The organism is Tessaracoccus pujii, assembly GCF_055326215.1.
This window is the reverse complement of sequence record NZ_JBUZNP010000004.1, coordinates 226,004-325,854: the sequence shown is the minus strand read 5'-3', so window position 1 is coordinate 325,854 and position 99,851 is coordinate 226,004. Positions and strand designations below refer to the sequence as shown.

Annotated in this window: 101 protein-coding genes, 2 pseudogenes and 1 riboswitch (1 of these 104 cut by a window edge); of the genes and pseudogenes, 61 read left to right on the top strand and 42 right to left on the bottom strand. The window is 70.3% G+C overall.

What is annotated here, in order from left to right; genetic code table 11:
* Positions 1-77: 77 nt before the first annotated feature.
* Both ACZK5N_RS07925 and ACZK5N_RS07920 read right to left on the bottom strand, forming a co-directional pair.
* Positions 78-407, bottom strand: coding sequence for a DUF202 domain-containing protein (locus tag ACZK5N_RS07925; protein WP_459017577.1), 330 nt, complete (start codon positions 405-407; stop codon positions 78-80).
* Positions 404-766, bottom strand: a complete 363-nt coding sequence (locus ACZK5N_RS07920; protein WP_459017576.1) for a YidH family protein — start codon at positions 764-766, stop codon at positions 404-406. The genes ACZK5N_RS07925 and ACZK5N_RS07920 overlap by 4 nt, the downstream gene beginning before the upstream one ends.
* Positions 767-860: 94 nt before the next feature.
* Between ACZK5N_RS07920 and pgsA the strand changes: the two genes are divergently transcribed.
* Complete coding sequence (gene pgsA, locus ACZK5N_RS07915; protein WP_459017575.1) at positions 861-1,463, top strand: phosphatidylinositol phosphate synthase; 603 nt, start codon at positions 861-863, stop codon at positions 1,461-1,463.
* Here the strand turns inward: pgsA and ACZK5N_RS07910 are convergent.
* From ACZK5N_RS07910 to ACZK5N_RS07890, 5 genes are all read right to left on the bottom strand, one after another.
* On the bottom strand, positions 1,450-2,424 hold the full coding sequence (locus ACZK5N_RS07910) for an ABC transporter ATP-binding protein (RefSeq protein ID WP_459017574.1): 975 nt from the start codon (positions 2,422-2,424) through the stop codon (positions 1,450-1,452). The genes pgsA and ACZK5N_RS07910 overlap by 14 nt on opposite strands.
* Positions 2,418-4,082 carry an ABC transporter permease gene (locus ACZK5N_RS07905; protein WP_459017573.1) on the bottom strand — a complete coding sequence of 555 codons (1,665 nt, stop codon included), beginning with the start codon at positions 4,080-4,082 and terminating at the stop codon, positions 2,418-2,420. The genes ACZK5N_RS07910 and ACZK5N_RS07905 overlap by 7 nt, the downstream gene beginning before the upstream one ends.
* Positions 4,061-5,122 (bottom strand): thiamine ABC transporter substrate-binding protein, encoded by a 1,062-nt coding sequence (locus ACZK5N_RS07900; protein WP_459017572.1) that lies wholly within the window; start codon positions 5,120-5,122, stop codon positions 4,061-4,063. The genes ACZK5N_RS07905 and ACZK5N_RS07900 overlap by 22 nt, the downstream gene beginning before the upstream one ends.
* A 28-nt stretch (positions 5,123-5,150) precedes the next feature.
* Positions 5,151-5,255, bottom strand: a riboswitch (TPP riboswitch).
* A 42-nt stretch (positions 5,256-5,297) separates the two neighbouring features.
* The gene (gene disA, locus ACZK5N_RS07895; RefSeq protein WP_459017571.1) at positions 5,298-6,335 is read right to left on the bottom strand and encodes a DNA integrity scanning diadenylate cyclase DisA; all 1,038 of its coding nucleotides are present in this window, start codon (positions 6,333-6,335) and stop codon (positions 5,298-5,300) included.
* Between the two features lie 38 nt (positions 6,336-6,373).
* Entirely contained in the window at positions 6,374-8,050 is a 1,677-nt protein-coding gene (locus ACZK5N_RS07890) for an ABC1 kinase family protein (protein WP_459017570.1), read from the bottom strand.
* Between the two features lie 132 nt (positions 8,051-8,182).
* On the opposite strand from ACZK5N_RS07890, the gene ACZK5N_RS07885 reads away from it, so the two are divergent.
* Positions 8,183-8,950: a HEAT repeat domain-containing protein gene (locus ACZK5N_RS07885; protein WP_459017569.1), complete on the top strand. Its 768-nt coding sequence runs from the start codon at positions 8,183-8,185 to the stop codon at positions 8,948-8,950.
* Here ACZK5N_RS07885 and ACZK5N_RS07880 read toward each other — a convergent pair.
* From ACZK5N_RS07880 to ACZK5N_RS07870, 3 genes are all read right to left on the bottom strand, one after another.
* Complete coding sequence (locus ACZK5N_RS07880; protein ID WP_459017568.1) at positions 8,893-10,017, bottom strand: HEAT repeat domain-containing protein; 1,125 nt, start codon at positions 10,015-10,017, stop codon at positions 8,893-8,895. The two genes, ACZK5N_RS07885 and ACZK5N_RS07880, sit on opposite strands and share 58 nt — an antisense overlap.
* A gap of 4 nt (positions 10,018-10,021) precedes the next feature.
* On the bottom strand, positions 10,022-11,407 hold the full coding sequence (gene radA / locus ACZK5N_RS07875; RefSeq protein ID WP_459017567.1) for a DNA repair protein RadA: 1,386 nt from the start codon (positions 11,405-11,407) through the stop codon (positions 10,022-10,024).
* A 125-nt stretch (positions 11,408-11,532) separates the two neighbouring features.
* On the bottom strand, positions 11,533-12,168 hold the full coding sequence (locus ACZK5N_RS07870; RefSeq protein ID WP_459017566.1) for a VOC family protein: 636 nt from the start codon (positions 12,166-12,168) through the stop codon (positions 11,533-11,535).
* Between the two features lie 80 nt (positions 12,169-12,248).
* Between ACZK5N_RS07870 and ACZK5N_RS07865 the strand changes: the two genes are divergently transcribed.
* The 3 genes from ACZK5N_RS07865 to ACZK5N_RS07855 are packed head-to-tail and all read left to right on the top strand — an operon-like array spanning position 12,249 to position 14,756.
* Positions 12,249-13,061: a sugar phosphate isomerase/epimerase family protein gene (locus tag ACZK5N_RS07865; protein WP_459017565.1), complete on the top strand. Its 813-nt coding sequence runs from the start codon at positions 12,249-12,251 to the stop codon at positions 13,059-13,061.
* Entirely contained in the window at positions 13,048-13,956 is a 909-nt protein-coding gene (locus ACZK5N_RS07860; protein ID WP_459017564.1) for a proline dehydrogenase family protein, read from the top strand. The genes ACZK5N_RS07865 and ACZK5N_RS07860 overlap by 14 nt, the downstream gene beginning before the upstream one ends.
* Positions 13,953-14,756 carry a CPBP family intramembrane glutamic endopeptidase gene (locus tag ACZK5N_RS07855; protein WP_459017563.1) on the top strand — a complete coding sequence of 268 codons (804 nt, stop codon included), beginning with the start codon at positions 13,953-13,955 and terminating at the stop codon, positions 14,754-14,756. Before ACZK5N_RS07860 ends, ACZK5N_RS07855 begins: the two co-directional genes overlap by 4 nt.
* Before the next feature lie 6 nt (positions 14,757-14,762).
* Here the strand turns inward: ACZK5N_RS07855 and ACZK5N_RS07850 are convergent, their stop codons facing one another.
* The 3 genes from ACZK5N_RS07850 to ACZK5N_RS07840 are packed head-to-tail and all read right to left on the bottom strand — an operon-like array spanning position 14,763 to position 16,098.
* Positions 14,763-15,131, bottom strand: a complete 369-nt coding sequence (locus ACZK5N_RS07850; RefSeq protein WP_459017562.1) for a fluoride efflux transporter FluC — start codon at positions 15,129-15,131, stop codon at positions 14,763-14,765.
* A complete protein-coding gene (locus tag ACZK5N_RS07845) occupies positions 15,128-15,562 on the bottom strand; it encodes a FluC/FEX family fluoride channel (RefSeq protein ID WP_459017561.1) in 435 nt (144 codons plus the stop codon). The genes ACZK5N_RS07850 and ACZK5N_RS07845 overlap by 4 nt, the downstream gene beginning before the upstream one ends.
* Positions 15,559-16,098: a universal stress protein gene (locus ACZK5N_RS07840; protein WP_463624777.1), complete on the bottom strand. Its 540-nt coding sequence runs from the start codon at positions 16,096-16,098 to the stop codon at positions 15,559-15,561. The genes ACZK5N_RS07845 and ACZK5N_RS07840 overlap by 4 nt, the downstream gene beginning before the upstream one ends.
* A 93-nt stretch (positions 16,099-16,191) precedes the next feature.
* Between ACZK5N_RS07840 and ACZK5N_RS07835 the strand changes: the two genes are divergently transcribed.
* The 11 genes from ACZK5N_RS07835 (at position 16,192) to ACZK5N_RS07785 (ending at position 26,012) form a co-directional block, all read left to right on the top strand.
* Entirely contained in the window at positions 16,192-17,211 is a 1,020-nt protein-coding gene (locus ACZK5N_RS07835; RefSeq protein WP_459017559.1) for an aspartate-semialdehyde dehydrogenase, read from the top strand.
* Entirely contained in the window at positions 17,208-18,005 is a 798-nt protein-coding gene (proC, locus tag ACZK5N_RS07830) for a pyrroline-5-carboxylate reductase (protein ID WP_459017558.1), read from the top strand. Before ACZK5N_RS07835 ends, proC begins: the two co-directional genes overlap by 4 nt.
* 101 nt (positions 18,006-18,106) lie before the next feature.
* Positions 18,107-18,208, top strand: coding sequence for a 30S ribosomal protein bS22 (locus tag ACZK5N_RS07825; protein WP_002550589.1), 102 nt, complete (start codon positions 18,107-18,109; stop codon positions 18,206-18,208).
* Complete coding sequence (locus tag ACZK5N_RS07820; RefSeq protein ID WP_459017557.1) at positions 18,208-18,507, top strand: glutaredoxin family protein; 300 nt, start codon at positions 18,208-18,210, stop codon at positions 18,505-18,507. The genes ACZK5N_RS07825 and ACZK5N_RS07820 overlap by 1 nt, the downstream gene beginning before the upstream one ends.
* Positions 18,508-18,534: 27 nt before the next feature.
* Entirely contained in the window at positions 18,535-20,121 is a 1,587-nt protein-coding gene (locus ACZK5N_RS07815) for a uroporphyrinogen-III synthase (RefSeq protein ID WP_459017556.1), read from the top strand.
* 36 nt (positions 20,122-20,157) lie between these two features.
* Complete coding sequence (locus ACZK5N_RS07810) at positions 20,158-20,787, top strand: histidine phosphatase family protein (protein ID WP_459020429.1); 630 nt, start codon at positions 20,158-20,160, stop codon at positions 20,785-20,787.
* A complete protein-coding gene (locus tag ACZK5N_RS07805) occupies positions 20,784-21,335 on the top strand; it encodes a TlpA family protein disulfide reductase (RefSeq protein ID WP_459017555.1) in 552 nt (183 codons plus the stop codon). The genes ACZK5N_RS07810 and ACZK5N_RS07805 overlap by 4 nt, the downstream gene beginning before the upstream one ends.
* Positions 21,336-21,376: 41 nt before the next feature.
* A complete protein-coding gene (locus ACZK5N_RS07800; protein ID WP_459020428.1) occupies positions 21,377-22,087 on the top strand; it encodes a cytochrome c biogenesis CcdA family protein in 711 nt (236 codons plus the stop codon).
* Entirely contained in the window at positions 22,057-23,646 is a 1,590-nt protein-coding gene (gene resB, locus ACZK5N_RS07795; RefSeq protein ID WP_459017554.1) for a cytochrome c biogenesis protein ResB, read from the top strand. The genes ACZK5N_RS07800 and resB overlap by 31 nt, the downstream gene beginning before the upstream one ends.
* Entirely contained in the window at positions 23,643-24,554 is a 912-nt protein-coding gene (gene ccsB, locus ACZK5N_RS07790) for a c-type cytochrome biogenesis protein CcsB (RefSeq protein ID WP_459017553.1), read from the top strand. The genes resB and ccsB overlap by 4 nt, the downstream gene beginning before the upstream one ends.
* A 3-nt stretch (positions 24,555-24,557) precedes the next feature.
* Complete coding sequence (locus ACZK5N_RS07785) at positions 24,558-26,012, top strand: GerMN domain-containing protein (protein ID WP_459017552.1); 1,455 nt, start codon at positions 24,558-24,560, stop codon at positions 26,010-26,012.
* 1 nt (position 26,013) lies between these two features.
* Here the strand turns inward: ACZK5N_RS07785 and ACZK5N_RS07780 are convergent, their stop codons facing one another.
* The gene (locus tag ACZK5N_RS07780) at positions 26,014-26,775 is read right to left on the bottom strand and encodes an SDR family NAD(P)-dependent oxidoreductase (protein ID WP_459017551.1); all 762 of its coding nucleotides are present in this window, start codon (positions 26,773-26,775) and stop codon (positions 26,014-26,016) included.
* Positions 26,776-26,854: 79 nt separating this feature from the next.
* Between ACZK5N_RS07780 and ACZK5N_RS07775 the strand changes: the two genes are divergently transcribed.
* Genes ACZK5N_RS07775 through ACZK5N_RS07765 form a run of 3 tightly spaced genes read left to right on the top strand, consistent with a single transcriptional unit; the run spans position 26,855 to position 30,375 of the window.
* On the top strand, positions 26,855-28,261 hold the full coding sequence (locus ACZK5N_RS07775; protein ID WP_459017550.1) for a mycothione reductase: 1,407 nt from the start codon (positions 26,855-26,857) through the stop codon (positions 28,259-28,261).
* Entirely contained in the window at positions 28,262-29,470 is a 1,209-nt protein-coding gene (locus ACZK5N_RS07770; RefSeq protein WP_459017549.1) for a glycoside hydrolase family 3 N-terminal domain-containing protein, read from the top strand.
* Between the two features lie 26 nt (positions 29,471-29,496).
* A complete protein-coding gene (locus ACZK5N_RS07765) occupies positions 29,497-30,375 on the top strand; it encodes a ferredoxin family protein (protein ID WP_459017548.1) in 879 nt (292 codons plus the stop codon).
* Between the two features lie 42 nt (positions 30,376-30,417).
* On the opposite strand, the gene pstB is transcribed toward ACZK5N_RS07765, so the two are convergent.
* The 8 genes from pstB to ACZK5N_RS07725 all read right to left on the bottom strand — a co-directional run bounded on the left by pstB (position 30,418) and on the right by ACZK5N_RS07725 (position 39,158).
* Positions 30,418-31,197 (bottom strand): phosphate ABC transporter ATP-binding protein PstB, encoded by a 780-nt coding sequence (gene pstB / locus ACZK5N_RS07760; protein WP_459017547.1) that lies wholly within the window; start codon positions 31,195-31,197, stop codon positions 30,418-30,420.
* A gap of 16 nt (positions 31,198-31,213) precedes the next feature.
* The gene (pstA, locus tag ACZK5N_RS07755; RefSeq protein WP_459017546.1) at positions 31,214-32,278 is read right to left on the bottom strand and encodes a phosphate ABC transporter permease PstA; all 1,065 of its coding nucleotides are present in this window, start codon (positions 32,276-32,278) and stop codon (positions 31,214-31,216) included.
* On the bottom strand, positions 32,278-33,285 hold the full coding sequence (gene pstC, locus ACZK5N_RS07750) for a phosphate ABC transporter permease subunit PstC (RefSeq protein WP_459017545.1): 1,008 nt from the start codon (positions 33,283-33,285) through the stop codon (positions 32,278-32,280). The genes pstA and pstC overlap by 1 nt, the downstream gene beginning before the upstream one ends.
* A 106-nt stretch (positions 33,286-33,391) precedes the next feature.
* Positions 33,392-34,507: a phosphate ABC transporter substrate-binding protein PstS gene (pstS, locus tag ACZK5N_RS07745; RefSeq protein ID WP_459017544.1), complete on the bottom strand. Its 1,116-nt coding sequence runs from the start codon at positions 34,505-34,507 to the stop codon at positions 33,392-33,394.
* A 193-nt stretch (positions 34,508-34,700) separates the two neighbouring features.
* Positions 34,701-35,573, bottom strand: a complete 873-nt coding sequence (locus ACZK5N_RS07740) for an NUDIX hydrolase (protein ID WP_459017543.1) — start codon at positions 35,571-35,573, stop codon at positions 34,701-34,703.
* The gene (locus ACZK5N_RS07735; RefSeq protein ID WP_459017542.1) at positions 35,570-37,648 is read right to left on the bottom strand and encodes an RNA degradosome polyphosphate kinase; all 2,079 of its coding nucleotides are present in this window, start codon (positions 37,646-37,648) and stop codon (positions 35,570-35,572) included. Before ACZK5N_RS07735 ends, ACZK5N_RS07740 begins: the two co-directional genes overlap by 4 nt.
* A gap of 6 nt (positions 37,649-37,654) precedes the next feature.
* Positions 37,655-38,515 carry a mycothiol synthase gene (mshD, locus tag ACZK5N_RS07730; protein ID WP_459017541.1) on the bottom strand — a complete coding sequence of 287 codons (861 nt, stop codon included), beginning with the start codon at positions 38,513-38,515 and terminating at the stop codon, positions 37,655-37,657.
* A complete protein-coding gene (locus tag ACZK5N_RS07725; RefSeq protein WP_459017540.1) occupies positions 38,505-39,158 on the bottom strand; it encodes a winged helix-turn-helix transcriptional regulator in 654 nt (217 codons plus the stop codon). The genes mshD and ACZK5N_RS07725 overlap by 11 nt, the downstream gene beginning before the upstream one ends.
* A gap of 89 nt (positions 39,159-39,247) precedes the next feature.
* On the opposite strand from ACZK5N_RS07725, the gene ACZK5N_RS07720 reads away from it, so the two are divergent.
* Positions 39,248-39,997, top strand: a complete 750-nt coding sequence (locus ACZK5N_RS07720) for an NADase-type glycan-binding domain-containing protein (protein ID WP_459017539.1) — start codon at positions 39,248-39,250, stop codon at positions 39,995-39,997.
* Positions 39,998-40,014: 17 nt separating this feature from the next.
* Here the strand turns inward: ACZK5N_RS07720 and dtd are convergent, their stop codons facing one another.
* Positions 40,015-40,452 carry a D-aminoacyl-tRNA deacylase gene (gene dtd / locus ACZK5N_RS07715; protein WP_459017538.1) on the bottom strand — a complete coding sequence of 146 codons (438 nt, stop codon included), beginning with the start codon at positions 40,450-40,452 and terminating at the stop codon, positions 40,015-40,017.
* A gap of 34 nt (positions 40,453-40,486) precedes the next feature.
* On the opposite strand from dtd, the gene ACZK5N_RS07710 reads away from it, so the two are divergent.
* From ACZK5N_RS07710 to ACZK5N_RS07685, 6 genes and pseudogenes are all read left to right on the top strand, one after another.
* Positions 40,487-40,609 carry a hypothetical protein gene (locus tag ACZK5N_RS07710; RefSeq protein WP_459017537.1) on the top strand — a complete coding sequence of 41 codons (123 nt, stop codon included), beginning with the start codon at positions 40,487-40,489 and terminating at the stop codon, positions 40,607-40,609.
* Between the two features lie 2 nt (positions 40,610-40,611).
* Positions 40,612-41,109 carry a heme-binding beta-barrel domain-containing protein gene (locus ACZK5N_RS07705; RefSeq protein ID WP_459020427.1) on the top strand — a complete coding sequence of 166 codons (498 nt, stop codon included), beginning with the start codon at positions 40,612-40,614 and terminating at the stop codon, positions 41,107-41,109.
* Between the two features lies 1 nt (position 41,110).
* Positions 41,111-42,040, top strand: a complete 930-nt coding sequence (gene ygfZ, locus ACZK5N_RS07700) for a CAF17-like 4Fe-4S cluster assembly/insertion protein YgfZ (protein WP_459017536.1) — start codon at positions 41,111-41,113, stop codon at positions 42,038-42,040.
* Between the two features lie 25 nt (positions 42,041-42,065).
* On the top strand, positions 42,066-43,406 hold the full coding sequence (locus tag ACZK5N_RS07695) for an acyltransferase family protein (RefSeq protein WP_459017535.1): 1,341 nt from the start codon (positions 42,066-42,068) through the stop codon (positions 43,404-43,406).
* Positions 43,407-43,597: 191 nt separating this feature from the next.
* Positions 43,598-44,470, top strand: a pseudogene (ppk2, locus tag ACZK5N_RS07690) (polyphosphate kinase 2); the annotation flags it as partial.
* A gap of 9 nt (positions 44,471-44,479) precedes the next feature.
* Positions 44,480-44,989: an arsenate-mycothiol transferase ArsC gene (locus ACZK5N_RS07685; protein WP_459020426.1), complete on the top strand. Its 510-nt coding sequence runs from the start codon at positions 44,480-44,482 to the stop codon at positions 44,987-44,989.
* On the opposite strand, the gene ACZK5N_RS07680 is transcribed toward ACZK5N_RS07685, so the two are convergent.
* The gene (locus tag ACZK5N_RS07680) at positions 44,986-45,624 is read right to left on the bottom strand and encodes a SatD family protein (protein WP_459017534.1); all 639 of its coding nucleotides are present in this window, start codon (positions 45,622-45,624) and stop codon (positions 44,986-44,988) included. The genes ACZK5N_RS07685 and ACZK5N_RS07680 overlap by 4 nt on opposite strands.
* 84 nt (positions 45,625-45,708) lie before the next feature.
* On the opposite strand from ACZK5N_RS07680, the gene ACZK5N_RS07675 reads away from it, so the two are divergent.
* Positions 45,709-46,137, top strand: coding sequence for a hypothetical protein (locus tag ACZK5N_RS07675; protein ID WP_459017533.1), 429 nt, complete (start codon positions 45,709-45,711; stop codon positions 46,135-46,137).
* Positions 46,134-46,712, top strand: coding sequence for an HD domain-containing protein (locus tag ACZK5N_RS07670; RefSeq protein WP_459017532.1), 579 nt, complete (start codon positions 46,134-46,136; stop codon positions 46,710-46,712). Before ACZK5N_RS07675 ends, ACZK5N_RS07670 begins: the two co-directional genes overlap by 4 nt.
* A gap of 17 nt (positions 46,713-46,729) precedes the next feature.
* Here the strand turns inward: ACZK5N_RS07670 and typA are convergent, their stop codons facing one another.
* Complete coding sequence (gene typA / locus ACZK5N_RS07665; RefSeq protein ID WP_459017531.1) at positions 46,730-48,592, bottom strand: translational GTPase TypA; 1,863 nt, start codon at positions 48,590-48,592, stop codon at positions 46,730-46,732.
* A gap of 228 nt (positions 48,593-48,820) precedes the next feature.
* Between typA and ACZK5N_RS07660 the strand changes: the two genes are divergently transcribed.
* Positions 48,821-49,879: a hypothetical protein gene (locus ACZK5N_RS07660; protein ID WP_459017530.1), complete on the top strand. Its 1,059-nt coding sequence runs from the start codon at positions 48,821-48,823 to the stop codon at positions 49,877-49,879.
* A 2-nt stretch (positions 49,880-49,881) separates the two neighbouring features.
* Here ACZK5N_RS07660 and ACZK5N_RS07655 read toward each other — a convergent pair whose 3' ends face one another.
* From ACZK5N_RS07655 to dhaK, 5 genes are all read right to left on the bottom strand, one after another.
* Entirely contained in the window at positions 49,882-50,205 is a 324-nt protein-coding gene (locus tag ACZK5N_RS07655) for a putative quinol monooxygenase (protein WP_459017529.1), read from the bottom strand.
* Positions 50,206-50,395: 190 nt separating this feature from the next.
* Positions 50,396-50,836 (bottom strand): DUF3151 domain-containing protein, encoded by a 441-nt coding sequence (locus tag ACZK5N_RS07650; RefSeq protein ID WP_459017528.1) that lies wholly within the window; start codon positions 50,834-50,836, stop codon positions 50,396-50,398.
* A gap of 24 nt (positions 50,837-50,860) precedes the next feature.
* Positions 50,861-51,616, bottom strand: a complete 756-nt coding sequence (dhaM, locus tag ACZK5N_RS07645; protein WP_459017527.1) for a dihydroxyacetone kinase phosphoryl donor subunit DhaM — start codon at positions 51,614-51,616, stop codon at positions 50,861-50,863.
* Entirely contained in the window at positions 51,616-52,251 is a 636-nt protein-coding gene (gene dhaL, locus ACZK5N_RS07640) for a dihydroxyacetone kinase subunit DhaL (RefSeq protein WP_459017526.1), read from the bottom strand. The genes dhaM and dhaL overlap by 1 nt, the downstream gene beginning before the upstream one ends.
* Positions 52,248-53,243: a dihydroxyacetone kinase subunit DhaK gene (dhaK, locus tag ACZK5N_RS07635; protein ID WP_459017525.1), complete on the bottom strand. Its 996-nt coding sequence runs from the start codon at positions 53,241-53,243 to the stop codon at positions 52,248-52,250. Before dhaK ends, dhaL begins: the two co-directional genes overlap by 4 nt.
* Positions 53,244-53,414: 171 nt before the next feature.
* Here dhaK and trxA point away from each other — a divergent pair, with 171 nt between their 5' ends.
* The 4 genes from trxA to ACZK5N_RS07615 all read left to right on the top strand — a co-directional run bounded on the left by trxA (position 53,415) and on the right by ACZK5N_RS07615 (position 58,242).
* Positions 53,415-53,831 (top strand): thioredoxin, encoded by a 417-nt coding sequence (gene trxA, locus ACZK5N_RS07630; protein ID WP_459017524.1) that lies wholly within the window; start codon positions 53,415-53,417, stop codon positions 53,829-53,831.
* A 110-nt stretch (positions 53,832-53,941) separates the two neighbouring features.
* Positions 53,942-55,225 carry an adenylosuccinate synthase gene (locus tag ACZK5N_RS07625; protein ID WP_463624776.1) on the top strand — a complete coding sequence of 428 codons (1,284 nt, stop codon included), beginning with the start codon at positions 53,942-53,944 and terminating at the stop codon, positions 55,223-55,225.
* Positions 55,226-55,256: 31 nt separating this feature from the next.
* The gene (gene purD, locus ACZK5N_RS07620; protein WP_463624775.1) at positions 55,257-56,483 is read left to right on the top strand and encodes a phosphoribosylamine--glycine ligase; all 1,227 of its coding nucleotides are present in this window, start codon (positions 55,257-55,259) and stop codon (positions 56,481-56,483) included.
* 175 nt (positions 56,484-56,658) lie between these two features.
* A complete protein-coding gene (locus tag ACZK5N_RS07615) occupies positions 56,659-58,242 on the top strand; it encodes a hypothetical protein (RefSeq protein ID WP_459017521.1) in 1,584 nt (527 codons plus the stop codon).
* A gap of 18 nt (positions 58,243-58,260) precedes the next feature.
* Here the strand turns inward: ACZK5N_RS07615 and ACZK5N_RS07610 are convergent, their stop codons facing one another.
* Both ACZK5N_RS07610 and ACZK5N_RS07605 read right to left on the bottom strand, forming a co-directional pair.
* A complete protein-coding gene (locus ACZK5N_RS07610; protein ID WP_463624774.1) occupies positions 58,261-60,309 on the bottom strand; it encodes an acyl-CoA dehydrogenase family protein in 2,049 nt (682 codons plus the stop codon).
* Complete coding sequence (locus ACZK5N_RS07605; protein WP_459017519.1) at positions 60,306-60,968, bottom strand: TetR/AcrR family transcriptional regulator; 663 nt, start codon at positions 60,966-60,968, stop codon at positions 60,306-60,308. The genes ACZK5N_RS07610 and ACZK5N_RS07605 overlap by 4 nt, the downstream gene beginning before the upstream one ends.
* Before the next feature lie 75 nt (positions 60,969-61,043).
* On the opposite strand from ACZK5N_RS07605, the gene ACZK5N_RS07600 reads away from it, so the two are divergent.
* Genes ACZK5N_RS07600 through ACZK5N_RS07590 form a run of 3 tightly spaced genes read left to right on the top strand, consistent with a single transcriptional unit; the run spans position 61,044 to position 64,526 of the window.
* Positions 61,044-62,282: an acetyl-CoA C-acetyltransferase gene (locus tag ACZK5N_RS07600; protein ID WP_463624773.1), complete on the top strand. Its 1,239-nt coding sequence runs from the start codon at positions 61,044-61,046 to the stop codon at positions 62,280-62,282.
* A 1-nt stretch (position 62,283) separates the two neighbouring features.
* Entirely contained in the window at positions 62,284-63,672 is a 1,389-nt protein-coding gene (locus ACZK5N_RS07595; protein ID WP_463624772.1) for a 3-oxoacyl-ACP reductase, read from the top strand.
* On the top strand, positions 63,672-64,526 hold the full coding sequence (locus tag ACZK5N_RS07590) for a MaoC family dehydratase (RefSeq protein WP_463624771.1): 855 nt from the start codon (positions 63,672-63,674) through the stop codon (positions 64,524-64,526). The genes ACZK5N_RS07595 and ACZK5N_RS07590 overlap by 1 nt, the downstream gene beginning before the upstream one ends.
* A 117-nt stretch (positions 64,527-64,643) precedes the next feature.
* On the opposite strand, the gene ACZK5N_RS07585 is transcribed toward ACZK5N_RS07590, so the two are convergent.
* Complete coding sequence (locus ACZK5N_RS07585; protein ID WP_463624770.1) at positions 64,644-65,435, bottom strand: endonuclease domain-containing protein; 792 nt, start codon at positions 65,433-65,435, stop codon at positions 64,644-64,646.
* A gap of 167 nt (positions 65,436-65,602) precedes the next feature.
* Between ACZK5N_RS07585 and purB the strand changes: the two genes are divergently transcribed.
* From purB to ACZK5N_RS07525, 12 genes and pseudogenes are all read left to right on the top strand, one after another.
* Entirely contained in the window at positions 65,603-67,033 is a 1,431-nt protein-coding gene (purB, locus tag ACZK5N_RS07580) for an adenylosuccinate lyase (RefSeq protein ID WP_463624769.1), read from the top strand.
* A gap of 55 nt (positions 67,034-67,088) precedes the next feature.
* A complete protein-coding gene (locus tag ACZK5N_RS07575) occupies positions 67,089-67,730 on the top strand; it encodes a hypothetical protein (protein WP_459017513.1) in 642 nt (213 codons plus the stop codon).
* A gap of 383 nt (positions 67,731-68,113) precedes the next feature.
* On the top strand, positions 68,114-68,647 hold the full coding sequence (locus ACZK5N_RS07570; RefSeq protein ID WP_459017512.1) for a hypothetical protein: 534 nt from the start codon (positions 68,114-68,116) through the stop codon (positions 68,645-68,647).
* A 116-nt stretch (positions 68,648-68,763) separates the two neighbouring features.
* Complete coding sequence (locus ACZK5N_RS07565; protein WP_459017511.1) at positions 68,764-69,150, top strand: hypothetical protein; 387 nt, start codon at positions 68,764-68,766, stop codon at positions 69,148-69,150.
* 104 nt (positions 69,151-69,254) lie between these two features.
* Entirely contained in the window at positions 69,255-70,922 is a 1,668-nt protein-coding gene (locus ACZK5N_RS07560) for a nitrite/sulfite reductase (RefSeq protein WP_459017510.1), read from the top strand.
* Complete coding sequence (locus ACZK5N_RS07555) at positions 70,919-71,098, top strand: hypothetical protein (protein ID WP_463624768.1); 180 nt, start codon at positions 70,919-70,921, stop codon at positions 71,096-71,098. Before ACZK5N_RS07560 ends, ACZK5N_RS07555 begins: the two co-directional genes overlap by 4 nt.
* Positions 71,091-71,810: a phosphoadenylyl-sulfate reductase gene (locus tag ACZK5N_RS07550; RefSeq protein ID WP_463624767.1), complete on the top strand. Its 720-nt coding sequence runs from the start codon at positions 71,091-71,093 to the stop codon at positions 71,808-71,810. Before ACZK5N_RS07555 ends, ACZK5N_RS07550 begins: the two co-directional genes overlap by 8 nt.
* Positions 71,807-72,718, top strand: a complete 912-nt coding sequence (cysD, locus tag ACZK5N_RS07545; protein WP_459017507.1) for a sulfate adenylyltransferase subunit CysD — start codon at positions 71,807-71,809, stop codon at positions 72,716-72,718. Before ACZK5N_RS07550 ends, cysD begins: the two co-directional genes overlap by 4 nt.
* Positions 72,718-74,010, top strand: coding sequence for a sulfate adenylyltransferase subunit CysN (gene cysN, locus ACZK5N_RS07540; RefSeq protein ID WP_459017506.1), 1,293 nt, complete (start codon positions 72,718-72,720; stop codon positions 74,008-74,010). Before cysD ends, cysN begins: the two co-directional genes overlap by 1 nt.
* Before the next feature lie 98 nt (positions 74,011-74,108).
* Positions 74,109-74,954, top strand: a pseudogene (locus tag ACZK5N_RS07535) (phosphoribosylaminoimidazolesuccinocarboxamide synthase); the annotation flags it as partial.
* Positions 74,955-74,994: 40 nt separating this feature from the next.
* Complete coding sequence (locus tag ACZK5N_RS07530) at positions 74,995-75,843, top strand: aminotransferase class IV (protein WP_463624766.1); 849 nt, start codon at positions 74,995-74,997, stop codon at positions 75,841-75,843.
* On the top strand, positions 75,840-76,460 hold the full coding sequence (locus tag ACZK5N_RS07525) for a DNA-3-methyladenine glycosylase (protein ID WP_463624765.1): 621 nt from the start codon (positions 75,840-75,842) through the stop codon (positions 76,458-76,460). The genes ACZK5N_RS07530 and ACZK5N_RS07525 overlap by 4 nt, the downstream gene beginning before the upstream one ends.
* Before the next feature lies 1 nt (position 76,461).
* On the opposite strand, the gene ACZK5N_RS07520 is transcribed toward ACZK5N_RS07525, so the two are convergent.
* Complete coding sequence (locus ACZK5N_RS07520) at positions 76,462-77,634, bottom strand: pyridoxal phosphate-dependent aminotransferase (RefSeq protein WP_463624764.1); 1,173 nt, start codon at positions 77,632-77,634, stop codon at positions 76,462-76,464.
* Positions 77,635-77,740: 106 nt separating this feature from the next.
* Between ACZK5N_RS07520 and ACZK5N_RS07515 the strand changes: the two genes are divergently transcribed.
* The 5 genes from ACZK5N_RS07515 (at position 77,741) to purL (ending at position 82,295) form a co-directional block, all read left to right on the top strand.
* Entirely contained in the window at positions 77,741-78,649 is a 909-nt protein-coding gene (locus ACZK5N_RS07515; protein WP_463624763.1) for a hypothetical protein, read from the top strand.
* Positions 78,646-79,011 carry a GntR family transcriptional regulator gene (locus ACZK5N_RS07510; RefSeq protein WP_459017497.1) on the top strand — a complete coding sequence of 122 codons (366 nt, stop codon included), beginning with the start codon at positions 78,646-78,648 and terminating at the stop codon, positions 79,009-79,011. Before ACZK5N_RS07515 ends, ACZK5N_RS07510 begins: the two co-directional genes overlap by 4 nt.
* A gap of 49 nt (positions 79,012-79,060) precedes the next feature.
* A complete protein-coding gene (purS, locus tag ACZK5N_RS07505; RefSeq protein ID WP_459017496.1) occupies positions 79,061-79,300 on the top strand; it encodes a phosphoribosylformylglycinamidine synthase subunit PurS in 240 nt (79 codons plus the stop codon).
* Positions 79,300-79,974 carry a phosphoribosylformylglycinamidine synthase subunit PurQ gene (gene purQ, locus ACZK5N_RS07500; RefSeq protein ID WP_459017495.1) on the top strand — a complete coding sequence of 225 codons (675 nt, stop codon included), beginning with the start codon at positions 79,300-79,302 and terminating at the stop codon, positions 79,972-79,974. The genes purS and purQ overlap by 1 nt, the downstream gene beginning before the upstream one ends.
* 65 nt (positions 79,975-80,039) lie before the next feature.
* Positions 80,040-82,295, top strand: coding sequence for a phosphoribosylformylglycinamidine synthase subunit PurL (gene purL, locus ACZK5N_RS07495; protein WP_459017494.1), 2,256 nt, complete (start codon positions 80,040-80,042; stop codon positions 82,293-82,295).
* Here purL and ACZK5N_RS07490 read toward each other — a convergent pair.
* Positions 82,231-82,710 carry a hypothetical protein gene (locus ACZK5N_RS07490; RefSeq protein ID WP_463624762.1) on the bottom strand — a complete coding sequence of 160 codons (480 nt, stop codon included), beginning with the start codon at positions 82,708-82,710 and terminating at the stop codon, positions 82,231-82,233. The genes purL and ACZK5N_RS07490 overlap by 65 nt on opposite strands.
* Before the next feature lie 177 nt (positions 82,711-82,887).
* Between ACZK5N_RS07490 and ACZK5N_RS07485 the strand changes: the two genes are divergently transcribed.
* The 3 genes from ACZK5N_RS07485 to ACZK5N_RS07475 all read left to right on the top strand — a co-directional run bounded on the left by ACZK5N_RS07485 (position 82,888) and on the right by ACZK5N_RS07475 (position 86,152).
* Entirely contained in the window at positions 82,888-83,739 is an 852-nt protein-coding gene (locus tag ACZK5N_RS07485) for a DUF559 domain-containing protein (protein ID WP_463624761.1), read from the top strand.
* Positions 83,740-83,825: 86 nt separating this feature from the next.
* On the top strand, positions 83,826-85,148 hold the full coding sequence (locus tag ACZK5N_RS07480) for a dipeptidase (RefSeq protein ID WP_459017491.1): 1,323 nt from the start codon (positions 83,826-83,828) through the stop codon (positions 85,146-85,148).
* Positions 85,145-86,152: a glycoside hydrolase family 76 protein gene (locus tag ACZK5N_RS07475; RefSeq protein ID WP_463624760.1), complete on the top strand. Its 1,008-nt coding sequence runs from the start codon at positions 85,145-85,147 to the stop codon at positions 86,150-86,152. The genes ACZK5N_RS07480 and ACZK5N_RS07475 overlap by 4 nt, the downstream gene beginning before the upstream one ends.
* Positions 86,153-86,154: 2 nt before the next feature.
* On the opposite strand, the gene ACZK5N_RS07470 is transcribed toward ACZK5N_RS07475, so the two are convergent.
* The gene (locus tag ACZK5N_RS07470) at positions 86,155-86,589 is read right to left on the bottom strand and encodes an NUDIX domain-containing protein (RefSeq protein ID WP_463624759.1); all 435 of its coding nucleotides are present in this window, start codon (positions 86,587-86,589) and stop codon (positions 86,155-86,157) included.
* Positions 86,590-86,637: 48 nt separating this feature from the next.
* Between ACZK5N_RS07470 and ACZK5N_RS07465 the strand changes: the two genes are divergently transcribed.
* Complete coding sequence (locus ACZK5N_RS07465; RefSeq protein ID WP_463624758.1) at positions 86,638-88,116, top strand: aspartate ammonia-lyase; 1,479 nt, start codon at positions 86,638-86,640, stop codon at positions 88,114-88,116.
* 6 nt (positions 88,117-88,122) lie between these two features.
* Here ACZK5N_RS07465 and ACZK5N_RS07460 read toward each other — a convergent pair whose 3' ends face one another.
* The 4 genes from ACZK5N_RS07460 to ACZK5N_RS07445 all read right to left on the bottom strand — a co-directional run bounded on the left by ACZK5N_RS07460 (position 88,123) and on the right by ACZK5N_RS07445 (position 91,443).
* Positions 88,123-88,989 carry an enoyl-CoA hydratase-related protein gene (locus ACZK5N_RS07460; protein WP_463624757.1) on the bottom strand — a complete coding sequence of 289 codons (867 nt, stop codon included), beginning with the start codon at positions 88,987-88,989 and terminating at the stop codon, positions 88,123-88,125.
* A complete protein-coding gene (locus tag ACZK5N_RS07455; RefSeq protein WP_463624756.1) occupies positions 88,986-89,900 on the bottom strand; it encodes an NAD(P)H-dependent flavin oxidoreductase in 915 nt (304 codons plus the stop codon). Before ACZK5N_RS07455 ends, ACZK5N_RS07460 begins: the two co-directional genes overlap by 4 nt.
* A 100-nt stretch (positions 89,901-90,000) precedes the next feature.
* Positions 90,001-91,149 (bottom strand): cytochrome P450, encoded by a 1,149-nt coding sequence (locus ACZK5N_RS07450; protein WP_463624755.1) that lies wholly within the window; start codon positions 91,147-91,149, stop codon positions 90,001-90,003.
* A gap of 39 nt (positions 91,150-91,188) precedes the next feature.
* Positions 91,189-91,443, bottom strand: coding sequence for an HPr family phosphocarrier protein (locus tag ACZK5N_RS07445; RefSeq protein ID WP_459017484.1), 255 nt, complete (start codon positions 91,441-91,443; stop codon positions 91,189-91,191).
* Positions 91,444-91,577: 134 nt separating this feature from the next.
* Between ACZK5N_RS07445 and ptsP the strand changes: the two genes are divergently transcribed.
* On the top strand, positions 91,578-93,248 hold the full coding sequence (ptsP, locus tag ACZK5N_RS07440) for a phosphoenolpyruvate--protein phosphotransferase (RefSeq protein ID WP_459017483.1): 1,671 nt from the start codon (positions 91,578-91,580) through the stop codon (positions 93,246-93,248).
* On the opposite strand, the gene ACZK5N_RS07435 is transcribed toward ptsP, so the two are convergent.
* Positions 93,235-94,854 (bottom strand): glycoside hydrolase family 13 protein, encoded by a 1,620-nt coding sequence (locus tag ACZK5N_RS07435; RefSeq protein WP_459017482.1) that lies wholly within the window; start codon positions 94,852-94,854, stop codon positions 93,235-93,237. The genes ptsP and ACZK5N_RS07435 overlap by 14 nt on opposite strands.
* Positions 94,844-95,842, bottom strand: coding sequence for a LacI family DNA-binding transcriptional regulator (locus ACZK5N_RS07430; RefSeq protein ID WP_459017481.1), 999 nt, complete (start codon positions 95,840-95,842; stop codon positions 94,844-94,846). The genes ACZK5N_RS07435 and ACZK5N_RS07430 overlap by 11 nt, the downstream gene beginning before the upstream one ends.
* Before the next feature lie 288 nt (positions 95,843-96,130).
* Between ACZK5N_RS07430 and ACZK5N_RS07425 the strand changes: the two genes are divergently transcribed.
* From ACZK5N_RS07425 to ACZK5N_RS07415, 3 genes are all read left to right on the top strand, one after another.
* Entirely contained in the window at positions 96,131-97,393 is a 1,263-nt protein-coding gene (locus ACZK5N_RS07425) for a sugar ABC transporter substrate-binding protein (protein WP_459017480.1), read from the top strand.
* Positions 97,394-97,489: 96 nt separating this feature from the next.
* Entirely contained in the window at positions 97,490-99,064 is a 1,575-nt protein-coding gene (locus ACZK5N_RS07420; RefSeq protein WP_459017479.1) for an ABC transporter permease subunit, read from the top strand.
* A protein-coding gene (locus tag ACZK5N_RS07415; RefSeq protein WP_459017478.1) for a sugar ABC transporter permease crosses the window boundary here: on the top strand, positions 99,064-99,851 show its 5' portion. 100 nt of this gene lie beyond the right edge of the window; only the first 788 of its 888 coding nucleotides appear in the window; the start codon lies at positions 99,064-99,066; its stop codon lies off the right edge, out of view. The genes ACZK5N_RS07420 and ACZK5N_RS07415 overlap by 1 nt, the downstream gene beginning before the upstream one ends.

The following is a 99,851-nucleotide window of genomic DNA, read 5'->3' as shown; positions in this document are numbered from 1 at the left end:
GAGGGAGAAGCCACCTCCGGACAGGGGGGAGGGGGGGGGGGGGGGCCCTTTGGTCCCCCCCCGCCCGTCTTTCTATGTCAGCCGGCGATCACGGCCAGGGCCAGGGCCACGATGCCACCCACGGCGACCACCATCGCCAGCACGGCGGGGAGGAGACCGTCTGCCAGGCGGGTACCGCCGGCCGTGAGCGTGCGGTGCGTGTAGCCGTAGCGGCGGCGCGACCAGACGCCGATGAGCACCGCCGAGGCCAGGCCCGCGCCGGCGAAGGCCCAGGACCAGACGCCGAGGACAGTCGCCTCGACCCTGGCGAAGATCAGGGCGCCCATGCCGATCGACAGGGAGGTGCGCTGCCACGCCAGGACCGTGCGCTCGGGCTGGAGACCGGGGTCGTAGGGGCGTTGGGTCATCGCAGGAGAAAGCCGACGAACACCAGAAGGCCGCTCACGGCGACGGCCGCGGCGATGGGAAGGGCGAACATCGAGGCGGGCAACGGTGTGTTGTTGCGCAGGGCCCGCTCGTAGCGGGCCCACCCCCACCAGGCGACGGGGGCGGCCGCGATCCCCGTGCCCATGAGGACCACTGAGGCGGCCATGCGGAAGAACTCGTCGATGCCCAGCCCGAGCACCTCCAGGGCGATCCCTCCGGCCAACAGCGCCAATGACGTGCGGATCCAGGCCAGGTAGGTGCGCTCGTTGGCCAGGGTGAATCGGGCGTCCGGCTCGTCGCCGGTGCCGTACACGGACTGGGGGAATCTGTCGCGGGCCACCGGTTCACCGTAGCGTCAACCCGTCCGGGGGCGGACAGTGAGCCCCAGGTGGCCTCCCGACCGTGGACGGGGATCGGCTCGGTAGGCTGGGGAGGTGCTCTCCTTCCTCCGCGGTGCCTACGGGCGCGCCTTGACCCCGTTGGCCCTTCTCCTGCTCCGGCTGGGGATCTCCCCGACGGCGGTCACCGTGGCCGGCACGGTGGGGGTCGCGGCCGCAGCGCTGTGGTTTCTTCCCAGGGGTGAACTGGTGACCGGGGTGGTCGTGCTGACCGTCTTCCTCCTGGCTGACGGCCTGGACGGCACCATGGCGAGGAAGGGCGGACGGGTGACGAGGTTCGGCGCGTTCCTGGACTCGACTCTGGACCGCCTGGCCGACGGCGCCGCGTTCGCCGGCCTGGCACTCTGGGCCGCGAGCCGCGACCAGGTCGTCCTGGGGCTGGCCCTGGCCTGCATGGTGCTGGGGTTCGCGGTGTCCTACGCGCGGGCCCGTGCCGAGGCCGAGGGCTGGGACGCCTCCGCCGGCCTGTTCGAACGGTCGGACCGGCTCGCCGTCGCAGCCGTCGGGACCCTCGCCGTCGGCCTGGGCGGGCCGACGCTCATTCTGACCGTCGCGCTCGCCGTGGTGGCCGTCGGCAGCGCCGTCACGGTGGGGCAGCGCATCCGCGCGGCCTGGAAAGGGTCCCTCACGCGGGTGTGACGGCCCCCCCGACGAGCCGTATACGCACCGTCGGACCCTCCACCCGCTCGGGAGAGGCCACCGTGGCCCGCTGCCCGTCCGGCAGGCGCACGCCGATCTCCACGTGGTCGACGGTGTAGCCCTGGTCCACGACGGCCACCTCCACGCCCGCGTCGTCGAGCACCAGCGAGCTCTGGCCCACGCCGAGGACCGCTCCCACGGGCAGGGCACCGTGCCAGCCCAGCGCCCTTGCCTGGTGCTCCGTGAGGAACGCTCTGCTTCCCAGGAATGCGGCCACCTGCTTCGAGGCCGGCGCACGCCGCAGGGCCTCGGGATCGTCCATCTGCAGGAGGGCGCCGTCGTGCAGGACCGCCACCGAATCGGCGATGGTGTAGGCCTCCTGGTGGTCATGGGTGACGTAGACCGCCGTGGTGTGGGTCTCGCGCAGGATCCTGGCCAGGTCGTCGGCGAGGCGACGGCGCAGGCCGGTGTCGAGTGCGGAGAGTGGCTCGTCGAGCAGGAGGGCCCGGGGCGAGGGGGCCAGGGAGCGCGCCAATGCCACGCGCTGCGCCTGTCCGCCCGAGAGCTCTGTGGTTCGCCGCTGCTCGTAGCCCGGCAACCCGACGAGCTCGAGCATCTCCGCCACCCTGGCGCGCTGGCCCTCGCGGCTCAGCCTGCCCAGCCCGTAGGCGATGTTCCTGCCCACCGTCATGGTCGGGAAGAGCTGCGCGTCCTGGAAGACGAGGCCGAAGTTGCGTTGGTGGACCTTGACGCCGGCGAGGTCCACGCCGTCCCAGGCGATGGACCCGGCAACCAGCGGCTCAAGGCCCGCGATGGCGCGCAGCAGCGTGGACTTGCCGGAGCCGGAGGGCCCGAGAAGGCCCACGACGCTGCCCCGCGGCACGGCCAACGAGACCTGATCGACGGCGGTGGTGCGGCCGTAACGCACGACAGCGTCGTGCACGGTCAGACCGGCTACCACGTGGCTACCTCCTTCGGGCGCGCGCGTTCAGCGACGGCCATGGTGACTCCGGCCAATCCTGCCAGGATGACGGACGCGGCCAGGGCGAGGCCGTAGTTCTCGGCGCCGGGGCGACCGAACGCACGGAAGATCAGCACGGGCAAAGTGGGGTTGTCCGGCCGTGCGAGGAACGACGTGGCGCCGAACTCGCCGAGCGACGTCGCGAAGGCGAATCCCGCGGCCAGTCCCACGCCGCGCGCCAGGTGGGGGAGCTCGATGCGCCGCAGGACCTGGCCGGGGGTGGATCCGAGTGTGGCGGCGGCCTCCAGCTGTCGGGGGTCGATGGCACGCAGCGTGGGCAGCAGCGTCCGGACCACCAGCGGGAGCGCGACCACCGCCTGCGCGATGGGGATCAGCACGATGCTGGAGCGCAGATCCAGCGGCGGCCGGTTCAGGGTGATGAGGTAGCCGAAGCCGACGGTGACCGCCGAGACGCCCAGCGGGAGCAGGAACAGGCCCTCGAGCACGGCGAGGGCCTGCCTGCCGCGTCGGCGCCGCGGCCGCCGCGACGCGACCAGCGCCACCAGGACGCCCAGCGTGAGGGCCACGGCGGTGGCGGCCAGAGCGGTCACCAGCGTCGTGCGGAGCGCCTCCCAGACGGTCGCCCCGAGGCTGTCGGCGGTGGCCAGGCGGAGGTAGTTGGCGAGGCCGAACTCCCCCTGGACGGTCAGGGAGCGCCAGAGGAGGTTGGCCAGGGGCAGCGCCAGCAGCCCGACGACGACCGCGACGGTCGCTGCGATCGCGGGCCAGTCGCGGACCAGGGAGAGGGGCCGCGCCCCTGCACTCTCGGGATGCAGGCGCAGCGCGCGGGTCATCCGCGCCTGGGCGTGGCCACTGACCCACAGGGTGGCGGTGACGATCACCAGTTGGGCGACGGACAGCGCCGCCGCGGCCGGCAGATCCAGAAGCTGCGTGGTGAGGAACCAGATCTCGGTCTCGACGGTCTGGAACCGCGTCTCGCCCAGCACCATCACGATGCCGTAGGACGAGGCGCTGAAGAGGAACACCAGGGAGGCTGACGACAGGAGCGCCGGCGCCAGCGTCGGGATGGTCACCGTCGCGAGGACACGCGCCGGGGAGGCCCCCAGGGTCGCGGCGGCCTGACCCAGCCGAGGGTCCAGACGCGCCCAGAAGGTGCCGACGGCGCGCACCACCACCGAATAGTTGAAGAACACCATCGCGGCGAGAATGGCGGCCACCGAGCCTCCCAGGCCGAGCCATCCGAGGAGGCCGTCCTCGCGCAGCAGGGAGCCGAACGCCACACCCGCCACCACCGTCGGCAGCACGAACGGAACCGCCACCAGCGCGCGCAGGGTGTCGCGGCCGCGGAAGCTGCACCGGTACAGCACGTACGCGCCCGGGAGACCCAGCGCAAGGCAGGCCGCCGTCGTGGCGAGGGCCGAGCCCAGGGTGAACCGGACGGCCCGCCAGGTGCGGGGGGAGTTGTAGACCGCGGTGAACCCGTCCAGCGTCCAGGCGGCACCGTCGTGGAAGCCGCGCGCGATGAGAGCGGCCGCCGGCCAGGCGAAGAACACCGCGAGGAAGGCGGCGGGGATCGCCGCGGCGACCACCCACCCGCCCCGCCACAGTGCCCGGGTCAACTGGTGGCGTCGGTCCACGCCCGGATCCACTCGTCGCGGGAGGCGCCGATCTCCTCCTGCGGCACCTCGATGGGCGCGTCGGGCAGCGCGGCGAACCTCTCCCACTGCTCAGGAAGGGGGGTCCCGGGGACGACGGGGAACATGTAGAGGTTCTCCGGGATGGCCGCCTGGACCTCAGGCGTGAGCATGAAGTCGATGAACTTCCGGGCCCCCACCTCGTTCTCGGCGCCCGCGATCACGCCCGCGTACTCGACCTGCCGGAAACAGGTCTCCAAGAGGGCCACGGTCGTGGACTCGTCGCCGGAGACGGTGAAGGCCGGCGAGGTCGCGTAGGACAGGACGAGCGGCCGGGGGCCCTTGCCGTCGGCGCCGGAGAAGTCGGTGTAGTAGGCGTCCGTCCAGCCCGAGGCGATCTTGGTGCCGTTGTCCATCAGCGAGCGCCAGTACTCCAGGTAGCCCTCGCCCTTGGCGCCGACGGTGGCGATGAGGAACGCCAACCCCGGCGACGACGACGCCGGGTTGGTGACCACCAGGAGGTCCTTGTACTCGGGCTCAGCCAGGTCGTCGAGGGTGACCGGCACGGGCAGGGCGTGGTCCTCGAACCAGGCCTTGTCCGCGTTGATGCAGACGTCGCCGTAGTCGACGGGGGTGAGATCCGGGGCCTGGAACTCCTCGGGCACCGTGGCCGCGGCCGGCGAGGTGTACGGCGCCAGGACGCCTTCGTCCGAGGCACGGGACGCGAAGGTGTTGTCGATACCGAACACCACGTCGCCGAGCGGGGAGTCCTTGGTGAGGATCAGCTGGTTGACCAGCGCGCCCGCGTCCCCCGGCGTCGTATAGGTCACGTCGTAGCCCGTCTGCTCGGCGAACGAGGCCTTCAGCTCGTCCGGCAGCGTGAACGCGTCGTGGGTGAAGACGGTGAGGGTGCTGGTCTCTGTGGGCCCGGCTGCCGAGGACGGGCCGGTGGTCGTCGTGGACTGCGGCGAGCCCGCGCAGGCGACGAGGGCGAGCGCCGCGACCGAGGCGGCAAGGGTCCTGGTGGTGGACGTCCTGGACATACGTGTCTCCTTTCGGAGGCTCGGCGAGGCCGAGGAGATTCTCACTCCCTACGCCGGTGCTAACCGGATCAGGTTGAGGGTCTGCGGCTTCCCGCACTCTCAGCGCCCCAGTGGCGCTCCCCTGTGTGTGCGCCCAGGCTATACCGTCGCGACGCCGGCGGAAGACGGGTCCGCGTCAGGTGATCTCTGCGATCCGCAGCATCGCGTCGCGAATCTGGCGCGCGCGGAGCTGTCCGATGCCCTCCACCTCGAGCAGGGAGCTCACCGGGGCCCCGGACAGCTCCTGGAGGGTGAACCGGTCCACGAGCTTGGCCACCAGAGGCGACGGCAGGCGGCCGACCATGGTGAGGAGCCTGACGCCGCGGGTGGTCAGCAGCTGTTCCATGGGCGGGTTCGAGCCGAAACCGAGGCGCTGGGCCACCAGCTGGCCGCTGAACAGTTCCTCGGTGGAGAAATTGTGCAGGCGCGCCAGGTCGAACTCCGCCGGCTCGTCGAGGTTGTGCGCGTAGTCCTCTGTCAGGAGCCCCGCGACACCGTCGAAACTCGTGGCGAGTTCAGCGTGCTGCATGGCCACCATGCGTCCCTCGACGCCGAGGACGTCGGCGTGGAACTGCATCTCGGAGGACAACCTGCGCGTGAGCTCCAGGCGGTGCACCACGTGAGTGAGGTCCCGTAGCGTCACCTGCTCGCCGATCTCGAGGGCGGTGAACTGATCCATCAGGTCACCCAGCCGCGTGACCACCCGTGCCAGGGTGGCCAGGGTCTGGTTGGCCCGGCTGATCACCTGGGGGGCGGTCTCGACGACGTGGCGCCGGCCCTCGAGGAAGAGCGAGACGGTGGACATGGAGGCCGACACCGTCACCACGGGCACACCGGAGGCCTGGGCCGTCCGGTCGGCCGAGCGGTGGCGGGTTCCGGTCTCCGCGGTGGGGAGGTCACCGGCCGGCACCAGGTGCACGCCGGCCGCGATGATGGTGGAGAGATCCGTCGACAGGATGATGGCACCGTCCAGCTTGGCGAGCTCGCGCAGTGCCTGCTCGGTGCACTCGACCCCGATCTGGAAGCCTCCCGAGCACACCTGGTGCACCTTCGCGTTGTTGCCCAGCACGATCAGGGCGCCGGTTCCCCCGAGCAGAATCCGGTCCAGGCCCGCGCGGAGCGGGGTGCCGGGCGCGAGCAGTTTCAGATAGCGACGGACCGTGGACTTGGGCAACGCACCTCCCCGTGGTGATCCGCCCAGTGTAGGGGCCGCTAGGAGCGTCCGGGGTCGTCCGAGAGCCGGGCCTTTCGGTCCGTGCGCTTGACGTTGCGGCGGACAGGGCGGTCGTGCCAGAGGATGGTGGCCACCATCACCAGGCCGCCGACGGCCGCGAGCAGGAAGAAGACGGTGCCCAGCGCCGGATAGCCCAGGAGGCGGGGACCGACGTCGGCGAACATCAGCAGGGCCGCCGCGATGGTGATGGCCGCGAGGATCAGGGCGGTCGACAGGCGGTTGGCCACCTGCTGCAGCACCATCAGCATCCGGCTCTCATCGAACGCGTCGATCTTGAACGCCAGTTCGCCCTCGGTGAGCGCGTCCATGAGGCGGTTGGCGCGTCTGGGCAGGCGCTCCAGAAACTCCTTGCCCTCGATGGTGCCCAGCAGGGTCTGCCCGGCGCCGGGCTTCAGGCCCGCGGTGAGGATGGTGGGCAGGTTGGCCCGGATGGCCTCGATGGGTGTGAACTTCGGGTCCAGGTGCTGGGTGGCCTGGTCGAGGTTGAGCAGCGCCTTGGCCACGAGCGTCATCTCCGCCGGCGGGCGCAGGCCGTGCACGCCGGAGACCCGCGCCAGCTGCATCAGCACACTGCCGGCCTGCAGGTCCGCGCCCATGGAGAGGGTGGAGGAGACCAGGTGCGACACGTCGTCGCGGAAGGCGGCCGCGTCGTAGTCCGCCGTGGGGTGGCCCATGTCGGCCAGGATGGTCGCGGCCCCCTCGCCGTCGCCGTCGCCGATCGACACCAGCAGCTTCACCATGGCGCTACGCAGCCGGCCGGGCAGCCGCACCACCATGCCGACGTCCAGGATGGCGATTCTGTGTTCGGGGGTGAGGAACAGGTTGCCGGGATGGGGGTCGGCGTGCAGGATGCCGTCGATCAGCATGGCGCTGAGCATGAAGCGGAACAAGGCTGCGGCCAGGCGGGCGCCGTCCACGTCCAGCATGGCCAGTGGTCCCACGTCGGTGATCTTCTTGCCGGGCATGAACTCCAGCGTCAGCACGTCGTCGGCGGAGTAGTCCGGGACATAGCCGGGCACCACCAGGTCCGGCTCGTCCTGCACGAGGCGGCGGAACAGGTCGAGGTTGGCCGCCTCCTTGCGGTAGTCGAGCTCGTCGGCCATGGAGCGCCGGAACTGCGCCAGCATCCGGGCCGCGCCTAGCCTGGGCCCGATGGCCGTGTTGGCGTCGGCGAAGTCAGCGAGTTCGGCCAGCGACGCCAGATCCCTGCGAACGCGCTCCCGCACGCCCGGGCGCAGGACCTTCACCACCACCTCACGGCCGGTCCGGGTGACCGCGCGATGGGCCTGGGCCAGGGACGCCGATGCCAGCGGCACGTCGTCGAACTCGGTGAAGAGCGTCGAGATGGGGGCACCGATCGAGCTCTCGATCCGCTCCCGGACCTCCTCGACGGGAACCGGCGACACGTCGTCCTGGAGCCGCGACAGCGCGTCGGTGTAGACGGCAGGGAGCAGGTCCTGGCGCGTGGAAAGCAGCTGGCCGAACTTGATGAAGGTGGGTCCCAACTTCTCCAGCGCGGCCGTGAAGCTCTCCGCGTCCTCACGCTCGGCGTCGTCGGCGGGTTCCCCCGGCAGCGGTGAGGCATCCGTGTTGAACGCCTTGAGGTGCCGGATGAGCAGTCCGCCGAGCTGGGTCATCATGGCAACGTCTGGCATGTCTCTCCTGTGGTCGCACGCACTGGTCCTGCCCCCACGCAAGTGCAGCCAGGGCGTGTTCGCTGAGGGACGACGGCCGGGGTCAGCGCCTGGCTTGACCTTGACGCGGCGTCAAGGTTTACCGTCGAGCGCATGACCGAACTGCAGAGCATCATCTCGTCCCTCGCCGACCACGACGGCACCGTGCGCCGGCATGCGGCGCTCACCCTCGGCGCGACGAAGGATCCCTCCGCCGCCCCCGCCCTCGTGGAGCGGATGCGCGTCGAGCCGGATCCGCGCGTCCGCGAGGACCTCACCTGGGCACTTGTCCAGCACGCCGCGGAGGTGGAGCCGGACCTTCTCGACATGCTGATCAGCGACGAGCCCGCGCAGCGGCGCACCGCCGCCCACGTATTCAGCAAGATCGGCGACCCCAGGCACTTCGAGCACCTGCGCCCCCTGGTGGACGACGAGCACCCCGACGTGGCGATCAAGGCCTACCGGGCCGTCGCCAACACGAGGCGCCCCGAAGCCGCGGAGGCGTTGACGCAGCGCCTGGGCCACGGGGCGGCGCTGCAGCGCGACGCGCTCACCACGGCGCTGCACCGTCTCGGCGAGGCCGCGGTCCCGGCGCTCACCTCGGCACTGGGCGATCCCGACGCCGAGGTGCGCGCCCATGCGGCCGAGGCGCTGGGCCACCTTGGAGGCCCCGACGCCGATCCCGCCGCGGCCGCTCTTGAGGCTGCCGCCCTCGACACGGACGCCGACGTGCGGCTGGCTGCGGTCTCCGCGCTGGGGCAGCTGACCGGGGCCGCGGACGGCGCCCTCGAGCGCCTCGCCGGCGGGGAGGATGCCCTGATCGCTCAGGTGGCCAGGCGCTTCCGCTCCGATCGGGACGCGGCGGCCGGGGCGACCGCCTGACGGTCCGCCACCAGACGGCGGGCCAGGAGCCGCGCGCGGTCGTCGGGCGAGTCGATCTCACCCTCGACGGCGCGCGCGGCACCCTCGTCGTCCAGCTGCCCGAGCGCCAACAGGGCCGCGAAACGTACCTCGGGCTGCGTATCGGAGAGCAGAGCCGTGAGCGCGGCGACGGTGGTGGGCTCCCGCGACAACCCCAGCGCCTCCGCCGCGAGCGCCCGGACCGCCGGCTGGGGGTCCGACAGCGCCGCGACGAGCGGCTCCACCGCCCCGTCCAGCGCCGCCAGCGCCGCCGCCACCTCGTCGCGCACACCAGGCCGCTGGTCGCCGAGCGCGGCGACCAGCGCGGCCACGGCACCCGGCCCGCCCACCTGACCCAGGCTGAAGGCGGCCTTGGCGGCCACATCGGCCTCGTCGTCGCGTAGCAGCTCTCCGAGCAGCGGCACCGCGGACGGGTCGCGCAGCTTGCCCAGCACGTGCGCCAACGCGTGGCGGGCCCGCGCGTCGCCTGAGGCAAGCGCGTCGCCGAGCCTGGCCGCGGCCCCGGCGGGGCGTTGGGTGATGGCCCAGGTGGCCGCCTCCCGGACCCCCGGCTCCGGGTCGCTGCGCAGCACCTCGACGAGGTCCTCGAACGGCGCGGACGCGTGCCCGGTGAGCGCCGCGCGGAGCCGTACCTCGGCATGCGGATGGCGCAGCCGCTCGCTCAGCGCGATGGCGTCCAGCACGTCGTCCCATCCCGCCTCCGCGGCGGACTGGAGCGCCCGGAGCCTCCCGAGCAGATCCTGCTCCGCGGCGATCCGTCGCTCCACGGCGGCGGCGTGCTGCCCCAGCATGGCGGGCGCGTCCACGGCCGGGTCATCCAGCGCGCTGCGCACCTCCCCCAGGGACAGACCCAGCGACTTGAGGTGCTGGATGGCGAGGAGCCGCACAAGATCCTCGTGGGAATAGAGCCGGTAGTCCGCCGACGAGCGACCGCTCGGCACCAGGAGGCCCAGCTCGTCGTAGTGGCGCAACGTGCGCTGCGACAGGCCCGTGCGGCGGGCCACCTCACCGATCCGCAACGCCCCCACCGCCCTACTCCTTGGCCCCGCGACGGAGGTCCAGCACGCCCAGAGCGTCCGCCAACGTGGTCACCTCCACCACCTTCAGGCTTCCAAGGCGGGGCACCTTCACGGTCACGTCCCGCGACCCGGTGGGCACGATGGCCAGTTCGAACCCCAGCCGGGCCGCCTCCGCGAGGCGACGCTCAACCCCCGGGACGCGGCGGAGGTCTCCGGCGAGCCCCACCTCTCCCAGCGCCAGGAACCGGCGGGGGTGCTGCCGGTCCACGGCGGCCGATGCGATCGCGATGGCCGTGGCGAGGTCCACCGACGGGTCCGTGACCCTGGCCCCGCCCACCGTCGAGACGTACACGTCGTGCTGTGACAGCGGCAGCCGTGCCTTCCGCTCGAGGACGGCCAGCACCATCGCGATCCTCGAGGCGTCCAGCCCGTGTGTGGTCCGGCGGGGCGAGGACTGGTACGGGGAGGGCGCCACCAGCGCCTGGATCTCCGCCAGCAGCGGGCGCCTGCCCTCCAGCGTGACGGTCACGCAGGTCCCCGGCGTGGGCTCGGCATGCGTGGTGGTGAACAGCCCTGAGGGGTCCGGCACCTCCACGATCCCCGTCTCGCTCATCTCGAAGCATCCCACCTCGTCCGCGGGGCCGAAGCGGTTCTTCGTGGCGCGCACCATGCGAAAACCGGAGTGCCGGTCCCCCTCGAACGTGAGCACCACGTCGACGAGGTGCTCCAGCGTGCGGGGCCCCGCGATGGAGCCGTCCTTGGTGACGTGCCCGACGATGATCACCGCCATGTCCTCGCGCTTGGCCACCTTGGCGAGCGCCCCCGTCACCTCCCGGACCTGCGCCGGCCCGCCGGGCGCGCCCTCGGCCTCCGCGGTGGCGATGGTCTGCACCGAGTCCAGCACGAGCAGCGAGGGGCGCACGGTCTCGATGTGGCCGAGCACCGTCCCCAGGTCGTTCTCCGAGGCCAGGTAGAGCGACTCGGCCACGGCGCCGGTGCGCTCGGCCCGCAGCCGCACCTGCGACGCGGATTCCTCTCCGGAGATGTAGAGCGTGGTCTGGCCCGAACGGGCCCACTTCGCTGCGACGTCCAGCAGCAGGGTGGACTTTCCGACGCCAGGCTCACCGGCCAGGAGGACGACGGCGCCCGGCACGAGCCCGGCGCCCAGGACGCGGTCCAGCTCCGCGATGGTGGTGAGCCGGCGCTGCGCGGTGTCCGTGGGGACCTGGGTGATGGGGACTGCTGCGTCCACGGGAACCGAGGAGGACACCTGCCTGAGTTTCGGGGCGCCGCGCTCGGCGACGGTGCCCCAGGCCTGACACTCGCCGCACCTGCCCACCCACCGCACCGTCGTCCAGCCGCACTCGGTGCAGTGGTAGATGTCTTGTTTCTTCGCCACACGAATGAGCTTAGGTGCGCCCACCGACAAAGCCGCAGCCGAGCGAGCGGCAGAAGGTGGTCGCGGTGCTGAGAGCTGCCCACCTGTGGGGAGCCGGGCCTGCGGTTGCGCCTGCAGCAGGGGTCTCAGATGGTGACGGTGCCCTTCGGCGTCTCAAAGGTCACGTTGGAGATGCCGGGTGTGCCGTGGGGGGCCACGAGATCGAGGCGGATGCCGTCGAGCTCGTCCGCCACCGGCATGGCCAGCCACTCTGACAGGCGGTCCGCCGAGCCGGAGATCTGCATCGACGTGAGGCGGACCTCGCCGCGCAGGGCGGCCGGGCGCAACGAGTCGTCGCTCTTCCACTCCAGGAAGTAGGGCAGTTGCGGGTCCGCGATCAGCCCTCTGATGCCGATCTGGACCCATTCAAGCCGACGGCCGTCGGGGAAGTGACGCAGGCCGGTGACGGCCGAACGCTCCAGCCGCTGCTCGAACGGGGCGATGTCGGGCACGCTGACCACCCATCCCATCCAGCCGCCGCCCATCTCGGAGCGGGCGCGGACGGCCTGCCCGAAGGCGGCCTTCTCGGCTGCCGGGTGATCGAGCACCTCGACCACCTCGATGTAGCGGGCGTCCGCGAGCGGGATGATGTGGTTGCGGGTGCCGAACCTTGGATGGAAGCCACCGTCCTTGTAGTCGGTGCCCAGCGCATCAGCGAGCCGTGATGCCTCAGCCTTGAGGCCGTCGGGGCCGGTCGCAAAGATCAGATGGTCGACGTGCATGGCCCCATTCTTGCCCTGAGCAGCGCTAAACAACTAATCGGCCCTCGCCGGTCCTCCCTCATCGCTAGTAGGGTGGCGATGTGTCCACGTCGAAGGTTCTTCTGTCGACCACGTCGGTGTTCCCGGAGGCCTCGGCCAGCGCGTTCGAGCTGGCCGCCTCCCTGGGGTACGACGGCATCGAGCTGATGGTCGGTGTCGACGCGCTCTCCACGGACATCGACGCCATCGAGAAGCTCGCCTCCTATCACGGTGTGCCCGTGCTCTCGGTGCACGCACCCACGCTGCTCGTCACGCAGAGCACCTGGGGCTCCGAGCCGTGGGACAAGCTGCGGCGATCAGGCGAGGCCGTGCAGCGGTTCGGGGGCGACACCGTCGTGGTACATCCCCCATTCCGCTGGCAGCGCGAGTACGGGGCGGGCTTCGTGGCCGGCATCAAGCGGCTCAACGCGGAGATGGACGTGCAGTTCGCCGTCGAGAACATGTATCCCTGGCGCACGCCCGCCGGTCACTTCCAGGCGTACCTGCCCGGCTGGGACCCCACTCCGTACGACTACGACCACCTCACGCTGGACCTCAGCCACGCGTCCACGTCCCAGCGGCAGTCGCTGGATCTGGTGCGCGCCTGGGGGGACAGGCTGGCGCACGTCCACCTGACCGACGGTCGCGGCTCCCTCAAGGATGAACACCTCATGCCCGGCGAGGGGGACCAGGCGGCCTGGACGGTGGTCGAGGAGATCGCCGCCTCAGGGTTCGAGGGGCACATGGTGCTGGAGGTCTCCTCCAGGAGGGCGCGGTCGCGGCATGAGCGGGAGGAACTGCTGGGCGAATCGCTGGCCTCCATCCGGTCCGTGCTGGCCAAGGGCACGGCGAGGAGGGTGGATGTCGCGTCTTAACAGCGCGGTCCGCGGGGTGATCAGGTCGCGGCGGGTGCAGACCTCGGCGCTGGCCTCGGGCGCGGCGGAGGAGTTCGCCAAGGCCTACGTGGCGGGAGAGACCATCGACGACGCGGTGGCCGTGACGCGCACGCTGGTGCGACAGGGGTTGCTCGTGTCGTTGGCCTACCTGCCCAGCTCGGACAGCGAGGCGGAGACCCCCGCGATGTTGTGCCGCGCGCTGGAGGCGCTTGGTGCCGACGCGGCCGGCGTGGACATCTCGGTCAAGCCTTCGTCGCTGGGGCTCAGGGACAGCCCCTCCAGTGCCAGGGACCGGCTCGGTGAACTCTGCCGCGTGAGCAATGCGGCCGGCGCCGTCGTGACGCTGGAGATGCAGGGCACCGAGGAGTACGACGAGACCCTCGCGCTCTGGCAGCAGGCCCGGGACGAGTGCGACACCATCGGGCTGACCCTCCCGATGGACATCCGGCGCGCCGAACGCGACGCCTCGAGGGTCGCGGCGGAGGGCGCCCGGGTGCGGCTCTGCGTCGGCTCCTATCCGGTGCCCAGAAGCGCCGGCTACCGCGATGAGCAGGAGAAGTCCCTGGCGCTCGTGCGCGGCGTGCGCCGCGTCATGGAGGACGGCGGCTACGCGATGGTCGCCTCGCACGACCCCACGATCATCGCCATCGCGCAGGATCTCGCGCGGCGTAACGCCGTCGGCCGTGACGGCTTCGAGTTCCAGATGTTCTACGGCGTGCGCCCGTTGGAGCAGCGCCGGCTGACGGACATCGGCTACCGCTCCCGCACCTATGTGCCGTTCGGCCCCGCATGGTTCGAGTACCTGACCACGAGGATCGCCGCGCGCCCGCGCACGCTGTACAGCTACCTGCGGGCCATCTCGGACAAGCGATGACGGCGGCCCCGCTGGCGGTGTCATCGACGGTGGGCGGCGCCTCCCGGCGCCTGCTGCGCACCGAGATCGCCATCGTGCTGCTGTTGTCCTTGGGACAGTCGGCCATCTACGCCGTGTTGTCCATCATCGAGAAGCTCACCCGGCCGATCCCGCTCAATCAGCAGACCACGTCGATCAACACCAGCGCCACGCCTGACCGGCCGTGGCTGGACCTCGCCTACCAGGTGGCGTGGATGACGTTCCCGCTGATCCCCGTGGTGCTGGCGCTCTATCTCCTCGCCACGCAGCGCCGCCCGGCGGAGGGGCCGTGGCGCGTGATGGGCTTCGACCTGCGCAGGCCGGGCCACGATCTGTCCTGGGGTTTCGGCGTGTTCGCCATGATCGGGGTGGCGGGCCTCGCCTTCTACCTCTTCGCCGTGGAGATCGGCATCAACACGCAGGTCAGTACCGCCAACCTGGCCGCCAACTGGTGGACGGTGCCCGTCCTGCTGCTGCGCGCGGTGATGAACGGCGTGCTGGAGGAGGTGCTGATGATCGGCTATCTCTTCTCCCGGTGGGCGCAGACCGGCGGCCGGATGTGGGCCGTCGTCGTCGTCAGCGCGCTCATCCGCGGCGGCTATCACCTCTATCAGGGGTTCGGCGGATTCGTCGGCAACCTCGTCATGGGGCTGGCCTTCGGCTGGCTGTACATGAAGATCAAGCGCGTCATGCCGCTGGTGATCACCCACTCGCTGCTGGACATCGCGGCCTTCGTCGGGGCGCCCCTGCTGCCGGTGCTGCTGGCCTGGCTCGGGCGCTGATCCGGCTCAGGGGAGCACAGGCCCGACGGCCAGTCCCGCGCCGGCGGCGGCCAGGCTGAGCGCGAGCATCGCCACCGCGAGCCCCGCGGCCGCCACCGGCCGGCCGGCTCGCGCCAGCCGCACCAGTTCGACGCTCGCGGTGCTGAAGGTGGTGAACCCGCCGAGGAACCCGACCCCGGCGATGAGCTGCAGGGTGGGAGCGGCTCCGTCGGCGACCCGTCCGGTGACCAGTCCCAGGAGGAACGAGCCGAGCACGTTGATGATCAGGGTCGCGGCAGGGAGGGTTCGGCGGCTGCGGGAGGTGAGCGCGCCGTCGAGGGTGAATCGGGCAGCGGCCCCGAGGCCCCCGGCCAGGGCCACCCAGATCGGCGTCATATCGGCCTTGCTGCGCGGACGATCCGCCTGAGCGCTGTCATCGCCGCGAGGGCGGCGATGAAGCCGGCCAGAAGTGAGGCGGCGGCGTAGGTCGCGGCGAGTGCCACGTCGCCGGCCCGCCCCAGAGTCAGGGTCTCGAGCACGAAGGTGCTGTAGGTGGTGTAGCCGCCGAGCAGTCCCGTGCCCAGCGTCAGCTGCAGCACCCGGCGGCGGCCACCCTCGGCCCGCACCAGCGCCAAGGACTCCAGCAATGCGCCAAGGATCATGGCCCCGGTGACGTTGATCGCGAACGTGGCCCAGGGGAACTCGCCTGCCGAGGCGCCGAACGCGGACTCGATCGCGTGCCGCAGCGCGGTCCCGGCGGCGCCCCCCAGCGCGACGAGGCCGATCAGCGAGGGGCGCAGGTAAGCCGGCCCCGGAGTGGTGGTCACCGCCATTCCAGTGGCGTCTTCCAGTCGACCACAGAGGTGGGGACCGTGAGCACGGGCCGATGCTGATGGTGGACCAGGTGGGTGCCGACGGCGGCGTCGAGCAACCCGTGGAATCTCCCGCTACGCCCGGGCCGCCCCGTACCGACGACGATCACCGCGGCGTCGACGGCACGCGCCAGATGGGTCAGCGCCCGGTCCGGTCGCCCCGCCAGGTAGCGAAACTCCCACGACACGCCCGAGCCGGCCAGCGCCTCCTCGATCGCCGCGACGATCCTCGCCTGCCGCTGCCGCCACTCCTCGTCGTCGGACATGTCCGGGTCCATGTCGCTGTGCTCGACGTTGCCGTCGGGGAACTCGCGGTCGACGACGCGACCCGGGTCGGCGTAGGCGCAGAACAGGGCGCCCCCCTGTGCGCGGGCGAGTTCCGCCGCGGTCAGCAGGACGAGATCCGGCTGCTCCGGGGTGACGCCCACCACGACCGCGTGGCCCGCGAAGGGCGTGATGCGGGACGGATGGGGCTGGGGAACCTGCGGCATCATCGGACCTCTCTCGCGAACTCCTCGAGGCGAACACTACCCAGCGCCGGCTGGGGGAGCGGCGATCGGTGACGGCGTCGTAGACTTCAGCCCATGCGTGTAGGAGTTTTCGGAGCGACCGGGCAGGTGGGTGGCGTGATGCGTCGTCTCCTGGCGGAGCGCGATGTCCCGGTTGAGCAGATCCGCTACTTCGCCTCGGCGCGGTCGGCCGGCAGGGTGTTGCCCTGGGGTGCCGGTGAGGTGGTGGTCGAGGACATCGGGACCGCGGACTTCTCCGGCCTCGACGTGGCGCTCTTCTCCGCCGGCGGAGCCACCTCGACGACGTGGGCGCCGCGGGTGGCCGAGGCCGGCGCCATCGTGGTGGACAACTCCTCCGCCTGGCGCATGGACGATCGCGTCCCGTTGGTGGTCTCCGAGGTCAACCCTGAGGACATCGCCCTGGCCGGGCTCGGCATCATCGCCAATCCCAACTGCACCACCATGGCGGCCATGCCGGTGCTCAAGGCGCTGCACGACGCGGCGGGCCTCGAGGCGCTGCAGGTCACCACCTTCCAGGCCGTCTCCGGCTCGGGCGTCAAGGGTGTGGAGGCGCTGGCGGGCCAGCTCGGCCTGATGGAGGACCCGCGCGTCCTGGCTCAGGACGGGTCCGCGTTCCAGCCCGCGGACATCGCGCCCTACGTCGCCCCCATCGCCTACAACGTCGTGCCGCTCGCGGGCAGCCTCGTCGACGACGGTGAGGGAGAGACGGACGAGGAGAAGAAGCTGCGCAACGAGTCGCGCAAGATCCTCCACCTGCCCGACCTGAGGGTGGCCGGAACCTGCGTTCGGGTGCCGGTCTTCACGGGTCACTCCCTGTCCGTCCACGCGACCTTCGGGCGCGAGATCACACCCGATCAGGCACGCGCGCTGCTGGCCGACGCCCCCGGCGTGCAACTCGTCGACGTCCCCACGCCGCTCCAGGCCGCCGGCGCAGACGCGTCGCTGGTGGGACGGATCCGCCAGGACCGCAGCGTCGAGGGAAACCACGGTCTCGTGCTGTTCATCAGCAACGACAATCTGCGCAAGGGCGCCGCCCTCAACGCCATCCAGATCGCCGAGCTGCTCGCCCGATGAAGCTCACGCTGATCGGCGCCGGCGCCATGGGCGAGGCGTTGCTGGCCGGGTGGCTCGCCGCGGGGCGCCTGCCGGAGGAGCTGAGCATCGTCGAGCCGGCCGAGGAACGCGCCGCCGCCATCCAGGCACGCCACGGCGTGCGTGCGGTGGCCTTGCAGGACGCCGCGGCGGCGGACGTGGTGGTCCTCGCGGTCAAGCCCCACCAGATTCCGGACGTCCTCGCGGCGCTCACCCCTCAGTTGGAGGGCGGGCAGTTGTCACCGCTGGTCGTCTCCATTGCCGCCGGCACCCCCGTCGCCCAGCTCGAGGCCGGGCTGCCGGATGGGACCGCGGTGGTGCGGGTCATGCCGAACACCCCCGCGCTGGTGGGCCAGGGGATGGCCGGTGTGGTGTCCGGGACCTGGGCCACCGCCGAACAGCTGGACCTGGTCGCATCCCTGATGGACGCCGTCGGGCGCAGCATGGTCATCCCGGAGAGCCAGATCGACGCCCTCACGGCGGTCTCCGGCTCCGGCCCCGCCTACCTGTTCTATGTGGCTGACGCCATGATCGAGGCCGGGGTGCACCAAGGGCTGACCCGCGCCCAGGCCACGGATCTGGTGGTGCAGACGTTCGTGGGGTCGGCCTCCCTGCTCGCCACCGGGACCCGGCCGGGCGAACTGCGGGAGCAGGTGACGTCCCCGGCCGGCACGACGGCGGCCGCGTTGAGAGTGCTCGACGAGCGGGCCGTGCGCGCCGCGTTCCTCGCCGCGATGGAGGCGTGCGCCGACCGCGGCCGGGCGATGGCCCGCTGAGATTGGTCGATCACCGTCCCTAACAGCTAAGATTCACTGTCTGGCCCAGTGTGGCCAGGCACATTGAACCACCCGGATCATCCGGTAATGAAAGGCACACAGTGGGTTCTGTCATCAAGAAGCGACGCAAGCGCATGGCCAAGAAGAAGCACCGCAAGCTTCTGAAGAAGACGCGCATCCAGCGTCGTCGCGCCGGCAAGTAGTGGCACCACCCTCGCGGGTCCTGCTGCTGACCCGCTCCGGCTGTCACCTCTGTGTGGAGGCCGAAGCGGTGGTCAGGAGCGCCTGCGAGGACCTCGGTGTGCGGTGGCGCGCCGTCGACGTCGACACCGACGCGGCGCTGCGGGCCAGGTACACCGATCACGTGCCTGTCACTTTCGTGGATCAGCGGCAGTTCGGCTACTGGTTCGTCGACGATGACGCACTCCGCGCGGCCTTGGCCGTCCCGTCCCTGTGGGACACGCCGGCCGATTGGATCCCGTCCCTCGCCGACCAGCCCTGAACGGAATAGATCGAAGTGACCGATTCCATGGAACCGACCTCACCGGCCACTCCGCCGGAGTTCGAGCCGACCGGTGGGTCGGTCACGTTTGTCGGTTCCGGCCCCGCGGATCTTGGGCTCCTCACCCTGTCCGGATCCCGGGCCATACGCTTCGCGGATCTCATCATCGTCGACCCGTCCGCGGATGTGGAGCAGGTCCGCGCCCTCGCGCCCGCCCACGCCGAGGTCCGCTTCGCCGGGGGCGATGACGAGGTGTCGGAGATCCTCAGCGCAGTGGCACGCGGACGACGGGTGGTCCGGCTCCACTCAGGTGACTACTTCACCGATGCCGACGCGGGGGGCGTGCTGCCGGAGGTCCTGGCTGCCGCGGGCATCCGCGCGAACGTGGTCCCCGGGATCAACCGGTGGAGCGCCGCACTGTCCTTCGGCGGCGTGAAGGCGACGGCCGCGTTCGCGGCGCTCGACGCCATGCTCGAGGTGCCCCCCATCGACGAGTGGCCCAGCGCCAACACCCTCGTGGTGCGCACCGCCGGCACCCGGGCCCGTCAGTTGGCGCGGGAGGCGGAGGCGCGGTTCGGCCGCTCCGGCCAGTGCCTGAGCCTTATGGGCGTCGGGACGACGGCGCAGGTCAGCGAGGTGCTCACCTGGGGCGAGATCGAGGACGTGGACGCCGACGAGTGCTACTTCATCGTCGGCCCGGGCATCGAGGAAGTCCGACGGCAGCGCTACGCCTGGTTCGAGGGCAAGCCCCTGTTCGACTGGCGCGTCATCACACCGCGCACCAAGGACGACCTCGCCTCCCTGACCGAGGAGCTGGCGCACTACGGGGCGAGCACGGAACTGGTGGCCACCATGTCCATCGAGCCTCCCCGTACCGAGCAGGGTATGGAGAAGGCCGTCCGGGGCCTCGTCGACGGTCGCTACCTGTGGCTGGTGTTCACCTCACCCCACGCGGTCACCGCCATCGCCGAGCGTCTCGCGGAGTACGGCCTGGACTCACGGGCGCTGTCCGGGATCAGCCTCGCCGCCGTGGGCCGCGGCACGGTAGAGGCGCTCGCCCGCCTCGGGCTCGTCGCGGACCTCACGCCGGTGGTGGAGAACACCACCGGAGCGCTGGCCAACGAGTTCCCTGCCTACGACGACCTCATCGACCCGCTCAACCGGGTACTCGTGCCCTCCGCGGACGTCTCGGTCGAGCCGCTCCTCGTCGGCCTCAGCCGCCTCGGTTGGGAGGTCGAGGAGGTGACCGCCTACCGGACCGTGCGCGCCGCGCCACCGCCCGCCGAGGTCCGCGACGACATCAAGACTGGCATGTTCGACGCCGTGGTCTTCACCTCGGCCACCGCCGTGCGCAACATGATCGGCATCGCCGGCAAGCCGCACTCCGCCACGGTCGTCGCCGCCATCGGGCCGGCTACCGCCGCCGCGTGCGAGATGCACGGGCTCCGGGTGGACGTGGTCGCAGATGTGCCCACCTTCGAGTCCCTCGCCGAGTCGCTGGCCCGTTTCGCGGATCGCCGGCGCGCCGACCAGGTGGCGGCGGGTCTCCCCGTCGCCAAGCCCTCGCAGCGCAAGCGCCGGAAGCGTCGCAAGGCCGTTTCCCCGGCGGACTAGGGTGATGGCGTGACGGACGCAACCATCGTGCACGTGATGCGGCACGGACAAGTGGAGAACCCTGGCGGTGTGCTGTACGGCCGCCTGCCGGGCTTCGGGCTCTCGGACCTGGGCCGGCAGATGGCCGAACGCATGTCGCAGCACTGGCGCGACGTGCCCCTCACCCATCTGCGCTGCTCGCCGCTGCAACGCGCCCAGGAGACGCTGGCCCCCACCGCCGCGCTCTTCCCGGCGCTGGAGATCACCACCGACGAGCGCATCATCGAGGCGGACAACCGGTTCGAGGGCATGGTGTTCGGCAAGAACAACAGGGCGCTGCGGGATCCACGCATGTTCTGGCACATGCGCAACCCGCTGGAGCCCAGCTGGGGGGAGCCCTACAAGAAGGTGGCCGCCCGCATGCGCGCCGCCATCGCCGACGCAGCAGCGGCCGCCGGCCCGGGTGGACAGGCCCTGGTGGTGAGCCATCAGCTGCCCATCTGGATCGCCCGGAGTGACGCGGAGGGACGCCCGCTCGTCCACGATCCGCGCCGGCGGCAGTGCACCCTGTGCTCCGTCACCAGCTTCACCCTCCGCGACGGCGTGGTCACCGCGGTGGATTACGTCGAGCCGGTCGCGGACCTGCTGCCCGGGGTGCAGAGCCGGCGGTTCAAGGTCGGGACGTGAGGGCCCTCCTCGCGGGCGTGGCCGCGGCGGGGTTGCTGACCGGCTGCGGCACTCAGGCCGGGGCGGACGGCGTGGGCTTCCAGGGCGGTGACGGGACGGTCTCCATCATCCCCGCGGACCAACGCCCCGCGGCCCCCATCCTGGCCGGGACCACTCTGTCGGGCGAGGAGGTGTCCACCGCGGACTTCGCCGGCCGCACCGTCGTGGTCAACGTGTGGGGCTCGTGGTGCGCTCCATGCCGCGCAGAGGCCCCCGAGCTGGTCGAGGCCCACCGCGCGCTGGGTGGCGAGGTGGAGTTCCTGGGCGTCAACACGCGGGACCTCGACGCCGCACCGGCCCTGGCGTTCGAACGGGCGTTCGGCCTCACCTACCCCAGCATCTTCGACCCCGACGGGGAGCTGCTGCTGGGATTCGGCCAGCTTCCCCCCAAGGCCATTCCCAGCACGGTCGTCATCGACGCCGACGGTCGCGTCGCGGCGCGAGTCCTCGGCGAGGTGGACGCCACCACGTTGAGCGGCATCGTCGAGGACGTTGAGGCCGGGCCATGATCCTGCTGGAGTCCTGGGCGCGTGAGGCGCTCACCTCCTCCATGCTGGTGGCCGTTCCGGTGGCGATGCTGGCCGGGCTGGTGTCCTTCCTGTCGCCCTGCGTGCTGCCTCTGCTCCCCGGCTACCTGTCCTATGCCTCCGGACTGGGCTCGGCCCAGATCATGGCGGGTACCGGGTCTAGGCGGCACCTGGTGGGCGGCACGCTGGGCTTCATTCTCGGCTTCTCGGTGGTGTTCGTCCTCACGGGCGCCCTCCTCGGGGGCCTCGGCGCCGTGCTGCTCACCAACATGCGTCTCATCACGGTGCTGCTCGGCGTCGTCATCATGGTGCTCGGCGCCGGGTTCGCCGGATGGCTGCCGGTGCCGTCGGGATGGCGCCCCAGCGTGACGCCGCGGGTAGGGGTGTGGGCCTCGCCGCTGCTTGGCATGGTGTTCGGCCTGGGGTGGACGCCCTGCATCGGGCCCGCGTTGTCGGTGGTGCTCACCCTGGCCCTCAACGAGGGATCGGCCACCCGTGGGGGCATCCTGGCGTTCGCCTACGCGCTGGGGCTCGGCCTTCCGTTCCTGCTGTTCGCCGTCGCGTTCACGGCCCTGGCCCCGCGGTTCGAGTGGATGAGGCGCCACGGGCTCCTGCTGCAGCGCGTCGGCGGGGTGGCGATGATGCTGGTGGGCCTCGCCATGGTGGTGGGGTGGTGGGATGTGCTCGTCGGGGTGCTCCGCCAGTGGGCCGCCAGCTTCGGGACCATCCTGTGACGCAGCCGGACGGCCGGGCCCTCGCGCCGTCGGCGCTCCTGCGCTGGGTGTGGGGGCAGCTCACCTCCATGCGCACCGCCCTGCTGCTGCTGTTCCTGCTGGCCCTGGCGGCCATCCCGGGCTCGATGATTCCGCAGCAGAGCGCCTCACCCATCTCGGTGATGGACTTCAAGCGCGACAACCCCTTCTGGGACGCCATCTTCGAGCCGCTGGGCTTCTACGACGTCTACACCTCGCCGGCGTTCTCCGCGGTCTACCTGCTGCTGTTCGTGTCCCTGATCGGCTGCATCCTGCCTCGCATCGCCAGGTACTGGACGGCTGTGCGCACACCTCCGCCGGCGCTGCCGTCGCGGATCGAGAGGTTGCCCGCGTCAGCCTCCGGCGCGCTGCGCGGGGCCCCCGAGGAGGCGCTGGGGGCCGCGGAGGCATGGCTGAGGGGCAGGAGGTACCGCACCAGGAGGCTCGCCGACGGCGTCTCCGCCGAGCGCGGCTACACGCGTGAGGCCGGCAACCTGATCTTCCATATCTCTCTGGTGGCGATGCTGCTCGGCATGGCCTGGTCCAACCTGTGGGGATTCCACGGCACCGTCGTGGTGGTGGAGGGGCGCGGCTTCGCCAACGTGATCACCCAGTACGACGACTTCACCTCCGGTTCCCTCGTGGACACCGACGGGCTCGAGGGGTTCTCCGTCCAGGTCGAGGAGTTCCGGGCGTCGTTCGAGACGGGGGCCGTCCAGCGCGGCGCGGCGCGGCAGTTCGACGCCGACGTCAGCCTCACGGACGCCGCCGGCACCCGAGAAGCGCTGCTCACCGTCAACGAGCCGCTGATCACCGCGGGCGGCACCCAGGTCAACCTCATCGGCCACGGCTACGCACCGAACTTCACCGTCACCGACGGCAACGGCGACGTGGCGTTCAGCGGTCCGGTGGTGTTCCTCCCGCAGGACGGCAACTTCGCCTCCGTCGGCGTGGTGAAGGTGCCCGACGCCAGCCCGCAGCGGCTGGCATTCGAGGCGTTCTTCTTCCCGACGGCGGTGCTGGACGAGACGGGACCGCACTCCGTCTTCCCCGACGCACTCAACCCCGAGGTGTATCTCAACGCCTGGTCCGGTCCCCGCGCCCAGGAGACCGGCATCCCTGAGAGCGTCTACACCCTCAACACCGCCGGCCTCACGCCGGTGCCCGGTGACGGGGGAGAGGTGCTGCGCGCCCGGATGCTGCCCGGGGCGGGGTTCGCCCTGCCGGACGGCCTGGGATCCATCAGCTTCGACGGCTGGGACCGGTGGGTGAAGCTGCAGGTCAGCGAGACCCCGGGCAACACCATGACGTTGGTGTCCCTCCTCGTTGGCGTCACCGGACTGAGCGTGTCGCTGTTCGTGCGCCCCCGTCGGCTCTTCGTGCGAGTGGCCGGCGGTATGGCCCTCGTGGGGGGCTTGGACCGGGCAGACGCGGCGAGCGGCCTCGACGAGGACGTGGCGGCTCTGTTGGCCACGGTGGCACATCCTGTGCACAATGGGGGCGCGCCGCCCGAGGAAACCAAGGAGGAGGCATCGGTATGACTCTGTCCGAGTGGTCCTACACCGCCATGGTCTACGCGGCCGTCGGCTACCTGCTCGCCTTCGCGCTGCATGCGCTCGAGTGGTCTGCCGCCCGAGGCCTCGCCCCGCTGCGCCCATCGGACGGCTCCGAGGACTCCCAGCGCATCAGGGTGGACCTGTGGGGGCGCTTCGCGGTCGCCGCCACCGTGCTGTCGGCAGTCCTGCACGTGGGCGCCGTGGTCCTGCGCGGGGTGGCGGCCGATCGGCCGCCGTGGGGCAACATGTACGAGTTCATCACCTCGGCTCTCGCGTTCGCGGTGATCATCTACCTGTTCTGCGTGGCGAAGTTCGGCATGCGGTGGCTCGGGCTCGGCCTGACCCTGCTGTTCACGATCGGACTGGGGTTGTCGGTGACGCAGTTCTACGTGGAGGTCTCACCGCTGGTGCCGGCCCTGCACAGCGTCTGGTTCATCATCCACATCGTGGCGGCCGCCATCTCCGGGGCGGCCTTCAACGTGGGCGCGGTGGCGTCGGCGCTGTTCCTCATCCGGGACGCTGCCGAGCGTCGCTCCGCCGAGCGGGGCGTCCCCGTCAGCGGATACCTGGCCAAGGTGCCGTCCGCGCAGAAGCTGGACCTCATCTCGTACCGGCTGCACGCGTTCGCCGTCCCGTTGTGGACTTTCACGATCGCGGCCGGGGCCATCTGGGCGCAGTACGCCTGGGGCCGGTTCTGGAATTGGGACCCGAAGGAGACCTGGTCCTTCATCACGTGGATCGTCTACGTCGCCTACCTCCATGCCCGCGCGACCGCAGGATGGCGTGGGCGCCCGGTGGCGATCGTCGCGCTCGTGGGGCTGGCGACGTTCTGGTTCAATTTCATCGGCGTCAATCTGCTCTTCAGCGGGCTCCACTCGTACGCGGGCATCTGAGCGGTGGCGTCGGACGAGGCACCGGACTGGTTGGTCCGGCTGTACGAGGAGCAGGGGGCCACTCTGCACCGGCTCGCCGTGCTGCTCGACGCCGAGGCCCAGTCCGGGCGCATCCTCCGCAGCGCGCTGCTCGCGCTGCACCGCCGTGGCCACCGGCTGATCGACCCGGCTGAACGCATCGAGTTCCTGCAGGAGCACGTGGTGCACCTCGCCCGAGGCGTCCGCGGCGCCACGGACCCCATCCGGCTTCCGGAGGTGGCCGAGGGACGCCAGCGGGAGATCCTCCGGGCGGTGTCATCGCTCCCGCCCCGGGCCGCGGAACTGGTGATCGTCAGCCACTACCTCGCCGTCTTCGGCCCGGAGTTGGCCGGCATCATGCGCATGTCTGTGCGGGGCTGCAACCAGAGGCTCGAGTCGGCCCTGGAAGCCCTGCGCTCCCGCGTGGGTGACCCCACGCCAGGCAGTCAACCCGGCGTCATCGAGTCCCTGTCGCAGGAAGCCACCGCGGCGCTGCGCTCGGCCGCGCGCATGGTTCAGGCCCCCGGGACGGAGACCCTGGAGGGCGAGCTGCTCCAGCTCGCCTCGCAACGGCACAGGAGCTTCGGCCCGCGGATGGTGGCGTCCGTGACGGTCGTGGCCGTGGTCGCCGGACTGCTGCTTGCCGCGCTCACCCGACCGACGCTCGCCACGCCAGAGCCCTCGCAATCCGGCCCCACGGTCTCCGCGACAGCCGTGGCCTCGCGCTCCCTTCCCGCCCAGGTGCGCGGGGTGCCGCTGTACTACGTCGGCAGGCAGGACGGGAAGCTGTACCGGGAACTCCGCGACCTCCCGGCCACGGCCAACCTGGTCCGCGGTGCCCTGGACGCCCTGCTCACGCTAGCTCCGCTGGACCCGGACTACGAGTCCGCGTGGGGGCCAGGCACCCTGGTGGGCACGGAGCTGGCCGGCGACACGCTCACGGTGGACCTGACCTCCGACGCGTACGTCGATCTGTCCTCGCCGGTACTGGCCGCCCGGGCGCGCGACCAGATCGTCTACACAGCCTCCGAGCTGATGGGTGACCCCCAGCTGCGGGTCAAGTTCCTCGCCGACGGGGCTCCGCCCCCGGCCGGGTTCGTCAGCGGCACCGGCTTCACGCGGACGGGGCTCACGCCGATGCCGCTGCTGTGGATCAACTCGCCGAGGAACGCCGCCCGGCTGGCGCCGGGCCAGGTCGTGATCATCGGCACCGTGAAGCCTGATGTGGGGGTGCCCATCGTGCGGATCACCGACATCGACACCAGCCGAGTGGTGGCGGAGACGTCCGCGCAGACCTCCACAGGCATCAACGCCGACGGGTGGCGAGTGTGGTCGGTCAGCGTGCGGCTGGGCGAGGGCAGCTACGACGTCGAGGCCACCGTGCGGGGCGGCAACCCGCCGGCGACCTCGTCGGAGAACAAGTCCGTGCGCGTCGGGTAACTCAGTTCGTCGTGACCAGGCGGGCGATGCGGGCCTGAAGGTGCATCGGTACCAGGCGAGTGGCCAGCGCCAACGCAACGTTGGTGGGGCCGTCCACCACCACGGGCCGGTGCGCGCGCAGACCCACGAACGTGGTGTCCACCACCTGGGCAACCGTGCGGCGGCGGCGCATCACCGTGTCGTCGCCTGCCGTGGCGAAGAAGTCCGTGTCGGTGGGGCCCGGGCAGATGACGATGGCGCGGACGCCTGTGGCGTACAGCTCCTCCCACAGCGCGACGGTCAGCCGCATCACGTAGGCCTTCGACGCGGCATAGACCGCCATCGTCGGCGTGGGCTGGAACGCGGCCGTCGACGCAACGTTGATCACCGCGCCGGCCCTGCGCTCCACCATGGCGGGAAGGACGGCCCGGGTCAGCTCGGTCAGCGCCACCATGTTGAGCTCCATCTCGTCGCGCACCAGGTCCGGTGACACCTCGTGGAACTCGCCCATGGCCCAGAAGCCGGCGTTGTTGACCAGGTGGCTGACGTCCAGCTGCGCCATCCGGGCAGCGAGCCGCGCGCGTTCCTTCCGGTCCGTGAGATCCGCCGGCCACACCTCGACCTCCACGCCTGTCGTGGACCGGATCCGGTCCGCCACGGACTGGAGCAGATCCTGCCGCCTGGCCACCAGCAGCACGTTGTATCCGTCGGCGGAGAGCCGCTCCGCGAAGCCGACCCCCAGCCCGCTCGACGCGCCGGTGACCACTGCCCACGAGTTGCTCATGGGGGCCAGCTTACGGGCAGGCGGACGACGCCCCGCGGAGGCGACGGTCGAGCTGGGCCGTCCATGGAAGAATGGCCACATGCAGCATTTTGATCTGGCGGTCATCGGGTCCGGATCGGGGAACTCGCTGATCGACGAGCGGTTCGCCTCCTGGAATGTCGCGCTCATCGAGCGCGACGAGACGTTCGGCGGCACGTGCCTGAACCGTGGCTGCATCCCCACCAAGATGTTCGTCCTCCCCGCGGGCCACGCCGCCTCGCCGGCTGAGGCGAAGCGGCTGGGGGTGGATCTGCAGTACCGCGGATCGGACTGGAGGGGGATCCGGGACCGGATCTTCGGCCGGATCGATCCGATCTCCGCCGGGGGCCTGGCATGGCGCGAGCAGTCCGGCAACGTCACCGTCTTCCACGGCGAGGGGCGGTTCGTCGGCCCGCGGACGCTGCAGGTGGGCGAGGACCAGATCAGTGCGGACCACGTCGTCATCGCCACCGGTTCACGCCCGCGCATGGTCGACGTGCCTGGCCTCGACGAGGTGGCGGACCGCGTCCACACGTCGGACACCATCATGCGGATCGACGAGCGGCCCAGGCGGCTCGTCATCGTGGGCGGCGGGTATATCGCGGCGGAGTTCGCCCACGTGTTCTCCGCTCTGGGCACCGATGTGACCCTGATCAACCGTTCGGACGTGCTGCTGCGCCACCATGATCGCGAGGTCGCCGAGCACTTCGCAGACCGCTTGTCCCGCAGGGTCCACATCCGGCTCAACCAGCAGCTCAGCGCCGTCGAGAACGGTCCCGGCGGCGGGCTGACGGTGATCACCAAGGACCGCAACGGGGTCGAGTACGAATACTTCGCCGACGCGCTGCTGCTCGCGGTGGGGCGGGACCGCAATGCGGACTCGCTCAACCTCACGGCCGCCGGTGTCGAGGTGCGGGCGGCCGGCCAGATCCGCGTGGACGCGCAGCAGCGCACCAACGTCCCCGGCGTCTGGGCCATGGGCGACGCATCGTCGGACTTCCTGCTCAAGCACGTGGCCAACGCGGAGATGCGCACCGTGCAGCACAATCTGCTTCATCCCGACGCCCTCGTCGAGACGGACCACCGCTACGTGCCCCACGCCGTGTTCAGCGATCCACAGATCGCCAGCGTGGGCGCCACGGAGGAGCAGCTCAAGGCGTGGGGGGTTCCGCACGTCGTGGCGCGGCAGCGCTACGCCGACGTTGCCTACGGGTGGGCCATGGAGGACGAGGGTCACTTCGTGAAGCTGCTGGCGGATCCGCACAGCTGGCACCTGCTGGGTGCCCACATCATGGGCCCCCAGGCTCCCACGCTCCTGCAGCCGCTCGTCCAGGCCATGAGCTTCGGGCTCCCGGTGACCCAGATGGCGCGCGGCCAGTACTGGATCCATCCGGCGCTGCCTGAGGTGGTGGAGAACGCTCTGCTGGGGCTGGTCGACGCGCACCACCCCGTCTACCTGGACCGCTGAGTGTTCCCCACCCGCGCTGCGTGCGCCGTCGCGTCCCTGGCCGCCCTCGCGGCGGTGGGCTGCGCGCCCGGCCCGGTGCTGCCCCCCACGCTGGCCACCGTCGATGCCTCCGCTCCCGGCGGTGATGCGGTTGAGGCGTCCAGTGCGTCCATCGCCCGCCACACGCCGACGGCGGCCAGCTGCCGCAGCATCGCGGAGGGCCTGGACGGCCCCACCAGGGTGGGCCAACTCTTCATGGTTGGGGTCACCACGTCGGGTCTGGACCAGAGCACCCGGGCGGCCATCTCGCTGGGCAGGGTGGGGTCGGTGGTGCTCCTGGGCAATACCTCCACCGGCATCGACGGGGTGCGGGCGCTCACCGCGGAGCTGGGGAGCCTCGGCACTGCCGCGCTGCCGCTCATGATTGCCGTGGACCAGGAGGGCGGCCAGGTTCAGCGCCTGCGGGGGGAGGGCTTCGACGTGATCCCGCCGGCGATCGACCAGGGGGTCATGCCCGAGGGCCAGCTGCGTGAGGCGAGCCGACGGTGGGGCGAGCAGTTGCGCCGCGCAGGGGTCCATTACGACCTTGCGCCCGTCGCTGACGTCGTGCCCGCCGAGAAGCAGACCAGCAATGCGCCCATCGGTGCCCTGTCCCGCAACTACGGCAACGCCCCGCAGGTGGTGGCGGCGGCCGTGGTGGAGTTCGTCGAGGGGATGACGGACGCGGGGATCGCCACCTCCCTCAAGCACTTCCCAGGACTGGGTGAGGTGGACGTCAACACCGACCAGGGTGCAGCGACCGACGACGACACCACCCGCGACGACACGTTCCTGGACTCCTTCCGGGCGGGGATCGAAGCCGGCGCGGGCTCGGTGATGGTGTCGTCGGCGGTGTTCTCCCAGATCGACCCGGCCTCGGAGGCGGTGTTCAGTCGCGTCATCGTCTCCGACCTCCTGCGCTCCGAGATGGGCTTCGACGGCGTCGTCATCGCGGATGATCTCGGCGTCGCGCGGTCGGTGGCCGGCATTCCCCCGGCGGAGCGCGCGGTGGGATTCCTCGACGCGGGAGGGGATCTGGTGATCAACGCGGACCCGGGCATCATGGGGGAGATGATCGAGGCGACGGTGGCCAAGGAGGCCTCGGACGGGGCCTTCTCCGCACGGGTGCTCGACTCCGCCACCCGCGTGCTGCGCCTCAAGGCGACGGTGGGCCTCGTCGACTGCGCCTGACAGGCTCTCTGGGTAGGCTGGCCATCATGTCGCGCTGCTCCGTGCTGTGGTCCGCCTCCGGTCTCCCGGCGTGGGGTACGGCTGCTCGCGCAGAATTCTGGGTGTGCCTCGAGACCCCCGGGCCCTGGGGCGCGAAGGCCGCCACGAGCGCGCGGGCGCTCGACCCGGCCCTCGGCGCGCGGCTGGAGGCCCTCATCGAGGAGATGGGCGGCCGGTTGCTGCTCATCCGGCACGCCTCGCGCAACACCGTCGGCGACGAGCCCCTCACGGTCCTGGTGTCGGGTGGTTTCGACGGCGGGGGGTGGGTGACCCGCTTCGAGGTGGGTGCAGCGGCCGAGGTCGAAGGATGGCTCGCCCAGTGGCGCGCGGCCGGTGCCCCGCCACCGGCGGACCCGGAGGCCGAGCCGGTGCTGCTGGTGTGCACGCACGCCAAACGCGACCAGTGTTGCGCGCTCGAGGGGCGCCCCGTCCTGGAGACGCTCACCGACGAGGTTGCCCCCGAATCGCTGTGGGAGTGCTCCCACCTGGGCGGCCACCGGTTCGCGCCCACGGCGCTGCTGCTGCCCACCGGCCAAGTGCTGGGGCGGCTGACGGTGGGTGAGGCGCTGGCCGCGCACCGCGACGCCGGTGTGGGGCTGCTGTGGCCCGGGGGGCAGCGCGCGGACCGCGGGCGCAGCCATCTTCCACCGGAGCGTCAGGCGGCCGAAGCTTGGGCAGTGGAGAGGTTCGGTGCCGCCCGGGCTGTGGACCTGGACAGCGCCACCGACGGCGACCTCGTCACGCTGCGGCACGGCCAGTGGCGCGGCACCGTGCGGGTGACCCGCATCGACACCGGAGACGAGGCGCCGCTGAGCTGCGGCAAGGCGGCCGAACCCGTCACGTTCTGGTCCGTCGAGGAGTCGTAGCGCCACCCCAGGGAAGCGGCGCCGCGAACCGGGGTGGCCGGCTCAGCCGAAGCGACCCGTGATGTAGTCCTCCGTGGCCTTCTGGTCCGGGTTGTGGAAGATCTTCTCCGTGGAGCCGTACTCGATCAACTCGCCTGGCTGACCGTGTGCCTTGAGGTTGAAGAACGCCGTGGAGTCCGAGACACGCGCCGCCTGCTGCATGTTGTGCGTGACGATCACCACCGTGTAGGTCTCCTTGAGATCCTTGATGAGGTCCTCGATGGCCAGGGTGGAGATGGGGTCCAGGGCGGAACAGGGCTCGTCCATGAGGAGCACGTCCGGGGACACGGCGATGGCGCGCGCGATGCACAGGCGCTGCTGCTGGCCGCCTGACAGGCCCGAGCCCGGCTTGTCAAGGCGGTCCTTGACCTCGTTCCAGAGGTTTGCCCCCTTGAGGGACTGTTCCACGAGGTCATCGGATTCGGATCGGGTCATCCGTGCGTTGTTGAGCCGTACGCCGGCGAGGATGTTCTCCCTGATCGACATGGTGGGGAACGGATTGGGCCGCTGGAACACCATGCCGATGTGGCGGCGGACACGTACGGGGTCCACGGTCTTGTCGTAGAGGTCCACTCCGTCGAGGAGGACGTGCCCGTCGACATAGGCCCCGTCGATCACCTCATGCATGCGGTTGATGGAGCGCAGGACGGTGGACTTCCCGCAGCCGGAGGAGCCGATGAACGCGGTGACGGCCCGGGGCTCGATGGTCATGTTGACCGACTTGACGGCGTGGAACTTGCCGTAGTAGATGTCGAGATCCTTGAGCTCAATTCGCTTGGACATGTCTAGATCTTCCTGATCAGCGGCCGGACTTGGGGGCGAACTTCCACGCGATGAGTCGACCGATCGCGTTGAGGCCCATGACGATGAGGATGAGGGTGAGGGCTCCGGCCCACGCGCGAGCGTAGAACGGGTCCTGCGGGATTCCTGGAGTCACGTACTGGTAGTACACGAACACCGGCAGGGTGGCCATCGGGTTGGAGAGCGGATTGGCGTTCATCGACGCCGTGATGCCGGCGGTGACCAGCAGCGGCGCGGTCTCGCCGATGACGCGGGCGACGGCCAGCACGACACCGGTGATGATGCCGGCCAGGGCCGTGGGCAGGACCACCTTGGCGATGGTGCGCCACTTCGGCACGCCCAGCGCGTAGGAAGCCTCGCGCAGCTCGTTGGGGACCAGCCGCAGCATCTCCTCCACGGATCGGACCACCGTCGGGATCATGAGGACCGACAGAGCCACGGCGCCCGACACGCCGTTGTTCGTCCCCGGACCGAACACGAGGCTGAACAGGGTGTAGGCGAACAGACCGGCGACGATGGAGGGGATGCCGGTCATCACGTCGACGAAGAAGCGAATGGCCGAGGCGAGCCTGCTGCCGGCGCTGTACTCCACGAGGTAGATGGCGGTGAACAGGCCGATCGGCACCGAGATGAGGGAGGCGATCCCCGTGACGATGAGCGTGCCCCAGATGGCGTGGATGGCCCCGCCGCCCTCACCGATGACGTTGCGCATCGAATAGCTGAAGAACTGCGGATCCATCCGCACGAGGCCCTTGACCACCGTCTGCCAGATCAGCGAGACCAGGGGGAGGAGCGCGATGAGGAAGAAGCCGGTCACCACGTAGCGGGCATTGCGGTCCTTCGCCTTGCGGATGCCCTCCACTGCCCACGACAACGCGAACATCGCACCGAGGAACACGATCACGCCGATGATGAGGACCGGCGCGACGGTTGCCGCGCTGAACAGGGCCAGGACCCCTGCGGTGACGACGAAGGCGACCACGAGCATCGCCAACGCGGTGAAGCGCGGGAGCCGGCCCGCGGTCAGTTCGCTGGATTGCCTGGTGAGGGTGGTGGCGGACATCAGTTGGCTCCCGAGAATTCCTTGCGCAGGGACAGGACCCAGCGCGCCGTCATGTTCACGGCCAGCGTGATCACGAACAGCACGAGGCCGGTGGCGATCAGTTGGTTGATCCCCAGGCCGAAGGCCTCCGGGAAGGCCAGCGCGATGTTGCCCGCGATGGTGTTGGGGTTGCTCGAGGTGAGGAGTTCGAAGTGGATCACCGCCGCGGGGGACAGCACCATGGCGATAGCCATGGTCTCGCCCAGTGCGCGGCCGAGGCCCAGCATGCAGGCGGACACGACTCCTGGGGTGCCGAACGGCAGCACCGCCTGGCGGATCATCTCCCAGCGGGTGGCACCCAGCGCCAGCGACGCCTCTTCGTGGAGGCGGGGCGTCTGGAGGAAGACCTCCCGGGAGATGGCCGTGATGATGGGCAGCACCATGACGGCCAGCACGATGGCGGCCGTCAGCACGGTGCGCCCGGTGCCGGAGACCGGCCCCGCGAAGAACCACCCGAGGACGGGGAGTTCACCGAAATTCTCCGCCAGCCACACGTAGATGGGGCGCATGAGCGGGGCCAGCGTATTGATGCCCCACAGGCCGAAGACCACCGAGGGGACAGCCGCGAGCAGGTCGATGATGTAGCCAAGGCCCTGAGCGAGCCGTCGGGGGGCGTAGTGGCTGATGAACAGCGCGATGCCGATGGCCACCGGTACGGCGAAGACCATGGCCAGCGAGGCAGCCCACACGGTGCCGAACGCGAACGGCAATGCGTAGCTGAGGAACTCGCCGTACTGCAGGTCCGCGGCGTCAGCGGTGAAGGCCGGGATGGACAATCCGACGAGGAATGTCGCCACGGCCGCCAGGATGACGAGGATGAGGATGCCGGAGCCGGTGGAGATGCCCTTGTAGAGCTTGTCTCCGAAGCGCTTGCTGCTGTGCCGGAGGGCGTGGCTGTCATCGTCGCGATGTGGGAGGGAGTCGTTAGGCTGCGGCGTGGGTGTCGCCTCCGCGTCGATCGTCGACATGGGTCTCCTGGTTGTGAGCCGGGGGTGGGCCGGGCTGGCGCCCAACCCCAGAGTCGCGCCTCCCGCATGCGAGAGGCGCGACTCTGGGGTTACTGCGATCTTACGGTCACTTGATGGAATCGATGGCGGCGAGCACCTTATCGCGGAGGCCGGCGGCCAGCGGAGCGGAGCCGGCGCCCTCGGCAGCGTCAGCCTGACCCTGCTCGGAGGCGACGTAACCCAGGTAGGCCTTCACGAGCTCGGCCTTGGCCGGGTCCGCGTACTCGGCGCACGCCATGGCGTAGGCGACCAGCACGATGCCGTAGCCCTCGGCGCTGCGGTCCAGGTTGATGGCGAGGTCGTTGGCGTCGCGGCCCTCCTCCATGGGGGAGACGTCGACCGCGGCGGCGGCGGCCTCGGCCGTGGGGCCGTAGAACTCGTCGTCGCCGATCATGGCCACCGAGAGCTCACCGGCCTGCGAGGCGTCGGCGTAGCCGATGGTGCCGGTGCCGTTGGTGACCGCTGCCACCACGCCGGAGGTGCCCTTGGCAGCCTCGCCGCCCTCGTAGGTCCATTCGCCGTCGGCCTCGTTCGTCCACACGCTGGGGGCGGTCTTGTTGAGGTAGTCGGTGAAGTTCTCGGTGGTGCCCGAGTCATCCGAGCGGTGGACGGGGGTGATGTCCATGTCCGGCAGCTCGACGCCCTCGTTGGTGGCGGCGATGGCCGGGTCGTTCCACTTGGTGATGGAACCGTTGAAGATGCCGGCCAGCGTGTCGGGGTTGAGGTTGAGTTCGGTGACGCCCTCGAGGTTGAAGATCACCGCGATGGGGGAGACGTAGATCGGGAGGTCGTAGGCGATCGAGTCGTCGGCGCACAGCGACGAGGCGCCCGCCACGTTCTCATCCAGCTTGAACGCGCGGTCCGAGCCGGCGAAGTCCACGCCGGCGCCCATGAAGGCCTCACGGCCGGCGCCGGAGCCGTCGGGCGCGTAGTTGACGGTGACGCCGGGGTTGGCCTCCTGGAACTTGGCGATCCAGGTGGTCTGGGCGGAGTTCATGGCGGAGGAGCCCTTGCCGGCGAGGGTGCCCTCGAGCTCCGAGGCGGGGGCGCTGGCGTCGCCCGATGCGGCGGCCGATGCGGAGGCCGAGCCGGTGGTGTCCGGGGTGGTGACCTCGTTGGCGGCGCAGGCCGACAGGAGGAGAGCGGCGGAGAGACCGAGTGCAGCGGTCAGACGGATCTTCATACTTCGGGTGCCTTCCAAGACGGGTGGTGGCCCTCGCGGGGCCCGGAACCGGGGTGTTCGAGCGTTCCTGCTCTGGACGGTAGAGAAGCGAAGTAACGTGATCGGGCCTGTTGGGTGAACAGAAGGTGAACGGAAGCCGAGTTTTCGCCTGCGCGGGCGTGAAATCGGGTACTTAAGGCAGATTCAGAAAAACTCATGCCGTGGGTTTGTGGACCTCCACCGACACCTTCTCGCCATCGTCGTCGCGGTGCACCACGATCACCTCGCCCACCACCATCGGCCGGGCAGGGAGGTCCAGGCCCTCGAACATTGCCGGCAGCACGGGGCGGTGCCCGCACACCGCCGTCGGGTCGTTGATGCTGAGGAACAGGTCGGCGGTGTAGGAGGTCACCACATCGGGGTGCACCGTGCCCTCCTCCTCGGTGAGCACGTCCTCGGTCTCCACGGGCAGCCCGCGCTGTCGGGCGTAGGGCAGGAGCGTGTCGGCGCACCGGGTCGACGACGAGGACACGAGCCGTTCCACCCCGTAGGCGGCGAACAGCTGCGACAGTTCACGCGCCTGGCGTCTGCCCCGACCCGAGAGCCTCCGCTCCTGGTCAGGCCCGCTCCAGTCCTTGCGCAGCATCGCCTTGGCGTGGCGCACCAGCAGGAGGGGCGTGGTGCGGGGGGTCAGGAGGGCAGCCGACAGCACTCGACGCTCGTCTGCATAGGTGAGGCGCCGCATGGCCTCGTCGATGGTGAACCATCGCACCCGATCCACCTCCGCGTCGGGTTCGCGCGGGTGCTGCTCCAGCACTTCGGCGCGCCAGTACTCCACGGTCTTGGGCCCCTTGGCCAGCTCGTACCGGATCGACGGCAGCCTCAGCCCGAGCCGGACCACGGCACCGGTCTCCTCCCGCACTTCGCGGACCGCGGTGCGGGGTGCCAGCTCGTCCGCCGCGCCCTTGCCCTTCGGCAGCGACCAGTCGTCGTAGGCGGGCCGGTGGATCATCAGCACTTCCATGTCGTCGCCGGTGCCGCGGAGCACCACCGCGCCCGCCGCCCGGATCTTCGCCCTCTTGCTCATCGGGAGGAGCGGCGGGCAGCTGTCTGCTGGATGAGAATCTCCTGAAGGTCGGTCAGGGGGGAACCGTCGGCGTGTGTGGTGTGGGCCCTCCAGGTGTCGTCCGTCAGCGTCCAGTGCACCGTGGTGGGGTTGAAGGCCATCTCGAACAACTCCTCGACCTGCCGGACGTGCGCGGGGTTGCTGATCCCCACGATGGCCTCGACCCGCCGGTCGAGGTTGCGGTGCATCATGTCCGCGGACCCCAGCCCGACGATGGGGCGCCCACCGCCGGCGAACCAGAACACCCGGGAGTGCTCCAGGAAGCGGCCCAGGATGGAGCGGACGCGGATGTTGTCGCTGAGGCCGGGGACCCCCGGGCGGATGGTGCAGATGCCGCGCACCCAGATGTCGACGGGGACACCCGCCTGCGAGGCGCGATACAGCGCGTCGGTGAGGGACTCGTCCACCACGGAGTTGACCTTGAACTTGATGCCGGCCGGCTTGCCGGCCCGGTGGTTGGCGATCTCGTCCTCGACGTACTCCAGCAGGCCCCTGCGGATGCCGTGCGGGGCGACGAGGAGCCGGCGGTAGTGGGTCTCCTGCGTCATGCCGGACAGGTGGTTGAACAGCCGGGCCACGTCGTCGGTGATGATGGGGTTGGACGTGAGCAGGCCCATGTCCTCGTACTGGCGGGCCGTCTTCGGGTTGTAGTTACCGGTGCCGATGTGCGCGTAGCGGCGCAGCCCGTCAGCTTCCTCCCGCACCACCATGGACAGCTTGCAGTGGGTCTTGAGCCCGAGCATGCCGTAGACGACGTGCACCCCGGACTTCTCCAGCTTGCGGGCCCAGCCGATGTTGGCCTGCTCATCGAAGCGCGCCTTGATCTCGACGACGGCGAGCACCTGCTTGCCCGCCTGGGCAGCCTCGATGAGGGCGTCGACGATGGGCGAATCTCCCGAGGTGCGGTACAGCGTCTGCTTGATGGCCAGGACGGCGGGGTCCGCGGCCGACTGCTCGATGAACCGCTGCACGGACGTGGCGAAGGAATCATAGGGGTGCTGCACCAGGACGTCGCGCAGCTTGAGCGCCTTGAACATGTCAGCAGGGCTGGCGCTCTCCACCTCCGCGAGGTCAGGGTGCGTGATGGGGAGGAAGTTGGGGTACTTCAGGTCCTCCCGTTGGGAGTCTGCGAGCGCGAACAGCGCGGTGAGGTCCAGCGGCGCGGTGAGGCGGAAGACCTCGCTGTCGCGGACGTCCAGCTCGGCCATGAGCATGGTGAGCATGTGCTCGTCGATGCCCTCCTCCACCTCGAGGCGCACCGGCGGGCGGCCCACCTTGCTGCGGAGCAGTTCCTTCTCCAGGGCGAACAGCAGGTTCTCCGCGTCGTCCTCCTCCACCTCGATGTCCTCGTTGCGGGTCACCCGGAAGGTTGTGTAGGACACCACCTGCATGCCGGTGAACAGCTGGCCCAGGTGGCGGGCGATGATCTCCTCGAGCGTCACGAAGCGGCCCTCGGCCAGCTTGACGAGACGCGACAGCACCGACGGAACCTTCACCCGCGCGAACTGGCGGGCCCCGGACTGCGGGCTCTTCAGCAGCACCGCCAGGTTGATCGACAGGCCTGAGATATAGGGGAAGGGGTGTGAGGGGTCCACCGCCAACGGCGTGAGGACCGGGAAGATCCGCTCCGCGAACAGTGCCCGCATGCGGTCCTTCTCCGTGGCGGTGAGCTGATCCCAGCGCAGGATCTCGATCCCCTCCGCAGCGAGAGCCGGCCGGATCTCGTCCTGGAAAACCCGCGACTGCTCCTTGACCAGGGCTCTGATGTTCTCCAGCAACTCGCCGTGCAGTTCTCCGGGCATCTTGCCGGTGACGGTGGGGACCGCGACCCCCGCGGCGATCCGCCGCTTGAGTCCGGCGATGCGCACCATGAAGAACTCGTCGAGGTTGGAGGAGAAGATAGCCAGGAACTTCGCCCGCTCGATCAGCGGGATCCGCGTGGTGTCGCGGGCCAGATCCAGCACCCGCTCGTTGAACTGGAGCCAGGAGATCTCCCGATCCAGGTAACGGTTCGCCGGTAGCGGCGTCTCACTCAATGTCTCTTACCTCTCGAGGCGGTAGCTGGTGTCGGTCTGCATGATCTGGAAACCGGCACGTTGGTACATCGTGACGACCCTTTTCTGATCGCCCTCCACGTAGAGCTGGACCCGTTCGTCTCCCACGGCCTCCAGGTGGGCCAGACCCCGGGCCAGCAGGGCGCGGCCCAGCCCCCGGCCCTCGTGCTCGGCGGCGACGGCGATGAGATACACCTCGCCCAAGCCGCCGCCGTGGCGCTTGGTCCAGTGGAATCCGGCCACCTCGTCGCCGGCGAGCGCCACGAAGAAGCCCGACGGGTCGAACCAGGGGAGGCGCGTCAGGTCGTCGAACTCCCTGCGGGTCAGGCGGCCCTGCTCAGGGTGGCTCGCGAACGCCCTCGCGTTGACCGCGACGATCCGATCCGCCAGGTCCGGGGTGTAGGTGACGATCCGATAGCCGTCCGCGGGGTCCACGGCGGCTTCCGCCGCACCCGCGAGCGGGCGTTCCATGCGCAGGAGCGTCCTGACTGGGTAGAACCCCAGCCGGTTGGCCAGGGCGTCGCCGCCCGGCAGCGTGCCGAACGCCCACACCGCGAAGTCCGGGTGGGCGCGCATGGCCTCCTCCAACAGCTTGGTGCCCACGCCCTCGCCCCGGTGAGCCGGGTGCACGCCGAGCAGCAGCGTGCCGTCGCGTTCGTCACACACCACGAAGCCGTAGGGGTCCGAGCGCAGTCCCATGAAGAAGAACTCCGCCTCGCGCAGCCCTTCGATGCCGAGCGACGCAGACTCGTTGATCGGCGAGACGCCGTCGTGCTCGGTGATGGCGGCCACGAGGCGGCGCAGCGCATCCTGCATGGTCGGAGTGAGCGTGGTCAGATTAACCAGCACGGTGTCCCTCCCTGGAGTTGGCGAACCTGTACCCCACGTTACGCACCGTGCCGATGTAGTAGTCGAATTGCCCGAGCTTCGCGCGGAGGCGGCGCACGTGCACGTCCACCGTCCGGGTGCCGCCGTAGTAGTCGTAACCCCAGACCTGGCTGACGAGGGTCTCGCGGGACAGCACCCGCCCTGGATGCTGCATGAGGTATCGCAGCAGCTCGAACTCCGTGTAGGTGAGGTCCAGCGGGGCGCCGTCGAGGCTCGCGCTGTACGCGGCGCCGTCGATGCGGATGGGTCCGGCCGTGAGTACATCCGGGTCCACGTTGGTCTTGGCCAGGATGCGGAGCCGGGCGTCCAACTCGGCCGGCTCGCTCCCGGCCGCGACGAAGTCCGAGAACCCCCAGTCCGGCGACAGGACCGCCAGCCCCGAGGTGGCCACGAGGAGCAGGACCGGGGTGCCGCCGCTCTTGGCCAGCGTCTGACACGCGGACCGGGCACCGGCCAGGTCCGAGCGGCCGTCAACCACCACCACGTCCATGGTCTCCGCGTCCACCAGCGCCTGGGCCGCGGACGTCACCGCCGTCACCTGATGGCTGAGGAGCGTCAGCTCCACGGGCGGTTCGCCGTCGGAGACGAAGAGGATGCTGCTCACACGTGGTCCTCCTTCCGTCGACTGGCCTGGCTCATCGTATCGTCGTAGGTCCCCGAGCGACATCCGCAACGACTTGTAGCATGGCGCACATGGACCAGCGGGTTCCGGACGAATACTTCCGGCCGGCCGCCGAATCCGACGACGTGCGGGGCGCCGAGGCGCACGACCGGCTGCCGGACAAGGCGGCCGTGAAGGCCGTCGCCGCCACCGATGTGCGCGACGGTTGGGCACCCCGCGCCGTGGTGACCCTGGCCGCCGTGACTCTCGGGCTGGCGTTCACCGTCGGCCGGATGTGGATCTTCCCGCCGGAGCCGCAGCCGCGTCCCAACGAGTCCTCGACGGTCTCCGCCTCGGCCACCGCGTCCATTCCGCCCGACGCCTTCGCGCCGTACGACGGCCCGGTGGCCACGGTTCAGGCCATCGGGGCGGACGGGGACTGCCTCGAGGGTGGCAGCGTGGACGGCGCCTATTCGCTCCTGGACAGCAAACCCGACACCATCTGGCGGTGTCGCGGCAGGGGGGTGGACGAGACTGTCACGGTCACGTTTCCGGGTCCTCGGGCGCTGGTGGGGTTGCGGGTCGTCAACGGCAACACGGCCTGGACGGACCGCTACCTGTCCGAGCGTCGCATCCTCACCCTCCGCTGGACCTTCTCGGACGGCTCGTTCTTCGAGCAGGGCCTGGCGGCCAACAACCGCCATCCGCAGGAGGTCCGGTTCCCGGAAATGGTCACCGAGTCCATGACCTTCACGGTCCTGGAGGCCACCCCGCCAGGCGACGACGGCATCTCCACCGACGCGGTGTCCGTCAGCTCGCTGGAGTTCCTGGGCCCCGCCTGACCGCCCTCGCTGGGGGGTCATTCCCAGGTTCGCGTGTCCATGATGATCGTGACGGGCCCGTCGTTGACCGACGCCACGCGCATGTGGGCGCCGAATCGGCCCCGCGCCACCGTCGCGCCCAGCACCTCCAGTTGGCGGCACAGCTCCTCGACGAGGGGCCCGCTCACCTCACCGGGCGCGGCGAGGCTCCAGGAGGGACGGCGGCCCTTCCGGGTGGAGGCGTACAGCGTGAACTGGCTGACCACGAGGAGCGGGGCGCCGGTGTCGCTCGCAGAGGACTCGCCGTCCAGGATCCGCAGGCCCCAGATCTTGCGCGCAAGGGCCGCCGCGTCCGAGGCGTCGTCGTCACGGCCCACGCCCGCCAGGACCAGCAACCCCGGGCCGTCGAGCCGGGCGGTCACCTCGCCGTCGACCTCGACGGACGCCTCGAGCACCTTCGTCACCACCACGCGCATGGGCCCATTGTGGCCCGTTCGTATACTGGCCCGCATGGCCGCGGTTCTGGTGTGGGTGCTGATTGTCGCCACCGTCGCGCTGGGCGCCGGTGCGCTCGTCGCGCTCGGTTTCACACTGAGGGGTCTGTGGCGTGAGTTGCGAGGAGATCAGACGTGAACATTGACATCGAGGTACCCGAGGGCCTCAACCCTGCGCTGACGGCGCTGGGATGGCTGGTCGGCCGGTGGGAGGGCACCGGCAGCGGCACGGACCATGAGGGCGAAGGCTTCGAGTTCGAGCAGCGCGTCGAGTTCAATCACAACGGTGGCGACTACCTGTACTACGCCTCGCAGACGTTCCTGCTCAGCGACGAGGGCGCGGACCAGGTGCCGCTCAGCATGGAAACCGGCTTCTGGCGCCCCAAGGCGGACGCTTCCCTCGAGGTGGTGCTGACCAGCGCCGACGGCTGGACCGAGGTCCTCGTCGGCAAGATCCAGGTGACCCGGATCGACCTGCTGACGGACGCCGTCGTACGAACGGAGTCGGCCAGCGTCTCGCATTCCGCGGGTCAGCGGCTCTACGGCAAGGTGGAGGGCGACCTCATGTACGCGCTGGACCGCGCCACCACCGACCACGAGCTGCGCCCGCACATGTGGGCCCGGCTGAAGCGGGTCTGACATGCCGGTGACGGTGGAGAACGGCCTTGACGCCGGGCTGGCGTGGCACTACGGCAACCCGGTGACGGAGGCGCGCGCCCTCGCGGCCGGTGAGGGCGTCGTGGACCTGCGCAACCGCGAGATCGTCGAGGTGAGCGGAGCCGACAGGCTCGGCTGGCTCCACTCGATCACCACCCAGCACCTGAGCGGGCTGCGGCCCGGCGAGGCCACCACGGCGCTGATCCTGTCGCCCACCGGCCACATCGAGCACGTGATGCACGGCGTCGACGACGGCGCCTCCTTCCTGGCGTGGACCGAGCCGGGCCGGGCCGGCGCGCTGGTGGAGTTCCTCCAGCGGATGCGTTTCGCGATGCGTGTCGAGGTGTCGATCCGCCCGGACCTGAGGCTCGCCTGGATGGGGCACCGGGTGCCGGTCGACGGCTCGTGGCGCGTCCGCGACTCGGAGCTGGGTGGACTGGAGGTGTTCCTGCCCCATGACGCGGCGGTGGAGGGCACCGCCGGCACGTGGGCGTTCGACGCCATGCGGATCGCCGCGGGGGTGCCGCGGATCTTCGTCGACACGGACCACAAGACCATCCCTAACGAGATCGGACTGGTGGGCACGCACCTGGACAAGGGCTGCTATCGCGGGCAGGAGACGGTTGCCCGGGTGCACACGCTGGGGCGCCCGCCCCGACGGCTCGTCCAGTTGCACCTCGACGGCACCATGTCGGCGCTGCCCGCGGAGGGGGCGGCCATCGAGTTCGGCGGCCGGACCGTCGGCGTCGTCGGCTCGTCGTCGCGCCATCACGAACTGGGCCCCATCGCGCTCGGGCTGATCAAGCGGTCGGTTCCCGTCGACGCCGAACTGCTGGCCGACGGCATCCCCGCAGCCCAGGAGGCGCTCGTCGACCCGGACGTCGGGCTGCACGTGCGCCCCGTCCTCGGATAGCGCGCCGGACTGGCATCATGTCCCCGTGCAGACCGAGCCGCGGCGCAACCACACCATCGACGTGGCCCGCGCCCTGTCGGTCCTCGTGGTGGTCGTCTTCCACGGCTTCATCTACAAGGCGTCCCTGAAGCCGGACGGCACGCTGGAGGCCGGGCTCTGGACGCCGCCCACCTGGGTGTGGGCCCTGTCGTGGCTGCTGATGTCCATGCCGCTGTTCTTCGCCTGCGGCGGATTCTCCAACGCGCTGATCGTGGACAAGATGCAGCGGCGGGGCACCGGCTTCTCCCACTACCTCGCCAACCGGGGTCGGCGACTGACCGGTGGGTTGACGCTGTTCGTGACGTTCTTCGCGGTCATCGCGACGGTCGCGGCGTGGGCGGGCTACGGGCTGCTGGCGGCCGAGCTCAGCCGTTCGCTCATGTTCCTGCTCTGGTTCATCTCGGTGTACCTGGTGATCGTGCTGTTCGCGCCGCTGATGGTGGTTCTGCACGACCGGTTCGGGGCGTGGGTGATCGTCGTGATGCTGCTCGGCATCGTGGTGGTCGACAGGGCATGGCTGGGGTTCGGGCGCAACGACATCGGCCAGATCAACATGTTTCTCGTGTGGCCGCTGTGCCATCAGCTGGGCATCGGGTACCAGCGCGGCTGGTTCCGCGAGGGACCCGTGCGGCGGACGTGGGCCGTCCTGTTCGCGGCCGCGGCCGCGATCGCGGTCCTGATCCTCTTCTTCGGGTACCCGGCGTCGGCCGTCGGGTTCGCCAACGCCCCGCTGGCCAACCACATGCCGCCGACGTTGGCGATGGCCCTGCTCGGGGTGGGGCAGACCGCGGTCATGGGCCTGGTCGAACGAGCAGGCGTGTTCGACGCCTTGTCCGGGAGGGCCGAGGCGGGACTGTCGCGGCTGAGCGCCCTGGCCATGACGGTCTACCTGTGGCATGTGCCGTGCCTGCTGGTGGGGGGCGCGGGCCTCATCCTCCTCGCACGGTTGATGCCGGCTGCCGCGCCCGTGTTGCTCTCGCAGGTCACCGTGCTCGCCGTCGGCATGGTGCTCATCTCGGTGCTGGTGCCACTGATCGGTCTGGTGGAGTACCGCCTGATCCCTCCGCTGGGAACGGTGCAGGACCGCTATCTCGCCCTGTTGAGCTTTGTGTTGATGATCGCCGGCGCGATGCTGGTGTGGACCCACGGCACCGTCGTGCACCCACTGCAGCTGGGGTCGTCCTTGGGGGTGCTCACGGTGTGGGCGGGAGCTTGGACGATGGTTCGCGCGTCGCGCCCCGCGGGCGTGGCCCGCGTCGCCGATGATGCGCTGAAGCCGGCCCGGGTGTCGCGGCGGTCGCGGGGGCGGCGTTCCGATGAGGGTTGAGCCGGACACGGCACTCGTGGGAGGGGGTTGAGCCGGACACGGCACTCGTGGGAGGGGGTTGAGCCGGACACAGCACTCGGAAGCTCAGGCCGGCGATGGCAACGCTGCCACGCCGACGAGTCTCGGCTCAGGCTCGTGGCCGTCTTGGGCGCGTTCAACTGGCGTTCACCCGGAGGTGATGAACTATTCCCATGAGCCAGAACCTCCGTGAGTACATCGACAAGTTGCGCGACGAGGGGTACGCCGTCGCCGATGTCCACGGGGAGGATCCCTACCTGATCGACCCGATGGGCCAGGCCGTCGAGACCTGGCGGGACCGCCACCCCTACGACGAACTCCTCGACAGGAACGAGTACGAGGCGGAGAAGCGGGAACTGCAGATCGAACTGCTCAAGTTCCAGTACGCCGCGCAGGACGCCGGCACGAAACACGTGATCATCTTCGAAGGCCGCGACGCCGCGGGCAAGGGTGGCGCGATCAAGCGCTTCACCGAGCATCTCAACCCCAGGACCGCGCGCGTCGTGGCGCTGGCCGCGCCGACGGAGCGGGAGAGGGGGCAGTGGTACTTCCAGCGTTACGTGCAGCACCTGCCGACGGCGGGTGAGATCGTGCTCTTCGACCGGTCCTGGTACAACCGGGCCGGGGTCGAGCGGGTCATGGGGTTCTGCACCGACGAGGAGTATGAGATCTTCATCCGGCAGGCGCCCCTGTTCGAAGAGATGCTGATCCAATCGGGCATCACGGTCACGAAGCTGTGGTTCTCCGTGGCGCAACGCGAACAGCGCACGCGGTTCGCGATCCGGCAGATCGACCCGGTTCGCCAGTGGAAGCTGTCGCCGATGGACCTGGAGTCGCTCGGCCGCTGGGAGGACTACACAGCGGCGAAGACGGCGATGCTCAAGCACACAGACACCGAGATCGCCCCGTGGTACCGGATCAAGTCCAACGACAAGAAGCGCGCGCGGCTCAATGCGATGCGCCTCTTCCTCGACCTGCATGAGTACGAGGGAAAGGACCCCTCCGCGATCAGGCCCACCGACCCCCTGATCGTCCAGCGCGGGCGCAAGAAGTGGATGAAGTCCGACGAAGAATCCGCCGATGACGCGGTGGTCCGCATCGATGACACCGACGCCAAGAACGACTCCGAGAAGGGAACACCTATGAAGCCGAGCGTCCTGTTCGTGTGCGTGAAGAACGGCGGCAAGAGCCAGATGGCCGCAGCGCTCGCGCGTTTGCACGCCGGCGACACCGTCGACGTCTACTCCGCAGGCACCAAACCGGCCGCCGCGCTCAATGAGGAGTCGCGCGCCAGCGTGGAGCAGGTGGGCGCCACGTTCGACGGCGAGGAGCCCAAGGCGATCGACCCGGAGATCCTGCGCCGCGTGGACAAGGTGGTGCTCGTCGGCGGCGAGGCGGTGGTGGAGCCCCTGGAGGGCATGCGCGGCACCATCGAGACGTGGCTGACGGACGAACCCTCGCTGCGGGGCATCGAGGGTGAGGAGCGCATGACGCTGCTGCGCGAAGACATCGATGCCCGGGTGCGCGCCCTCCTCGCCGAGTTGGTGCCGCCCACCGCGGTCTAGGGGAGCTGGCCCAGGGCGATGATGACGTCCATCAGCGGGCGAAGGTCGTTGTTGCGCACGCGCTGAGAGTTGGCCGACGCGCTGATGCCCTCGATGTCGGCGATCTCCGCGTTGTCCAGGCCCTCGAGCATGCCCCGGAGGGTGGAGAGGGCCCCCGGGCGTAGCCGGGTCAGGTGCACGTCCACAAGCCGCGACACCGCGTCGGCCGACGGGGTGGCTGCCGCCCGCTCGTCGCGGATCGCGGTCCGCACCGTCTCGTAGCCGGGTCTGGCCGCCTGCGCCTTCACCCAGTCGATCGCCTCGCGGGCCAGCCACCAGCCGGAGCCGTCCTGGATCCCGCGTGCCTCGTCGACGACGACCACCTCGCCGCCCCCGACCCCGCACCGCGCATCCCACCTGGGAGCGAGCGCGAGCCTGAGGCTCAACCCGGCCGTCAACGCGGCGCCCAGGGTGGGGTAGACGCCCTGGAGTTCGTCGCCGACGGTGGGGCGAAGTTCGTGCACCGATTCGACGGCGCCGTTCACGCCCTCAACCGCGCGGAGGACGTCCGCGTGCAGGGCAGCCCTGGGCGAGGAGCGTGACGCCACGATGTCCACGAGGAGCGCCACGGCCAGTCCGCCCTTCATTTCGCTCATATGTAGATACTACCTTCATATCGTCAGAATGTAGTAGCACGCTCCCTGCGGGGCTTGTCGGGGAGGCGGTGTAGCGTTCCGGGCATGGACTGGGGGCTGGTGCTGGAAGCCGCGACACTGGTGGCCGCGGGACTCGTCGCCACGCTCGGCAACCCCGTCGTCCGGGCCCTGCTCAGGCGGATCGACAAGGCGTCCGCGCCGTCGTCCGAGACCGAGGTGGCTCAGACCAGGGCCAGCCTCGGTCTGGAAGCCGCTCAGCGGGAGCTGCCCGGAGGCCGGTGGATCGGGATGCTGGAGCGCCTGGCGGTCTATGCGTGCATCGTGACGCAGTTCCCCGCGGGCATCGCGATGGTGCTCGCGGTCAAAGGGCTCGGACGCTACGCGGACCTGGCCACGGCGTCGGAGTCGGGCACGTCGCGCAAGGGTGAGCTGTTCATCATCGGCACGTTCGCCAGCATGCTGTGGGCAGGGCTCTGGGCGGGCGTGGCCTACTTCGCCGTGCGGGCGTGGTGAACGCCGACGGACTCCTGCCGGACCCCGTGGCGGCCGAACTGCTCGCCAGGTGGTCCGAGCCGCACCGTCGCTACCACTCGCGGACCCACCTGGGCGACGGGCTGGAGGCGCTCGACATCCTGCAGGCGGGCAGGCTGGAGCGTGTCGCATTCTGGTTCCATGACGCGGTCCATCGCAACGCCAGCCCGGACGACGAACTCGCCTCCGCCGCGTTGGCGCGCGACCTCCTGGCCCACCTGCCGATCGCGGAGGTCGACGAGGTGTGCCGGCTGATCCTGGTCACCGTCGATCACGCGCCTCGGGCCGACGACGCGGCCGGTGCGCGCATGGCCGACGCGGACCTGCACGGGCTGGGGCTTCCGTGGGAGCGCTACCGCGCCAATGTCGCGGCGATCCGGGCCGAGCTGCCAACGCTGGGGACGCCCGAGTGGGCGCAGCGCCGCCGGCGCTTCGTCGAGCGGATGCTCAAGCGCGGATCGGTGTTCAACACGCCGAAAGGCCTGGCGCTCTGGGAGCACCAGGCCCGGAACAACCTCCAGGCGGAGGCGGATCAGCTCTCGGCGAGCAGCTGGTAGAGGCGGAGCTTGAGCGGTCAGCCCTTCTTGGCGCCCTTGCGCTCCTTGGCCCGGTCGTTGGCGTTGAGCGCCACCTTCCGGATGCGCACCGCGGCAGGGGTGACCTCCAGGCACTCGTCGCCGGCGCAGAATTCCAGGGCCTGCTCCATCGACATGTTCTTGGCCGGGATCAGCCGCTCCAGCTCGTCGCCCGTGGAGGAGCGCACGTTGGTGAGCTTCTTCTCCTTGGTGGGGTTGACGTCCATGTCCTCGGCGCGGGGGTTCTCGCCGACGATCATGCCCTCGTACACCTCGGTTCCGGGAGCGACGAACATGGTGCCGCGCTCCTGCAGGTTGAACAGCGCGTAGGACGTGGCCACGCCCGTGCGGTCCGCCACCAGGGAGCCGGTGGGACGGGTGCGGAACTCGCCGGCCCACGGCTCGTAGCCCTCGCCCACGTGGTTCATGATGCCGGTGCCGCGGGTCTCGGTGAGGAACTCCGTGCGGAAGCCGATGAGGCCGCGGGCGGGCACGATGAACTCCATCCGGACCCATCCGGTGCCGTGGTTGACCATCATCTCCATGCGGCCGCGGCGCAGCCCCATGAGCTGGGTGACCACACCGACGAAGTCCTCGGGGATGTCGACGGTGAGGCGTTCGATGGGCTCGTGCACCTTGCCGTCGACGAGCTTGGTGACCACCTGGGGCTTACCGACGGTGAGCTCGAAGCTCTCGCGGCGCATCATCTCCACGAGGATGGCCAGCTGGAGCTCGCCGCGACCCTGCACCTCCCAGGTGTCCGGGCGCTCGGTGGTGTTGACCTTGATCGACACATTGCCGACCAGTTCCTGCTCCAGGCGACCCTTCAGCAGGCGCGCGGTGAGGTTCTTGCCGGACTGGCCGGCCAGGGGGGAGGTGTTGATGCCGATGGTCATGGAGATCGACGGTTCGTCGACGTGGATGAGCGGCAGCGGCTTGGGGGTCTCGGGATCCGAGAGCGTCTCGCCGATCATGATCTGCGGGATGCCCGCGATGGCGACGATGTCGCCTGGGCCGGCGATGTCGGCCTGGACGCGGTCCAGCGCCTGGGTCATGAACATCTCGGTCAGCTTCACCGTGGAGATGGTGCCGTCGGTCTTGCACCACGACACGAGCTGGCCGCGCTTCATCTCACCGGCGATGATGCGGCACAGGGCGAGGCGGCCCAGGTACGGTGAGGCGTCGAGGTTGGTGACGTGCGCCTGGAGGATCGCGCCCTCTTCGTAGACGGGGGCGGGGATGTGCTCCATCAACGTGTCGAACAGCGGCTCGAGATTGGGGCTGTCCGGCATGCCGCCGTCCTCGGGCTGCGTCAGCGAGGCGCGACCGGCCTTCGCGGAGGCATACACGATCGGGAAGTCGAGCACGTGGGCCGCGTCGTCGTCGATGAGGTCCATGAAGAGGTCGTAGGTTTCCTCGACGACGGCCGAGATGCGAGCGTCGCTGCGGTCCACCTTGTTGACCACCACCACGATCGGCAGGTTCTTCGCCAGCGCCTTGCGCAGCACGAACCGGGTCTGGGGGAGGGGGCCCTCGGACGCGTCGATCAGCAGGACCACGCCGTCGACCATTTCGAGGCCGCGCTCCACCTCGCCGCCGAAGTCGGCGTGGCCGGGGGTGTCGATGATGTTGATCGTCACCCCGGTGCCGTCGGGGCGGATGTGCCGCACGCCGGTGTTCTTCGCGAGGATGGTGATGCCCTTCTCGCGCTCGAGGTCCATCGAGTCCATGACGCGGTTGTTGACGTCGGAGCCCTCGCGGAAGGCACCGGACTGCCACAACATGGCGTCGACGAGCGTCGTCTTACCGTGGTCGACGTGGGCGACGATGGCGACGTTGCGCAGGTCTTCGCGTGTGGGCATGAGGCATCTCCGGGGGATCGACGGTGGGGGCCTCGGGAGAGTCTACGTGGCGGGAGCCTGGTGCCACGAACCGTGAGCCCCGGGAAGGTGTGTGGCCACGTGTGCGGCGCGTTGCAGCGAAGCGCGGTCCCGGAGCGTATAGAGGTGTGGGTGCGGGTCGTCCTGTCGACGGCGCCGCCCTCACCCGTGCCTTCGGGCACGGGAGTACACGTCGAACGAGGAGTCCAGATGAGCGACCGTTCAGATCAGGCATTCAGTGGCGCCATGGGCCAGCGGGCCCCGATGGGGCGGAAGGCGCCGCCACGCCTTGCGCACCTCGTGTGGGCGGTGGTGGCGACGGTGGCCCTCGTGGCGATGGTCGTCGCTGTGGCGGTGGTGCTGACCAGCCGCCCGGTCCAGGTGGCCACGCCTGCCGCTCCGACGAGCGTGAGTGGGCTGCCTGCTCCGGAGGACGGTTGGCGGTGGGTGTCTCGAGGGGATGTGGCGGCGCAGGTGCCCGAGGAGTGGGGATACAGCGACTACGCCTGGGTGCCGTGGTGCCTGGGCGCGACGCCGGAGCCCGTCCCGCCGGCCGGCCCGTTCGTCTCGACGCCCGCCGGTCCGGTCGCGGCGATCGCGTGCCCTGAGTTCCAGGCCGGCTGGGTGCAGACCTATCTGGGCTTCGCCGACCCGGCGCTGGAACCCTCGACCCTCACCCCCGTGCTGAGCCGTACCGTGGCAGACGTCGACGTCCGCGTGACGCTGAGGCAGGACGCCCCCGACGACGAGCGGGCCACGGCCCAGAAGATCCTCGACTCCGCCGTCGAGTTCGAGCGGGACGCAGCCGGGTGTACGCCGCACGCCCCGTTCTCGACCCTCGATGACAGGCCGGAGGCGTGGGATGTGTCGAGCGCGACCGGCGTCGTCGAGGTGGGTCTCTGCCGCCATCTCGACTCTGCGTCGGAGGGGGACCGCCCCAATCTGAGCGCGTCGCGAGTGGTGGCGGGGGAGGAGGCCGCGGGCCTTGTCGCGGCCATCGCGGCCGCGCCCGAAGGAGCTAGCGGGAACCCCGACGAATGCATCTCGGACTTCGACCAACGCTCCGGACTCGTTCTGCGCGTCCTCGATGCCACCGGACTCCACGACGTCTACCTCCGAGTCGACGGGTGCCGCAACCTCGGCTTCGACGACGGGACCGCGCACCGTGAACTGACCCGCGACGCGTGCACCCCTGTCTTCTCCGCAGACCCGATTCGGTTCGACGGCGGCCAGGAGGCGGCGATGGCCGCCTGCCACGTCGGGCGTTAGGGTCAGTCGATCCGGAGCTCGCCCATGGTGTCCCAGCCGTCTCCGTCGATCGTGCGCGAGATGATCTGCGGGGTGGCGAGGATGTGCGGGCGCATGGCGTCCAGTCCTCGAGGGAAGTGGGCGGAGTTGACGTGCGCCGAGCCGGCGTCGCCGTCGCGGAAGGCCTCGACGAGCACATACTCGTTGGGGTTCTCCATGCTGCGCGACCACTCGAACCACAGGTTCCCCGGCTCGGCTCGCGTGGCCTCGTTGAAGGGGCCGACGACATCCATCCACTGCTCGGCGGATTCAGGCTTGACCTGGTACTTGACGACGATGAAGATCATGCCGCCAGCCTAGCCAGGTCTCCCGGATCCACGGGAGCGGCAGAGCCGCCCACGCATTGTGCAATGCGGCGATCGGGCTGCATGTTGCGGGAAGTGTTCCTCCAGGCTGGATCTCGAAGGCAAAACAGGGCCCGACAACCAGCCTGGAGGAACACTAGCCGCGCGCTCCGGGTGATGAGGTTGAACCGATCTAGATGACAGGCTCCGCCAGCACCTGGTAGGCGGTCTCGGAGGAGTCGCGGAGGAACTGCGCACACCGTTCCTGCTCCTCGGTCTCGCCGATCCGCCCCGCCGCGACACTCAACGCCCACAAAGCACGCAGGAAGCCCTGGTTGGGTTCGTGTTCCCACGGCACCTGGCCGGATCCCTTCCAGCCGTTGCGCCGCAGCGTGTCCAGCCCGCGGTGGTAACCGGTGCGGGCGTAGGCATAGGCGGCCACGGCGCTGCCGAGATCCTCCTCGGTCAGGCAGGTCTCGGCGAGCAGTGCCCAGCACAGCGACGACGTGGGATGCTGCGCGACGATCTCGAGGAAGCGTTCCTTGCCGTGCTCGGCGATCGCCGCGAGAGCGGGGTCCTCCGGCAGGCGCACGACCACAGGGGAGGCCATCAGGTTGGGGTGCGTGTCGCTCATGCCGCTCAGCCTAGCGGCGCGCGCTCACTTCTCGCCGAAGCCGGCCGATATGAGGGTCACGAGCGCGTCGACGGCCTCGCGTGCCTGAGGGCCGGTGGCCGTCAGGCGGAGGACGTCACCCTTGCGGGCGTTGAGGGTGGCCAGCCCGATGCTGCTGGCCGCCTTGACCGGACCGATGTCCGCGTTGCTGATTCGGACGTCGGCGTCGAACCGGCGGGCCTCGGCGACGAACAGCGCCGCCGGCCGGGCGTGCAGGCCCGTCTCGTTGACCAGCACCGCCTCGCCGGAGGCGACGCCATCGGCCCCGTCTGGTCCGTCACCTGAGAGTTCCGGGGAGGCAGAGGCCGGTCCACCGGCCGCCTGCTCGTCGGGCGATGAGGCCCGGCCCAGCGCCATGAGCTTGGGCGTGAGCGCCGATTCGGCCTCCTCCGCGACGTCCGCCAGCGATGCGCCGCCCACGGCGCGCACCAGCCCCGCCGTGAGGCCCTCGACGAACGGCGCGGCGAGGATCCGGACGTTCTCCACGCCCGCGAACTCCACTCCCATCTCGGCGCTCATCAGCGCCGAGCCCATGTCGACGAAGATGACCACACCGTCGCCCCGGTCCACCTCGGCGACGGCCGCCGCGACCGCCGTGGCATCCGTCCCCAGCCCGCCGTCGGGCATGCCGGCGGCGATGGCCACGGGCGAGGGTGCCTCGTGGACCATCTGCATGGCCAACTCGACGGCGGCCTCGGCGAGCGCGCGACTGTGCGAGACGACGACGATGCCGACCGCCATCAGGCGCCGATCACGTCCGCCAGGGCGTCGAAGAGATAGGCCGACGACGTGGCACCGGGATCCTGGTGCCCGGCGGACCGCTCGCCCAGGTAGCTCGCCCTGCCCTTCTTCGCCACCATCGGCGTGGTGGCGTCGCGTCCCGCAGCCGCGGACTGCGTGGCGGCTGCCACTGCGTCGTGCAGCCCGGCGCCGTCCGCCACCGCGGCGTCGAAGGCGTCGATGGCGGGCGCCAGGGCGTCCACCATCGTCTTGTCGCCCAACTCCGTCTTACCCCGGGCGATCAACCCTTCGAGCCCGGCCCGGAACGCCTTTCCGAACTCCTCCGGCGAGAGCTCGACCACGGTCCCGCTGGCCATCCCCATCTTCATCAGCAGGGTGCCGTAGAGCGGGCCGGCGGTGCCGCCGACCGTGCTCACCAGCGTCATGCCAGCCTTCTTGAAGAGGCCATCGATCGTGGTGGCCTGATCAAGATGCAGCAACACGGCGGCTGTCCCACGGGCCATGTTGGCGCCGTGATCGGCGTCACCGATGGCGGAATCCAGGTCCGTCAGGAAGACCTTGTTCTCGTCGATGATCTGCGCGTAGCGGCGCAGCCAGTCCGCGAGGAGGTCCAGGGTGAGGTGTTGTTCGGTCACAGGCCCCACCGTAGACCCGCGGTCTGCACGGGCGCGTCCCACAGGCGAATCAGGTCCTCATCAGCTTTGAGCAGCGTGAGCGAGCAGCCGGCCATGTCCAGGCTGGTGATGTAGTTGCCCACCAGGTTCCGCGACACCTCCACGCCTGCCTCCTTGAGCAGCGCCACCACTTCGCCGTACATGAGGTAGAGCTCGATCAGCGGCGTGCCGCCCATGCCGTTGAGCATGGCGATCACGGGGGCTCCGGTGAAGTCCAGGTCATGCAGGATGGGATCCACCAGCTGCTTGGCCACGGACTTCGCGTCGGCGATGGGCTCGCGGTGGCGGCCGGGCTCACCGTGGATGCCGATCCCGATCTCGATCTGATCCTCGGGCAGGTCGAACGTGGGCTTCCCGGCCGACGGCACCGTGCACGAGGTGAGCGCCATGCCCATCGAGCGGCCGTTGTCCGCGACCTTCTGTGCGAGCGCCTTCACGGCAGCCAGGTCCTGGCCCTCCTCCGCGGCGGCCCCGACGATCTTCTCCAGCAGCACGGTGGTGCCCACGCCGCGGCGTCCTGCGGTGTACAGCGAGTCCTGCACCGCGACGTCGTCGGCCACGATGACCGTCTCCACGGGGATGCCGGAATCGCTGGCCATCTCAGCAGCCATCTCGAAGTTCATGATGTCGCCGGTGTAGTTCTTCACGATGTGCAGGACGCCACCGCCGGTGTCCACGACGGTGGTGGCCTCGATCATCTGGTCCGGTGTGGGGGAGGTGAACACCTGGCCCGCGCACGCCGCGTCGAGCATGCCGACGCCGACGAAGCCGCCGTGCATCGGCTCGTGGCCCGAGCCGCCGCCGGAGATGATGGCGACCTTGCCGGCCTCCTTCGGGGTGGCGCGGTAGATCACGCGGTTCTCGTGATCCACGCGCACGTTCTGGTCTGATGCCTCCACGCCTTTGAGTGCGTCGGCGATCACATCGTCGGGGGAATTGATGAGCTTCTTCACGGTCCCAACCTCCTGCGTCGTTGCGGGGAACACATCGATGCTGGTCCCCACAGTCGATGCTAGGCAAGAGCCCTGACCTTTCGTGCACTTTCCGATAACCCGATGCCACTGATGTGCGACGTGGGAGCCGGTTCGGGGCCGTGCGGTGGCGGCTTCGTGGATCATGGGAGCATGAGCATCGTCACATGTGTGTCCTGCGCCGCGCGCAACCGGGTGCCCGCGTCGGCCGCCGGCCTCCCCCGGTGCGCCAGGTGCAAGGCCGATCTGCCCTGGCTGGTGGACGGCTCCGACGCCGACTTCGACCAGGTGGCCGCCACGCGCGTGCCCGTCCTGGTGGACCTCTGGGCCCCCTGGTGCGGGCCATGCCGGATGGTGGCGCCCATCCTGGAGAAGCTCTCGCAGGAGCGCGCCGGGCGGCTCAAGGTGGTCAAGGTCAACGTCGACGACAACCGCGCCATCCAGTCCCGCTTCGGCGCCATGAGCATCCCCACCATGGTGTTGCTCCGCGACGGGACGGAAGTGTCGCGGCAGGTGGGCGCGCTGCCGAAGAGGGAGATTGAACGCTGGCTGGATCAACACGCGTCCTGACTGCGGACCCCAACGCCGCGCCGGTGCAGGGAGGGGGCGTCCGATAGACTCCAGCGGTAAGGCCCCAGCGAACCGCAGGGGCTTCATCCATGTGCGTGGAGGAGGGCGACATGCCGAGCGTTGTCGTGGTCGGGGCTCAATGGGGAGACGAAGGCAAGGGGAAGGCGACCGATCAGCTGGGTGATCGCGTCGACGTCTGCGTCCGTTACTCCGGCGGCAACAATGCCGGACACACCCTGGTGGTGGGCGGCGAGAAGTTCGTGCTCCACCTGTTGCCCTCCGGCATCCTCAACCCGAACACCACCACCGTGATCGGCAACGGCGTCGTCGTCGACCTCGACGTGCTGGCGGAGGAGCTCGCAGTGCTGGCGGAGCGCGGGGTAAGCGTGGCGCACCCCCTCCTGTCGGCCAACGCCCACATCATCACCGAGTACCACAAGGTGCTGGACAAGGTGACCGAGCGGTTCCTCGGGAAGCGGCGCATCGGCACCACGGGTCGCGGCGTGGGACCCTGCTACTCGGACAAGGTCAACCGCCTCGGCATCCGGATCCAGGACATCCTGGACGAGTCCATCCTGCGCCAGAAGGTGGACGCCGCGCTGGACCAGAAGAACCAGCTCCTGGTCAAGGTGTACAACCGGCGCCCGATCATCGCCGAGGAGATCGTCCAGTCGCTGCTCAAGCACGCGGACACCATCCGCCCCCACATCGTGGACTCCGGCCGCTATGTCAACGACGCGCTGGACGCCGGCAAGGTGGTGCTGTTCGAGGGCGCCCAGGCGCACCACCTCGACGTGGACCAGGGCACCTACCCGTACGTGACGTCGTCGAACCCGACCGCGGCGGGCGCCACCACCGGCGGCGGCGTCGGTCCCACCCGGATCGACCGCACCATCGGCATCGCGAAGGCCTACACCACCCGCGTCGGCGAGGGCCCGTTCCCCACCGAGCTGTTCGACCACGACGGCGAGGAGCTCCGCCGGATCGGCGCCGAGTTCGGCGCCACGACGGGGCGGCCTCGCCGCTGCGGCTGGTTCGACGCCGTCCTCGTGGAACAGGCGGTCAAGATCAACGGGTTCACCGACATCTTCCTCACGAAACTGGACATCCTCAGCGGCTGGGAGAAGATCCCGGTCTGCGTGGCCTACGAGGTCGACGGCGTCCGCCACGACGTGATGCCCATGACGCAGTCGGACTTCCACCACGCCAAGCCCATCTACGAGGAGCTCGACGGCTGGGCCGAGGACATCAGCGGCTGCCGCCGGTTCGAGGAACTGCCGGCCACGTGCCAGGCCTACGTCAAGCGGCTCGAGGAGCTCATCGGGTGCCGGATCAGCGGCATCGGCGTCGGTCCCGGGCGCGAGCAGTCTGTGGCGATCAACGACCTGATCTGATCGCCCGCGGCGGACCACTAGGCTGACGCGGGTGAAGATCCTCCTCCTCGGCTCGGGCGGGCGCGAGCACGCGCTGGCCCGCTCGCTGGCCGCCGATCCCTCCGTCACCGAGCTGCACGCCGCCCCTGGGAACCCCGGGATCGGGCGGATCGCCACGCTCCACTCGCTGGACCCGTCGTCACCGGTCGCCGTGGTCGAGGCGGCCCAACGGCTCGGGGTGGACCTCGTGGTGATCGGCCCGGAGGCTCCGCTGGTGGCCGGGGTCGCGGACGCCCTGCGGGAGGTGGGGATCGACGCGTTCGGGCCCGGTCGGGAGGCCGCCGTCCTCGAGGCGTCCAAGGCATTCGCCAAGGAGGTCATGCGGGCCGCCCTTGTGCCCACCGCGGACTCCCACGTCTGCGAGACCCCGGAGGAGGCCGCCGCCGCGCTGGACGAGTTCGGCGCCCCGTACGTGGTCAAGAATGACGGCCTGGCCGCGGGCAAGGGTGTGGTGGTCACTGATGACCGGGACGCCGCGCTGGCCCACGCCGCCGCCTGCGGGCGTGTGGTGATCGAGGACTTCCTCGACGGACCGGAGGTGTCGCTGTTCGCGATCTGCGACGGCGAGCGTGCGCTCCCGCTGTTGCCGGCGCAGGACTACAAGCGGGTCGGGGACGCCGACGCGGGCCCCAACACGGGCGGCATGGGCGCCTACAGCCCCCTGGTCTGGGCAGCTCCAGGGTTGACGGACCAGATCATGGCGGAGGTCATCGACCCCACGCTGGCCGAGATGCGCAGGCGCGGCACGCCGTTCATCGGGCTCCTGTATGCGGGGCTGGCGCTGACGTCGCGGGGTCTGCGCGTCGTGGAGTTCAACGTCCGCTTCGGCGACCCGGAGACCCAGGCCGTCCTGGCTCTCCTGGAGACGCCCTTGGCAGGCGTCCTCCGGGCGGCAGCGCGGGGGGAGTTGGACACGGTGGAGCACCTGTCATGGCGTGAGGGGGCCGCCGTCGTCGTGGTGTCGGCCGCCGCGGGCTATCCCGGGACGCCGGCCGCCGGCGGCACGATCGTGCTGCCGGACGACGAGGCCGACGCCTACGTCCTGCACGCGGGGACGCGCCTCGACGGCGACCGCCTCGTCTCGGCCGGGGGGCGGGTGCTGGGCATCGTGGGCCGGGGGGATGATGTGGATCAGGCGCGCGAGCGCGCCTACGCGCTGCTGGGCCGGGTGGATTACGCAGACGGCTTCCACCGCACCGACATCGGCGTTCCTCACTGAAATCCGGTCCAGTCAACGCTCTTCCTGGGGCCGGCGCGCGGAAAGTGTCCCCCAGTGGGGGTGTCTGCGCTCCGGGCGGAGCGGGGAGTGCGTCACTGGCGTCACAATGTCGCGGTCTGCCCACCGGTCCGCATGAGGATTTCAGGACCAGCGGGTGGGATGGCAGTCTTTCCGGATGATTGCACGACGCCTTGCGCTGCTGGGACTCGCCGCCGGCGCCGTCGCCGCCGCGGCCGGGTGCACCGGCTCCCCAGGCGACGGATCAGCCACGCGCTCCGGGGGCACGCAGAGCCCGTCTGCTGGCGCGTCGCCGATGGCCAACGGCCACCGCGTCGTGGCGAACGCGGACCTTGCGTCAGCCGTGCTGCCCTCCGATGACGCCGGCAGTCTGGCGGTCAGCCGGTTGGTGCTGGCGGAGGCCACCGCTGTGGTCGTCGTGCAGCCCGCGGGTACCGCTCCGAGCGCCTCACCTTCGGCGGGCGCCTCGACCCCCGCGCCATCGCCCAGCCCCACGTCCGGCGGAGATATGGCGGCCGCCGTCGCGACAGCGGCAGCGCTCGGTCTCCCACTACTCCTCGCGGGGCCGGAGCTCGCGGCGGAACTGGACCGGCTCCAGGCCCACACCGTCATCGCCTACCCGGCGGAGGGCCTGGACCTCGGCGACCGTGTCGTGATCGACGCGCCGGTCGACCCCGCTGACGTGGAGGTGGACGGGTTGCCCCTCGAGGCGTCGCCCGCCACTGCGGGGGCGCTGCGACGTGCGGGTCAGGCCGTCTCGGCTGCCACCACGGCCGTCCTGGCCTCCGCAGGGATCACCGTCACCGAGGTGGCCTTCGACGACCCCCGCGCCACGGCCGAGTCGGTCGCGCTGGTCAAGAGGATCCCGGGAGCGGTCCTGGGCATCGGAGCGTTCGGCGAGAGCGACCGGTTCGCGGCGCGTGTCGAGGCGGCCCGCAGCCTCGACGAACTCCCCGGCGGCGGTGTCGCACCGTTCCCTGGCCGCATGATGGTGGCGCTCTACGGGCACCCCTCCGGCGGGACGCTCGGCCTCCTCGGCGAGCAGGGTCCGGCCGCATCCGTCGCCCGGGTCCAGGATCTCGCCGCGCAGTACCAGGAGTTCAGCGACGTGCCCGTCGTCGGCGCGTTCGAGATCATCACGACGGTGGCCAGCGCGTCGGCCGGCGCCGACGGTGACTACTCCTTCGAGACCCCGCCCGAACAGCTTCTCGCGTACATCGAGGCGGCGGAGGCGGCCGGGATCTACTGCGTGCTCGACCTCCAGCCGGGACGCACCGACTTCCTCACCCAGGCCAGGCGCTACGAGGAACTGCTGAAGCGCCCCACCGTCGGACTCGCGATCGACCCCGAGTGGCGGCTGAGGCCGGGCCAGCGGCACATGACCATCATCGGCCAGGTGACCGTGGAAGAGGTCAACTCCACCGGGCACTGGCTGGCCGACCTCGTCGCCGCCAACGACCTGCCTCCCAAGGTGGTGATCCTGCACCAGTTCCAGCAGCGGATGATCCTGGGCCGCGAGCGGCTCGACACCAGCCGCGACGAGATCCAGTACCTCGTCCACGCCGATGGGAACGGTAGCCCCGCCCTCAAGCAGGAGACGTGGCGCAACCTCAAGGCGGGCCTACCGGCCAACACCTGGTTGGGGTGGAAGAACTTCGTCGACGAGGACTCCTCGACGATGACCCCGCAGCAGACGATGCAGGACGTGGAGCCCAGGCCCAATTTCGTGTCGTACCAGTGAGGTTGGAGGAGGGCCTCCTCAGACGTTCGCCGCGACCCTGTGGGACGACCTACGGCCCTCCTCCGCATCCACGGCGGAGGAGGGCACACGGTCCGCCACCGAGGTGAACCGGACTGCCCGATCCCGACTCTCATCGGGCGGCGGCAGCAGCGGCGGCACCGCCTCGCGCGGGTGCCTCAGCCAGCCCTCCGGGACGCCGAGCCCCTCGGCCAACTCGCGCGCCCTGGGGCGCAGCTCGCCGCACAGGTCGTCGACGGTGGCCGAGATCGCCTTGCTGCGACGCGGGTCGAACGCCTCGTGTTCCATGTACCAGGCACGGTTGCCCTCGATGGTGGCCAGGGCGTAGAGGTCGCACACCTTGACCAGCAGCGCCTTGACGTAGTCGTCGTCGCACTCCTCGATGCCCTCGATGAACGCCTCCAGGACCACCCGGTCCACGTGCGCCTTCGCCGCCTCCAGCATGTGGGTCTGGAGCGCGTTGATGGCCCGCTGCTGCTGGTCCTCCGCCACCCTGCTCGCCGCGCGCATCCGCCGCGCCAGGCCCTCGACGACGTGCTTCTCCCGGAACTCGAACATCTGCACGTGCCAACCCCGCGCCCTCATCCGCTGCGAGTCCGGCTTGCGGTCCGCGACGGCGATCAGCCGGTCGATCACCGAGCGCGCCGTCGTGCGCTCCAACACGGTCTGCCCCAGGATCGCGGCCGTCTTCTGCGCGGTGCCGCGCAGATCCATGTCGCCCCAGGTGGACTTGTACTCCAGCAGCAGCGCCTTGGCGACCAGCTGCAGCAGGACGGTGTTGTCACCCTCGAAAGTGGCGAAGATGTCGGCGTCCTGGCGTGCCATCGTGATGCCGTTGTCCGACATGTAGCCGGCGCCGCCGCACGCCTCGCGGGCCTCCTGCATGGAGTCCAGCGCCCACCGCGTGAGCACGGCCTTCATGCCCGCCGCGCGGGTCTCCAGCTCGCGCGAGCTCCGCACGTCGGAGCCGTCTGCGTCCATCACCCGCTGGAGCTGCAGGGCCAGCTCGTTCTGCGCGAAGCCGTAGGCGTACGCCCTGGCCAGGTGCGGGAGCAGCCGGCGCTGATGCGTGAGGTAGTCCAGCAGGGGGATCTCCTCGCCCAGCCCCGGACGACGGAACTGGCGCCGCCTGTCGCCGTACTCGACGGCGATGGTGAGCGCCTTGCGTGCGGCCGACGCCGCCCCGCCGCCCACGCAGATCCGGCCGCGGACCAGCGTGCCGAGCATGGTGAAGAACCGGGCGTTCTTGCTCTCGATCGGAGAGTGGTAGCGGCCCTCGTCGTCGACGCCGCCGTAACGATCCAGCAGCATCAGCCGCGGGACGCGCACGTGATCGAAGGCGATGGTGCCGTTGTCGATGCCCAGCAGGCCGCCCTTGTGGCCGTGGTCACCGGTGGTCACACCCGGCAGGTCGTGGCCGGACTCGTCGCGGATGGGCACCAGCACCACGTGCACGCCCTGGTGCTCCCCGTCGACGATCAGCTGGCCGAACACCGCGGCCATCCGGCCGTCGCGTGCGGCGTTGCCGATGTAGGCCTTCGTGGCCGACGGAGTGGGCGAATCGACCTCGAACTCGGCGGTCTCCGGAAGCCAGGTGATGGTGGTCTCGATGGACTGCACATCTGAGCCGTGGCCCAGCTCCGTCATGGCGAAGCAGCCGAGCAGCTCACAGCTGATGGCGCCCGGCAGGAAGGCCTCGTGGTGGTAGGCGGTGCCGAGGTTGACGATGGCGCCGCCGAACAGGCCGTGCTGGACGCCGGTCTTGATGGTGAGCGAGAGGTCGCCCATGGCCACCATCTCGAAGTTCGCCACCGACTCGGCGGTGCTACCCACCCCGCCCACGGCCGCCGGGAAGCCTGCGGTGACGAGGTCGCGGTGCGCGAGCCTCTGCACCCGGTCCAGGGTCCAGTCCCGCGCCTCCTCGACGGTGAGGGCGGTGTCGCGGACCACCTCGTCGGCGGTCACCTCGTCCCGCCAGCGCTGCTTCAGGGCGTGGAACGGGCCGTCGAGGGCGCGACGGAGGGCCTCGCCTGTGGGGGAGAGTGTCATGATGCGTGCTCCTTGGTCTGAGCGGCGAACGCCGGTGCGAACAGTTGATCGATGTAGGCGACGACCTCGGCGCGCGGCCGTCGGAGGTTGGTGACGATCCAGCGGTCGGCGACCGCCCAGATGAACCCGACGGCGCCGTGGGCCCAGATGTTGGCCGGCTCCTCGCTGAGGCCCTCCCGGCGCAGCCAGGACCTCATGGCCTCGGCCACCTCGTTGCCGATGCGGGTGGTGATGCCGAGGACCGGGTCGTCCACGGGGGTCTCGCCCGAGGGGCGGGTGGAGACGAAGAGGTACAGGTTGCGGTCCCGCTCCACGACGGCGAGGTAGGCGTCGGCGAGGTTGAGGACGAGGTCCCGGGGCTCGAATGTCGCGGCGTCCTCCAGCGGCAGCTTGCGCAGAATGAACTCGTGCACCGACTCCACGACGGCACGGTAGAGGCCTGCCTTGTCGCCGAAGTGCCGGTAGAGCACGGTCTTCGACGTGCCCCCCAGCGCGGCGATCTCGTCCATGCCGACAGAGGGGCCGTGCTCGCGGATGGCGCGCACGGCGTCCTCCACCAGGGCGCGCCGGCGGAGGCTGTTGTGCTCCTCCCAGCGGGAGGCGCGGCCGTCCGGCGCGTGGTGGGCGGCAGGGGCCGACGGATCCTCGTCGATCTTCATGAAACTCAGGGTACCTGAAACTTCGCGTACCTGCTACTCTTGGTATCGAATACCCCAGCGAGAGGATCGACGTCGATGACACGCAACGCAGTGGTGGTGGGCGGCAACCGCACCCCCTTCGTCAAGGCCGGCGGCAAGTACGCCGAGGCCTCTGCCCAGGATCTGCTGACCGCGGCGCTCGACGGGCTCGTCGCCCGGTTCGGGCTGGCGGGCGAGGAGGTCGGCGAAGTGGTCGCGGGCGCCGTCCTCAAGCACACGAGGGACTTCAACCTCACCCGCGAGGCGGTCCTCGGCTCGGCGCTCTCGCCGCACACGCCCGCCTGCGACCTTCAGCAGGCGTGCGGCACGGGCCTCGAGGCCGTGGTGTACGCCAGCAACAAGATCAAGCTGGGGCAGATGGACGTGGCGATCGCGGGCGGCGTCGATTCGGCGTCGGACGCGCCGCTCGTGGCCTCGGAGGGCCTGCGGAAGGCGCTGCTCGCGCTGTCGCGGGCGAGGTCCGTGCCGGAAAAGCTGGCCGCGTTGTCCAGGATCCGCCCGGCTGACCTCGCGCCGGTCCCGCCGGCCGTCGTGGAGCCGCGAACGGGTCTGAGCATGGGTGAGTCGCAGGCGCTGACCACGGCCAGGTGGGGCGTGACGCGCGAGGAGCAGGACGAGTTGGCCCTGGCGTCGCACCGCAACCTGGCGGCGGCGTGGGAGGCGGGCTTCTTCGACGACCTTGTCACGCCGTACCTGAAGGTGTCGCGTGACGGCATCCTGCGTCCGGACACCACCCAGGAGGCTCTCGCCAAGCTCCGCACGGTCTTCGGTCAGGAGAACGCCACCATGACGGCGGGCAACTCCACGGCACTGACCGACGGCGCCGCAGTGGTGCTGCTGGCCGAGGAGGGCTTCGCGAGGGGTCGCGGCTGGCCGGTGTGGGCGAAGGTGATCGACGCGCAGGTGGCGGCGGCGGACTACACCACCGGCAAGGAGGACCTGCTGCTGGCCCCCGCCCGCGCCATCCCCGTGCTGCTGGAGCGCAACGGCCTCAGCCTCGGGGACTTCGACTTCCTGGAATTCCACGAGGCGTTCGCCTCGACCGTGCTGGCGACGCTCAAGGCGCTGGAGCAGCAGGGCGTGGGGTCGGTGGACCGCTCCAAGCTCAACGTCAAGGGCTCGTCCTTGGCCGCCGGGCACCCCTTCGCCGCCACGGGCGGCCGCATCGTCGCCTCCCTGGCCAAGATGCTGCACGAGCGCGGCCCCGGGTCCCGGGGCCTGGTATCGATCTGTGCGGCCGGCGGCCAGGGCGTCGTCGCGATTCTGGAGGCGTGAGATGAACGTGTTGGAGAAGCTGTACGGCACCCCTGCGGGGAAGTTCGTCGCGAGGAAGGCGGGGCTGGCGGAGCCGCCGACGCTGCGGCGCGGGCGGGTCATGCCGTCCGGGCCCGTCGTGTTGGGGGCTCTCGACGGCGGCGGCCTGGCGGGTTCCACCCTCGCCCAGTTGGGGGTGGCGCCGAGCGATGCGTTGCTCGACGTGCCCGAGGCGAGGACCAAGGATGAGAAGGGTCGCGATCAGGCGCCGCGCTACCCGGTGAAGCCGGGGGCGGTGGTCGTCGACGCCACCGGCGTGCGGGAGATCACCCAGCTGGAGGGCCTCCGTCGGGTCCTCCGTCCCGCGATGCGTGGGCTGGAGAACTCCGGGCGCGTGATCATCCTGGCCACGGATGCGCGCGATGTGACGGGGCTCGAGGCCAAGGCGGTGGCCCAAGGCATCGACGGGATCAACCGGACCGTGGGCAAGGAGCTGCGCGGGGGCGCGACCTCGAACCTGCTGTTCGTCCGGACGGGCACGACGGCCGCTGACCTGGCGTCGACCTTCTCGTTCCTGCTGGAAGGCCGCTCGGCGTTCGTGAGCGGCCAGACCTGGCGGGTGGGCCCGTCGAAGGACCCGCACGAGCTGACCGCCCGGCCGTTCGAGGGGCGCGTGGTCGTGGTCACCGGGGCGGCACGGGGCATCGGGGCCGCGATCGCGCGGACGTTCTCCAGGGACGGCGCGACGGTGGTGGCCGTCGACGTCCCAGCCACGGGAGACGCGCTGGCCAAGGTGGCCAACGAGATCGGCGGCTCGGCGTTGCAGCTGGACATCACAGTGCCCGATGCCGGGGCGAGGATGGCCGAGCACGTGGCGGGGGTGCGCGGCGAGTCGGCGCGGATCTGGGCCGTCGTCCACAACGCGGGCATCACCCGCGACAAGCTGCTGGCCAACCTCGACGAGAAGCGCTGGGCGTCGGTGCTCGACGTGAACCTCGCGGCCGAGATGCGGATCAACGAGTTTCTGCTCAGCCACGACGTGCCCGGCGGATTGGGAGCATCGGCGCGGATCGTCGGGATCGCGTCCACCTCGGGCGTGGCCGGCAACAAGGGCCAGACCAACTATGCGGCCTCGAAGGCCGGCGTGATGGGCCTGGTGTGGGCCATGCGGGACGAGCTCGCGGACCGGCCGGTCACCGTCAACGCCGTGGCGCCGGGCTTCATCGAGACGGAGATGACGGCGGCCATCCCGTTCGTGCAGCGGGAGATCTTCCGCCGGTCCAACTCGCTCACCCAGGGCGGCAACCCCGTCGACGTGGCGGAGACGCTGGCGTACCTGTGCGGGCCGGCCTCCGGCGGGGTCGACGGTCAGGTCATCCGCGTGTGCGGGCAGAATCTGGTGGGCGCCTGATGAGCCGCGACGTGAAGGTGCTGCCCTCCCTCCCCAAGGACGGCGGGCTGTTGCTCAAGGCCGTGGCGGGCCTGGCGAAGCGGCCCGGCGCCGTGGCATCGATGCCGGACCGGACCTTCATGGTGATGGACCACGCCGTCGACGTGTCGCGGCTGGCGGCCTACGCGCGGGTCACGGGATACGCGGTGCGCGACGCGATGCCGGCCACCTGGCTGCACGTACTGACGTTCCCCCTGCAGATGGCGATGATGGCAGCCGACGACTTCCCGCTCCCCCTGGCGGGCCTGGTGCACGTGAGCAACGAGATGACACTGCTGCGTCCGGTGGCGGTAGGGGAGCGGCTGCGTGTGTCGGTGCGCGCGGAGGGCCTGCGGTCGCACGCCAAGGGTGCGGTGTTCGACATGCGGGGCGAGGTCCATGTCGGCGACGATCTGGTCTGGAGCGGCTCGTCGGCCTACCTGGCGGGCGGGGCGAAGGTCGCCGGTGAGGTGGTGCCCGGCCTGCGCCTGGAGGCGCCTCAGGTGGCGCCGTCGCAGCAGTGGCGGTTGGGTCCGGATCTGGGGCGGCGGTACGCGGCGGTCTCGGGTGACTCCAACCCGATCCACCTCAGCCCCCTGACCGCCCGGCTGTTCGGCTTCCCGCGGCCCATCATCCACGGGATGTGGACGCATGCCAGGAGTGTCGCGGCGTTGGGCGGGCAGATCCCGGAGGCCTATACGGTGCGGGTCCAGTTCGCCAAGCCCATTCTGCTGCCGGGGAAGGTGTCGTTCGCGGCGGTCCGGGACGAGGCGGGCTGGCGATTCGCCGTCGTGAACGGGGAGGGGAAGCCGCACCTGGTGGGCGACCTGTCGTGAGCCCGTGCCGGATCGCGCGCCGTACAGGGCGGTGAATTGCACGTCGACGGTGCCGTCAATGAAGAGTGAGAATCCGGGGAAGTAGCCCTCCATGCGAGCCACCTCCCCGGATTCTCACTATGTACGCAAGGGCGAAGTCGGGGTGAGGTGCTCACCCGTCCGCAGTATGCGAAGCAACTTGGCGCTCGTCTTGCTCCAGGTCTTGTGGATCTGGCTGTAGCTCAACCTCAACGTCGAATAGCCCAGTTCGCGCGCGGCCAGATCCCGGCGTCGGTCCTCCCGATGATCGGTGTGGTGGGCGGCGCTGTCGCACTCGATGATCAGCGATCTGCCGACGAGCAGATCCACTGCCCCGACTCCTGCGATCTGGTGCTGAGAACGGACAGCAAAGCGGTGCTGCTGCAAGAACAGCCTGACCCGCGTCTCCGAGCCGGACCCCGCCTCCCCGTCGAAGAACTGCAAGGTGCGCTGCTTGTGGACCGAGGCCCCGCGGATCAGGGATTGTGCGTCGTCGGAGGACAGCATTGCCTTGTGGACGGCGGACTCGAGAACCATCAGGGCCTCCTCAGGAGTGTGATGCCGGATAACCTGGGCGAGGCATTCGCTCAGCGGAAAGAGACCTATCCTCGGCAATCTCCGAGGCGATCGATGCCAGGTCGAGCCCAGGGAGGCGGATCCCATGCCGATGATGAAGTGCGCCTCTGCGTGCTGGGGCGTCCAGAGGCCATGCACCTGGCAACCGCTCAAGCAGCCGACCCGGGCGCCAGCTGCGAGCGCCTCCAACTCCCACTGGTGAGCCTGGGGCGTGGCGAACCATCCCCTGGAGACTTTCCTGAGGCCGCCGTCGGCAATCGCCAACTCGATCCGGGCCGAGTCGTAGCCCAGGGTCGTGAGGTGCGCCTTGGACATGAGCCCGGGAAGGCTTGAGGGTGAGGAATCGGGGAGACGGACCTCTATCCGCTCCATCTCCCCGGAATCGCACTCGTTGTGTGGCGACTGGTTGGACACATCGCCATGGTGGGACGCTCGGGACCGGCTTTTCCGGTATCCACAGGGGAGTCCTAGGCTGTGGTGCCATGAGCGTCCCCAACGTCCTGGCCACCCGCTACGCCTCGCAGCAGATGCGCGACATCTGGGCCCCCGAGGCCAAGATCGTCTCCGAACGCAAGCTGTGGCTCGCCGTGCTGCGCGCGCAACGCGACCTCGGCGTCGACTTCGGCGGCGCTGACGCCGACGCGGTGATCGCGGCCTACGAGCGGGTCATCGACCAGGTGGACCTCGACTCCATCAACGCCCGCGAACGCATCACCCGCCATGACGTCAAGGCCCGCATCGAGGAGTTCAACGACCTCGCGGGGTTCGAGCACATCCACAAGGGCATGACCTCGCGCGACCTCACCGAGAACATCGAGCAGCTCCAGGTCCTGGACTCGCTGCGGACGGTCCGGATCCGGGTGGTCGCGGCCCTCGCGCAGCTCGCCCGCCTCGCCACCCGGTACGCCGACCAGCCGCTGACCGGCCGCTCGCACAACGTGGCCGCTCAGCTGACCACGCTGGGCAAGCGGTTCGCGACGGCGGCCGACGAGCTGCTCACGGGCCTGGCCCGCCTCGACGACCTCATTGCCCGCTACCCCGCCCGCGGGATCAAGGGCCCCGTCGGCACCGCTCAGGACATGCTCGACCTCCTCGGCGGCGACGCCGACAAGCTCGCCGAGCTTGAGCAGCGGATCGCCGACGAACTGGGCTTCGGCGCCGTCCTCACCTCGACGGGTCAGGTGTATCCGCGCTCGCTCGACTACGACGCCGTGACCGCGCTGGCGCAGGTCGCCGCGGCACCGTCGAATGTGGCCACCACCATCCGGCTCATGGCCGGCCTGGAGCTGGTCACGGAGGGGTTCAAGGAGGGGCAGGTGGGCTCCTCGGCCATGCCGCACAAGATGAACACACGCTCCTGCGAGCGCGTCAACGGCCTCGCCGTCGTGCTGCGCGGCTACGTGTCCATGGTGGGCGAGCTCGCCGGCGACCAGTGGAACGAGGGCGACGTCTCCTGCTCCGTGGTGCGACGCGTGGCGCTGCCGGACGCGTTCTTCGCCCTCGACGGCCTGTTCGAGACGTTCCTCACCGTGCTCGCCGACTTCGGCGCGTTCCCGGCGGTCATCGAGGCGGAGCTGGACCGGTACCTGCCCTTCCTCACCACCACCAAGGTGCTCATGGCGGCGGTGCGCAAGGGCGTGGGCCGTGAGGTGGCGCACGAGGCGATCAAGGAGCACGCCGTCGCAGTGGCGCTGGACCTCCGAGGCGGGGCGCGGGGCAACGACCTGCTCGCGCGCCTGGCGGCCGACGAGCGGCTGGGCCTGACCCGCGACGAACTCGACGCGCTCGTCGTCAGCCCGCTGGAATTGGCGGGGACGGCGCAGGCGCAGGTCGCGAGGGTCGCGGCGAGGGTGGCCGACGTGGTGGATGCGGACCCCGCGGCAGCGGCGTACCGGCCGGGTGCTGTGCTCTGAGAGTTGTCCACAATCGACTTCGGTGGATGGAGAAGTGACCCCCTGGCTTGATTGAATGGGCGTCGTCCCGATCGATCGGAGCGTCATGCGCCATCTCCTCGTAGCCCTCGCCGTGGTCGGCCTGACTGCCGGCTGTACCCCGGACCCTGAGCCCACGCAGGCGCCGAGTCCGACGGTGTCGCTGTCTCCGAGTGTCGCGGCTCCCAGTCCGTCCCCGACCCCCAGCCCGTCGCCGACGGTGGTCGAGTCCTTCGAGCCCGCGCCCCCGACGGAGACACCCGAGCAGGCGGAGGTCCGCGCAGCGTGGATGGAGTACTGGAGGATTCATCACAAGTTCACGGGCGACCCCTCGCTGAGTGACCTGACTGAAACGCAGCTGATCACTACCGGTGAGCAGCAGAACTTGATTCTTGACATAATCGGGCAACTTCGCGACGAGAAGATCAGGACATTGGGTGGCCTTCAGTTCAGATCAGTGCAGGTCGAGGCGCCAGCATCCGGCGATGAGGACGGAGTGAGGTCCGCGCTGGTGAGCTACTGCGTAGACCGTCGTCAGCTTCGTCTAGAGAACTACGAGACCGGCGAGACGATGTTGGCACCCGGAGCGCCGACGTTCGTTGAGCAGGCCGTGTTGGAGGCAGGTCTGGACGACCGTTGGCGAGTCGCGATGATCACCAACAAGGCTGCGGCATGCTGAGAGGACTGTTGATGCTCGTCATCGTTGCGATCCTAGCGACTGGGGCCAGTTGGAGTGCTCGAGCGGAATCGATTTGCACTGTGGCCAACCTGATCACCGCAAGTTGCGTCAAGTGGGTTGATCTTCCAGGCGGGGGCGACAAAGGCGGAAGAGCCGGGCCGGGGGCTGCGACGGCACAAGCTGGTGGCGAACGGACCTGTTCCTACGCGGGTAAGCAGATCTCCTGTCTGACGGCGTACGGGACGTGGAGTGGGGTGGCTCAGGGATGGTGCCGGGAAATGAGCCCACAGCCTCCGCTGACGGACCCGGCCTGGGGCTCGAACACCGATGGTGCGGTCTATTCCTGTGTGCGACCCAACGGCTCGATGGTGCCCGACCCCGGCATGACTTTCACACGCTGGCTTCCGGCGGCACCTGACCCCGTCAGCCGAGCAGATGCGGAGGCCGCCGCGCGGCGGGTGCTGGCGTCGATCGGCCTCGAAGCCATCGACATCGGCATGCAGCCTCGCGGGGATTCGGTCGAGCGGATGGGGTTCGTCGGCTGGGAGACCTGGCTCTGGGCCGACTCCCCGTCGGAGACGCAGTGGGGACCGGTGTCGAGATCGGCGACTGACTCGGGGATCGCGGTGACTCTGAACGCCCGAGCTGACGAGGTCACGTGGGACATGGGCGACGGCGCCACCGTGACGTGCGGGCGGGGCACGCCGTGGTCGTCGGCCAGAACCCAGGGCGGCAGGAACGTCGCCTCACCTGACTGCGGCCACGTCTACGACGAGGACGGGCGCTACACCGTCACCGCGACCTCGGGGTGGTCGGTGACCTGGTCCGCCGCCGGCTTCACGGGCACGCTGCCGCTGCGGTTGAGCCGCTCCGCGGACGTCATCATCGGTGAGGTTCAGGCGGTGACAGTCCGGTGAACGGGGGCTGCGCGCCGGCCGGAGACGCGCCCCGCCGTCGCCTGAAGCACCGCGGGTCGTCCCGGCGAGCCACCTCGTCGAGCCACGAACGCCGCGACCCTCGCGGCCAACGCGGCATGGCGCTCTCCGTCTGGACCTCCGTCTCGCTTCCGGCGTTCATCATCGCCGTCGGCCTCGGCGTGGACTTCGCCGGGCATGCCGCCGCCGAGCAGGAGGCGCGTGCGGTCGCTGCCCAGGCAGCAAGAGCCGCGACCCACGAGCTCCGGGTCACACCGGCTGGCGCGACACTCGATGCCGCGGCGGCCAAGCGTGAGGCCGTGGGCTTCGCCCGCGCGGCCGGCCTGGCGGCCACGGCGACGGTCGAGGGCGGAGATCGTGCCCGCGTCACCATCCGGGGATCGTACGAGACCCTGTTCCTGGGCGTCATCGGTGTCAACAGCATCCCGGTGGTGGTGGAGGGCACCGCCCGCGCGGTCACCACCGTCGACGGCGCGGAGGCCTGAGCAGGAACCTGTTCGCCCATGGCGATCAGGGGCCCTCGCCGGGAATGACCGGCCGCATCGCCACGTTGGGGGGAGCAGTAAGGGCCCCCGACGAAGGACCGACGATGACCGAAGCGGTAACCCGCCCCAAGCGCAACCAGGCCACCGGCGCCTGGGCCGATGGCGACAGGACGCCGCTCAACCCCAACGAGGTGTTCAAGCAGGCCGACGACGGCCTCAACGTCCGCGCCCGGATCGAGGACGTCTACTCCAAGGAGGGTTTCGCCAGCATCACGCCTGACGACCTGCGCGGCCGGATGCGCTGGTGGGGCCTCTACACGCAGCGCAAGCCCGGCGTCGACGGCGGCAAGACCGCGACCCTCGCGCCCGAGGAACTCGACGACGAGTTCTTCATGATGCGTGTCCGCTCCGACGGAGGCGCCCTGAACAACGAGCAGCTGCGCGTCATCGCGGGCATTTCCACCGAGTTCGCCCGCGACACGGCGGACATCTCGGACCGCCAGAACATCCAGCTGCACTGGATCCGCGTGGAGGACGTGCCGGAGATCTGGCGGCGCCTCGAGGCCGTGGGCCTCACGACGGCGGAGGCCTGCGGCGACACCCCCCGCGTCATCCTCGGCTCACCGGTGGCGGGCATCGCCGCCAACGAGATCGTCGACGGCACCCCGGCCGTGCAGACCATCCTGGACAACTACATCGGCAGCCCGGAGTTCTCCAACCTGCCCCGCAAGTTCAAGACGGCCATCTCCGGTAGCCCCAATCTCGACGTGGCGCACGAGGTCAACGACGTCTCGTTCGTCGGCGTCGTCCACCCCGAGCACGGGCCCGGCTTCGACCTCTGGGTGGCCGGGGGCCTCTCCACCAACCCGATGTTCGCGCAGCGTCTCGGCGCGTGGGTGTCGCTGGAGGAGATCCCCGAGGTGTGGAAGGGCGTCATCTCGATCTTCCGCGATTACGGTTACCGGCGTCTCCGCAACCGCGCGCGCCTCAAGTTCCTCATGGCCGACTGGGGGCCGGAGAAGTTCCGCAGCATCCTGGAGACCGAGTACCTCGGCCGCACCCTGACCGACGGGCCGCCGCAGGACGCGACGAGCCTCCGCCGCGACCACGTGGGCGTCAACCCGCAGGCCGACGGCGCCTTCTGGGTGGGCGTCGCCCCCATCGCGGGCCGCGTGTCCGGCACGCGCCTCGCGCGCATCGCCGACCTCGCCGCCCAGCACGGCTCGGGACGCGTCCGGCTCACCCCGCACCAGAAGCTGCTCGTCCTCGACGTGCCCGGCGACAACGTCGAGGCACTCGTGGAGGCGCTCGACGCCGAGGACCTGCCCGCGCGGCCCTCGGAGTTCCGCCGGGGCGTAATGGCCTGCACCGGCATCGAATACTGCAAGCTCGCCCTCGTCGAGACGAAGGCCCGCGCCCGGCTCATCGTCGAGGAGCTCGAGGCCCGGCTCCCGACGTTCGACGTGCCCTTCAGCATCCACGTCAACGGCTGCCCCAACGCGTGCGCCCGCACTCAGGTGGCCGACGTCGGTCTCAAGGGCATGGTGCAGACCGACGCCGAGGGCAACCTCGTCGAGCTGTTCCAGGTGCACCTCGGTGGAGGGCTGGGCGCCACGCCACAGCTGGCCCGCAAGACGCGGGCGCTGAAGGTGGCGGCCCCGGACCTGCCCGATTACATCGAGCGCCTCGCCCGCACCTTCCTCGCCCACCGCGACGGCGACGAGCCGTTCGCGCAGTGGGCCCACCGTGCCGACGAGGAGCTCCTGCGATGAGCGCCGTGATCTTCCACTGCCCGTTCTGCGCCGAGGAGGACCTGCGGCCCGTCGAGGAGCCGAGCGGGGCGTGGCACTGCCTCGCCTGCGCCCGCGTGTTCTCCGTGACCCAGCATCGGGTGGCCACCGAACACATCCCCGCCCGGATCGCCGAGGAGGAGGCCGACCATGGATGACCTGCACGCCATCGCCGACGAGGCCAACGCGCGGTTCACCGCGCTGGAGGCCGACCCCGCCTACGCCGGCCACCTCGGCAGGGTGAAGCTCAGCCGCGAGGTGCTGCACTGGGCCGAGGAGACCTTCGGCTCAGACGTCACCGTCGCGTCGTCGATGGGCGACGAGGTGCTGGTGGAGCTCATCGCCCAGTCCGCGCCCAGCCTGGACGTGTTCTTCCTCGACACCGGCTACCACTTCGCCGAGACGCTGGAGACCCGCGACCACTACGCCGAACGCGTTCAGATCCGCACCATCCTGCCGCTGCTCAGCGTCAACGAGCAGGACGCGCAGTACGGCGCCAAGCTCCACGACCGCGACCCCGACCTCTGCTGCGCCATGCGCAAGGTGGAGCCCCTCAACCGGGCCATCGCCGGCCACAAGGCCTGGGTGACGGGAATGCGCCGCGTCGACGCGCCAACCCGCACCGACATCACGCTGGTGGGCTTCGACGAGAAGCGGCGCATCGTCAAGCTCAACCCGATCGCGGCGTGGGACGACGACGACGTGGAGCGGTTCGCGTTCGAGGAGGACGTCCACATGAACCCGCTGCGCGAGCGCGGGTACGCGTCCATCGGCTGCGCGCCCTGCACGCGCCCCGTCGCGCCCGGAGAAGACCCCAGAGCCGGCCGTTGGGCCGGGAAGAACAAGACCGAATGCGGACTCCACACATGACATTGCCCCCCGAATACACGCTGGACCACCTGGATCACCTGGAGTCCGAGGCCATCCACATCTTCCGCGAGGTGGAGGGCGAGTTCGAGCGCCCCGTCATCCTGTTCAGCGGCGGCAAGGACTCCGTCGTCATGCTGCACCTGGCGCTCAAGGCGTTCGCGCCCGCGTCGCTGCCGTTCGCGCTGCTGCACGTCGACACCGGGCACAACTTCCCGGAGGTGCTGACCTACCGCGACGACACCGTCGCCCGCATCGGTGCCCGGCTCCACGTGGCCAAGGTGCAGGACTACATCGACGACGGCCGCCTCCGCGAGCGCCCAGACGGCACGCGCAACCCGCTGCAGACCGTCCCGCTGCTGGACGCCATCGAGGAAGGTCGCTTCGACGCCGTCTTCGGCGGCGGCCGCCGCGACGAGGAGAAGGCCCGGGCCAAGGAGCGGGTGTTCTCCCTGCGCGACGCGTTCGGCGCCTGGGACCCCCGCCGCCAGCGCCCGGAACTGTGGGACCTGTACAACGGCAAGCACTCGCCCGGTGAGCACGTCCGGGTGTTCCCGTTGTCGAACTGGACCGAGCTGGACATCTGGCGCTACATCGAGCGCGAGAACATCGCGCTGCCCAGCCTCTACTACTCGCACGAGCGGGAGGTGTTCCCGCGCGACGGCATGTGGCTGGCCGCGGGGGAGTGGGGCGGCCCGAAGCCGGGCGAAGCCCTGGAGGTCCGCACGGTCCGCTACCGCACCGTCGGCGACATGAGCTGCACGGGCGCCGTCGAGTCCGACGCGGCCGATGTCGCGGGAGTGATCCTGGAGGTCGCGGCGTCGCGGATCACCGAGCGCGGAGCCACCCGCGCAGACGACAGGCTGTCCGAGGCCGCCATGGAAGACCGCAAGAAGCAGGGGTATTTCTGATGACGCACGACCTCCTCCGGCTCGCCACCGCCGGCTCCGTCGACGACGGCAAGTCCACGCTGGTGGGGCGCCTGCTCTACGACACCAAGTCAGTTCTGGCCGATCAGCTCGACGCGGTGGAGCGGGTGTCGCGGGAACGCGGCCTTGAGGGCGCGGACCTGGCGCTGCTCACCGACGGCCTCCGCGCCGAGCGCGAACAGGGCATCACCATCGACGTGGCCTACCGCTACTTCTCCACCGCCAACCGCTCCTACGTGCTCGCCGACACCCCCGGCCACGTGCAGTACACGCGCAACATGGTCACCGGCGCCTCCACGGCCGAGCTCGCACTGATCCTGGTCGACGCGCGGCACGGCGTGGTCGAGCAGACGCGCCGGCACGTCGCGGTCACGGGGCTCCTGGGCGTGCGTCACGTGGCGGTCGCGGTGAACAAGATGGATCTGGTGGAGTGGAGCCAGGAGCGCTACGAGGAGATCGTCGCCGACGCGCGGGCCCTGGCGTCGCGGTTCGACATCGAGGATGTGGTGGCGGTGCCGCTGTCGGCGCTGCTGGGCGACAACGTCGTGGACCGCTCCGCCAACACCCCCTGGTACGACGGGCCCACGCTCCTGGAGCACCTCGAAGCCGTTCCTGTGGGCAGGGATCCAGCCGCGCAGCCCCTGCGGTTCCCGGTCCAGGTGGTGCTCCGCCCGCAGACGGGCCAGCACCGTGATTACCGCGGCTACGCAGGCCGGCTGGCCGCCGGCGTCGTGCACGTGGGCGACGAGGTGGCCGTGTTGCCCGGCGGGCGGACCACCACCGTCGTCGGGATCGACCAGGGGCAGGCCGACGGGTCTGTTCGGGAGCTGCGGGTGGCGTTCGCGCCGCAGTCCGTGACACTGCGGTTGGCCGACGACATCGACATCTCGCGGGGTGATCTGTTCGCGGAGCCCGAGCGTCGCGGCTACGTGACCAGGTCCGTGGGCGGAACCATCTGCGTGTTGTCGGAGCGGCCGGTCCGCCCACGCGACCGGGTGCTGTTGCGCGCCGGCACCAGGACGGTCCGGGCCATGGTGGAGGAGATCATCGACCAGCTGGACATCGACACCGTCGAGTACCGTCGCGCCCCGCAGGAGCTACGCCTCAACGACATCGGCCGCGTCCGGGTCCGGCTGGCCGACGACCTGCCCATCGACGACTATCGCGAGCTCCGCCGCACCGGCGCGTTCCTGCTCATCGACGACGCCGACGGCTCCACCCTGGCCGCCGGCATGGCCGACGCCCCGGACCGCTACGCGGGCGCCGACATCTGACCCCATCAGGGGTCGCAGGGTTGTGCCGGTCGAAGTGCCTGGTCGGTCCCCCACGGCCCCGTGGCGCTAGGCTGGGTCCCGTGAGTCAGTACGGAGACCTGGTCAACCTTCCGCTCCGCCACGCCGGCAAGGTGCGCGAGCTGTACACCGTCGACGACGGCGGCGTCGAGCGGATCCTCATGGTGGCCACGGACAACATCTCGGCCTATGACCATGTGCTCAGCACCCCCATCCCGGACAAGGGTGCGATCCTCACCCAGCTCAGCCTGTGGTGGTTCGACCAGCTGGCGGACCTCGTCGGCAACCACGTGGTGTCGACGGAGGTGCCAGCCGCGGTGGACGGTCGCGCGACGCTCGTCGAGGCGTTGGACATGGTGGAGGTGGAGTGCGTGGCCCGCGGCTACCTCACCGGATCCGGATGGGCCGAGTACCAGGTGTCGCGGACGGTGTGCGGAGTTCCCCTGCCGGAGGGCCTGCGTGACGGGGACAGGCTGCCGGCGCCCATCTTCACGCCAGCCATCAAGGCGCCGCTGGGCGAGCACGACGAGAACGTCGACTTCGCCACGATCGCCCGTCTGCACGGCGACGAACTGGCCGCGCAGCTACGGGAGCTGACGCTGGCGATCTACGCCCGGGCGCAGCGCATCGCCGCCGGGCGCGGCATCATCCTGGCAGATACCAAGGTCGAGTTCGGCCGCCGCGCCGACGGCACGCTCGTACTCGCCGACGAGGTCCTGACCCCGGACTCGTCAAGGTTCTGGGACGCGTCGGCGTGGGAGCCGGGGGAGTCCCTGCCAAGCTTCGACAAGCAGTACGTCCGGGACTGGCTGGCCAAGGAGTCGGGCTGGGACAAGGCGTCCGACACGCCCCCTCCGCCCCTGCCGGACCACGTCGTGGCCGCTACCCGGGAGCGCTACCTGGAGGCGTTCCGTCGCCTCACCGGCCGCGAGTTCGCCCCCGCGGCCAGGGCGTAATCTCGTGGGCATGACCAGCGCCATGCTCGCCCTCCTCGACGGCACCCTCGTCGACCCCAGCCGCCCGATCGTCCGCGCCGACGACCAGGGCGTGGTCCGCGGCGACGGCGTGTTCGACGCCCTGCTGGCCAGTTTCGGCCGCGCACATCAGCTCGACGAGCACCTCGACCGCCTGGCCGCCTCCGCGCGCCTCCTGGACCTGCCGGCGCCGGACGAGGCCGGCTACCGGCGGGCCGTCGCCGCGATCCTCGCGGCCTGGGACTGGGCCGCCGAGCCGGAGGCCGTGCTGAGGGTCATCCAGACCCGGGGGCCCGAGGGTCTCGACGAGCCCAACGGCTGGGTGATGGCGGCCCCGCTCGACGACGCCACGAAGCGCGAGCGAATCCACGGCGTGCGCGTGCTGCTGCTGGACCGCGGGTTCGAGGGCGCAGACATCGCTCCGATGCCGTGGCTTCTGCCCGGCGCCAAGTCCCTGTCCTACGGCGTCAACATGGCCGCCAAGCGCTACGCCAAGGCCAAAGGCGCAGACGACGTCATCTTCATCACCCCGTCCGGTGCCCTGCTCGAGGGCCCGACCTCCAGTGTGGTGCTCGACATCGACGGCGTCCTCGTCACGCCACCGCTGCACGGGATCCTGCGCTCCATCACCATCGCCGAGCTGCTCGACAAGGCGCCTGATGCCGGCCTCGACGTCGAGGTGGAGACGCTGACCCGCTACGACCTGGAGCGCTGCCGGGGTGCGTGGCTGCTGTCGAGCGGCCGGATCGTTGCGAGCATCACCCACGTCGACGGCGTCCCCATGCCGACGTCGACGCTCGGCCCAGCGCTCGTCGACCTGCTCACCCCGCGCCCCGAGTGATACTGGTCCCGCCCGCCGCCTCCTACCCCGAACTGCCCGCCCGTGCTGTCCGGCTGCTGGAGGCCGTCGCCCGCGAGGCGCGCGCGCTCCTGGGCGGCAGCCTCACCGTCGACCGTGACGGCGAGCGGGTGACGCTGCGCATCACCGAGGTCGAGGCCTACGGCGGCGGCTACGACCCGGCCTCGCACGCCTACCGCGGGCCATCGGCCCGCAACGCCGCCATGTTCGGCCCGCCACGCCACGCCTACGTGTACCGGCACATGGGACTGCACACCTGCTTCAACGCGGTGGTCGCCGTCGACGGCACACCCACGGGGGTGCTGATCCGGGCCGGTGAGGTGATCGAGGGGGTCGCGATCGCGCGGACGCGGCGTGCCGCGGCGGGGGTCACCCGCCGGGACACGGACCTGGCGGCCGGGCCCGCCCGCCTCACCGTCGCGATGGGCATTACGCTCGCCGACGCGGGCGCTCCCCTCGACGGCTCGACCGGCCTCCTGCTCAGCCCCCGTGCGGGGGGCGAACCCGGTATCGCCGTCGGCCCGCGCATCGGGGTGGGCAGGGCGGCGGACTTCCCCCTGCGGTTCTGGATCGACGGGGACCCCACCGTCTCCCGGTAGCTCAGCCCTGGAACGCGACGATCCGCTCGACGGCCTCGGCGATCGCCGCTCTCCCGGCCGCGAAGCTGATCCGCACCGTCCGGCCGCCGAGGCGGGCGTCGAAGTCGCGCCCCGGCGTCACCGCGACACCGGTGGCCTCCAGCAGTGCCGACGCGTACGCCGCCGAGGTGCCCCACCGGTCCAGCTGGGGACCCAGGTCGGCGTAGTAGTAGAACGCGCCGTCGGCCGGCGCCGCGACACCCCACGCCAGGCGTCCGGCGTTGTCCAGCAGCACCGCGCGGGCGGCGGCGAAGTCGGCCACGGCCGCGTCGCACTCGGCGTAGGAGGCGTCGTCGAACGCCCGAAGTGCCGCGTGCTGCGCGGGGGCGGGTGGGCACAGGGCGAGGTTCCCGGCCAACGCGTCGACGGCGCCCACCAGGTCCTCCGGCAGCACCAGCCAGCCGAGCCGCCAGCCCGTCATGCCCCAGTACTTGCTGAACGACGACACCACGACGGCCTCGCTGCCGAGTTCGAGGGCGGAGGTCCCCCGGTCGCCCCCCACGGGGTACGTGACGCCGTGATAGATCTCATCGCTGATCAGCCGCACGCCGTGCGCGTCACACCACTCAACGAGCGCGGCCAGCTCGTCGCGGCTCACCATGGTCCCGGTCGGGTTGGCCGGGGAGGCGAGGATCAGCCCGGCCAGGGGCCCCTCCCGGTGCGCGGCGGACAGCAGGTCGACGGTGGGCTGGAACCTGACCTCGGGGCCACAGTCGATGTCCACCACTTCGCATCCCAACGACTTCAGGATGTTGCGGTAGGCGGGGTACCCGGGGCGAGCGAGCGCCACCCGGTCGCCGGCCTCGAAGGCGGCCAGGAACGCGAGCAGGAATCCGCCGGAGGAGCCGGTGGTGAGCGCGACGCGATCCGGGGAGAGATGCACCCCGTACCACCGTCGATAGTGCGCGGCCAGCGCCTCGCGCAGCGGCCGGATCCCGAGCGCCGGGGTGTAGCCGAAGGGTCGGCCCTCGGCATGCAGCCGGGCCGCCTCGGCGTTGACGGCCGACGGCGCACCGCCGGCGGGTTCTCCGGCGCAGAGTGAGATGACGTCTCGCCCGGCGGCGCGCAGCGTCGCGACGCGGTCCAGCACGGTCATCACCTCGAACGGTGGGACGGCGGAGCGCGACGACGGCATGGCGCTCAGGGTAGCCCGCGGGCTCCGATCGTGTTGTGTCAAGATGTTGACACATGGTCCGCCGGACGCTAGTTTTGTGTCACCTACATGATACAAGGAGGGCGCCGTGGCCGCCTCAGGACTCTTATCGCTGGTACTGCTGCCGCTGGCCGTCCTGGTGGCGCTCGCCGCCGCTCTGCTCCTGGGACGCAGGCGGGCCCGTTCGCTCGCGTTCGACGAGGCGGTCTACCCCGGACTGAGGTCACTGCGTCGTGCGACCATCGGGTGGCGGGTGATCGGGTTGGTCGTCGGCGCGGCGGTGGCGGTGGCCGCCGTGTCGTTCGGGCACCTGCGCCCCTACGCCTTCGCTGCGCCGCTGCTGGCCGCTACCGCCGTCGTGAGCGCCATCGTCGTCGGCCAGCGCAGCGTCTACAAGGCGGCGCGCGTCCGGGGCAGCGCCGGGGTCGAACACCGGCGCTTGCGCGACTACCTCCCGGCGGCCCTGAGCAGGTGGGTGGCCTGCCTGCTGGCGCTCCTCCTCACCGCGGCTCTCTTTTCGACACTGGCGGCCTCGCCCGATGACATGGGCCGCGCCGGGCGTGCCGTGGCGGCCTGGTGGACCCAGGGCGACGGCGGAGCCGAGGGCGTCTTCGGCTCGCTGCGGAGCCCGTACCCGGGCAGCTACTACACCATCTGGGTGAGCATCGCGCTCGTGCTGCTGCTGGTGGCGGCGGGCATCGGCCTCGTCATGACGGTGCGGCGTCCGCGCAACGGCGCTGACGCGGAACTCGTGCGGGTCGACGACGCCCTGCGCCGGATCACCGCGGAGGGGATCGTCGCCGGCCTCGGCGTCGGCGTCAGCGGCGCGGCGTTTGCCATCCTGCTCGTCGGGGGCATGGACTTGGTGCAGCTCGCGCCAGTCCCCACCGTCACCGCAGCCGGGGTGGTGAGCCTCCTCGGAGCCTTCGTGGCGCTCGCGGGTCTCCTCGGCGCCGGCGTCATCCTCCTCGTGCCGCGCGACGGCGGTGCCCGATGACCGTCTCGCTGCGCGTGGACTCCGCCGATCCCACGCCACCGTATGAGCAGATGCGGAGACAACTCGCCGGGCTCATCCGCACGGGCACCCTGGCCTCGGGGACGAGGCTGCCGACGGTCAGGCAGCTGGCCCAAGACCTCGGCCTGGCTCCAGGGACCGTGATGCGGACGTATCGGGAGCTCGAGGCGGACGGGCTAGTGGCGAGCCGGCGGGTCCAGGGCACCGTGGTGACCGGGGCGGTCGGGGCCATGGACCAGAGGTTGGCGGTGCTCGCGGCGAGGTTCGTCGAGGAGGCGGGGCGCCTCGGCGCCGGACACGCCGAGATCCGCGCCGCCGTCGACGTGGCACTGTCGCGGGGCTGACGCTGTCCGGCGTCGTCGCGCGCGGACGCCGTGGGCTAGGATCCGTGCCATGCCACGCGTCGTCGTCAACGTCATGCCGAAGCCCGAGATCCTGGATCCGCAGGGGAAGGCCGTCACCGGCGCCCTCAGGCGGCTGGGATTCGACGGGCTCACCGTCCGTCAGGGCAAGCGGTTCGAGATCGAGGTCGACGGCGAGGTCACGCCCGAGGTGCTCGCGCAGATCGGCGAGGCGGCGGAGAAGCTGCTGGCCAACACGGTCATCGAGTCGTTCGACGTGGTGGCCGGCTGATGCCTCGCATCGGCGTCGTCACGTTCCCAGGGTCGCTGGACGACCACGATGCGCTCCGCGCCGTCCGGCTGACGGGGAGCGAGGCCGTGCCGTTGTGGCATGGGTCGGACTCCATCGACGGCGTGGACGCCATCATCCTGCCCGGCGGCTTCTCCTACGGCGACTACCTGCGTTGCGGCGCCATCGCACGTTTCAGCCCCGTGATGAGCACGGTCATCGACGCGGCCAACCAGGGCATGCCGGTCCTCGGGATCTGCAACGGCTTCCAGCTCCTCTGCGAGGCGCACCTCCTGGAGGGCGCGATGATCCGCAACGTGGGCCAGCACTTCATCTGCCGCGACGTGCGCCTGCGCGTCGAGACCATCGACACCACGTGGACATGCGCCTTCGACAAGGGCGACGAGATCACGATCGCGCTGAAGAACGGCGAGGGCAACTACCAGGCTTCGCCCGAGACGCTGCGCAAGCTGGAGGACAACGACCAGGTGGTCTTCCGCTACCTGGACAACCCCAACGGCTCGGCCAACGACATCGCGGGCATCACCAACGAGCGGGGCAACGTGGTCGGCCTCATGCCGCACCCTGAGCACAACGTCGAGGAGCTGACCAGCCCGACTCTCGACGGCCGCCCGTTCTTCGAGTCCGTGCTGCAGTTCCTCTCCGTCCGAGTCTGAGGGCCACCGGTCCGCGAACGTCGGCGCGTTGCCCACGCGCAGGCGTGCGACGGTAGATTGACCCCGTGGCAGACACGGTTGAACATGCAGTCCAGACCCCCGACGTCGAGCAGCCGTACGCGGCGCTGGGCGTGAAGGACGACGAGTACGCGGAGATCCGCCGGATCCTGGGCAGGCGGCCCACGTCGGCCGAGCTGGCCATGTACTCGGTCATGTGGTCCGAGCACTGCTCCTACAAGTCCTCCAAGGTGCACCTGCGCAGGTTCGGCGAGCTCAGCCAGGAGACCCCCCGCGGTCCGCTGCTGGCCGGCATCGGCGACAACGCGGGCGTCGTCGACATCGGCCACGGTTACGCGGTCACGTTCAAGGCCGAGTCGCACAACCACCCGTCCTTCGTGGAGCCCTACCAGGGCGCGGCCACCGGCGTGGGCGGCATCGTGCGCGACATCCTGGCCATGGGCGCCCGGCCCATCGGCGTGATGGACTCGCTTCGTTTCGGCCCGCTCGACGAGGACGACACCCGTCGCGTCCTGCCGGGCGTCGTCGCCGGCGTCGGCGGCTACGGCAACTGCCTCGGCCTGCCCAACATCGGCGGTGAGGTGCAGTTCCACGAGAGCTACCTCGGCAACCCGCTGGTCAACGCGCTGTGCGTCGGGGTGCTGCGGCACGAGGACCTCCACTTCGCCAAGGCCACCGGCGTCGGCAACCAGGTGATCCTCTTCGGCGCGTCCACCGGCGGTGACGGCATCGGCGGCGCCTCCATCCTCGCCTCCGAGACCTTCGACGAGACCGGCCCCGCCAAGCGGCCCAGCGTCCAGGTGGGTGACCCGTTCATGGAGAAGCTGCTCATCGAGTGCACGCTCGAGCTGTTCCAGGCGGACATCATCAACGGACTGCAGGACTTCGGCGCCGCCGGCATCTCCTGCGCCACCTCCGAGCTGGCCTCGGCGGGCGACGGCGGCATGTTCGTCAACCTGGACCTCGTGCCCCTCCGCGACCCCACCCTCGCGCCGGAGGAGATCCTCATGAGCGAGTCCCAGGAGCGGATGATGGCGGTGGTCGAACCCGCCCACGTCGCACAGTTCATGGAGATCTGCGCCAAGTGGGACGTGCAGGCCACCGTCGTCGGTGAGGTCATCGAGGGCGACAGGCTGATCATCCAGTGGCACGGCGAGACGATCGTCGACGTGGATCCGAAGACGGTCGCGCACGAGGGGCCGGTCTACGAGCGTCCCTACCACCGGCCCGAGTGGCTCGACGAGGTCAACGCCAACCGTGCCGAGGACCTTCCGCGGGACAACTCGCCTGAGGGTCTGAAGGCCGCGCTGGTCACGGTGCTCGGCCACGGCAACATCGCGGACAAGACGTGGGTCACCGAGCAGTACGACCGCTACGTCCGCGGCAATTCCGTCCTCGCCCAGCCGGAGGATTCCGGCATGCTCCGCATCGACGAGGAGACGGGGCTCGGCATCGCGCTCGCGCTGGACGCCAACTCGCGGTTCACCTACCTCAACCCTTACCTCGGGGCACAACTGTCGCTGGCCGAGTCCTACCGCAATGTCGCCGTGACCGGCGCAGAGCCCGTGGCCATCACCGACTGCCTCAACTTCGGCTCCCCGGAGGACCCCGAGGTCATGTGGCAGTTCGCGGAGGCCGTGCTGGGCCTCGTCGACGGGTGCCGCGAGCTCGGCGTGCCCGTGACCGGCGGCAACGTGTCCCTGTACAACCAGACCGCCACCACCCCCATCCTGCCCACGCCCACCGTCGGCGTCCTCGGAGTCATCGACGACGTGGCCACCAGGCTGCGCTCCGGTTTCACCCACTCGGGCGACGCCATCGTGCTGCTCGGCGAGACCAGGGAGGAATTGTCGGGTTCGATCTGGGCCTCGGCCGTGCACGACGGACACCTGGGCGGCATGCCGCCCGCGGTGGCGCTCGGCGCCGAGAAGGCGCTGGCCGGCGTGATGGGTGAGGCGGCCCGTCGAGGGCTGTTGTCGTCGGCCCACGACCTGAGCGAGGGCGGACTGGGTGTCGCGCTGGCCGAATCCGCCTTCCGTAACGGGCTCGGATTCGCCGTGACGCTGCCCGACGGCGATCCGACCGTCGCGCTGTTCGCCGAGTCGTCGGCCAGGGCTGTGGTGTCGCTGCCGGGCTCGAGTGTCGCGGAGTTCGAGGCGCTGTGCGCGGAGCGGGGCGTGCCGTCGTCGCGCCTGGGCGAGGTCACGGGCGAGCCGGAACTGGAATTCGTCGACCAGTTCACCGTGGGTCTGGCTGAGGCGGAATCCGTATGGACGGCGCCGATCCCAGCCGCGATGGCCTAGGAGCCAGCTGCCTGGCCAGCCCGTCGGCGAACTTCCAGGCGCGGTCGAGGTCCGCGAGGGTCGCGGTGGGGTGCTTGTCGGAGCCGTACTCGGTGGCGATGCGCACCGTGCGTAACCATTCGAACCCGTCGGCGTCGAAATGGGGGAGGAGGATGGCGGCGGCCTGACCGGTCGCGGTGTGGCTGCCCGCGCTCCGGGCGCGGAAGCCGTGGTCCAGGAGTGTGGCGGTGAGCTGCTTGCGGATGGCGTCGTAGGCGAGCGAGAAGGCACCGGCCGGGTCGGTCGGGCCGATCAGCCGCGAGCTGGCCAGGTGCGCGGCGGACTGCTCCCGGAGCAGTGCCACCTGCTCGGGGTCAGGGGGCACCGTCTCGATCCGGCGTTCCCGGATCAGTTCGGCGAGGTCCTGGCGCACCATGCATCCACACTATCTCTCGCCTGCGAGGTCGGAGTGCGGCTGACGTTCCTCCAGGCGCGCCTTCGGTGGCTTCGGGGCCGCGGATGGCCGCCTGGAGGAACGATGTCCGCATGGGTGCTTGTCCACAGCAGAAGAGTCGGCCGGGAGGCACGGGCTGCGGCTGACGAACAAGCCTGAGTGAGGCATGAACTGCAGGAGATCATCAACAACGATGCGATCATCCGTAGAGAGTTGTACCCAGCGCTCGGTGACGCCATCGATCGGGCGCACAAGCGCGGCGACATCACAAGGGTCCTCCCAGGGGTGTTCACGTCGCCGGAGCAGGCCGCCGCTTTCGAGATCCGCACCGCAGCCATCGCCGCGGTCGATCCGAACCTCACGTTCGTGAGGGACACCGCGGCGCGGCTCAGCTGGTGGCCTGAGTTGACCGTGGAGAAGGTTCAGGTGGCCTCGACGAGGCGTCGGCCGGCACAGGGCTATGCCTTTGAAGCCAGAAAGATCCCTGCTGATCTCCGGCAATGGAACGGTGAGGTGTTCATCAGCACCCCGGAACACAGCGTCCTGGAACTGACGGACACCATGGGCGGCGCAGTGATCGACGAGGCCCTGAGACGCGAAGCCGTTACTCTCGCGTCACTCTGGGAGGCTCTCGCCGCCATGCCGGCGAGAGCGGGCAACGCAGCACGCGCACGGCTCCTCCACGAGTCCCGGGATGAGCCCTGGTCCGAGCTTGAGCGCGACGCGCACGTGCGTCTGCGGAAGGCACGGATCACGGGGTGGAAGGCGAACCTGGAAGTGATGATCGAGTCGGAGCGATTCTTCATCGACGTCGCGCTCCCCGGGCACCGGTTGGCCCTTGAGTTCGACGGCTGGCAGTTCCACAAGGATCACGAGGCGTTCGTCCACGACCGCAGGCGCGACGTCCTCCTCACGCTCGCCGGCTGGACAGTCCTGCGTTTCACGGCTGCGACGATGGACGACATGGTCGACCGCGTCCGTGAGGCACTGAAACGGCCGCCGTGCGGCTAGCGTTCCTCCAGGCTGGCCGTCGGGGTGCTAAGGGGCGCGAGGGCCAGCCTGGAGGAACAGATTCCGCACCTCAGTAGGGTGGAGGCATGAGCCTCACCGATCGCGTCACCGACGTCCTGCCCGCCGTCCTCACCGACCTCAAGCGACTCATCGCCATCCCATCGGTCTCCTCGATGCCCGAGCACGACGACAACATCCTCGCCGCCGCCGATGCCGTCGCCACTCTCATCCGCGACACCGGGTGCCCGGACGTGCGCATCCTCCACGCCGGGGGAAAGCCTGCCGTGTTCGGCCACTTCCCGGCGCCCGAGGGCGCCCCCACCGTACTGCTCTACGCGCACTACGACGTACAGCCCACCGGGGACGACGCGGCGTGGACGTCGGACCCGTTCTCGCCCATCGAGCGCGACGGCCGGCTCTACGCCCGCGGATCAGCCGACGACAAGGGCGGGATCGCCGTGCACCTCGCTGCGCTCCGCGCCTTCGACGGTCGGCCTCCGGTGGGGGTCACGCTGTTCATCGAGGGTGAGGAGGAGATCGGGTCGCCGTCGATGGGTGCGCTCCTCGACAACCACGTCGATGATCTTGCCGCGGACGTCTTCATCATCGCGGACTCGGTCAACTGGAAGGTCGGCGAACCCTCCTTCACCACCACCCTGCGCGGCATGGTCGACGCCGAGGTCACGGTGTCCACGCTGGCCACAGGGCTGCATTCGGGCCAGTTCGGCGGTGTCGTGCCCGACGCGCTCACCGCGTTGTGCCGCCTTCTCGCCACCCTCCATGACGAGCGCGGCAACGTGGCCGTCGCCGGGCTGACCAGCGACCCGGACCCAGCCGTCGACTACGACAACGACCGGCTGCGCGAGGAGACCGGGATTCTCGACGGCGTGCAGTGGATCGGGGACGGCCCGGCCTCGGCCCGCATGTGGACCAGGCCCGCGGCTTCAGTGCTGGCCATCGATGCCACGCCTGTCAAGGACGCGTCCAACACCCTCATCCCCACCGCGCGCGCCAAGGTGAGCGTCCGCCTCGCCCCCGGCCAGGACGCCGACGAGGCCCAGGCCGCCCTCCGTGCCCACCTGCTCGCCAACGCGCCGTGGGGCGCTCGCGTCGTCGTGGAGCATGGGCAGAACGGCTCCGGGAGTGTCATCTCCCTCGACGACGACCGCGCCCGCGCCGCGCTGGGCTCATTCACCGAGGCTTTCGGCGTGGCCCCCGTGGAGATCGGGGTCGGCGGCTCCATCCCCATCGTCGCCGAGTTCGCGAACCGGAACCCCGGCGCGCTGGTGCTGGTCACGGCCGTGACGGACCCGATGTCGCGGATGCACGGCATCGACGAGTCGCTGGACCTGGCCGACTTCGCCAAGGCCGCGCTGGCCGAGACCCTGTTCCTGCAGCGCCTGGCGTGACGGCGGATCGCGCCGACGAGGCAGCCCGCTCCGTCCTCGCCCTCTTCGGAGGGCGCTGGGCGGGCGTCCCGTTCACGTACCTCGCCGCCACCGCACGCCCGGGCCGATCCAGCGGGCCGTGGCACTACTGGTGGCAGGCTCACCTCCTCGACTGCCTCGTCGACGCCCGGCGCCGAGGCTCGTCAATGGTGGACGAGCGCCTCATCGGCAGCCAGATCCGGGGCATCCGGCTGCGGAACGGGGGGCGCCTCCGCAACCGCTACTTCGACGACATGGCCTGGCTCGCGCTCGCCGCCCAGCGTGCGGGCCGCCCCGCACGGGGCCTGGACCGGGTACTCCGCTCGGCCATCACCGACGACTGGGGCGGTGGCGCGTTCTGGAGCCTGGACCGCGACGTCAAGAACACGGCCGCCACCGGTCCCATCGCCCTGTATCTCGCCAGGACCGGTCATCTCGACGAGGCGTCCCGCCTGTTGGACTGGCTCCACGACCACCTCGCGGACCCGGCCTCCGGGCTGTTCCGCGACGGTCTTCGACTCGCCGGCCCTCACCCCCGGGAGCGCGTCGACCTGGTGCCGCACGTGTTCACGTACAACCAGGGCCCGGTCCTGGGCCTCATGCTGGCGCTCGGTCGACTTGATGAGGCCGTCCGCCACGTCGACGCGGTGGCCGCCCACCTCACGCATCCCGGGACCCGGCTCCTCCGCACCCACGGCGACGGCGACGGGGGACTGTTCACCGGCATCCTGACCCGCTACCTGGCGCTCGCCGCCCGCGACACCCGCCTTCCGCAGCACACCCGTTCGACGGCGTCGCTCCTGACCTCGGATTTCGGCGGCGCGCTCTGGGCCGGACGAGGCGTGCGCGGCTGGCGCGGCCGCGACGTCACAGTCTTTCCGCAGGACACCTCGCCGACGGGGACCGCGGAAGTCGGCCACACCGTCGAACTCGCCGCCCAGCTGCAGGCGTGGATGGCGCTGGAGGCCGCCGCCACCCTGCGATGAACTCAGCCCACCGACTCCACCCAGAAGCGGCCCTCCAGCAGGTGGGCCGCGATCGCGGCGGGGAGCCAGGGCAGGATGTCGGGGGGCAGGGACTGCGGCGCGAACCAGCCCAGTTCGGAGGTCGCCTCACCCGGCGCGAGCTCGCCGCGCCAGTCGGAGGTCTCGAAGAAGAAGTTGAACCCCCGAGCGCGGCCTGACGGGTAGGGGAGGTCGAACCGCTGGATCCCGATGTGGCGCAGCGTCGACGGATCGAGCAGCGCCCCCACCTCCTCGGAGGCCTCGCGCGCGGCGGCGGCGGCGGCCGGCTCGCCGTCGCCGACGTGCCCACCGGGCAGGTTCCACAGGCCGTTCCCGCGGTCAGTGCCGTCGCGTCGTGCCAGCAACACCCGCCCCGCGGGGTCGCGCAGTGCGACCCAGGCGATCAGTTCGAAACCCATACGGCCATCTAACCGCCCGGTAGCGTGAGCCGGAAAGAAGGAGGCAGGGTGCGGATCGAGCGCGACTCACTTGGGGAGATGGAGATCCCCGACGACGCCTACTGGGGAATCAACACGGCACGGGCCGTCCACAACTTCCGGATCAGCCGCCGCGAGATCAGCGTCTATCCGGATCTCCTGGTCGCCTACGCGCAGGTGAAGCAGGCAGCCGCCCGCGCCAACCGCGACATCGGGGTCCTCGACGGCAACCTCGCCCAGCTGATCGACCGGGCCGCCCAGGACATCATCGAGGGGCGCCTCCATGACCAGTTCGTCGTGGGTGTCATCCAGGGCGGTGCCGGTACGTCGACGAACATGAACGTCAACGAGGTCATCGCCAACCGGGCTTTGCAGCTCGCCGGCCGGCCCTTCGGCGACTATGCCTTCCTCTCGCCGAACGATCACGTCAACCGCTCGCAGTCGACCAACGACACCTATCCGAGCGCCGTCAAGCTGAGCCTGGTGGTCGCGCTGACCAAGCTGGCCGATGAGTTGCGGCTACTCAGGCACTCGTTCGCGGTCAAGGGCAGGGAGTTTCGCGAAGTGCTGAAGGTGGGCCGCACTCAGTTGCAGGATGCGGTGCCGATGACGCTCGGGCAGGAGTTCCGCGGGTTCTCCACCACTCTCGGCGAGGACATCGACCGGATCGAGGACGTGCGCCCCCTGCTCATGGAGCTCAACCTCGGTGCCACGGTCATCGGCACCGGCATCACCGCCCCTCCGGGCTACGGGGCGGCCGTGATCGGGCACCTCCGCGAGATCACCGGCTTCGAGGACCTCGTGCTGGCCGACGACCTCATCGAGGCCACCAGCGACACCGGCGTCTTCATGTCCACCTCCTCGGTGATGAAGCGCTCGGCGATGAAGCTGTCGAAGATCTGCAACGATCTCCGCCTGTTGAGCTCCGGCCCTCAGGCCGGGTTCGCCGAGATCGTGCTGCCGCCGGTGCAGGCGGGCAGCTCGATCATGCCCGGAAAGGTGAATCCGGTGATCCCGGAGGCCGTGAACCAGGTGGCGTTCGTCATCGCGGGATCCGACGTGACGGTGGCGATGGCCTCCGAGGCCGGCCAGCTTCAGCTCAACGCGTTCGAACCGGTGATGGCGCACGTCCTGCTCCAGAACTCGACGTGGCTGCGGCGTGCGGTCCGGACGCTGCGCACCAACTGTGTCGACGGCATCACCGCCAACGCGGAGCGCACCCGCCTGCAGGTCGACCAGTCGGTGGGGGTGGTCACGGCCCTCATGCCTCTCCTCGGCTACGCGCACGCGTCGCGGCTGGCCAAGGAGGCGCTGAAGGGTGGGCGATCTATCCGCGACCTCGTGCTGGCCGAAGGCCTGCTCACCCCCGAGTCCCTCGACACCCTGCTGGAGCCGGGCGCGCTGTCGGGCGGGGTCTTCGACACCGGGCCCATCCCGGCGATGACGCCTGAGCTCATCGCCGCACTCGAGCGACACCTCGACGACGCGGACCGCCACGACGACGCCTGAGGCGCCTCAGCCGGGGAAGACGTGGTCGAACGCCTCCGGGGCGGGCCGGCTGAACCGCGGCGCACGCTTGGCCAGGAACGCGAGCCCACCCTCCCGGCCGTCGCCGTGGGCCGAGTGTCGCAGCGCGAGCGACTCCGCCAGGTGGGCGTCGACCACGCTCGCTCCTGCCAGGTGCCTGAACACCAGCTGCCGGGTCATCGCGACCGCGTGCGCGGAGCGGCCAAGCGTCATCCGGTCAGCGACGGCGCGGGCCGCTGAGAGGAGTTCACCGGGTTCGTGCACGGCGTCGACCAGCCCGATCTCCAGCGCCCGCCCGGCAGTGATGATGTCACCGCTGTAGAGCAGGTCCAGGGCCCTGGACTGCCCGACGATGCGGGGCAGGAACCAGGTCGAGCAGGCCTCAGGCGTGATGCCCAGTCGGGCGAACACGAACCCCATCCGGGCCTCCGTCGAAGCGAGGCGGGCATCCATCGGCAGCGTCATGGTGGACCCGATGCCCACGCCGGGGCCGTTGATGGCTGCGATCACCGGCTTGCGGCACTCCAGGATGGCCAGCGTGAGCTTTCCTCCCGGCTCGAGTGCGCCGTCGACCACCTCGCGCTCCGTCCAGCGGTCGCGAAGCTCGGCAGGACTGAGATCCATGCGCGGATCGAATCCGAACACGTTGTCGCCCTCGCTCAGCTCCATCCCGGCGCAGAACGCGCGGCCCGAGCCGGTGACGATGATCGCGCGGACGGCGTCGTCGCGGTCCGCATCCCGCAGGGCGTCGACGAATTCGCGGCCCATGTCCAGGGTGAACGCGTTGAGCTTCTCGGGGCGGTTGAGGGTGAGGGTGGCCACGCCGTCGTCGCGGGTCAGCAGCACGGTGCTCATCGATGGTCTCCTTGCAGGCGGGCCAGGGTGCTCCGGTAGTCCGCGTCCAGGCGGTCGACGAGTTCGGCGACGGTGGGTACGTCCGTGATGCCGGCCACGCCGTGGCCGGCGGACCACACGTCACGCCAGGCCTTGACGTCCTCAGACGCTGCGGGCGGCCCGTCGGGGTCCACGCCGGCGGCGGCCAGGCTGGGGGCGAGGAAGTTGGCGGGAATGCCGCTCACGGCCGGGGTGTACACGACGTCGGCGGCCTCCGCGGACACCACCATCGCCCGGTAGTCGTCCGGCGCGAGGGATTCCCGGGTGGCCAGGAACCGCGTGCCCAGGTAGGCCAGGTCCGCGCCAAGAGCCCGCGCGGCGACGACGTCGGCACCGCTGCTCAGGCTCCCCGCCAGCAGGATCACGCCGTCGAACCAGGGCCGCACAGAGGCGAGGAGCGCGAAGGGATTGAGCGCTCCCGCATGCCCTCCGGCGCCGGCTGCCACCAGCACCAGCCCATCGACGTCCGCAGAAGCGGCCTTGCGCGCGTGCCGCAGCGTGGTCACATCATGGAACACCAGGCCGCCGTACGAGTGCACCGCGTCCACCACCTCGGGTACCGCCCCGAGCGACGTGATCACCACCGGCACCCGGTGCTCGACGACGACAGCCAGGTCCGCGTCGAGGCGCGTGTTGGTGGGGTGCACGATGAGGTTCACCCCGAACGGGGCGTCCGGCGGAGTGAGGGCCCGTTCGATCTCCTCGAGCCAGCCCTCGAAGGCCTCGGTCGAGCGGCGGTTCAGCGCAGGAAAAGTGCCGAGCACCCCGGCTTTGCAGCACGCGACGACGAGCTCCGGCCCGGAGACCAGAAACATCGGAGCCGCCACCACGGGCAGCCTCAGCCGCCCGGCCAGCTGTTCCGGCAATGCCATCGCGCCTCCTCCGTCGCCCGCTGCCGCGGCGGCTCCCGGTCCGGGACGCCCCGCTCGACGGGTCGCGACTCAACCTATCGTCGGTACCGCGCTGTGACCGCTAGTTGAGGACAACGGGCACGTGGGCCCACCCGCCGACCGGGGTCACCTCGCGCTCGGCCGGGGCGCCCGGCGCCCACTCGATCCAGGTGGTGGCCGCCAATGCCTCCTGGACCCCGATCCGCAGCTCCACAGTGGCCAGGGGCCTGCCAGGGCACATGTGCGGGCCGGTGCCGTAGACCAGATTGCGCGGCGCGTTGCCCTCCGGGTTGAAGTGGTCCGGATCACCGAAGACGGCCCGGTCCCGGTTGGCGGAGGTCCAGTGCAGTTTCACGACGGCGCCCGCGGGGATCTCCGCGCCGCCGATGGTGACCGGGCAGGTGGTGCGACGCCGGTTGGAGGTGAACGGGTCGTCGATGCGCAGGATCTCGTCGACGATGGCGTCGATCTCCTCGTCGCTGACGCCCGAGCGCAGACGGTGCTGCAGGTCCGGGTGGTCCGCCAGGAACGCGAAGACCACCCCGACGCACAACGCGATCGAGCCGAGGTCGCCCCCGGTCCAGTTCCGCAGGACGGAGACCAGTTCCTCGTCCGTGAACGGCCGGCCCGCCATCTCGTCGCGCAGGAGGGCGGTGGTGATGTCGTCCGGGGCGTCGTCGCCGAGGCGCCGGCGCGGGGCGAGGACCGAGCCGATGATCGCGTCGAACTCCGCCGCCACCTCCGCGGTCCGGGACCGGTCTCCCGACCGGGTGGCCGCATGGTTGGCCGCCATCCAGTCCAGCAGGTGGCCTTCGAGTGAGGCCGGCCACCCCAGCCATGCGCTCTGTGCGCGGACTGCGAACGGGAAGCCGATGTCGCGCACCGCGTCCACCGTGACCCCGCGGGGGAGTGCGGCGTACAGGCCGCGCGCCACCTCGCGGAACGCCGGCTCGTGTGGTGCCAGGGCGCCGGGCTCGACGTAGCGGTCCAAGGTCTCGCGGGCGGCGCGGTGGGCGTCGCCGTCGAGCCCGTTGGGGACGTGAACATGGGCCGAAACGGCGCTGGAGAACGTCACGGGATCGGTGGCCGCCGCCACCACATCCGCGTGCCGCAGAAGCACCCACTCGCCGCGCACGTTGCGCACGACGGGGTGATCCGGGCGCAGCTGATCGGTGTACTCGCGCAGGTCGCGGCCAGCCGGGTCCACGTCGTCCGGGACATGATCAGTCATCACTGAGCTCCTGTGACTCGCGCTGACGCTCCACCTGGGTCAGGCGTCGAGGTCCTGCTCCACCATGGCGGCGATCCGGTCCACTGCCTCGGCGTTCTCGGACTCCACCGTGACGACGGCGCCCTTCTCGGCGCCCAGCGTCATGATCAGCAGGGAGGAGGCGGCGTCCACCGTGGCGCCGTCGAGGGAAATGGTGATGTCGTCGTCGTATTCGCCGGCAGCGGCGGCGATGAGAGCTGCCGGGCGGGCATGGAGTCCCACCACGGACCCGACGGTCACGGTCTTGCTGGCCATCTGAGGCTCCTTTCGTCACCGCCGCACCGTTGCGGGCGGAACACGGGCAAGCATAGCCAAGGCCGAGGTCCTTCCCAGCCGCGGGTCGCGGTGAGTAGGTTGGGCGGCGACGGGCACTCAGGGGATGGAGCGGCATGGCTGATGTGGTGAGCGGGACGGGTGTGGTGGAAGGCGTCGTCGTGGCGCCCGTGGTGTGGCTCCGGTCGTCGGTCCCGATTCCCGAGGCCGACGGTGCCCTGGACGAGTCCGAGCGACCCGCCGAGGTGGACCGGCTCAAGGCGGCGGTGGAGGCCGTGGCGGCCGGCTACGAGTCCCGCGCCGAGCGCGCCACCGGTGATGTTGCCCAGGTCCTCGTCACGACGGCGGCCCTCGCCCGCGACCGTGGCTGGACGCGCCCGGCCGTCAAGTACGTGGGGGCGGGTCTCGGGGCGCCCCAGGCCGCCGCCAAGGCCCTGGGTGAGTTCGTGGCGGCGCTCACCGCGCTCGGGGGGCTGATGGCCGAGCGCGCCACGGACCTGCGCGACATCCGCGACCGCGTCGCCGCCCACCTCCTCGGTCTCCGGGAGCCGGGCTTACCCCGCCCGGACCGCCCGTCGATCCTCCTGGCCGAGGACCTCGCTCCGGCCGACACCGCAGACCTGGACCCCGAGCGCATCGTCGGCCTGGTCATCCGGCTGGGGGGTCCCACCAGCCATACCGCGATCATCGCCCGCCAGCGTTCCCTGCCGTGCGTGGTGGCGGCCGCGGATCTCGCCAGCATCGCCGACGGCGAGACGGTGCTGCTCGACGGCGCCGCCGGCACCGTGTCTCGGGGCGTGGATCCGGCCGAGGCCATGGCGCGCGTGGCTGCCGACGCCGAGCGCCGCCGCCTCGTCTCCGGCTGGTCCGGCCCCGGCCGGACGGCCGACGGCGTGCCCGTCGAACTGCTCGCCAACGTCGCCGACGGGAACGCGGCGCAGGCCGCGGCCGCAGGTCCCGCCCAGGGCGTCGGCCTCTACCGCACCGAGCTCGGCTTCCTCAGCGCCCAGCACGAGCCCGGCGTCGAGGAGCAGGCGGCCACCTACGCGGCCGTGCTCGACGCCTTCGGCGGGCGCAAGGTGGTGGTGCGCACCCTGGACGCGGGCACCGACAAGCCCGTGCCGTTCGCGACGATGCCCGACGAGCCCAATCCCGCCCTCGGCGTGCGCGGCAACCGGCTCTCCCTGAACCAGCCCGGGCTGGTCTCGCGACAGCTCGACGCCATCGCCCGCGCCGCGCAGGGACGCTCCGTGCCACCGTGGGTGATGGCGCCGATGATCGCCACGGTCGACGAGGCCGCCGAGTTCGCGCGCGCGTGCCGCGAGCGTGGCCTGAAGGCCGGGATCATGGTCGAGGTGCCGGCCGTCGCTCTGCTGGCCGACGCCTTCCTCGCGACGGTGGACTTCGTCTCCATCGGCACCAACGACCTCACGCAGTACGTGATGGCCGCGGACCGGCTCGCGCCGGAGCTCGCGCACCTCACCGACCCCTGGCAGCCGGCCGTGCTGAGGCTGATCCAGCTGACCTGCGACGCGGGACGGCGCGCCCACAAGCCGGTGGGCGTCTGCGGCGAGGCGGCGGCGGACCCGCTGCTCGCCTGCGTCCTGGTGGGTCTGGGTGCCACGTCGCTGTCGATGGCTGCCTCGGCCGTGGCCTCCGTCGGCATCGCGCTGAGTCGCGTCACGGCGGAACAGTGCGCCGCCGCGGGGGCGGCCGCCGTGTCCGCGCACACCGCTGCGGCCGCGAAGTCCGCCGCAGCCGCCGCCCTGGACCTCACACCCGGGTGAGCCACACCGTCGCGTCGGTGGGCAGCACGTGCCCCCGGAGGGGCACGCTCGCCAGCAGCACCTCGAAGCCCTCCGGCAGCGCCACGGGGGCACCCAGCACGTTGGTCATGACACGCACCTCGCCGTTGTCGAACGCGACGAGCGACTCACCGGCGTCGACCCAGGTCAACTCGCCGCGGCCGAGCTGCAGGTCCTTGCGGGCCGCGATCGCCGCGCGGTAGAGGCCCAGCGTGCTCCCGCGGGCGACCACCTGCTGGTCCGCGGCCAGGCTCTGGTACGACTCCGGGTGGGGTAGCCAGCTCCTGCCGGTGGGGGAGAAGCCGAGGCCCTGCTCGGAGGCCACCCACGGCATGGGAATCCGGCATCCGTCGCGGCCGGGCCGGGTGAACTCCGAGCGGAACCAGGTGGGGTCCTGGCGGAGTTCGTCGGGGAGCGTGGTGTGGTCCGGAAGACCGAGTTCCTCGCCCTGGTACAGGTAGGCGGACCCTGGCAGCGCCAGCATCATCAGCGTGGCGGCCCTGGCTCGGCGGAGCCCGACGGTGTTGTCGGGCTGCTCGTCGTCAGCCCCGAGGCCCTCATGGCTGGAGCCCGGTGAGGCCAGGCCGAGGCGGCTGACGTGACGCAGCACGTCGTGGTTGCTCAGCACCCAGGTGGTCGGTGCTCCGACGGCCTCGTCGGCCGCCATGGTGGCGGTGATGACCTGGCGGTAGGACGCGGCGTCCCACGGGCTCTCCAGGAACTGGAAGTTGAACGCGGTGTGCATCTCGTCCGGGCGCAGGTACAGCGCCAGGCGCTGGGGATCGGCCACCCAGGCCTCGGCCACGAGGGAGCGCTCGCCGTCGTAGGCGTCCAGCACCGTGCGCCACCTGCGGTAGACCTCGTGGACCCCGTCCTGGTCCCACATGGGGCCCGCCTGGCCGTCGAGCATGATCTGGTCCTCGTCGAAGTCCGGGAGCCCCTCGGCCTTGACCAGTCCGTGCGCCACGTCCACGCGGAAGCCGTCGACGCCGCGGTCCAGCCAGAAGCGCAGCACGCCGTCGAACGCGGCACGGACCCGTTCCTGGGACCAGTCGAGGTCCGGCTGCTTCACGTCGAAGAGGTGGAGGTACCACTGCTCCGGCGTGCCGTCCGGCGCGGTGAGACGGCTCCAGCCGGCGCCGCCGAAGACGGACTTCCAGTTGTTCGGCGGCAGCTCGCCGCCCTCGCCGCGACCGTCGAGGAAGTGGTACATCTCCCTTTCCGGGGAGCCGGGTCCGGCCGCGACCGCGGCCTGGAACCAGCGGTGTTCGTCGGACGTGTGGTTCGGCACCAGGTCGACGACGACGCGCAGGCCGGCCGCGTGCGCCGCCTCGATGAGCTCGTCCGCGTCCGCGAGAGTGCCGAACATCGGGTCGATCTCCTCGTAGTCGGCCACGTCGTAGCCGGCATCGGCCATGGGTGACCTGTAGAAGGGGGACAGCCAGATGGCGTCAACGCCCAGCCGCGCCAGGTATGGGATCTTGCCGATGACGCCGGGGAGGTCGCCGTAGCCGTCCCCGTCCGAATCGGCGAAGGAGCGCGGGTAGATCTGGTAAATGACGGCGTCGCGCCACCATTCAGCGGTCATGAAGTGGTCCTGTCGACTGGCGGATGATGAGGTCGGGATGGAACAGCATCTCGGTGGGATCGGTCGGGAGCCCCCGGATGGCGGTGAGGAGCGATGCGACGGCGGCCTGGGTCATGGCGGCCACGGGCTGGCGCACGGTGGTGAGGGCGGGGCTGGTGAAGGCCATGAGGGGCGAGTCGTCGTAGCCGACGACGGAGACATCACCGGGCACGTCCAGGCCTCGGGATCGGGCCTCGCGCACGGCCCCGAGCGCCATGACGTCGGACCCGCAGACGATGGCCGTGTGGCCGGAGTCGAAGAGTCGTGACGCGGCCGCCTGCCCGCCCTCGACGGTGAACAGGGTCGACACGGTCGAGGAGGCGGCGAAGCCCAGCCCCAGGAAGGCGGTCATTTTACGGCGGCTGGGGAGGTAGCGCTGCTGACCCACGGCCAGCCCGATCCGCGTGTGGCCGTAGGACCGCAGATGGGCCACCGACATCGCCACTGCTTCGGCGTCGGAGCACGAGAAGAAGGAGGCGTCGACGGTGGGGTTGTAGCCGTTGATGAACACGGCGGGCACGCCGGCGTCGATGAGCCGCTGGTAGTGATCGGACGAGGCCTCGGTGTCCGCAGGGGTGCCGGAGACGGAGATGATCCCGGCGATCTCGACGCCGAGCAGCGCGTCGAGGTACTGGTCCTCGCTGGTGCCACCAGGGCCGGCGGTGCACAGGATCATGTGGCGCCCGGCGGCGGTGAGGATGAGCGCCAACTCGTTGGCGAACGAGGCGAACGATGGGTTGGCCAGCTCCGGCACCATGACGGCGATCAGCCCCTCGCCTGTGCTGGATTCCGGCTCCAAGGGGTAGCCCAGGGACTCGAGGGTGGCCAGCACCGACATCCGTGTGGCCTCCGCCACCCCGGGCTTGCCGTTGAGCACGCGGGAGACGGTGGCGGTGGACACGCCGGCGGCGACGGCCAGATCCGCGAGCTTGGCTCGTGCCGGGATCATCGGCCCTCCTCTCCGTCGAGTTTCCAGTGACGCACGTCGTCGCAGGCTAGTGTGCAAGAAATCGCGCCACTTTGCAACGGGTTTGCAGAATCGTTGCACACTCGCGAGGGCGGCGGGGCAGGCGCCTATACGCGGAGATGGGTGGTCCCTGGGCGACCGTCGTCGGCGGATCGGGAATGTTATAGAAGTGTTATTGCAAAGAGTTTGCAAGCTTTGCAGAACAGGTTACGATTCACATCAGATCGGGTCGGCACCGAAGCGGCCCGGGATAACGAAGGAGTTACACACATGCGCAAGAGCCTTCTCGCCGCCGCTGCGGCCGGGCTTTCTCTGACGCTGGTCGCCTGTGGCGGCGGCACGTCGAGCACCACCTCCCCTTCCGCTACGGATGCTGCCTCCAGCGCCGCGAGCAGCGCTCCGGCCGAGAGTTCCGCCCCCGCGGCCGCCGGCACCCTGACCGTCTGGGTCGACGAGACCCGCATCGACGCGTTCAAGTCCCTGGGCGAGTCCTTCCTGGCCGCCTCGGGCGTGACGCTCGACGTGGTCCAGAAGCCCACCGCGGACGTCAAGACCGACTTCATCGCCCAGGCGCCCACGGGTGAGGGCCCCGACCTCATCGTCGGCGCGCACGACTGGACCGGTGACCTCGTCAAGAACGGTGTCGTCGCCCCCGTTGAGCTCGGTGACCAGGTCTCGGGCTTCAACGAGGTGGCCACCCGCGGCTTCACCCTGGAGGGGCAGCTGTACGGCGTCCCCTACGCCATCGAGAACATCGCCCTCGTCCGCAACAACGCCATGGTGCAGGACACCCCGGCCACGTTCGACGAGCTGATCGCCCAGGGCAAGGATGCTGAGGGCGCCGAGTTCCCCATCGTCATCCAGCAGGGGCCCGGCGGCGACGCGTACCACCTCTACCCGCTGCAGACGTCCTTCGGTGCGCCGGTGTTCAAGACAGACGCCAACGGCGACTACACCGCTGAGCTCGGGATGGGCGGGGAAGAGGGCCTGGCGTTCGCCGAGTACCTCAAGAAGCTCGCGGCGGAGAAGGTCGTCTCCTCCTCGCTCGACGGTGAGACCGCCAAGCAGGCCTTCATCGACGGCAAGACCCCCTACATCATCACCGGGCCCTGGTGGACCGGAGACTTCGTGGGCGCGGGCATGGACATCTCCGTGCTGCCCGTCCCGTCGGCCGGCGGCCAGCCCTCCGCGCCGTTCGTCGGCGTGCAGGGCGTGTTCCTGTCGTCGAAGTCCGAGAACACCCTGCTCGCCTCGCAGTTCCTGGACTACATGGCCAGCAAGGAGGCCCAGGACGCCATGTTCGAGCTCGGCGGCCGCATGCCGGCCCTGACGGAGTCGGCTGACGCCGTCGCCGACGAGATCCTGGCTGGCTTCGGTGAGGCAGGCAAGGACGGCCAGCCCATGCCCGCCATCCCCGAGATGGGTGCTGTCTGGGAGTTCTGGGGCGGCGCTGAGGTGAGCATCATCACCGGCAACGCGGAGCCCGCCGCGGCGTGGAACGCCATGGTCGAGAACATCGAAGCCAAGTTCTGATCACCTGACCCGTAGGTCACCATCCTCCGGGGGTCGGGCAGCTGAGGCCGCCCGACCCCCGGTCCATACTCGCAGCGAAGCGAAGGTTGAACTCCCTTGAGCAACTCCACGACACCGCGGTCGCCGAGGCTCTCCCATGCGCGGGACCTCTCGCGCCCGGGCTTCTATGTGAAGCTCGTCCTCATGATGCTGGTCAACGCGTTTGGCCTCTACGGCATCATGGCCAGCTATGGCCAGCAGGAGTGGGGCGTCCTCGTCTTCCTCGTCCTCACTCTCATCGTCGTCGACTACGTGTACTTCTCGAAGCGTGCGATCCCGGCCAAGTACCTCGTGCCGGGCCTGATCTTCCTGATCGTGTTCCAGGTCTACGTCATGGTGAACACGGCCTACGTGGCCTTCACCAACTACGGTGACGGGCACAACGACACCAAGCAGCCCGCCATCACCCAGATCATGAAGACCTCGGACCGTCGGGTCGAGGGCACGCCCACCTATCCGGTCACGGTGTACGACCGTGACGGCCAGATCGGCTTCGCCATCGTCGACGGCGAGCAGGCCAAGGTCGGCGACGCCGAGTCCCCGCTGGCCGACGCCCCGGACGCCGTCGTCGACGGCGGCAGGGTGACGGAGGTCCCAGGCGCGACGGTCCTCCCGCTCGCCGAGATCCAGCTGCGCCAGGACGAGGTCCTCGGCCTGAGGGTCAGCGTCTCCGACAACCCCGACGACGGGTGGCTCCGCACTGACAACGCGGCCATGGCCTACGTCGCCAAGTCGCTCCTCGCCTACGACGAAGCCGCCGACACGTTCACCGACGCTGAGGGGAAGGTGTACACGGCCGACGACAGTGTGGGTCAGTTCGTGGCCGACGACGGCCGCACCCTGACCCCCGGATGGCGGGTGGTCGTGGGGTTCGAGAACTTCTCGCGCATGTTCACCGATTCCCGGCTGGCCGGCCCGTTCCTGTCCTCCATGGCGTGGACGTTCGCCTTCGCCATCCTGTCGGTCCTCACCACGTTCGCGTTCGGACTGCTCCTCGCGGTGGTGTTCAACGACCCGCGCGTCAAGGGCCGCACGCTCTATCGAGCCCTGTTCATCCTCCCGTACGCCTTCCCCGGGTTCCTCGCGGCTCTGGTGTGGCGCGGTCTCCTCAACCAGGAGTTCGGGTTCATCAATCAGGTCCTCCTGGGCGGGGCCAGCATCCCGTGGTTCACGGACGGCAACCTCGCCAAACTGGCCATCCTGGGCGTCAACCTGTGGCTCGGATTCCCGTACATGTTCCTGGTCACCACCGGGGCGCTGCAGTCCATTCCCCAGGAACTCACCGAGGCCGGGATCATGGACGGCGCGGGACCGTTGCGCCGGTTCTGGGGCATCACGCTGCCCCTGCTGCTGGTCTCGGTGGCGCCGCTGCTCATCGCGAGCTTCGCGTTCAACTTCAACAACTTCTCGCTGATCTACATGCTCACGGGCGGCGGACCCAACTACTCCGGGGCTCCGGTGCCCGTCGGCGAGACCGACATTCTCATCTCGATGGTCTACGCCATCGCGTTCGAGGGCGGCAACCGGCAGTACGGCCTGGCCAGCGCCATGTCGATCGTCATCTTCCTGGTGGTCGGCTTCATCTCCTGGCTGGGATTCAGGCAGACCCGCAAGCTTGAGGAGATCATGTGATGGCCAGGAAACTCGCCAACGGCGACAACGATGTGCGTCTCCATGGGGGCAGGTGGTGGGCCCAGGTGGGGTGGAAGCATGTCTTCGGGATCCTCGTGATCGCCTACTGCACCTTCCCGCTGCTGTACGTGTTGTCGGCCTCGCTCAACACCAACGGCACGCTCACCGGCTCGCTGCGGCTGTTCACCAGCATCACCGGCGAGCACTACGCCGAGCTGATGACCACGGACTACCCGCGATGGGCGCTCCAGTCGTTCTACGTCAGCAGCGTCACCGCGGTCGGCACCGTCCTGATGGGGGCCGCCGCTGCCTACGCCTTCAGCCGGTTCAGGTTCAAGGGACGGCGCGGTGGGCTCACCGCGCTGCTCATCATCCAGATGTTCCCGCAGATGCTGGCGTTCGTCGCCATCTTCCTGCTGGCGCTCACCCTGGGTGAGATCTTCCCGTTCCTCGGCGTCGGGTCCCACCTCCAACTGATCGCCATCTACCTCGGTGGCGCGTTGGGGGCCAACACGTTCCTCATGTACGGATTCTTCAACACCATCCCCATGGAACTCGACGAGGCCGCCAAGATCGACGGCGCCACGCACGCCCAGATTTTCTGGGGAATCATCATGCGGCTCGTCACACCCATCCTCGCGGTGGTGGGGCTGCTGAGCTTCGTCGGGTCCTACGGCGAATTCATCTTGGCAAAGATCGTGTTGGCCAGGCCCGAGAACTACACCCTGGCCGTCGGTCTGTACGTGTGGGGCTCGGACGAGCGCAACGCGCCCTGGTCGCTGTTCGC

Excerpts from the sequence above, each read along its gene's own strand:
- ACZK5N_RS07925 (WP_459017577.1), bottom strand. The coding sequence starts at position 407 with ATGACCCAACGCCCCTACGACCCCGGTCTCCAGCCCGAGCGCACGGTC.
- ACZK5N_RS07900 (WP_459017572.1), bottom strand. The coding sequence starts at position 5,122 with ATGTCCAGGACGTCCACCACCAGGACCCTTGCCGCCTCGGTCGCGGCG.
- ACZK5N_RS07890 (WP_459017570.1), bottom strand. The coding sequence starts at position 8,050 with ATGCCAGACGTTGCCATGATGACCCAGCTCGGCGGACTGCTCATCCGG.
- ACZK5N_RS07885 (WP_459017569.1), top strand. The coding sequence starts at position 8,183 with ATGACCGAACTGCAGAGCATCATCTCGTCCCTCGCCGACCACGACGGC.
- ACZK5N_RS07870 (WP_459017566.1), bottom strand. The coding sequence starts at position 12,168 with ATGCACGTCGACCATCTGATCTTTGCGACCGGCCCCGACGGCCTCAAG.
- ACZK5N_RS07860 (WP_459017564.1), top strand. The coding sequence starts at position 13,048 with ATGTCGCGTCTTAACAGCGCGGTCCGCGGGGTGATCAGGTCGCGGCGG.
- ACZK5N_RS07855 (WP_459017563.1), top strand. The coding sequence starts at position 13,953 with ATGACGGCGGCCCCGCTGGCGGTGTCATCGACGGTGGGCGGCGCCTCC.
- ACZK5N_RS07850 (WP_459017562.1), bottom strand. The coding sequence starts at position 15,131 with ATGACGCCGATCTGGGTGGCCCTGGCCGGGGGCCTCGGGGCCGCTGCC.
- ACZK5N_RS07840 (WP_463624777.1), bottom strand. The coding sequence starts at position 16,098 with ATGCCGCAGGTTCCCCAGCCCCATCCGTCCCGCATCACGCCCTTCGCG.
- ACZK5N_RS07835 (WP_459017559.1), top strand. The coding sequence starts at position 16,192 with ATGCGTGTAGGAGTTTTCGGAGCGACCGGGCAGGTGGGTGGCGTGATG.
- proC (WP_459017558.1), top strand. The coding sequence starts at position 17,208 with ATGAAGCTCACGCTGATCGGCGCCGGCGCCATGGGCGAGGCGTTGCTG.
- ACZK5N_RS07815 (WP_459017556.1), top strand. The coding sequence starts at position 18,535 with ATGGAACCGACCTCACCGGCCACTCCGCCGGAGTTCGAGCCGACCGGT.
- ACZK5N_RS07810 (WP_459020429.1), top strand. The coding sequence starts at position 20,158 with ATGCGGCACGGACAAGTGGAGAACCCTGGCGGTGTGCTGTACGGCCGC.
- ACZK5N_RS07800 (WP_459020428.1), top strand. The coding sequence starts at position 21,377 with ATGCTGGTGGCCGTTCCGGTGGCGATGCTGGCCGGGCTGGTGTCCTTC.
- ccsB (WP_459017553.1), top strand. The coding sequence starts at position 23,643 with ATGACTCTGTCCGAGTGGTCCTACACCGCCATGGTCTACGCGGCCGTC.
- ACZK5N_RS07780 (WP_459017551.1), bottom strand. The coding sequence starts at position 26,775 with ATGAGCAACTCGTGGGCAGTGGTCACCGGCGCGTCGAGCGGGCTGGGG.
- ACZK5N_RS07775 (WP_459017550.1), top strand. The coding sequence starts at position 26,855 with ATGCAGCATTTTGATCTGGCGGTCATCGGGTCCGGATCGGGGAACTCG.
- ACZK5N_RS07765 (WP_459017548.1), top strand. The coding sequence starts at position 29,497 with ATGTCGCGCTGCTCCGTGCTGTGGTCCGCCTCCGGTCTCCCGGCGTGG.
- pstB (WP_459017547.1), bottom strand. The coding sequence starts at position 31,197 with ATGTCCAAGCGAATTGAGCTCAAGGATCTCGACATCTACTACGGCAAG.
- pstA (WP_459017546.1), bottom strand. The coding sequence starts at position 32,278 with ATGTCCGCCACCACCCTCACCAGGCAATCCAGCGAACTGACCGCGGGC.
- pstC (WP_459017545.1), bottom strand. The coding sequence starts at position 33,285 with ATGTCGACGATCGACGCGGAGGCGACACCCACGCCGCAGCCTAACGAC.
- pstS (WP_459017544.1), bottom strand. The coding sequence starts at position 34,507 with ATGAAGATCCGTCTGACCGCTGCACTCGGTCTCTCCGCCGCTCTCCTC.
- ACZK5N_RS07740 (WP_459017543.1), bottom strand. The coding sequence starts at position 35,573 with ATGAGCAAGAGGGCGAAGATCCGGGCGGCGGGCGCGGTGGTGCTCCGC.
- ACZK5N_RS07720 (WP_459017539.1), top strand. The coding sequence starts at position 39,248 with ATGGACCAGCGGGTTCCGGACGAATACTTCCGGCCGGCCGCCGAATCC.
- dtd (WP_459017538.1), bottom strand. The coding sequence starts at position 40,452 with ATGCGCGTGGTGGTGACGAAGGTGCTCGAGGCGTCCGTCGAGGTCGAC.
- ACZK5N_RS07710 (WP_459017537.1), top strand. The coding sequence starts at position 40,487 with ATGGCCGCGGTTCTGGTGTGGGTGCTGATTGTCGCCACCGTCGCGCTG.
- ygfZ (WP_459017536.1), top strand. The coding sequence starts at position 41,111 with ATGCCGGTGACGGTGGAGAACGGCCTTGACGCCGGGCTGGCGTGGCAC.
- ACZK5N_RS07685 (WP_459020426.1), top strand. The coding sequence starts at position 44,480 with ATGAAGTCCGACGAAGAATCCGCCGATGACGCGGTGGTCCGCATCGAT.
- ACZK5N_RS07680 (WP_459017534.1), bottom strand. The coding sequence starts at position 45,624 with ATGAGCGAAATGAAGGGCGGACTGGCCGTGGCGCTCCTCGTGGACATC.
- ACZK5N_RS07675 (WP_459017533.1), top strand. The coding sequence starts at position 45,709 with ATGGACTGGGGGCTGGTGCTGGAAGCCGCGACACTGGTGGCCGCGGGA.
- typA (WP_459017531.1), bottom strand. The coding sequence starts at position 48,592 with ATGCCCACACGCGAAGACCTGCGCAACGTCGCCATCGTCGCCCACGTC.
- ACZK5N_RS07660 (WP_459017530.1), top strand. The coding sequence starts at position 48,821 with ATGAGCGACCGTTCAGATCAGGCATTCAGTGGCGCCATGGGCCAGCGG.
- ACZK5N_RS07655 (WP_459017529.1), bottom strand. The coding sequence starts at position 50,205 with ATGATCTTCATCGTCGTCAAGTACCAGGTCAAGCCTGAATCCGCCGAG.
- ACZK5N_RS07650 (WP_459017528.1), bottom strand. The coding sequence starts at position 50,836 with ATGAGCGACACGCACCCCAACCTGATGGCCTCCCCTGTGGTCGTGCGC.
- dhaM (WP_459017527.1), bottom strand. The coding sequence starts at position 51,616 with ATGGCGGTCGGCATCGTCGTCGTCTCGCACAGTCGCGCGCTCGCCGAG.
- trxA (WP_459017524.1), top strand. The coding sequence starts at position 53,415 with ATGAGCATCGTCACATGTGTGTCCTGCGCCGCGCGCAACCGGGTGCCC.
- ACZK5N_RS07625 (WP_463624776.1), top strand. The coding sequence starts at position 53,942 with ATGCCGAGCGTTGTCGTGGTCGGGGCTCAATGGGGAGACGAAGGCAAG.
- ACZK5N_RS07615 (WP_459017521.1), top strand. The coding sequence starts at position 56,659 with ATGATTGCACGACGCCTTGCGCTGCTGGGACTCGCCGCCGGCGCCGTC.
- ACZK5N_RS07610 (WP_463624774.1), bottom strand. The coding sequence starts at position 60,309 with ATGACACTCTCCCCCACAGGCGAGGCCCTCCGTCGCGCCCTCGACGGC.
- ACZK5N_RS07605 (WP_459017519.1), bottom strand. The coding sequence starts at position 60,968 with ATGAAGATCGACGAGGATCCGTCGGCCCCTGCCGCCCACCACGCGCCG.
- ACZK5N_RS07600 (WP_463624773.1), top strand. The coding sequence starts at position 61,044 with ATGACACGCAACGCAGTGGTGGTGGGCGGCAACCGCACCCCCTTCGTC.
- ACZK5N_RS07595 (WP_463624772.1), top strand. The coding sequence starts at position 62,284 with ATGAACGTGTTGGAGAAGCTGTACGGCACCCCTGCGGGGAAGTTCGTC.
- ACZK5N_RS07590 (WP_463624771.1), top strand. The coding sequence starts at position 63,672 with ATGAGCCGCGACGTGAAGGTGCTGCCCTCCCTCCCCAAGGACGGCGGG.
- ACZK5N_RS07585 (WP_463624770.1), bottom strand. The coding sequence starts at position 65,435 with ATGTCCAAGGCGCACCTCACGACCCTGGGCTACGACTCGGCCCGGATC.
- purB (WP_463624769.1), top strand. The coding sequence starts at position 65,603 with ATGAGCGTCCCCAACGTCCTGGCCACCCGCTACGCCTCGCAGCAGATG.
- ACZK5N_RS07575 (WP_459017513.1), top strand. The coding sequence starts at position 67,089 with ATGGGCGTCGTCCCGATCGATCGGAGCGTCATGCGCCATCTCCTCGTA.
- ACZK5N_RS07570 (WP_459017512.1), top strand. The coding sequence starts at position 68,114 with ATGACTTTCACACGCTGGCTTCCGGCGGCACCTGACCCCGTCAGCCGA.
- ACZK5N_RS07565 (WP_459017511.1), top strand. The coding sequence starts at position 68,764 with ATGGCGCTCTCCGTCTGGACCTCCGTCTCGCTTCCGGCGTTCATCATC.
- ACZK5N_RS07560 (WP_459017510.1), top strand. The coding sequence starts at position 69,255 with ATGACCGAAGCGGTAACCCGCCCCAAGCGCAACCAGGCCACCGGCGCC.
- ACZK5N_RS07555 (WP_463624768.1), top strand. The coding sequence starts at position 70,919 with ATGAGCGCCGTGATCTTCCACTGCCCGTTCTGCGCCGAGGAGGACCTG.
- ACZK5N_RS07550 (WP_463624767.1), top strand. The coding sequence starts at position 71,091 with ATGGATGACCTGCACGCCATCGCCGACGAGGCCAACGCGCGGTTCACC.
- cysD (WP_459017507.1), top strand. The coding sequence starts at position 71,807 with ATGACATTGCCCCCCGAATACACGCTGGACCACCTGGATCACCTGGAG.
- cysN (WP_459017506.1), top strand. The coding sequence starts at position 72,718 with ATGACGCACGACCTCCTCCGGCTCGCCACCGCCGGCTCCGTCGACGAC.
- ACZK5N_RS07530 (WP_463624766.1), top strand. The coding sequence starts at position 74,995 with ATGACCAGCGCCATGCTCGCCCTCCTCGACGGCACCCTCGTCGACCCC.
- ACZK5N_RS07520 (WP_463624764.1), bottom strand. The coding sequence starts at position 77,634 with ATGCCGTCGTCGCGCTCCGCCGTCCCACCGTTCGAGGTGATGACCGTG.
- ACZK5N_RS07510 (WP_459017497.1), top strand. The coding sequence starts at position 78,646 with ATGACCGTCTCGCTGCGCGTGGACTCCGCCGATCCCACGCCACCGTAT.
- purS (WP_459017496.1), top strand. The coding sequence starts at position 79,061 with ATGCCACGCGTCGTCGTCAACGTCATGCCGAAGCCCGAGATCCTGGAT.
- purQ (WP_459017495.1), top strand. The coding sequence starts at position 79,300 with ATGCCTCGCATCGGCGTCGTCACGTTCCCAGGGTCGCTGGACGACCAC.
- ACZK5N_RS07490 (WP_463624762.1), bottom strand. The coding sequence starts at position 82,710 with ATGGTGCGCCAGGACCTCGCCGAACTGATCCGGGAACGCCGGATCGAG.
- ACZK5N_RS07480 (WP_459017491.1), top strand. The coding sequence starts at position 83,826 with ATGAGCCTCACCGATCGCGTCACCGACGTCCTGCCCGCCGTCCTCACC.
- ACZK5N_RS07470 (WP_463624759.1), bottom strand. The coding sequence starts at position 86,589 with ATGGGTTTCGAACTGATCGCCTGGGTCGCACTGCGCGACCCCGCGGGG.
- ACZK5N_RS07460 (WP_463624757.1), bottom strand. The coding sequence starts at position 88,989 with ATGAGCACCGTGCTGCTGACCCGCGACGACGGCGTGGCCACCCTCACC.
- ACZK5N_RS07455 (WP_463624756.1), bottom strand. The coding sequence starts at position 89,900 with ATGGCATTGCCGGAACAGCTGGCCGGGCGGCTGAGGCTGCCCGTGGTG.
- ACZK5N_RS07450 (WP_463624755.1), bottom strand. The coding sequence starts at position 91,149 with ATGACTGATCATGTCCCGGACGACGTGGACCCGGCTGGCCGCGACCTG.
- ACZK5N_RS07445 (WP_459017484.1), bottom strand. The coding sequence starts at position 91,443 with ATGGCCAGCAAGACCGTGACCGTCGGGTCCGTGGTGGGACTCCATGCC.
- ptsP (WP_459017483.1), top strand. The coding sequence starts at position 91,578 with ATGGCTGATGTGGTGAGCGGGACGGGTGTGGTGGAAGGCGTCGTCGTG.
- ACZK5N_RS07435 (WP_459017482.1), bottom strand. The coding sequence starts at position 94,854 with ATGACCGCTGAATGGTGGCGCGACGCCGTCATTTACCAGATCTACCCG.
- ACZK5N_RS07430 (WP_459017481.1), bottom strand. The coding sequence starts at position 95,842 with ATGATCCCGGCACGAGCCAAGCTCGCGGATCTGGCCGTCGCCGCCGGC.
- ACZK5N_RS07425 (WP_459017480.1), top strand. The coding sequence starts at position 96,131 with ATGCGCAAGAGCCTTCTCGCCGCCGCTGCGGCCGGGCTTTCTCTGACG.